Below are 115,343 nucleotides of genomic sequence, written 5' to 3'. Positions count from 1 at the left end.
CATCGGGTCCTTGTCGGCGCCGGAGATCACTGCCTGCATGTCCGGTACCGCGAGGATCAGCGCCAGGGCGGCGAAGATGGCTGCGCCGCCGCCGATCCAGATGGTCATGCGCATGGCCTTGGGAATCCGGCGGCTGGGGTTCGGGGTTTCCTCGGCGACATCACCGCAGGCCTCGAAGCCGTAGTAGAGGAACATCCCCGCCAGCGAGGCGGTGAGGAAGGCTGGCCAGTAGCTGCCGTCGATGCGGATGTCGAAGGTGTTGAACAGCACCGAGAACGGCTGGTGACGCTCGAAGATCAGCAGGTAGGTGCCGATCACCAGCGCGCCGAGCAGTTCGCAGATAAAGCCGAACATCGCCACGCGGGCCAGCAGCTTGGTGCCGGACAGGTTGAGCAGGGTGGCGATCACCGTCAGCGCCAGGGCGACGAAGGTGTTGGTCACCGGCGTGGATTCGAAGCCGAGCAGTGTGGCGATGTACGGGCCCGCGCCAAGTGCCACGGCGGCGATGGTCACGCACAGCGACACGGAGTAGATCCAGCCGACCATCCAGGCCCAGCGCTTGCCCACCAGGCGCCGAGCCCATGGGTAGACGCCGCCGGAGATGGGGAACTGTGAAACCACTTCGCAGAAGATCAGGCACACCAGCATCTGCCCGATGGCAATACTTCCCTGCGGCCCGAGGGCATCGATATTCAGGAAGTAGGTGCTGTTGACTTTGCGCAAGGCGAAAACCTTGCTCGAAAGCCCTGCCACATAACGACGAATCAGCCCAAGGTGCATTAGGCGAAAGAGGCGATTTTTAACTTGCGTAGGCTTCATGCCCGTGAGCTGGGCCAGTTCAGGGAATCCAATCTGTACCTCACCAAACTGATCAGAGCGAGAGAGCAAAACCGCAAAAAGCAGACGATTACGGATGCTCAGCCGCCCACGGCCCCCTGGCGGCGGATGCCTCTTCTTTTTAGGCTTCGCTGCAGCCATCTTCCCCCCTCCTTTTTCGTCTTTTTCGTCTTGCTCACCTTGTTCGTCTTGTTCGTCACCCTCATCAGGCTCACGTCCGAGTACAGGAAAAACCATGTCCGCGCCCGAGAACAGTACTTGCAACAACTCAGCATGTTGGGGGTAGAAACCATCCTCCAATGCGTCCACATGGCACGAGGACAGCTTGTAGGCAACTGATGCCCTTCCTCCGCTTCCTACTCGGGAGGGAGCATCACGCTCCAGGGCACCAGCTTCGACTAGCTCGTTCAACGCGGCAGAGACGACTCTCTCCGACACATGGAGCTTCTTCGAAAACGGCTTCACGCTCAGCTCGCTCGCTGGTTCTCGCCAGTACCCTGGATCCCTAGCTATGACCTCCAATATGAAGCGAGCATCAGGTGAGCATGAAAAGGCGGCCTCTAAAAGGCTTTCGAAGAGAAGAATCATTTTAAATTTCCCTCCAACGCACAGTTTTTACACCCTATATTTTTTATGCATACGAACAATAACAACTCACATAACACATCGCAACACAACCGACTAAACATCAAAACGACACCCATAACGGCAATGCAACATCTTGAATATCATCACCGTAACGGATATCTTCAAAAATTCTAGCTAGCCGTGAATCGCCCTCATTGGAGGATGGAATGTCAGAGAATGAGAAGCCGCTTAAGTGGCTGCGCAGGCAGGATGGAGAGTGGGAATGGGCAGCCGATTACCTGGAGCAACGGCTCAATGCCGAGTATATAAAGTCGATAGCGCCCAATCCGATCAATCGACTGGGAACCTACGAAAACGTAGTTTCTGCCATCAGAAAAATCAGAAAAGATAACCCCGAGCTTGTCATCAGGCTGCAGGGGGCGGTACGGCAACGTCGGTATCGATCCGATAGCAACGGCAGAAAACCGCTTACGTTCACCCTTGGTAAAGAAACCATCACTAGGTTGAAGCAGCTCGCCAAGCGGCACGAGACAAGCGAAACGGCAATAATCACCTCGCTTATAGATCAGGCAGGGCAAGCAGCAGAAGCCGAGAAGAACTACGAAAAGCAGCTCAAGGAATCAATTTTAAGAGAGCGAAAAATTGCCGGCCAGGTAACGGCGTCCCTGCGGACTCAACGGGACGAAGCACTGAAACATGCAGAGCGCTACATGAAACTGCTAACCCGCTGGGAACTAATGTGGCCCGGCGAAACCCCATCAGAAGCCAGCGATGAAGAGATAGCCAAGCTGGTTGAGCCAAAAATGAAGGACCTCAAAGACGCTCTAAAATACATCGCCTTCAGAGACAGCCTGACCACTGAGCGCCCGACCTAACGGGCGCAGAACCAGAAGAAGGACCTCCGGTGCCCTCGACATCCCGAGTTCAAATCCAGCCTAGCGGTATTCCAAATGGTATTCCAATAAGCTTTTTAAACTGACTTTTTATTTATTTTTCAAGTAGATATAAGATCATTTCAGATTACCCCGGCCCACCAAGTCCAAAGAAAAAGGCGCTGAGCCTCAAGCACAGCGCCTTTTTTCTTGTCTGCGATTTGCCTAGAGCGTGAGGAACCCCAGCCGCGGCATCAGCAACTCGGCACGCTCTTCCCCTACCGTTTGGGCACAAGGCTTCCGCAGGCGCAACCGTTCGGCATTGCACAGCAGCGGGCCGTCGTCGTCTTCGGTACCGAAAGGGTCATCAATCAGCACACCCTTGATCAGCCCCTGGCGAAACAGCTCACGTATGGCGAGGAGGTTGGCTTCGCGCGGCCCGCTCAGATCGCTGATGGATTTGAAGTCGCTTTCCGTGAGCTGGCTGAGCACTGCATTCAGCTGGGCCTTGGAAGGTTTATGACTCATGAGAAAGCTCCGGGTGCAGCAAGGGTCAAGCCTAACTATCGGCGGCAAATCTTAACGCTGGATTAGCGTCGCGCAGATTGACCTGGGTCCACCTGCGCGGTGCATCGCATCAGTCGCGCGAGACGCCCAGCTCCAGCAGGGCGAGACGCTCTTCGAGAGCCGCAATGCGGCCTTCCAGCTCGACCAGTCGCCCTTCGTCATGACCGCCGCTGTCGCTACGCTCTCCAGAAGCTCGGCTACCGCTGGCGGCGATGGCGGCCTCGCGGTCCTCCTCGGTGCCCAGCAAATGCATATAGCGGTCTTCGCGCTGGCCGCCCAGGCGTTCCAACTGCATGGCCATGCCGCGGCCGGCGAGGCGTTCGAGCTGGTGGCGAACTTCCTCGGTGTCGTCGAAGTCGTGCATGCGCTGGCTGCGGGTGAGCAGTTCGTTGAGCGTCTGCGGGCCGCGCAGGAACAGCAGGCCGAGCAGTATCACCTGCGGCTTGACCAGCTCCAACGCCTTGTCCAGCCGCTGCTCCCAGCGGTCGGCGCGGCTGCCCATCACCAGACGGGTCATCTCGCGGCCTTCGAGGTGGCGCAGGGATTGGCCGACCTGACCGGGGGTGAGGTTCATCACCGGGTCGCGGCTGGTTTTCTGGTTGCAGGCGGTGACCAGGGCGTTGAGGGTCAGCGGGTAGGCTTCGGGCGTGGTGAGCTGCTTTTCGATCAGGCATCCGAGTACGCGAGCATCCACGGCGCTCAGCGGTTCGAAGTCGGGCAGTGTGTCGAGCGACTGGCTCATGGCGGTTTCCGTCAGGTTGGGAACCGCCCTAGCCTAGCCAATTGCGCAGCGTTTGGCAGCCTCAGGCCGCGCCGGACAGTCGGCGGTTCAGCGGTCGTTCGATGACTGCCCAGTGGGAAAAGGATGCTGCCAGCTCCTGTTCGCGGCCCTGCGCATCGCGCCCCAGCGAGCGGTAGGCAAGGTCGCCAGCGAACCAGTTGGCAGTGTTTGCGGCCACCACGCGGCCCTCGCCGTTGACCACCAAGGCCTCATGCCCCATCTGCATCAGGTTGCCCAGCAACACGCCCTCGAACTCATGCAGGGCAATATCCGCGGCGGCGACGCCGATGAAGCGGCCATCTACCTGGATCGGTACGGAGAAGGCGAGGATGTACAGGTCGGTGCCATAGAGATCGACGAAGGGCCCGACCACCGAGGGCTGGCCGCTGGCGCGCGGGCGCGAGAACCAGGGCATGTTGAGGTAGTTGTAGAAGCTCTCGCTGCGCCGGTTGAAGTTCAGGCTCATGGGCACGACCTTGTCGCCGCGGCCGTGGTACCACCACTCCAGGTACATGTCCTGGTCGGCCAGTTCTCCCGGCTCGATCACCACACCGGTGCCGTGCAGACGCGTACCGTCATCGGTGAGGTCGTGCTGGATGCGCGGGCGCAGTGCACCGAGATCCTTCGAGGACGGACGCTTGCCTTCCTCCGCCAGCGCCCGCCAGATCGCCACGACGTCGCCCGCCAGTTCGTCGAGACGCTGGAAAACGTTACGGATGGAAGCGTCAATGCGCTGGGCGCAGCGCTGGAGTTCATCCGAGGGTTGTTCGCTGGACATGACCGCGTGCCTCGCTGTTCTTGTTATCGCGCAGGCCAGAGAGGCCCGCTCAGTCGGTTCGCTGCGCACCCACTCGTGCGCGCCGGAAAGCAGCAAGCGTTGTGCCACTCAGCCGTCGTCGGCCAGCAAGCTCAGGCGCAGATTGATCAGCCGCCTGATGCCCCGGGTGACGTGGGCTTCGGCCAGCGCGCTGGCGAGATTCGAGTCGCCCGCACTGATCGCTTCGAGAATGGCGCGGTGTTCCTGCTCGATGGCCGCAGTGCCCGGAAAGCCTTCCACCAGCAGCCAAAGCCATTCGCCGATTTCCGCCTGCAGGCGCGTCTCCGCGTGGGTCAGGCGCACGGACTGGGCGGCGACGGCAATCTCGATATGGAAACGCGCATCGGCGCGGCGTTGTTCCTGCCGAGTCGTGGCGTTCGCCAGCGCATCCAGGTACTGAGCGATGCGCGCCTGCTCATCGGAGGTGGAGCGTTGCGCCGCCAGGCGCGCAGCGGCGCCGGCGATGGCGACATGCTCGTCGCCCAGGTCGCGCAGTTCCAGCGCACTCATCTGGCGCAGTTGCCCCAGCAGAGCGTCCTCGGACGTGTGCTGCGGCGAGCAGACAAAACTCCCGCCATTACGCCCACGGCGGGTTTCGATCACGCCGCGTTCGCGCAAATCCGCCAGCGCATCGCGCAGGGTCACGGTGGCGACGCCGAACTGCATGGCCAACTCGCTTTCGCTGGGCAGTTGCTCGCCCTCGGCGTAGAGGCCGAGATCGACCATCTCCACCAGACGGCGCGCGACTTCCTCGGTGCGCCCTTCCTGGCGCAGGCGCATGAAGCTGGCGGGGCGGACTTTCCTGAATTCGTTCATAGGCGGCAGTGCGAAGGGGGCGCTTGGGGCGGACGCTTCCTGCGCGAAAAGTTCCTGTTCTGGCGGTGATGACGAAGTCTATCTGCAGGCTGGCAGCACCTTCGTTCAAAACTATGTCTCCATATTTTTAAATCGCTCTCGGCACTTTCAGCAAGGTATTTCGCTCTGAAAAGAGCTTTGAAACGTTCATTTTTCGACCTGTATTGGCAACCGCAAAATCTTAAGATATGGTTTCAAATGTATTTGCCAGCGACGGTCCGCAGGCCGTCTCCGCCCACAACAGCAAGAACGAGGAGCGATACGCATGAGCCAGCCAAACCGCGCCGAATGGGAAGCCCGCGCCAAGGCCTTGAAGATCGAAGGCCGCGCCTTCATCCAGGGCGAGTACCTCGCCGCCGCCTCCGGCGACACCTTCGATTGCATCAGCCCGGTGGATGGCCGTCTGCTGGCCAAGGTCGCCAGCTGTGACGCCGCCGACGCCGAGCGTGCCGTGCAGAGCGCCCGCGCCACCTTCGACTCCGGCGTCTGGTCGCGTGAAGCGCCAGCCACCCGCAAGGCCGTGATGATCCGCTTCGCCGCCCTGCTGGAAGAACATGCCGAGGAGCTGGCGCTGCTGGAAACCCTGGACATGGGCAAGCCCATTGGCGATTCGCTGAACGTCGACCTGCCAGGCGCCGCCGACTCCTTGCGCTGGAGCGGCGAGGCCATCGACAAGGTCTACGACGAAGTCGCTGCGACCGCCCATGACCAGCTCGGCCTGGTCACCCGCGAACCGGTGGGCGTGGTCGCCGCCATCGTGCCGTGGAACTTCCCGCTGATGATGGCGGCCTGGAAGCTTGGCCCGGCGCTGGCCACCGGCAACTCGGTGATTCTCAAGCCGTCCGAGCGCTCGCCGCTGACCGCCATCCGCATCGCCCAGTTGGCCATCGACGCTGGCCTGCCGGCCGGCGTGCTGAACGTGCTGCCCGGCTACGGCCATACCGTCGGCAAGGCACTGGCGCTGCACATGGATGTGGATACCGCAGTCTTCACCGGCTCCACCAAGATCGCCAAGCAGCTGATGGTCTACGCCGGCGAATCGAACATGAAACGCGTCTGGCTGGAAGCTGGCGGCAAGAGCCCGAACATCGTCTTCGAGGATGCCCCGGACCTGCAGGCCGCCGCCGAAGCTGCCGCCGCCGCTATCGCCTTCAACCAGGGCGAAGTCTGCACCGCCGGATCTCGCCTGCTGGTGCAGAAGTCGATCAAGGCGAAGTTCCTGCCGCTGGTGGTCGAGGCGCTCAAAGGCTGGAAAGCCGGCCATCCGCTGGACCCGGAAACCAACGTCGGCGCCCTGGTCGATGGTCGCCAGCTGGAGCAGGTGCTCGGCTATATCCAGGCAGGCCAGGACGAAGGCGCGAAGATCCTCACCGGCGGCAAACGCGTGCTGGAGGAAACCGGTGGCACCTACGTCGAGCCGACCCTGTTCGACGGCGTGAGCAACGCGATGAAGATCGCCCGCGAGGAAATCTTCGGCCCGGTGCTCTCGGTCATCGAGTTCGAGGACGCCGAAGAAGCGATCCGCATCGCCAACGACACCCCGTACGGGCTGGCGGCGGCAGTCTGGACCCGCGACATCTCCAAGGCCCACCTCACCGCCCGTGCCCTGCGCGCCGGCAGCGTGTGGGTGAACATGTACGACGGCGGCGACATGACCGCGCCCTTCGGCGGCTTCAAGCAGTCTGGCAACGGGCGCGACAAGTCGCTGCACGCCTTCGACAAGTACACCGAGCTGAAGGCGACCTGGATCAAGCTGTAACGCGATCCGGAACACAAGAGGTTTGGAGCAAGACGGCGCGCGGCTGATGCCGCGCGCCGAACAATAACAACAACGCTTTCCGTTGCACCCGATTGGCTGCCGACGCGAAAACCTCAGACAGGAACCCCACGATGAACAGCTCTATCCAGCCAGGCGCCGCCCTGGACCGCGACGCGGAGCAACTACGCGCGCTGGGCTACACCTCCAATTTCGAACGCAGCATGACCCTCTGGCAGAACTTTGCCCTGGGCTTCACCTACCTCTCGCCGGTGGTCGGCGTGTACACCCTGTTCGGCCTGTGCCTGGCCGCCGGCGGACCGCCAATGTTCTGGTCCTACCTGCTGGTGGGTATACACATCGCACGTGACCCGGAGGCTAAGAGGTTTATCCATGCTGACCTTCTTCAAGGCGATTGTGCGAAAGCCATGAGGGGCGAGACCGACGGAGTAAGGACACCCAGCAGTCTTCTCCAGCTCTTGGCTGGGCAGGAATGGGGAGTCTTTTCCCTGTTCCAACATTTGCTCTCCAGGTACGCCTCTCATCTGCTATCTCGCCACTGGCAAGATTTGGGTTCTGGGGTGCAGATTGAAGACGCGGAGCTGATGGCGTCTATTAAGAAGGACTTCATCAGGGAGCCACAGCCTGGGGCGGTAAGTGAAACCGATATTGAGTCAGAGGAGGGAGCCAGCAGCGAAGCTACGAGTAAGCTGAAAGATGGGGTGGGTGGTGATGCCGAGCAAACCTGCGAATGCATCTACTCAATGGCGATAGATATTGCACGTGAGTACCGAGCGCGATTTTGCCAGGCTAACTGGGTAGATTTCGAGTCGGCGGATATTCGGATTCTTCCGGCGAAGCGACGGACCGGATACAGGGCCATTACGCTTATGTTCCGGCCGGCGCTTGTGGACCTCCCCCGCTTCTCGGTGTTTCTCGAGGGCCCTCGGGAGAGTTCGGAAATATGGTCGGCGAATGATGAGACCGAAATAACCCTGAAGAGTCGATTGATGTTCGGGTTGGCCACCTTGCCGCCCAAAGCGAGAAAGGTTCGGTCGCAGTAAAAAAATCCCCTGTGTGCAGATCCTCTGAGCTAACAGAGGAGCCTGCTCATGAGGATCATTCGTCTGAAAGAAGTTATCGATTCAACCGGCCTGGCACGGTCGACCATCTACAAGTACATCGGGGAAGGTACCTTCCCGAAGCCCGTCTCGCTGGGTGACCGCTGTGTCGGCTGGGTCGACAGCGAAGTGCATGACTGGATCTTGGCTAGGATTGAGGAGCGCGATTCGGTTAGTGAATCTCCCGTCCGATTTGGCCGCTTGGGTCTGACCGGCTAATCATTAAGCATCGGTGCCATGACCGGCTGTGGCTGGTCATGGCGTTTATGCCGAATGGGTAGCAATGCGCCTTAGCTCTCCTGGTGGGCCGTCAATGCTGCTCCTCATTGATAGGTCCATCGGGAGGGCGCGCGGTTAGATGGCTGGCTGTACCAGGATGGATGATCGATGGTTTATTTCCGGAGTAGGTGCAGAGAAGAGTTTCCCAGTGTACCCGGTGAAAAACTCCCTTCGATTACGGCGTAGCCGAGAGCATCCTGTGCGGTGTGGGTAATATGCTTTTACTAGCTATTCCTACCCATAGGTTCGGATGCCCACTGACACCATGGAGCAATCGCACCTCCTACTTGTAGGGGGCTGGACAGCATCGACGAGAGCAGCAAGTACTCGTCTTGAATTCAGGCGAAGAGCAGACATCCACCACGGATCACGGTAAAAAAATACGTAGCAGACAAACAGGTTATGAACCTCAATCAGGAGTCATAACCATGTCCAGCCATCCCCGTATCGCCAATCGCTACCCTCTCCGTCATCCCGACAACACCAATCTCAGCCTGCACTACGACGACACCTTCGAAGGCTTTCCCGTAATGATCGAGAAAGGGCCTTTCATCCGGGAGTACCTTGCTCGTCTCAAGCACATCATCGATCTGGCTAGAGATCAGTATCCGAGGGTATTGGCCTTCAGAGTGGATCTCCGTCTGCCGAAGGATATCGACCTGCCCGACTACGCCTATACCAACCAGGTCATCAGCAAGTTCTTTGAGGCCTTTACTGGCAGGATCGAATACCACCGCAGCCAACTGCGTGAGCGGAGTCGCTATGCCCGTGGCTGCAAGGTCCGCTATGTCTGGGCCAGAGAGACAGGCAGGGGAGAAAGGCCGCACTACCACCTGTTGATCCTGCTGAACCGTGATGCCTACTACGGGCCTGGGCGTTTACGGTCAGAGGAAAGCAACATATTCAATCGCATGCAAGAAGCCTGGGCCAGTGCATTGGGTGTACCCGTAGACTGGGTGGACGGCTTGGTGGAAATCCCTGATAACCCGGTTTACCGGATCAACCGGAGTGTGCGGGAGGGGCGAGAAGATCAGCTACCTGCGCTGTTTCATCGCGCTAGCTACCTCTGCAAGGCTGCTACGAAGTCTTATGGGGATCGTCAGCGGGGATTTGATACCAGTAGGGGATAGACTCGAGGAGATGGAGCCTGGCAACCCGGTAGATAAAAAACCAATCCAGCACTTGGTATGAACCTATCAACCAGGTGCCTGCCATGACCGATTACACAGCAAAACCTCTCTCCCAATCCGACATCGCTATCCAGATCGAACGACTCGTGAACGCAGTGATTCGTCATGACTGTCCTGCATTCAGGATCAGCTACGACGCACAGGGGGATGAGGTCGTCGAGAGAACCAGGCTCTCTCGGTACTTCGATCACGTTCGGCAGATGTATCACCTGGTGCATGACGAGACGTACGCCTTGAGTGAAAGCGCTAGCTCGGCTCCGATCAGTAGCCGCCCTTTGATCAGCGTATCGAAACGACTTTTTTATCTTGGCGTTTCCTGATTGCTGACATCGAGAGATTGCCCGTAGCTGCCTCCTGAATGTGCTCGCTCCACCAAGCCATCATTGGACGTCTGCGTTCGATGTAGTCCGCCCGGTTGTAGGCGCTGCGAACCTCGTCCTTGTCGACGTGAGCAAGCGCTACCTCGATCAATTCAGGATCCCAGCCTTGCTCGTTGAGGATGGTGCTGGCCATCGAGCGCATGCCGTGGCTCACCAGGCGTCCTTCGAAACCCATGCGCTTCAGCGCCATGTTGGCGGTTTGGCTGTTGCAGTGGGTACGAGGGTTCCGGTCTGCGGGGAACACGTACTCCCTGTGCCCACTGTAGGGCTTGATCGCTTCCAAGAGCGCCAGAGCCTGTTCCGTGAGCGGGACGATATGAGTCCGGCGTTTCTTCATGCGTTCCGCAGGTATCGTCCAGATCTTTTTCTCGATGTCGATGTCCGCCCAGCGGGTGGTCGCTGCCTCGGCTGGCCGGGTCATGGTGTGAAGCTGCCATTCGATCAGGCAGCGGGTCGTTCTTTTTATGCTGGCGTTGGCAATTGCTACCATGAGCTCCTTCAGCTCATCAGGGGGCAATGCCGCCATGTTCTTCTTCTTCGGTTTCTTGAAGACAGAACGGATCCCGCTGAGCGGGTTTGCGTGAATCAGCCCCGAATTAACCCCGTAGGTCATGATCTCGTTGAGGCGCTGTGTCAGCCGCTTAACTGTCTCAAGGCTGCCCTTGGTTTCAAGTGGCCGGAGCAGGTTGATGACTTGAGGGGCATTGATGGCGGAGATCGGCGTGGTGCCCAAGTCCGGGAAGATGTGTAGCGTGAGGGAGCGCCAGATGTCCTCGGCGTAGGCCTGGGTCACCGCATCCTTTTTCAGCTCATACCAGGCCGTCGCCACGTTCTGGAAGGTGTGTTCGGTCGCCGCCTTCTTGGCCTGCTGTACGGCATCCCGTTTCTCTTTGGGGTCGATACCGTGGGCGAGGAGTTCACGTGCCTCAACGGTGCGCTTGCGTGCCTGCGCCAATGAAACTTCAGGGAAGGTCCCAAGGCCCATGTTGATCCGGTTCTTCGTCACCGGGTGCCGGTAGTTGAAGTTCCAGAGTTTTGAGCCATTGCTTCTCACTCGCATTTGTAGGCCGTCGCCATCGCTCAGGACGTAGTCCTTCTCTTGAGGCTTGGCGGCTTTGACCTTGAGGTCCGAGAGGCGGGTGGCTTGGGCGCACATAGGGTATTCCAGGAACAGTTTCGGTATTCCAAAAATTACCAGTGGATGGCTTGGAATACCACTTGGAATACCGAATCTCATGGACCCTGCTGGACGCTATCGGATCGTGATGACGCTGAAAGCCCCGTATTTACTGGGTTTCAGGCACAAAAAAAGACGTCCGAGGACGTCTTTAGATGTTTTGTTGGTGGAGCCGGGGGGATTTGAACCCCCGTCCGCCAGTTCTCCGCTGTCGGTTCTACATGCTTAGCCATCTCTACTAGGTTAACTCCTCGCGGCCCGAGTGGCAGGGCGCTTGGAGCGAGCTGTATGAGTTTTAGCCGTTACGTCTACAGCGAACTTGGCGGCGATCCTGTTCTATATGACAGACCTAATCTTCGGGTTTACAGGCATCCCCTAGGGTCTGCTAGCGGCACTTAGGCTGCTAGGGCGTAGTTGTCGTCGTTGGCAACTATAAAGTTGTGGCAGCTGATTTACGAGAACTGTCACCTACTCGGCATGCCCCTAGAGTTTTGTTACCGGCGTCGAATCCTAATCGGCCCCAAAACCTGTCAAGGTCGGGATTCATTCTACGGGAAAGCCGCCCCGATAGCCACCGGGGCGGTGTGAAGGCTTGTCAGGCCAGGAATTTCAGGACGGCTTCGGCCACGGCCTCGGAGGATGCGGGGTTCTGACCGGTGATCAGGCCGCGGTCGACTTCGACGTGGCTCTGCCAGTCCGGGCCCTTGCTGTAGCGGGCGCCGTTGGCTTTGAGCATGTCCTGGACGAGGAAGGGCACGACGTCGGTGAGGCCGACGGCTTCTTCTTCGCTGTTGGAGAAACCGGTGACGTGGCGGCCCTGCACCAGCGGTTGGCCGTCCAGTCCACGTGGATGGCGGAACACGGCTGGGGCGTGGCAGACGGCGGAGACGGTCTTGCCGCTGGAGTGGAAGGCTTCGATCAGGGCCACCGAGGCGCGGTCCTCGGCCAGGTCCCAGAGGGGGCCGTGGCCGCCGGGGTAGAAGACGGCATCGAAGTCGTCGGCCTTCACCTCGCTGAGCTTCACGGTGCTGGCCAGCGCGGCCTGGGCTTCGCTGTCCTGGCGGAAGCGCAGGGTGGCCGGGGTTTGTGCGTCTTCCTCGTCGCTCTTGGGGTCCAGCGGTGGTTGGCCGCCTTTGGGCGAGGCCAGCGTCAGGCTGGCGCCGGCATCCTTGAAGACATAGTAGGGCGCGGCGAACTCCTCGAGCCAGAACCCGGTTTTCTTGCCGGTATTGCCGAGCTGGTCGTGGGAGGTCAGGACTACCAGGATTTTCATGCTCACTCCTTCGGCGTATCGCTAGTCGTGCGGCTGCCGCCGAAGCGGCAGCCCGGACTGTCAGTGTAGGCAATGAGCCGCGCGCGTCAGCGCGACAGGGTGACACCCAGATAGGCGGCATACAGCACGCCGTTGAGCAGCAGCACCCAGACCGGTAATCCACTGCTGCGCTGGGCGTTGAGTCGTAGCCAAAACGCGGCGCCCAGCGTGATCAGCACGCCGGTGAGGACCTCGATGCGCGGCTGCCAGGGCGTGAGCAGGATGCCGATGGCGGGCAGCAGGGTGCCCTGGAAGACCATGGCGCCACTGATGTTGCCGAAGGCCAGGGTGTCGCGGCCGCGGCGGACCCAGAGGATGCTGTTGATCTTCTCCGGCAGCTCCGTGGCGATGGGGATGATCAGCAGCGACAGCAGCAGCGCGGAGAGGCCCAGCAGGTGCGACAGGCCTTCCACCCCATGGATGAAGCCTTTCGCGCCCAGCACCAGCAGCGCCACACCCAGCAACAGCTGGAGCAGGATGGTGGCGAGGTTGGTCGGCAGGCCGATGCGCGACAGGTACATGTGGTGGTCGGCTTCGGTGCCGTGGCCGTCGTCCACCAGGCTCCGCGAGGCGCGCAGGGTCAGGGTGATGTAGGCGACGTAGGTGAGTACCAGCAGCACGCTGAGGGCGATGCGCACGGAGCGCAATTGCGCTGGTACGAACATGGCGATGGTGGCGAAGCTGAAGGCGACCAGGAAGAAGTTCAGGTCACGCTGCAGGCCGCTGCGTTCCGGGCGGATGCGTCCGAGTAGGCCGCGGGCGCGCCAGGCGAAGCAGGCCATCAGGCAGGTGGAGAGGGTAGAGAGCATCAGTGGTGCGCCGAGGATGGCGCCGACGCCGACTTCCTCGTTGAGCGTGATGTTGCTCGTGCCGGCGAACAGGGCGAGCAGCGGGATCAGGGTTTCCGGCAGCGCCGTGCCGACGGCGGCGAACAGCGAGCCGGTGACGCCTTCGGAGATACCCAGGCGTTCGCCGAAGTGTTCCAGTGCGTTGGTGAAGAGTTCGGCGGCGACCAGGATCACCAGCAGCATGCCGAGCAGTTCGAGGATGAAGGTCAGCATGCGTGCAGCTCCAGACAGGTGGAGCGAAGAATGGGGTGGTGCATCACGGTGAAGCTCCCGGCCGGTGTAGTACCCATGACCACGCATCTCCCCGGCCGTTGCGGAGATCACGTGGTCAAAGGTCTTGCCAGGCTAGTCTGCTGGCGACGCCATGGCCTGAAATCCGTCTACGATCTGCTGCGCGTCGGCATAACTGCGTTGAGAACAGCTGAGAAATGCTCATTTACTATTCGTAAACTGCGCTTTCTCCGCTGCTCTCGCCTTGTTCTGCTCTAGCTCGCGAGATCGTCAACTGATTTGGGCCAAGTGTGTTGACGTCGCCCCCGTTCGCGGAACGGTCGGCTACTCCCCAATGACGCCGCGCATTTTAGCGGATCGGCCGCGCAGCTCAACCCATGGCTTACCAGGTATCGATCAGTGGACGCTTTTTCCCCTGGCGCTGCGCCGGACGTGGCGTCGAAGCCAGCCCGCGGAGCAGCCAGCGACGGGTGTCGACCGGGTCGATGACGTCGTCGATCTCCAGGTAGCTCGCCATATTCAGGCCCTTGCCGTTGCGGTAGGCCGCGGCGACCAGCTTGTCGAACAGCGCCTGGCGCTCCTGCGCATCTTCCACGGCAGCCAGTTCCTTGGCGTAACCGAGACGGATAGCACCTTCCAGGCCCATGGCGCCGAATTCGCCGCTGGGCCAGGCCACGGTGAACAGCGCCGCGTGGAAGCTGCCGGCGGCCATGGCCTGTGCGCCGAGGCCGTAGCCCTTGCGCAGCACGACGGTGAAGAAGGGCACCGTAAGGCTGGCGGCAGTGACGAACATGCGCGAAACGTGGCGCACGGTGGCGGTCTTTTCCGCCTCCGGGCCGACCATGAAGCCAGGGGTGTCGCACAGGGAGATGATCGGCAGGTCGAAGGCATCGCACAGCTGCATGAAGCGCGCGGCCTTGTCGCCGGCTTCGGCATCGATGGCGCCGCCCAGGTGCATGGGGTTGTTGGCGATCAGGCCGAAGGGTTTGCCTTCGATGCGCACCAGCGCGGTGACCATCCCGGCGGCGAAGTGCCGGCGCAGTTCGAGCACCGAGCCGCTGTCGGCCAGTTGCTCGATGACCTGGCGGATGTCGTAGACGCGCAGACGATTCTCCGGCACCGCATGGCGCAGCAGGCGCTGGTCGGCGCACTGCCAGTCGGTGATGTCACCCTGGAAGTAGGCGAGGTACTGGCGGGCGATACGGGTGGCTTCGGCTTCATCTTCCACCAGCACGTCGATCACCCCGTTGGCGCTCTGCACGTCGCTGGGGCCGACTTCCTCGGGGGCGAATTTGCCCAGGCCGCCGCCTTCGATCATGGCCGGGCCGGCCATCCCCAGGCTGGTGTCGCGGGTGGCGATGATCACGTCGCAGCAGCCGAGCAGGGCGGCGTTGCCGGCGAAGCAGCGTCCGGAGACCACGCCCACCAGCGGCACCAGCCCGGAGAGCCGCGCCAGGCCGACGAAGCTCATGTTGTCCAGCCCGGCCACGCCGACGAAGTCGGTATCGCCGGGGCGCCCGCCGCCGCCTTCGGCGTAGAGCACCAGCGGGATGCGCCATTGCTCGGCAAGGTGCAGCATGCGGTCGGTCTTCTTGTGGTTCATCACGCCCTGGGTACCGGCGAACACCGTGTAGTCGTAGGCCAGCACCAGGCAACGGGCCTTTTCGTCGCCGAATTGCGCGGCGTTGATACTGCCCAGGCCGCTGACCAGGCCGTCGGCGGGGCTGCTGGCGATCAATTCCTCGACGCTGCGGCGACGACGCTGGGCGGCGATGGCCAATGCGCCGTATTCGATGAAGCTGCCTTCATCGAGCAGGTCGGCGAGGTTTTCGCGGGTGGTGCGCTTGCCGTTTCGGTGGCGCTTGGCGACAGCGTCCGGGCGGCGCTCGTCGAGGCCGATGGCGTGGCGTTCGATGACTTCCGCGAGGTCCGCGCGGATGGCGTCGAGAGCGATGGCGGCGCTGCTTTCGTGGTCCTGCGCTTCGATGTCGGCCGGCTCAACGAACAGCAGCGCTTCGCCTTCGCCGAGGCTATCGCCGGGGGTGGCGGCCAGGCTATGGACGATGCCGCTGGCGCCGGCCTTTACCTCGAACTCCATCTTCATCGCCTCGACCACGGCGATGGTCTGGCCCAGGGCGACGGCGTCGCCGGGAGCCACCTGCAGGCTGACGAGGACTCCCGCACTGGGCGTGGCCAGCGGAACGCAGCCGGTGGGGGCTTCACTCGCGCGCTGGGCTTGCGGCGCAGCGCTGGCGTGGCTGAAGAATCGGTGCGGATGGGTGTGGTCCTGCGCATCGAGCAGCGCCGGCAGGTGTTCTTCGATATAGCGCGTGGTGACCTGGTTGTCCGCCACTGCAGGCTGGCGCAGCAGGTTGAGCAGCAGCGGAATGTTGCTCGCCACACCTTCGAGGCGGAATTCGCAGAGGGCGCGGTAGGCGCGCTGCACCAGCTGTGGATAACCGCTGCTGCCGTGGACGATCAGCTTGGCCAGCAGCGAGTCGTAACCGGCGCTGTTGCGGTAGCCTGCGTAACCGTAGCCGTCCACGCGCAGGCCGGGGCCGCTGGGTGGTTCGTAAGCGCTGAGGGTGCCGCAGGCCAGATGCGGTGTGCCATCGCTGGCGAGGCTTTCCAGGTTGATCCGCAGTTGCAGGGCGTGGCCGCGCGGCGCGGGAATCTCGGCCTGAGTCAGGTTCAGCTCGGCGAGGCTGGCGCCGGCGGCGATGCGCAGTTGCGCCTGTACCAGGTCGATGCCGGTGACCGCTTCGGTGACGGTGTGTTCCACCTGCAGGCGCGGGTTGGCTTCCATGAACACGAAGTCGCCGCTGTCCTCGTCCAGGAGGAATTCGAAGGTGCCCAGCCCGCGATAGTTCACTGCCTCGGCCAGGCGCACGGCGGCGGCGAGGATGGCGCCGCGCAGGCGTGGGTGCAGGTTGGGGCTCGGGGCGATCTCCAGCAGCTTCTGGTTGCGTCGCTGCAGGGTACAGTCGCGTTCCCACAGGTGGCTGACGCTGCGGCCGTCGCCGATCACCTGCACTTCGATGTGTCGGGCGCGCTGGATCAGGCGCTCGACGTAGAGGCGATCATCGCCGAAGGCCGCGCGGGCTTCGGCCTGACAGCGGGTGTAGGCGTCGGGGATTTCCTCGCCGCTGCGCACCGCGCGCATGCCGCGGCCACCGCCGCCGGCCAGTGCCTTGATCATCATTCCGGCGCCGGCGGGCAGTTCGCGGAAGAAGCGCTCGGCGTCTTGCTGCGAAGTGGCGTGATTGCTGCCGGCGACCAGTGCCACACCGTGGTCGCGGGCGAGATCGCGGGCGCGGGCCTTGTCGCCGAAGGCCTCCAGCACGTCTGCCGATGGGCCGACGAAGGTCAGGCCGGCGGCTTCGCAGCGGCGGGCGAAGTCGGCGTTCTCGGAGAGGAAGCCGTAACCCGGGTGCACCGCGTCGCAGCCTTGGGCCAGGGCGATGTCGATGATCTGTTGCTGATCGAGGTAGGCGCTGGCAGCGCGCCCCTTGAGGGCAGCAGCCTGGTCGGTCTGGCGAGTGTGCAACGAGGCGGCGTCGTCTTCGGCGAAGATCGCCAGCGTGTGGATACCCAGCTCGGCGGCGGCGCGGGCAATGCGGATGGCGATTTCGCCACGGTTGGCGATGAGCAAGCGGGAGACGGGCATGGCGATTCCGTTGTGATTCTTGTGATCGGGAATCGCACCATCTTAGGGAGCGGCGAAGGCTGGGGAACGAACTGCGGCCTCGCGAATGGCGCAGGCTTCGCCGCCGTTATGGGCGGCGACCGGCGCAGTGGCCGGTCACCGCGACCGGGGTCACCCGTTGGCTCCGCCGTCGCCGGCGTTGTCCTTGAGCAGCTTCAGGGCTTTTTCGGTGTGCGCGATGCACTCCTTGGTGTTGCCGGCGGCCTGGGCCTGGGCGGCCTTTTCCTGCAGGCGCATCGCCTGTTCCTGGGCCTGGGTGTTGTTGGTGGTGGTTTTCACCGTGTCGTCGACTTTCTGCAGGTTGGTGCTGCACAGGTCGTCAGCAAAGGCCGGCGAGGCCAGCAGGGCGGCGGTGATGAGCAGGGCGGCGCGTTTCATGGCAGTTCTCCTGTCACGTTGGACCGATGGTCGGCGGCCCGGAAAGGCCGGCCGTACAGGGTGGACTGCGGTTTTTTACGCGGGGTTCAGAGTATTTGGCCGGTTGTTGTCGGGAGTTCGACGCAAACGCCAAGGCCTGCGCCTTCCAGCCCTTCGTGCAGGCTGATGCGCCCGCGGTGGATTTCCACGATGCGCTTGACGATGGGCAGGCCCAGCCCGCTGCCGCTGCTGCTGGCGACGCTGGGGCTGCGGTAGAAGCGGGTGAAGATCGCCGCACGCTCGGCGGGGGCGACGCCGGGGCCGTTGTCGCGGACCCAGAGCGTCAGACGGTCGCTGCTGGTTTCCAGGGTGACGGAAACGCGGCCGCCTTCGGGGGTGTAGCGCAAGGCATTGCCGACCAGGTTGGTGAGCATCACCCCGAGCCAGGCGGCGACGCCTGGCAGGGTGGCTTCCTGGCTGTCGAGAGTCAGGTCGATCTGCTTGTCGATGGCCTGGGGCGCGAGGTCAGCGATAGTGTCTTCGGCCAGCAGGCGCAGGTCCACGGGGGCGAAGATTTCGTGCAGTTCTTCGGCGTCCAGACGGGCCAGGAGGAGAATCTGCTCCATCAGCGCGCTGATCCGCTCGACACTGCGGCTGACCTGTTGCAGGCCATGGGCGTGGGCGGCAGGGTCGCAAGAGCGCAGCGCTACCTGGGCGTGGGTGCGCAGGCTGGCCAGAGGCGTGCGGATTTCGTGGGCGGCGTCGCTGGTCAGCCGGCGCTCGGCTTCCATCGCCGAGTTCAGGCGCTCCAGCAGCAGGTTCAGTTCGTTGACCAGGCTGTGTACCTCCACTGGCGCCCGGCTCAAGGCCAGTGGGTGCAGACTGTGGGCGCTGCGCTGGTGCACCTGCTCGATCAGGCTGCGCAAGGGAGCCAGACCCTGGCGCACGCCGAACCACACCAGCACACCGATCAGCGGCAGCGCCAGCAATAGCGGGAACAGAGCGCTGAACAGCAAGAGGTGCAGCGTCTTGTGGCGGTAATGCAGGTTCTCGAAGACCCAGATGCGCACTTCGTCGGCGCCCGGCGTGGCCATCTGCAGTACACGCCAGTTGACGTCGCCGCTGAGCAGGTCGGAGAAGCCCGGCGGTTGTGCCTCGATGCCGTTCGGGGGCTTGTGCGTGGCGAGCAGCGGTTGGCCGCGATACCAGATAGCGTAGCCAAGTGAGGCTTCGCGGCGAAGCAGCGGCAGCCCTTCGATGGCTTTGCGGCTGCGCGCGAGGATTTCCATGGCGTCGCTGGACTGCGGATCGATGGCATCGGCGATGTCCACCAGGCTCAGGGCGGCCTGGCCGAAGTCGATCATGTCCTGGTCGTAGAGGCGGTTCACCTGTTCGCGGGTCAACTGATAGGTGAACAGCCCGGCCACCAGCCACAGCAGGGAAACGCCGCCGATCAGCATCAGCAGCAGGCGCCGGCTGATGGAGCCGGCGCGGCGCGGCGTGCCGCTCAAGGTTGGGTGGCGCCTTCGGGGCGGTCGATTCCGTAGCCGATGCCGCGCACGGTGCGGATCAGGCTGTTGCCCAGTTTGCGCCGCAGGTGGTGAATGTGGACTTCGATGGCGTTGCTCTCCAGGTCACCGTCCCAGCCGTAGAGGGCTTCCACCAGTCGCGCACGGGACAGCACCTTGCCGCGTTGCTCCAGCAGCAGGCGTAGCAGCGCGTATTCGCGCGGGGCCAGATCGACCGGTGCGCCCGCCAGGCTGACCTGGTGGGTGGCCGGGTCCAGTGAGAGTTCACCATGTTTCAGCAGCGGTGCGGCGCGCCCGGTATGGCGACGGGTGAGGGCGCGGACGCGGGCCAGCAGCTCGTCGAGGTCGAAGGGTTTGGTCAGGTAGTCGTCGGCGCCGGCGTCCAGGCCTGCCACGCGATCAGCCACCTTGTCGCGGGCGGTGAGGATCAGGACCGGCGTCAGGTCGCCGCGCCGACGCAGGCTGCGCAGCACCTCCAGACCGTCCTTGCGCGGCAGGCCAAGGTCGAGCACCAGCAGGTCGAACTCGTCGGTTTCCAGCGCCTGCTCGGCGGCGACACCGTCGTTCACCCAGTCCACGGTGTCGCCTTCCAGCCCCAGCCCCGCGCGAATGCCATCGCCCAGCAACTGGTCGTCTTCCGCCAACAGGATTCTCATCTTCGCTCCCTTATCGCGCAGCGCCGCCGCGGCCATCCCGAGCAGGATAGCCGCCGCGGCGGTTTTGCGGCAGAGGGTGACAGCGCCGGCTTAACAGGGCGTTAACAAGGGGATGACGCCGTGGGCTGGGGTTCGAGCGCGGACAGAGTCCGCTCCCTCGTTGGCCGGGGCCGGCAGGAGCCAGCCATGTTCGCGACCCACCAGCGTTAGAGAGGGCGCGCCCGAGTCACGCGGTCCACCAGATAGACCACCCCGCGATAGTCGATGCCGCCGTGGGCGGACAGGCCGATTTCGCAAGTGCGGCTGGTGGAGACACCTTCCTCGCAGTACTGCACCGCGTCCTTGAGCGTGCGCAGCGAGTGGGCGTTGAGCTCGGGCGTGGTGAAGCCCTTGTCGCCAGCGAAGCCACAGCAGTGGATGCCCTCGGGGATCACGACTTCGCGGGTGCAGCGCTTGACCAGATCAATCAGCGCCTGGCTTTCGCCCAGGTGCTGGGTGCTGCAGGTGACATGCACGGCCACCGGCTTGTCCTGCGGCTGGAAGTCCAGGCGCTCCACCAGGTGCGTGCGGATGAACTTCACCGGGTCGTAGATCTTCAGTCGGTCATCGGCCAGCTCCTGCACCAGGCGCAGGGTGCAGGGGCTGGTGTCGCAGTAGATCGGATCGAGACCGCCACGGCTGGCGCGCAGCAGTTCGGCGAGCAGTTCGTCGCGCTTGGCGTCGGCTTGGCTCTTGTAGCCCTTGGAGGCGAAAGGCTGGCCGCAGCAGAGGTTGTCGGCGTTGTCCGGGAAGACCACCTGATAGCCGGCTTTCTCCAGCAACTGACGGGTCTTGTCGATCAGCGGCATCTGCTCCTCGTCCGCCGCCGCCGGACCCATGGCACGGGACACGCAGGCGGTCAGGTAGACCACGCGTGGGCGGCTGTCATCGAGTGTGCGCGGCGCTGCTGCGAGGCGCACCGGCTGCGGCATTGCTGGCGTCCACTGCGGCACACGGCCCTTGCTGGCGTGGCTGAGGGAGGCGCTGAGGCGAGCCAGGCGTGGCGCGCCCAGAATCATGCGCGCGCCGTTGGCCGCGTGGAGCATGAACTTCGCGCCCTTCATGGCGGTTGAGAAATTGCGCGCCAGCCAGGTGGCGGTGCCGGCGTGGTGTGCTTCCTCGCCGCGCAACTTCCTGATCAGCTCGCCGGTGTTGATGTTCACCGGGCAGCGCTGGGCGCACAGGCCGGTGGCGGCGCAGGTGTCGATGCCCTGGTACTGGTAGTCGCGCTCCAGTTCGGTGGTGTCGATGCCGGCGCGGCGCTTGGCCTGGATGTCGCGCCACATGACGATGCGCTGGCGCGGGCTCAGGGTCAGCCCCTTGGACGGGCAGACCGGCTCGCAGAAGCCGCATTCGATGCACTTGTCGACGATCTCGTCGGCGGCCGGCAGCGGCTTGAGGTTCTTCAGGTGCAACTGCGGGTCGTCGGTCAGCACCACGCCGGGATTGAGGATGCCGGTGGGGTCGAGCAGGCGCTTGAGTTGCCACATCAACTGGTAGGCGTCATGGCCCCACTCCAGCTCGACGAAGGGCGCCATGTTGCGCCCAGTGCCGTGTTCGGCCTTGAGCGAACCGCCGTACTCCACGGCGACCAGGTGCGCGACGTCGTCCATGAAGGCCGAGTAGCGCGCGATCTGTTCCGGCGATTCGAAACCTTGGGTGAAGACGAAGTGCAGGTTCCCCTCCAGCGCGTGGCCGAACAGGATGGCTTCGTCGTAGCCGTGCTTGTCGAACAGGGCGATCAGGCGGTTCACGCCCTCGGCGAGCTGTTCGACCGGGAAGGTGACGTCCTCGATGATCACCGTGGTGCCGGTCTCACGTACTGCGCCGACGGCCGGGAAGGTGTCCTTGCGAATGCGCCAGAGCTGGTTGTAGACCACCGGGTCTTCGCTGAAATCGACCTGCTTCTCCACCGGGTAATCGGCGATGGAGGCGCTGATCTGCGCAAGTTGTTCGTGCAGCAGCGATTGGGTCGCCGCGCGGGATTCGATGAGCAGTGCGCAGGCGCCTTCGGAGAGGCTCTTCACCCACACCGGCATACCTAGCATGTTCTCCACCGAGCGCAGGCTGCGGCGGTCCAGCAGCTCGACGGCGGACACCGGTTGCTGCTTGAGCACGGTCACGGCCTTGCAGCAGGTCTCCACGTCGGGGAAGACGATCAGCGCGCTGGCCTTGTGCGGGTGATCCGGCACGGTGTCGTAGGTCACCGCGCTGATGAAGCCCAGGGTGCCTTCGGAGCCGACCATCAGGTGGGTGAGGATATCCAGCGGCTCGTCGTAATCGACCAGGGCATTGAGTGACAGCCCGGTGGTGTTCTTCAGGCGGTACTTGTGGCGGATTTTCGCGGCCAGCGAGGGGTTGGCGCGGGTCTGTCGGCCCAGTTCGGCGAGCTGCTCGAGCAGCGCGCCGTGGCTTTCGCGGAAGGCGGCGATGCTCCCGGGCAACTCGCTGTCCAGCAGGGTGCCATCGGCCAGCAGCAGGCGCATGCCGGCCAGGGTGTGGTAGCTGTTCTGCGCGGTGCCGCAGCACATGCCGCTGGCATTGTTGGCGACGATGCCGCCGATCTTGCAGGCGTTGATCGAGGCCGGGTCCGGGCCGATCTTGCGGCCGAAAGGTGCCAGCCAGGCGTTGGCCTGGGCACCGATGACGCCGGGCTGCAGGCGGATTTGCGTACCGCCTTCGCGAATGTCGCGGCCATTCCAGTTGTCGCCCAGCACCAGCAGTACCGAGTCGCTCACGGCCTGGCCGGAGAGGCTGGTGCCGGCGGCGCGGAAGGTCACCGCGACCTGATGGGAGTGGGCGGATTTGAGCAGCGTGGCGACTTCATCCTCGCTCTCGACGCGGATCACCAGCTTGGGGATCAGCCGATAGAAGCTGGCATCGGTGCCGAAGGCCAGGGTCGAGAGCGGGTCGTCGAAGCGGCGTTCGCGGGGGATCAGGTGTTCTACCGTATCGAGGAAGGCGGCGGGGAGGCTCATGGCGGCTCCATTCATCATCGGTGAGCGTGGGCCGCTGGACGGCCCATCGGTGTTCTTTTTTTGCGTACACAAGGTGCGCTTTTTGCCGGGATGCTCCCAGGCTACCGCTCTCGTAGGGTGTATAACGCGCCAGCGTCATACACCACAGGAACGTCGCATAGCCCGTTCCAGGTTATGCGCGCTACGAAGAGCGATTACGCGCCCAGTTCGCGCACCAGCGAATCACGGGTGATCTCGCCGATGGTCTTGGTGCCAGTGAGCACCATGGCCACGCGCATTTCCTTCTCGAACAGGTCCAGCAAGTTCTTCACGCCGGCCTCGCCGTGGGTGGCCAGGGCGTAGAGGAAGGCGCGGCCAATGAGCACAGTGTCCGCGCCCAGGGCGATCATGCGCACCACATCCAGGCCGTTGCGGATGCCCGAGTCGGCGAGGATCTTCAGGTCGCCTTTCACCGCATCGGCAATCGCCGGCAGGGCGCGGGCGCTGGAGAGTACGCCGTCGAGCTGGCGGCCGCCGTGGTTGGAGACGACGATGCCGTCGGCGCCGAATTTCACCGCGTCCTTGGCATCTTCCGGATCGAGGATGCCCTTGATGATCATCGGGCCGTCCCAGAACTCGCGGATCCACTCCAGGTCCTTCCAGGAAATCGACGGGTCGAAGTTGGCGCCCAGCCAGCCGATATAGTCGGCAAGGCCGGTGGGGTTGCCGCGGTACTTGGAGATGTTGCCCAGATCATGGGGCTTGCCCAGCAGGCCGACGTCCAGTGCCCAGGCCGGGTGGGTCATAGCCTGCCAGACACGGCGCAGCGGCGCGTTCGGGCCGCTCATGCCGGAGTGGGCGTCGCGGTAGCGGGCGCCGGGCACCGGCATGTCGACGGTGAACACCAGGGTCTTCACACCGGCGGCCTTGGCGCGCTCCAGCGCGTTGCGCATGAAGCCGCGGTCCTTGAGCACGTAGAGCTGGAACCACATGGGGCGGTCGATGGCCGGGGCGACTTCCTCGATAGGGCAGACCGACACCGTGGACAGCGTGAAGGGAATGCCTTTGGCGGCCGCTGCGCGGGCTGCCTGTACTTCACCGCGCCGGGCGTACATGCCGGTCAGGCCGACCGGGGCCAGGGCGATGGGCATGCTCAACGTCTCGTCGAACAGCTTCGTCTCCAGGCTCAGTTCGGACATGTTCTTCAGCACGCGCTGGCGCAGGGCGATGCTGGCCAGGTCGTCGACGTTGTTGCGCAGGGTGCGCTCGGCGTAGGCGCCACCGTCGGCGTAGTGGAAGAGGAACGGCGGCAGCTTGCGTTGGGCCGCGGGGCGGTAGTCGGTAGAGGCAGAAATGATCATGGGCGTCCCATCGTTGAAGGTCTGTCGATTAAGGCGTCACGGTGACGGCAGGAACCCTGAACAAGCTAGACGCTTTGCCGGGCTTGTTGCAGCTATCGCGTGGCGCCTGGGCCGGCCGCCCCGCCGTTCTGTCTGTGAACGACGGGGCGGCGATGACTCCCTTAATGCACGAGCATGCCGGTGAAGATGTACGCCTGCGCGAGGGTGATCAGGCCCACCATGGCGGCGAACATCAGGCTGTGCTTGAGGGTGAAACGGAACAGGTCGGACTCCTTGCCGACCATGCCGGTGGCGGCGCAGGCCACGGCAATGGACTGCGGCGAGATCATCTTGCCGGTCACGCCACCGCTGGTGTTCGCCGCGACCAGGAGGGTGTCGTTGACGCCGATCTGGTGCGCGGTGGTGGCTTGCAGCGAGCTGAACAGCGCGTTGGAGGAGGTATCCGAACCGGTGAGGAACACGCCCAGCCAGCCGAGGAAAGGCGAGAAGAACGGGAACGCTGCGCCGGTGCCGGCCAGGACCAGCGCCAGGGTGGTGGACATGCCCGAGTAGTTGGTGACGAAGGCGAAGGCCAGCACCATGCCGATGGAGAGAATCGGCCGCTTCAGCTCAAGCAGGGTTTCCTTGAAGGTGGTCAGACCAGTTTTCGCAGTGATCCGCAGAACAAGCATCGAGATCACGGCGGAGAGGAAGATCGCGGTGCCGGTGGCGGAAATCGGGTCCAGCTTGAACACGGCGGCAATCGGCGTCGGGTTGGCGACGATGGGGGCGGTTTTCACCACCAACTGGTCCAGGTGCGGGATGGAGAAGTTGAACACCAGGCTATACAGTGCGCCGCCCGGGGCAAACAACGCCTTGAACGGCTTCAGGGTCCAGAGGGTGACCAGTACGGTCAGTATCAGGAAGGGCGACCAGGCTTTGAGGATTTCGCCGAAGCTGTAGGGCGACGGTTCGGTACTGCGAGCGCCGTTGCCGCTGCCCATGACCGCCGCGCCACCTGCGGTAGCGACCACTGCACGCTCGCTGGCCGGCTGCCAGACCTTGAGGAACAGGGTCAGGGAAATCAGGCTGACCAGCGCGGAGGTGATGTCCGGCAGCTCCGGGCCGATGAAGTTGGAGGTGAAGTACTGAGTGATGGCGAAGCTGCCCCCGGCGACCAGGGCGGCCGGCCAGGTTTCCTTCACGCCCTTGAGGCCGTCCATCATGAACACCAGCCAGAACGGTACGAGGATCGACAGGAACGGCAGTTGGCGGCCGGTCATGGCGCCGATCTTGAAGGCGTCGATACCGGTGACCTGGCCGGCCACGATGATCGGGATGCCCAGGGCGCCGAAGGCCACCGGCGCGGTGTTGGCGATCAGGCACAGGCCGGCAGCGTACAGCGGGTTGAAGCCCAGGCCGACGAGTAGGGCGGCAGTGATTGCCACCGGTGCGCCGAAGCCCGCCGCACCTTCAAGGAACGCGCCGAAGGAGAAGCCAATCAGCAGCACCTGCAGGCGCTGGTCGCCGGTGATCGACAGCACCGAGCTGCGGATCACTTCGAACTGGCCGCTCTTGACCGTGAGTTTGTAGAGGAACACCGCCGCGACGATGATCCAGGCGATCGGCCACAGTCCGTAGGCGAAGCCATAGCCGGCAGCGGCGATGGCCATGTCGGCGGGCATGCCGAAGGCGGCAATGGCGATGATGACGGAAAGGGCGAGGGTGATGCTGCCGGCGACGTGGCCCTTGAGGCGGAACACGGCGAGGGCGAGGAAGAAGAACACGATCGGGATGACGGCGACCAGCGCGGACAGGCCGAGGCTGCCGAGCGGGGTATAGATCTGCTGCCAGGTTTGCATCTGTGTTGGCTCCCTAATTGTTTTTGGGTGGAGGGCCTGGTTGCCGGTCGGGCGATTCCGGTGCGCTTGTGGCGCGTGGGCAGACGGTCGACTGATCGCGGCTTTATGTTGTGGTGCAATCCAGCTTGCGGTAAATTGGTATTACCAATTTACAAGGCTGAGCGCTCAGGGTAAAAGCCCTGCTGGCGACGTGTCAATTTACTGCTCTGCGACTTTTGTCGAGGGCGCTCGGGAACGTGAGCTGGTCTTGTTGCCGGCGGCGCCACTGGGTAGGCTGCCGCGCGCTGTGCAGAGCGCGTCTGGAGCGCGGCTCAGAGTGAGAGAGCGAGGGGGGCACGAAGATGAGTTTTGGTCAGGTCAAGCAGCGCCGTTTGTCGGACGACATCGTCGAGCGGCTGGAAGCGATGATCCTCGAGGGCACTCTCAAGGCTGGCGAGCGCTTGCCCGCCGAGCGCGTGCTGGCCGAGCAGTTCGGCGTGTCGCGGCCCTCACTGCGCGAGGCGATCCAGAAGCTCGGCGCCAAGGGGCTGCTGGTCAGTCGCCAGGGCGGAGGCAACTATGTCAGCGAGGGGTTGGGCTCCATGTTCAGCGATCCGCTGCTGCACCTGCTGGAAAGCAATCCGGAGGCACAGCGCGATCTGCTGGAGTTCCGCCACACCCTGGAAGGCTCCTGCGCCTATTACGCGGCGTTGCGAGCGACCGAGGTGGATCACCAGCGCCTGAAGCAGTCCTTCGATACGCTGCAGGATTGCTATCTGCGGGTGGGCAAGGTCAGTCGTGCGGAGGAGGGGGCGGCGGACGCGGCGTTCCATCTGGCCATCGCCGAGGCCAGCCACAACGCCGTGCTGCTGCACACCATTCGTGGCCTGTTCGATTTGCTCAAGCGCAATGTGGTGACCAATATCGGCGGGATGTACGCACAGCGTGACGAGACGCGCGAGCAACTGATGCGTCAGCACCGCGAGTTGTACGAGGCGATTATTGGCGGGCACGCGGAAGCGGCGCGGGAGATTTCCCAGCGGCATATCGACTACGTGCAGGAAGTGCTGGCCGAGGTGCAGGCGAAGGAATTGCGCCTGCAACGCGCGCAGCGACGCCAGGGCGCGGTGGACGCCTGACCGGCAACACGCCCTCGCAGGAGGGCGCTTGGAGGCTCAGTCGTCCTTGCCGTGACGAATGGCGCGCTGGATTTCCCGGTCGGAGTCGCGCTCCTTCTCGGTGCCGCGCTTGTCGTACTCTTTCTTGCCCTTGGCCAGTGCGATCTCGCACTTGATCAGGTGCTTCTTCCAGTACATCGACAGCGCAACGCAGGCGTAGCCCTTCTGCTGCACGGCGCCGAACAGCTTGCCCAGCTCGCGCTTGTGCAGCAGCAGCTTGCGCGTGCGCACCGGGTCGGCGATGACGTGGGTGCTGGCAGTGGTCAGCGGCGTGATGTGACTGCCGAGCAGCCAGGCCTCGCCATCCTTGAGCAGCACGTAGCTGTCCACCAGCTGCGCCTTGCCGGCGCGCAGGCTTTTCACTTCCCAGCCGGCCAGGGCGATGCCTGCCTCGAAGCGCTGCTCGATGAAGTAGTCGTGCAGAGCCTTCTTGTTCTGCGCGATGGTCCCCGAAGGGTGTTTCTTCTGTTTAGCCATAGGCCGCGCATTATAGGGAGTCACTCGCCGCGCCGCTATCGGGACAGCATGCGACGGCATGCAAGCTTGAGGGTGCGTGGCTAATCTCGGAGAATGCGCGCTGTTTTTTTGATCAGAGGGCGCTGCTGTCCGGTCAGATGTCGGTCAGATGCCCCACAACACAAAGCGAGAAATCTATGAGCACGCATATCCAGCGTTCGGCCCTGCTGCCCTATCCGGCGAAGGCGCTGTACGACCTGGTCAACGATGTGGCGCGCTACCCGGAGTTCCTGCCCTGGTGTTCGGCTTCCACCGTACTGGCGGAAAGCGATACGGCCATGCGCGCCGAGCTGACCGTGGCCAAGGGCAGCATTACCCAGCGCTTCACCACCCGTAACGTGCTGGTGCCGGGGCAGAGCATCGAGATGAACCTCGAGGAGGGGCCGTTCACCCAGCTGCATGGCGTGTGGACCTTCAAGGCGCTGGGTGACAAGGCCTGCAAGATTTCCCTGGACCTGACCTTCGACTACGCCGGAGCGCTGGTGAAAGCCACGCTCGGCCCGCTGTTCACCCAGGCAGCGAACACCATGGTCGACGCCTTCTGCCAGCGTGCCAAGCAGCTGCATGGTTGAATCCGCGAGTATCGCCATCGAGGTGGTCTATGCCTTGCCGGAAAAGCAGATGCTGCTGCGCCTGAGTGTTCCCCGTGGCACTCGGATGCGCGAGGCGGTGGCGCTGTCGGATATTTCCGCTCATTTTCCCGATCTGGATGTGCAGAGCTGTCCGCTGGGCATCTTCGGCAAGGTAGTGGCCAGGCCCGACGAGCGCGTGCTGGAAGAAGGGGAGCGGGTAGAAATCTATCGCCCGCTGATCGCCGATCCCAAGGAAGTGCGCAAGCACCGCGCGGCGAGAGCCAAGGCGGCGCGCGGCTGATACTTCGGTGATGAAACCACGGCCAACAAAAAAGCCCGGCATTGGCCGGGCTTTTTTGTTGGCACGAATCCCTTACTGCGGATTCTTGTCCAGCGGTTCCGGAGTCGGGATCGGTACGGTTTCCACCTGATCGACTTCCTTCTGGATCTGCTCTTCCACGGAGCCGGGCTTGGCCGGTTGCTCCTTGGGTTGCTCGGGCTGCTGCTGAGGCGCTTCCGGGGCCAGTGGCGGGGTGACGCCGTCCTTGCCGAGGATCGATTCGTCGCGACTGACGCCAGGCATGAAGTCACCGTTCAGGCCGACCAACTGGTCGTTCTGGCCGAAATACAGGCTCATCCGCTCCTGCTGGCGCTGACCGCCGCCGGGCTGGATGCTGTACAGGTAATCCCAGCGATTGGGGTGGAAAGTATCCACGATCAACGGGTTGCCCATGATAAACCGCACTTGGCGTCGGGTCATTCCGGGCTTCAACTGGTCTATCATATCCTGCGTTACAACGTTGCCCTGCTGGATATCGATCTTGTAGACCCCCGGGAACGAGCAACCGGCGAGTGCGGCGAGTCCCAGCCCGAAAGCGAGACTGGTCAGCATGAGCTTGGCGTTTTGCATCAAGGGGTGACTTCCACTATCTTGGCTGAGCGACGAAATCCCGATCATACCTGTATTGAGGGGTGCTGCGAAGCATTCCGCGGCGAGAAAGCACACATGGTTGAAAATAGCGAACTGCGCAAAGCCGGACTCAAGGTCACGCTGCCGCGCGTCAAGATCCTCCAGATGCTCGACTCCGCCGAGCAGCGCCATATGAGCGCAGAGGATGTTTACAAGGCGCTGATGGAGGCGGGTGAAGACGTTGGTCTGGCCACCGTCTACCGCGTCCTGACCCAGTTCGAAGCCGCCGGCCTGGTGGTGCGCCACAACTTCGACGGCGGCCATGCCGTCTTCGAGCTGGCCGACAGCGGTCACCATGACCACATGGTCTGCGTCGACACCGGCGAAGTCATCGAGTTCATGGACTCTGAAATCGAGAAACGCCAGAAAGAGATCGTCAAGGAGCGCGGCTTCGAGCTCGTCGATCACAACCTGGTGCTCTACGTGCGCAAGAAGAAGTAAGCGTACGCAGATGCAGAAACGGCGACCCTCGGGTCGCCGTTTTCGTTTGTGCTCGCTCCTTCCAAGAAAGGGGTCAATCCTGCACGGCGGAGTCCACCATCTTGCGCGCGTGGGCCAGGGATTCTTTGGTCAGGTCGACGCCGCCGAGCATGCGGGCGACTTCCTCGATGCGTTCGGCTTTTTTCAGGTTGGCCACGGCGGTGCGGGTTTCGCTGGTGTCGCGGTCCTTGTGCACGAACAGGTGCTGGTGGCCCTGTGCGGCGACCTGCGGCAGGTGGGTGACGGTCAGCACCTGGCCGCGATCGCCGAGGCGGCGCAGCAACTGGCCGACCACTTCGGCGGTGGGGCCACCGATGCCGACGTCCACCTCGTCGAAGACCAGGGTGGGAATGCGCGAGGTCTGCGCGGTGATCACCTGGATGGCCAGGCTGATGCGCGACAGCTCACCGCCCGAGGCGACTTTCGCCAGGCCTTTCATGGGTTGGCCGGGGTTGGCGCTGACCAGGAATTCCAGCTGTTCCAGGCCGTTCACCTGAGGCTCATCGGAGGTGGCGTCGCGCAAATCGATGGAGAAGCGGCCCCCAGGCATCCCCAGGCGCTGCATTTCCACTTCCACGGCCTTGGCCAGTTGTGGTGCGGCGGCGCGACGAAGTTGGCTGAGCTCTGCAGCTTTCTCCTGGTAATGACGAGCGTAGGCGGCGAGCTCTTCGCCCAGGCGGTCGACGGCTTCGTCGTCGGCATTCAGCGCTTCCAGCTCGTCCAGCAGGCGTTGTTGCAGATCCTGTAGTTCGTGGGGCTGCACGCGGTGCTTGCGGGCGAGGCTATAGATAGCATCCATGCGCTCTTCCAGCTGCTGCAGGCGCAGGGGGTCGGCGTCGAAGTGGTCGACGAAACGGTTCAGTTCGCCGATAGCTTCCTCCACCTGTATTTGCGCGCTGGACAGCAGGTTCACCGCTTCGCTCAAGGCGATTGGCTGGCTCTGGAAGGCGGTGAGCCGATTGAGACTGGAAGTCAGCGCCGACAGCACATTGCCGGCGTCGTTTTCGCTGCACAGTTCGACCACCTGGCGGCAGGCGGCGATCAGGCTGCCGGCGTTGCTCTGGGTCTTGTGTTCGGCTTCCAGAGCCTCCAGTTCATTGTCACCCAGGCCGAGATTCTCCAGTTCTTCCAGCTGATAGCTGAGCAACTGATGACGAGCGCGCTGTTCGTCACCGTTGCGTGACAGGCGGTCCAGTTCCTGGTGGGTCTGCTTCCAGCGTTGCGCGGCGAGGTGCACCTGGCGCGCCAGATCCTGGCTGCCGGCAAATTCGTCGAGCAGGCGGCGGTGGGTATCGGCCTTGAGCAGCGACTGGTGTTCGTGCTGGCTGTGGATGTCGATCAGCAGTTCGCCCAGGTGCTTGAGGTCACCGAGTGGGCAGGGTGTGCCATTGATGTAGGCGCGGGAGCGACCTTCGGCGGTGATCACCCGGCGCAGGATGCACGGGCCATCCTGTTCCAGGTCGCGCTCTGCGAGCCAGTCGCGGGCTTCGGCAATCGCGCTGACATCGAAGCTGGCGAGAATGTCGGCCTTGTCGCAGCCGGGGCGTACCACGCCGCTGTCGGCACGGTCGCCCAGGGCAAGGCCGAGGGCGTCGAGCATGATCGACTTGCCGGCGCCGGTTTCGCCGGTGATCACGGTCATGCCGGCGGCGAGCTCGAGATCGAGGTGCTCGACGATGGCGTAATTGTGAACGGACAGATGAACCAGCATGGGCGGCGGCTCCGTAAAGATGTCTGTTTATTTATACAGTATTTTTTGCGGCTGGCAATTCTCCCTCGTCGCTTGCTGGTTGGTCCTTGAAGTCCAAGCCCTTGAAGTAAAAAAAAAGCGCCCCATATACACGCCAGAGCCGCGGACCATTGGGTTCGCCTTGTTTTCAAAGGCTTATTTTCTTTTTAGGAGAGTGGCATGTCTGACGAACAACAGACTCAGGATTCCCAGTTCAACGAGCAGCCCGAAGCCGGCGCTACCGGGGATCTGAACGCCCGCGTGCTGGAGCTGGAAGAACAGGTGGCGGCGGCGAAGGACCAGAGCCTGCGCGCTGTTGCCGAGCTGCAGAACGTCCGCCGCCGTGCCGAGCAGGACGTGGAGAAGGCGCACAAGTTCGCGTTGGAGAAATTCGCCGGCGACTTGCTGCCGATCGTCGATACCCTCGAGCGGGCGCTGGAGATGTCGAACCCGGAAGACGAAGCCATCAAGCCGATGCGCGAAGGCATCGAGCTGACGCTGAAGATGTTCCACGACACGCTGGTGCGCTACAACCTTGAGCCGGTCGACCCGCACGGCGAGCCGTTCAACCCCGAGCACCACCAGGCAATGGCCATGGAAGAGAGCATCCGCCTCGAGCCGGGCAGTGTGGTCAAGGTGTTCCAGAAGGGCTACCTGCTCAACGGTCGCCTGCTGCGCCCGGCCATGGTCGTGGTCAGCAAGGCGCCGGAACAAACTCCGCCTTCGATCGACGAGAAGGCTTGAAATCCATCACCCGGTCCCCATCTGGGTAATCAACCGAGCCAAAGACCCGCAACAGGGTCAGCGCGGAATCTAATTTCTGGAGAGTGAATTATGGGCAAAATCATTGGTATCGACCTGGGGACCACCAACTCCTGTGTGTCCATCCTGGAGAACGGTAACGTCAAGGTCATCGAGAACGCCGAAGGCGCTCGTACCACCCCGTCGATCATTGGCTACGCCAACGATGGCGAAATCCTCGTAGGTCAGCCGGCGAAGCGCCAGGCTGTGACCAACCCGAAGAACACTTTGTATGCGGTCAAGCGTCTGATCGGCCGTCGCTTCGAAGAAGATGTCGTACAGAAAGACATCAAGATGGTGCCTTACAACATCGTCAAGGCTGACAACGGCGATGCGTGGGTCGAGGCCAAGGGCCAGAAGATGGCTCCGCCGCAGGTCTCCGCCGAAGTCCTGAAGAAGATGAAGAAGACTGCCGAGGACTACCTGGGCGAGCCGGTCACCGAAGCGGTCATTACCGTCCCGGCCTACTTCAACGACAGCCAGCGTCAGGCCACCAAGGATGCCGGCCGCATTGCCGGTCTGGACGTCAAGCGCATCATCAACGAGCCGACCGCGGCTGCGCTGGCCTATGGCCTGGACAAGGCCAAGGGCGACCACACCATCATTGTCTATGACCTGGGTGGCGGTACCTTCGACGTTTCCGTGATCGAAATTGCCGAAGTCGACGGCGAGCACCAGTTCGAAGTGCTGGCCACCAACGGCGACACCTTCCTGGGTGGTGAAGACTTCGACCTGCGCCTGATCGACTACCTCGTCGAGGAGTTCAAGAAAGAATCCGGCATGGACCTCAAGGGCGACCCGCTGGCCATGCAGCGCCTGAAGGAAGCTGCCGAGAAGGCCAAGATCGAGCTGTCCTCGACCCAGCAGACCGACGTCAACCTGCCGTACGTCACCGCTGACGCTTCCGGCCCGAAACACCTGAACGTCAAGGTGTCCCGCGCCAAGCTGGAATCCCTGGTGGAAGATCTGGTTGCTCGCACCATCGAGCCGTGCCGCGTTGCGCTGAAAGATGCGGGCCTCGATGTCTCGAAGATCGACGAAGTGATCCTGGTCGGCGGTCAGACCCGCATGCCGCTGGTGCAGAAGACCGTTGCCGAGTTCTTCGGCAAGGAAGCGCGCAAGGACGTCAACCCGGACGAAGCCGTTGCCATGGGTGCTGCCATCCAGGGCGCCGTTCTGGCTGGCGACGTGAAGGACGTGCTGCTGCTCGACGTCACCCCGCTCACCCTGGGTATCGAAACCCTCGGTGGCGTGATGACCGCGCTGATCGACAAGAACACCACCATCCCGACCAAGAAGTCGCAGGTGTTCTCCACTGCCGATGACAACCAGGGCGCCGTGACCATCCACGTGCTGCAGGGCGAGCGCAAACAAGCCGCGCAGAACAAGTCGCTGGGCAAGTTCGACCTGGCCGACATCCCGCCGGCTCCGCGCGGCGTGCCGCAGATCGAAGTGACCTTCGACATCGACGCCAACGGCATCCTGCACGTCGGCGCCAAGGACAAGGCTACCGGCAAGCAGCAGTCCATCGTGATCAAGGCTTCCTCCGGTCTGTCCGAGGACGAGATCCAGCAGATGGTCCGCGACGCCGAGGCGAATGCCGAGGAGGACCGCAAGTTCGAGGAGCTGGCCGCTGCCCGCAACCAGGGCGATGCACTGGTCCATGCGACTCGCAAGATGGTCACCGAGGCTGGCGACAAGGCCACTGCCGAGGAGAAGGCTGCCATCGAGAAGGCTCTCGGCGAGCTGGAAGTGGCCGTGAAAGGCGACGACAAGGCCGAGATCGAAGCGAAGATGAGCGCGCTGTCCCAGGCGTCCACTCCGCTGGCGCAGAAGATGTACGCCGAACAGCCGCAGCCGGGTGCTGCCGCTCAGGGCGAGGCCGCTGACGACAAGGCTGGCGACGACGTCGTCGACGCCGAGTTCGAAGAGGTCAAGGAGAACAAGTAAGCCGCGTGCTTGCTTCCGCTCCGGCGCACCGACCAGCGTGTCGGTGCGCATGAAACGTCACGCGGGGGCTTGCTCCCGCGTTGGCGTGTCTGGGGGAACGGTTTTTAGAGTGCAGGAAAGTTATGGCCAAACGTGATTTTTACGAGGTACTGGGTGTCGAGCGCGGCGCCAGCGAAGCGGACCTGAAGAAGGCCTATCGCCGGCTCGCCATGAAGTTCCACCCGGACCGCAATCCCGGCGACAAGGAGGCCGAGGATAAATTCAAGGAGGCCAACGAGGCGTACGAGGTCCTGTCCGACGCCAGCAAACGTGCGGCCTACGATCAGTACGGCCATGCCGGTGTCGATCCGCAGATGGGTGGCGGCGGTGCAGGCTTTGGTGGCGCAAGCTTCTCGGACATCTTCGGTGATGTCTTCAGTGACTTCTTCGGTGGTGGTGGCGGCCGCGGCGGCTCTCGCGGCGGCCCGGCCCGTGGCGCGGACCTGCGCTACACCCTCGACTTGGACCTGGAAGACGCGGTGCGCGGCACTACCGTGACCATCCGCGTTCCGACCCTGGTCGGCTGCAAGACCTGCAGCGGCAGTGGCGCCAAGCCCGGCACTACGCCGGTCACCTGTACCACCTGCGGTGGTATCGGCCAGGTGCGCATGCAGCAGGGCTTCTTCTCGGTGCAGCAGACCTGCCCGCGCTGCCATGGCAGCGGCAAGATGATCACCGACCCTTGTGGCTCCTGCCACGGCCAGGGTCGTGTGGAAGAGCACAAGACCCTGTCGGTGAAAGTGCCGGCCGGCGTCGATACCGGTGACCGCATCCGCCTGACCGGCGAAGGCGAGGCCGGCGCCCACGGTGGCCCGGCGGGCGATCTGTATGTGGTGGTGAACGTGCGTGAGCACGACATCTTCCAGCGTGACGGCAAGCACCTGTACTGCGAAGTGCCGATCAGCTTCGCCGATGCTGCCCTGGGTGGCGAGCTGGAAGTGCCGACCCTGGATGGACGCGTGAAGCTGAAGATCCCCGAAGGCACCCAGACCGGCAAGCTGTTCCGTCTGCGCGGTAAGGGCGTTGCCCCGGTGCGCGGCGGCGGTGCCGGCGACCTGATGTGTCGCGTGGTGGTGGAGACGCCAGTGCAGCTGGACAAGCGTCAGCGCGAGCTGCTCGAAGAGTTCCGTGGCACCCTGCAGGGCAACTCCTCCAATTCGCCCAAGGCCAGTGGCTGGTTCGAGGGCATGAAGCGCTTCTTCGACGATCTGTGATACAGGGCCCCGGCGGTGCGAATCGCCCGGGGCCTTTTTAGCTTGGAGCTGTTTTATATGCGACGTATAGCTGTAATGGGCGCCGCCGGGCGCATGGGCAAGACCCTGATCGAGGCCGTGCAGCAGACTGGCGGCAGCGCTGGCCTGACTGCTGCGGTAGACCGCCCGGACAGCACCCTGGTGGGCGCCGACGCGGGCGAGCTGGCCGGCCTGGGCCGTATCGGTGTGCCGCTGTCGGGCGACCTGGCCAAGGTGGTCGACGAGTTCGATGTGCTGATCGACTTCACTCATCCGACCGTGACCCTGAAGAACCTGGAAGTCTGCCGCAAGGCCGGCAAGGCCATGGTCATCGGCACCACGGGCTTTTCCGCGGCCGAGAAGGAGCTGCTGAACGAAGCGGCGAAGGACATCCCGATCGTCTTCGCAGCCAACTACAGCGTGGGCGTGAACCTCTGCCTGAAGCTACTCGATACCGCCGCCCGCGTGCTGGGTGACGATGTGGATATCGAGATCCTCGAGGCGCATCACCGTCACAAGGTCGACGCGCCCTCCGGCACCGCGCTGCGCATGGGGGAAGTGGTTGCCAACGCCCTGGGCCGTGATCTCGAGAAGGTGGCTGTCTACGGTCGTGAAGGTCAGACCGGCGCTCGTTCGCGCGAGACCATCGGTTTTGCCACCGTACGTGCCGGCGACGTGGTGGGCGACCACACCGTGCTGTTCGCCGCGGATGGCGAGCGCGTGGAAATCACCCACAAGGCCTCGAGCCGCATGACCTTTGCTCGTGGCGCCGTGCGTGCCGCGCAATGGCTGGAAGGGCAGGCCAGCGGCCTGTACGACATGCAGGACGTACTTGGCCTTCGCTGAGTGGCATGGCCGTACGTCGTGCAAAAGGTGGACCATGATGTCGCATTTCTGTAAACTACAGCTTTAGTGTGTCCACTAAAAGCAGCGCAGCATGAATCACATAAAAAGCGGGATGACTTCTTCTGATGTCATCCCGCTTTTTTACAATCTGCGCACGCCCAGCCAGGCTTGAACTACGGGAGGTCTTCTTGACTAAGCCAGCCATACTTGCACTTGCCGACGGCAGCGTTTTTCGCGGTGAAGCCATCGGCGCCGACGGCCAGACCGTCGGAGAGGTGGTGTTCAACACCGCCATGACCGGCTACCAGGAAATCCTTACCGATCCTTCCTACGCCCAACAGATCGTCACCCTGACCTACCCGCACATCGGTAACACCGGCACCACGCCCGAAGACGCCGAGTCGAACAAGGTCTGGGCCGCCGGCCTGATCATTCGCGACCTGCCGCTGCTGTCCAGCAGTTGGCGCGACAAGCAGTCCCTGCCGGACTACCTGAAAGAGAACGGCACCGTTGCCATCGCTGGCATCGACACCCGCCGCCTGACCCGCATCCTGCGCGAGAAAGGTTCGCAGAACGGCTGCATCCTGGTCGGCGACGACGCCACCGAGGAAAAAGCTCTCGAACTGGCACGCGGCTTCCCGGGCCTGAAGGGCATGGACCTGGCGAAAGTCGTGTCCTCCACCGAGAAGTACGAGTGGCGCTCCAGCGTCTGGAACCTGGAAACCGACAGCCACCCGGAAATCGCCGCCGCCGACCTGCCGTACCACGTGGTCGCCTACGACTTCGGCGTGAAGCTGAACATCCTGCGCATGCTGGTCGCCCGCGGCTGCCGCCTGACCGTGGTGCCGGCGCAGACCCCGGCGAGCGAAGTGCTGGCCCTGAACCCGGACGGCATCTTCCTCTCCAACGGCCCTGGCGACCCCGAGCCGTGCGACTACGCCATCCAGGCCATCCGCGAGTTCCTCGACACCGAGACGCCGATCTTCGGCATCTGCCTGGGGCACCAACTGCTGGCCCTGGCTTCCGGCGCGAAAACCGTGAAGATGGGCCACGGCCACCATGGCGCCAACCACCCGGTGCAGGACCTGGATTCGGGTGTGGTGATGATCACCAGCCAGAACCACGGTTTTGCCGTGGACGAGGCAAGCATGCCGGCCAACCTGCGCGCTACCCACAAGTCGCTGTTCGACGGCACCCTGCAGGGCGTCGAGCGTACCGATAAAGTGGCCTTCAGCTTCCAGGGCCACCCGGAAGCCAGCCCCGGCCCGCACGACGTTGCCCCGCTGTTCGACCGCTTCATCGCGGCGATGGCCGAGCGCCGCTGAGTCCGAGCTCGAAGAGGGAAAGAAGATGATGCCGACCCTTGGAATCACCGACCTCTGGACCTACGTCCTGGGTACGTTGTTCATCGTCCTGCTGCCGGGGCCGAACTCGCTGTTCGTCCTCGCCACTGCCGCCCAGCGCGGCGTGGCCTCGGGCTACCGGGCGGCGAGCGCGGTGTTCCTGGGCGATGCGATCCTGATGTTCCTGTCGGCGCTGGGTATCGCCTCGGTCCTCAAGGCCGAGCCGATGCTGTTCCTGGGCCTGAAGTACGTCGGCGCCGCCTACCTGTTCTACTTAGGGGTAGGCATGCTCCGTGGAGGCTGGCAGAAGCTGCGCCAACCACTGGATGCGGCCGCCGCGCCGGCCAAGGAAGTGGACGTCAACCAGCCGTTCCGCAAGGCGCTGCTGCTGAGCCTGTCCAACCCCAAGGCGATCCTCTTCTTCATCTCCTTCTTCATCCAGTTCGTCGACCCGGGTTACGCCTATCCCGGCCTGTCGTTCCTGGTACTGGGCACGATCCTCGAGATCATCAGCGCCTTGTACCTGAGTTTCCTGATTTTCTCCGGTGTGCGTCTGGCGGCCTGGTTCCGTCGGCGGCAACGGCTGGCTGCCGGCGCTTCGAGCGGCGTCGGCGCCCTGTTCGTCGGCTTTGGCGTGAAGCTGGCCAGCGCAACCCTTTCCTGAATATTGCAACGAGAGTCCCATGCCCAAGCGTACAGACATCAAGAGCATCCTGATCCTCGGCGCCGGCCCGATCGTCATCGGCCAGGCCTGCGAGTTCGACTACTCCGGCGCACAGGCCTGTAAGGCCCTGAAGGAAGAAGGCTTCCGTGTCATCCTGGTGAACTCCAACCCGGCCACCATCATGACCGACCCGGCCATGGCCGACGCCACCTACATCGAGCCGATCAAGTGGCAGACCGTCGCCAAGATCATCGAGAAGGAACGCCCCGACGCGCTGCTGCCGACCATGGGCGGCCAGACCGCGCTGAACTGCGCCCTGGACCTGGAGCGTCACGGCGTTCTGGAGCAGTTCGGCGTGGAAATGATCGGCGCCAACGCCGACACCATCGACAAGGCCGAAGACCGTTCGCGCTTCGACAAGGCCATGCGCGACATCGGCCTGGCCTGCCCGCGCTCGGGCATCGCCCACAGCATGGAAGAAGCCTACGGCGTGCTGGAGAAGGTCAACTTCCCGTGCATCATCCGCCCGTCCTTCACCATGGGCGGCACCGGCGGCGGCATTGCCTACAACCGTGAGGAGTTCGAGGAAATCTGCACCCGCGGTCTGGATCTGTCGCCGACCAACGAACTGCTGATCGACGAATCGCTGATCGGCTGGAAGGAATACGAGATGGAAGTTGTCCGCGACAAGAAGGACAACTGCATCATCGTCTGCGCCATCGAGAACTTCGACCCGATGGGCGTGCACACCGGTGACTCGATCACCGTCGCGCCGGCGCAGACCCTGACCGACAAGGAATACCAGATCATGCGCAACGCCTCACTGGCGGTGCTGCGTGAGATCGGCGTGGAAACCGGCGGTTCCAACGTGCAGTTCGGCATCTGCCCGAACACCGGCCGCATGGTGGTGATCGAAATGAACCCGCGCGTATCGCGTTCCTCGGCGCTGGCGTCCAAGGCTACCGGCTTCCCGATCGCCAAGATCGCCGCCAAGCTGGCTGTCGGCTACACCCTCGACGAACTGCAGAACGACATCACTGGCGGCCGCACCCCGGCGTCCTTCGAGCCGGCGATTGACTACGTCGTCACCAAGATCCCGCGTTTCGCCTTCGAGAAATTCCCCAAAGCCGACGCCCGCCTGACCACCCAGATGAAATCCGTGGGTGAAGTCATGGCCATCGGCCGTACCTTCCAGGAGTCCGTGCAGAAAGCCCTGCGCGGCCTGGAAGTCGGCGCCACCGGTTTCGATCCGAAGCTCGACCTGAGTAATCCGGAAGCCGAGAGCATCCTCAAGCGCGAGCTGACCGTGCCCAATGCCGACCGCATCTGGTACGTCGCCGACGCCTTCCGCGCCGGCAAGAGCATTGCCGAAGTCTTCGACCTGACCCGCATCGACGAGTGGTTCCTGGTGCAGATCGAAGACCTGATCAAGGACGAGGAGCGTGTAAAGACCCTGGGTCTGTCCGCCATCGATCGCGACCTGATGCTCAAGCTCAAGCGCAAGGGCTTCTCCGATGCGCGCCTGGCCACCCTGCTGGGTGTGACCGAGAAGAACCTGCGCAACCATCGCCACAAGCTCAAGGTGCTGCCGGTGTACAAGCGCGTGGACACCTGCGCCGCCGAGTTCGCCACCGACACCGCCTACATGTACTCGACCTACGAGGAAGAGTGCGAAGCCAATCCGTCGACTCGCGACAAGATCATGATCCTGGGCGGCGGTCCGAACCGCATCGGCCAGGGTATCGAGTTCGACTACTGCTGCGTACACGCCGCGCTGGCCATGCGTGAAGACGGTTACGAGACCATCATGGTCAACTGCAACCCGGAAACCGTTTCCACCGACTACGACACCTCCGATCGCCTGTACTTCGAGCCGGTGACCCTGGAAGACGTGCTGGAAATCGTCCGCGTCGAGCAGCCCAAGGGCGTCATCGTGCAGTACGGCGGCCAGACCCCGCTGAAACTCTGCCGCGCCCTGGAAGAAGCCGGCGTACCGATCATCGGTACCAGCCCGGACGCCATCGACCGCGCCGAAGACCGCGAGCGCTTCCAGCAGATGGTCCAGCGTCTGAACCTGCGCCAGCCGGCCAACGCCACTGCGCGCAGCGAAGACCAGGCCCTGGAGCTGTCGAAGAACATCGGCTACCCGATGGTGGTGCGCCCGTCGTACGTACTGGGCGGCCGCGCGATGGAAATCGTCTACCAGGAAGAAGAGCTCAAGCGCTACATGCGCGAGGCCGTGAAGGTTTCCAACGACAGCCCGGTGCTGCTGGACCGCTTCCTGAACTGCGCCATTGAAGTCGACATCGATGCGGTGTGCGACGGCGAGACCGTGGTGATCGGCGCCATCATGCAGCACATCGAGCAGGCTGGCGTGCACTCCGGTGACTCCGCCTGCTCGCTGCCGCCGTACTCGCTGCCGCAGCACATCCAGGATGAGATTCGCGAACAGGTCAAGAAGATGGCCCTGGAGCTCGGCGTGGTCGGCCTGATGAACGTGCAGATGGCCGTTCAGGGCGAGGACATCTATGTGATCGAGGTGAACCCGCGTGCGTCCCGTACCGTGCCGTTCGTCTCCAAGTGCATCGGCGAGTCGCTGGCGAAAGTGGCGGCCCGCGTCATGGCTGGCAAGTCCCTGGCCGAAGTCGGCTTCACCGAAGAGGTGATCCCGCCTTACTATAGCGTCAAGGAAGCGGTGTTCCCGTTCGCCAAGTTCCCCGGCGTCGACCCGATCCTCGGCCCAGAGATGAAGTCCACTGGCGAGGTGATGGGTGTCGGCGACAGCTTCGGTGAGGCCTTCGCGAAAGCCCAGCTGGGCGCCAGTGAAATCCTGCCGAACGCCGGTTGCGCCTTCATCAGCGTCCGCGAGGACGACAAGCCGCAAGCCGTTCAGGTCGCCCGCGATCTGGTCGCGCTGGGCTTCGAGGTAGTCGCCACCGCCGGCACCGCCAAGGTGATCGAGGCTGCCGGCCTGCCGGTGCGTCGCGTGAACAAGGTGACCGAGGGCCGTCCTCACGTGGTCGACATGATCAAGAACGACGAAGTCACTCTGATCATCAACACCACCGAAGGCCGCCAGTCCATCGCTGACTCGTATTCCATCCGTCGTAACGCCCTGCAGCACAAGATCTACTGCACCACCACCATCGCGGCGGGGCAGGCGATCTGTGAGGCGCTCAAGTTCGGTCCCGAGAAGACCGTTCGCCGTCTGCAGGATCTCCATGCAGGAATCAACGCATGAGCAAATTTCCAATGACCGTCCAGGGCGCTCGCGCCCTGGAAGAAGAACTGAAATACCTGAAGACCGTTCTGCGTCCGCAGATCACCCAGGCCATCGCCGAAGCGCGTGAACTGGGCGACCTCAAGGAAAACGCCGAGTACCACGCCGCCCGTGAGCAGCAGGGCATGTCCGAGGCTCGCATCCGCGACATCGAGGCCAAGCTGTCCAACGCGCAGATCATCGACGTGACCACCATTCCGCACAGTGGCAAGGTGATCTTCGGTACTACCGTGGACATCGCCAACGTCGAGACCGACGAGACGGTGACCTACCAGATCGTCGGTGACGACGAGGCGGACATCAAGAACAGCAAGATCTCCGTCAACTCGCCGATCGCCCGTGCGCTGATCGGCAAGACCGAAGGCGATGCCGTTCTGGTGAAGACTCCGGGTGGCGATGTCGAGTACGAGATCGTTGAAGTCCGCCACGCCTGATCGGCAACCACTGAACGCAGGCGCCATCAGTTGGCTGCTGGCCCAGACATTCTGGGTCGGCGGCCTTTGGCTGCTTCAGTTCGTGGTGCTGCCGGCGCTGGACAAGATCGGCCTGGCGCCGCTGCTGGTGGAGTCCGTCGCTGACGCGCTGAAGCCGCTGCTGCTGGGTTTTGCCGGTTTCTGTGCAGTGCTGCAGGGGTTGGTGCTCTGGCAGGCCCGTGGCGCCGTCGCCTTCCTGCGGGAAGTGCGCGGACAACTGCTGCTGGCGGTGCTGGGGATGACCCTGACTTTCTTCGTCGTGCGCCAATTCGTGCCGGATGCCCAGCGCTGGTTCTGGTTCAACTATCTGGTGGTGGCGCTGTTCGGTCTGCTGCTGGTGCTGCAACCGGTACCGGGGCGGGACGAGCGGGCCTGACGCGGCGGAGCCTTGCCGGCTCCGCGTTGCCGGTCTTGACTGTCAGAGGCCGCTGAAACGGCTGATGTTCGACAGGTTCTTGTTCGGCTTCGGATTGCGACGGTAGATCAGTGCCATCTTGCCGATGGTCTGAACCAGTTCGCAGCTGCCGTTCTGGCAAAGTTCGTCGATCAGTGCGCGACGGTCGTCGCGTTCAGTGATGCGGAACTGCACCTTGATCAGTTCATGATCGTTGAGCGCGCGCTCAAGCTCGGCCATCACACCTTCCGAAAGACCGTTTTCAGCAACGGTCAATACCGGTTTCAGGTGATGCCCGATAGATTTGAACTGCTTTTTCTGCTCCTGAGAGAGCGCCATAATCTGACCCCTGGTAAAAAAGGCGGATATTCTACCCGAGTTTCGGTACTACCGGGATGCCGCTCAGACGAGGTAATACGTGGCCCGTTCCAAGACTAGCCATCGCTGGCTGAAAGAACATTTCGACGATCCGTACGTGAAGATGGCACAGCGCGACGGCTATCGCTCGCGTGCCAGCTACAAGCTGTTGGAAATCCAGGAGAAGGATCGCATCCTGCGTCCCGGCATGACCGTGGTCGACCTCGGCGCGGCGCCGGGCGGCTGGTCGCAGGTCACCAGCCGAGTGATCGGCGATAAGGGCACCCTGATCGCCTCGGACATCCTGCCGATGGACAGCATCCCGGATGTGACCTTCATCCAGGGGGACTTCACCGAGGACGAAGTCTTCGCCCAGTTGCTTGAGGCCATCGGAGAAAATCCGGTAGACCTTGTGATTTCCGATATGGCCCCCAATATGAGTGGATTGCCCGCCGTGGACATGCCTCGTGCCATGTTCCTCTGCGAGCTGGCCCTGGATCTGTGCACCCGTGTGCTGCGTCCGGGGGGCGATTTCCTGATCAAGATTTTCCAGGGTGAGGGTTTCGACGCTTACCACAAGCAGGTTCGCGAGAACTTCGAGAAGGTGCAGATGCGCAAGCCGCTGTCGTCACGCGACCGTTCACGGGAGCAGTATCTGCTCGCACGAGGCTTTCGCGGCGCCTAGACTGGAATGATTGGGCAGGCTTCTGGTCTATGCCTTGCAGGTTTTGCTTGTACCGGTGAAAGCCGGGGTTCATAAAGGGTTACAGACGGCGCCTGCCTGGCGGCGGGCGTTGTGTAGTAATTTTGGCCGGAAGGAGTCTGGCCGTCGTGAGAAGCGGTTTCCAGGGCGGAGCCGGCTTCAGAGGGTAGTCAATTGAACGACATGGCAAAGAACCTGATTCTGTGGCTGATCATCGCGGCGGTACTCGTCACCGTGATGAACAACTTCTCCAGCCCGAGCGAGCCGCAGACGCTCAACTATTCGGACTTCATCCAGCAGGTGAAGGACGGTAAGGTCGAGCGCGTGACCGTGGACGGCGCGGTCATCACTGGCAAGCGCCAGGACGGTGACACCTTCAAGACCATCCGCCCGGCCATCGCCGACAACGGCCTGATCGGCGACCTGGTCAACAACAATGTCGTTGTCGAAGGCAAGCAGCCCGAGCAGCAGAGCATCTGGACTCAGCTCCTGGTGGCCAGCTTCCCTATCCTGGTGATCATCGCCGTCTTCATGTTCTTCATGCGCCAGATGCAGGGTGGCGGCGGTGGCCGCGGCGGCCCGATGAGCTTCGGCAAGAGCAAGGCGCGCCTGCTGTCGGAAGACCAGGTGAAGACCACCTTCGCCGACGTCGCCGGTTGCGACGAGGCCAAGGAAGAGGTCAGCGAACTGGTGGAATTCCTCCGCGATCCGGGCAAGTTCCAGCGCCTGGGCGGTCGTATCCCGCGCGGCGTGCTGATGGTCGGCCCGCCCGGTACCGGTAAGACTCTGCTCGCCAAGGCCATCGCCGGCGAAGCCAAAGTGCCGTTCTTCACCATTTCCGGTTCGGACTTCGTGGAAATGTTCGTCGGCGTGGGCGCCTCGCGCGTTCGCGACATGTTCGACCAGGCCAAGAAGCACGCTCCCTGCATCATCTTCATCGACGAAATCGACGCCGTCGGTCGCCATCGTGGCGCCGGCCTGGGTGGCGGTCACGATGAGCGCGAGCAGACCCTCAACCAGTTGCTGGTGGAGATGGACGGCTTCGAGATGAATGACGGCATCATCGTCATCGCCGCGACCAACCGTCCGGACGTGCTCGACCCCGCGCTGCTGCGTCCGGGCCGCTTCGACCGCCAGGTGGTGGTTGGCCTGCCGGACATCCGTGGTCGTGAGCAGATTCTCAAAGTACACATGCGCAAGGTTCCGCTGGGCGACAACGTCGATCCGGCCGTGATCGCGCGCGGTACACCGGGCTTCTCCGGTGCCGACCTGGCCAATCTGGTTAACGAGGCCTCTCTGTTCGCTGCCCGTTCCAACAAGCGTATCGTCGACATGCGCGAATTCGAACTGGCCAAGGACAAGATCATGATGGGCGCCGAGCGCAAGACCATGGTCATGTCCGAGAAAGAGAAGAAGAACACCGCGTTCCACGAAGCCGGCCACGCTATCGTTGGCCGCCTGGTTCCGGAGCACGATCCGGTCTACAAGGTTTCCATCATTCCGCGCGGCCGCGCCCTGGGCGTGACCATGTTCCTGCCGGAAGAGGATCGTTACAGCCTGTCCAAACGCGCTCTGGAAAGCCAGATCTGCTCGCTGTTCGGTGGCCGTATCGCCGAAGAGATGACCCTGGGCTTCGAAGGGGTAACCACCGGTGCCTCCAACGACATCATGCGGGCCACCCAACTGGCGCGGAACATGGTGACCAAGTGGGGCCTGTCGGAAAAGCTCGGTCCGCTGATGTACGCGGAAGAAGAGGGCGAGGTGTTCTTGGGTCGTAGTGCCGGTAGCCAGCACGCCAACGTGTCCGGCGAAACCGCCAAGCTGATCGACCAGGAAGTGCGCCGCATCATCGACGACTGCTACGGCACCGCCAAGCGCCTGCTGGAAGAGAATCGCGACAAGCTCGACACAATGGCCGACGCGCTGATGAAGTATGAAACCATCGACGCCGATCAGATCGACGACATCATGGCCGGTCGTACCCCGCGCGAGCCGCGTGACTGGCAGGGGGGCAACTCCGGCTCTTCCGGCAACGCAGCTGCGCCCCGCGATGAAGGTCGCCAGGAAAACCCCATTGGCGGGCCTGCCGGCGAACACTGAGAGCACTGAATGAGTTCGTTGTACCACCCGACCCGGTTGCCTTGCGGCAACCGGGTTCTTGATTTAAGCCGCCCGCACGTCATGGGCATCCTCAATGTCACTCCCGATTCCTTCTCCGACGGCGGGTGCTTCAATCGGCATGATGCTGCATTGCGCCATGCGGCGGAGATGGTCGCGGCCGGCGCCACACTGATCGATATCGGCGGCGAGTCGACCCGTCCCGGCGCTCGCGTGGTTTCGCCCACCGAGGAGTTGGAGCGCGTCGCGCCGGTGGTCGAGGCGATTGCCCGCGAGCTGGATGTAGTGATCTCGGTGGATACCTCCACCCCGGCGGTGATGCGTGAAACCGCTCGTCTCGGGGCTGGCTTGATCAACGATGTGCGCTCACTGCAGCGTGATGGAGCCCTGGATGCCGCTGTGGACACGGGGCTTCCGGTTTGCCTGATGCATATGCGCGGCGAGCCGGGAAACATGCAGGACGATCCGCGTTATCCGAATATCCTCCAGGAGGTTCACGATTTCCTCGAGGAGCGCATCGCCGTCTGCGAAGCCGTGGGCATTGCCCGGGAACGGATCGTCATCGATCCTGGCTTCGGTTTTGCCAAGACGCAGAGTCATAACCTGAATCTGTTCCGGCAGATGGAGTGCCTGATGTCGTTGGGCTGTCCATTGCTGGTCGGTGTCTCGCGCAAGAGCATGGTCGGGCGCGCGCTCGGTCGTGAAGTGGGCGAGCGCCTGTACGGCAGCCTGGCCCTTGCGGCTCTGGCGGTCGCCAAGGGAGCCAGCATCATCCGCGTCCATGATGTCGCCGAGACGGTGGATGTGGTTCGAATGATTCACGCAGTGGAAAGTGCAACAGAAGAGGGGATGTCCGCATGAGCAGGAAGTATTTTGGTACCGATGGAATTCGCGGACGCGTAGGCACCCCGCCGATCACCCCAGACTTCGTGCTCAAGCTGGGCTGGGCCGTGGGCATGGCTTTCCGTCAGCAAGGCAAGTGTCGCGTGCTGGTGGGCAAGGACACTCGGATTTCCGGCTACATGTTCGAGTCCGCGCTGGAGGCTGGCTTGTCCGCCGCCGGTGCCGACGTGATGTTGCTCGGCCCCATGCCGACCCCGGGTATCGCCTATCTGACCCGTACCTTCCACGCCGAGGCGGGTATCGTCATCAGTGCCTCGCACAATCCGCACGACGACAACGGCATCAAATTCTTCTCCGGCCAGGGCACCAAGCTGCCGGACGAGGTGGAGCTGATCATCGAGGAGCTTCTCGATGCGCCGATGACGGTCGTCGAGTCCGCCCGCCTGGGCAAGGTCTCGCGGATCAACGATGCCGCCGGCCGCTACATCGAGTTCTGCAAGAGCAGCGTGCCATCGAACACCAGTTTCGCTGGTCTGCGTATCGCGCTCGATTGCGCCCATGGTGCTACTTACAAGATCGCTCCCAACGTATTCAGGGAACTGGGTGCCGAAGTGTTCGTCATCGGTGCGGAGCCAAACGGCCTGAACATCAATGACAAGTGCGGCTCCACCCATATGGGGGCGTTGCAGGAGGCCGTGCTGGCCCATCATGCGGATATCGGCATCGCCTTCGACGGCGACGGCGACCGGGTGATGTTGGTCGATCACACCGGCACCATCGTCGATGGTGACGAGATTCTCTACCTCATTGCGCGTGACATGCTTGATCGTGGCAAGCTGCACGGTGGCGTGGTAGGGACACTGATGAGCAACCTCGGGCTCGAGCTCGCTCTGCAGGAACTGCACATTCCCTTCGCCCGCGCCAAGGTAGGGGATCGCTACGTGATGTCCGAGCTGCAGTCGCGCAACTGGCAGTTGGGTGGAGAGAATTCCGGCCATGTTGTCTGTTGCCAGCACACCACGACCGGCGACGCGATCATCGCCGCGCTGCAGGTGCTGATGGCGCTGAAAACCCGAGGTCAGAACCTGGCTGAGGCGCGCATGGGCATTCGCAAGTGTCCGCAAGTGCTGATCAACGTGCGCTTTGCTGGTGGCGGGGTGGACCCGTTGGAGCATCCGGCGGTGAAGGAAGCCTGCGCCAAGGTGACCGAAGAGATGGCCGGTCGTGGTCGGGTGCTGCTGCGTAAATCCGGCACCGAGCCACTGGTGCGGGTGATGGTCGAAGGCGACGAGGAAGCACGCGTGCGCGCCTATGCCGAGCAGCTGGCGAAAGTGGTTACAGAGGTATGTGCTTGATTTCTCTTGTCAGTTCCAAAAGCGTCGAGTAATATCTGCGCCCACTTTGCTCAGCGAGGTACAGCATGCGTCGACCCTTGGTGGCCGGTAATTGGAAAATGCACGGTACTCGCTCCAGCGTAACGGAGCTGATCAAAGGCCTGCGTCAACTGGCTCTTCCCACGGGTGTCGATGTGGCGGTGTTTCCGCCTTGTCTGTACATCAATCAGGCTGTTCAAGGTCTGAATGGAAAGGCGGTTGCCGTCGGTGCGCAGAATTGCGCGGTTGAGCCGATGCAGGGCGCCCTGACAGGCGAAGTTGCAGCCAGCCAGTTGGCGGATGCGAGCTGTTCCCTGGTGCTGGTCGGTCATTCCGAGCGTCGCCTGATTCTGGGTGAGAGCGATGGTGTGGTCAGTCGCAAGTTTGCGGCGGCTCAATCGTGTGGCCTGATTCCGATCCTGTGCGTGGGGGAAACCCGTGAGCAGCGTGAGGCGGGCAAGACTCTTGAGGTTGTCGGGCGCCAGTTGGGCTCGGTAATCGAAGATCTCGGTGTCGGGGCTTTTTCCCGCGCCGTTGTGGCTTACGAGCCGGTGTGGGCGATTGGGACGGGGCTGACCGCTTCTCCCGAGCAGGCCCAGGAAGTACATGCGGCGATTCGCTCGCAGATCTCGGCGGAAAACGCAGAGGTGGCAAGCGGCCTTCGTCTCCTGTACGGCGGCAGCGTCAAGGCAGCCAGTGCTGCCCAGCTGTTCGCGATGCCGGATATCGATGGGGGGCTCATTGGTGGGGCTTCCCTGAATGCGGATGAGTTCGGTGCGATCTGTCGCGCCGCAGGAAACTGAAGATGTTGGAAACAGTTGTAATCGTGATTCACCTGCTGATGGCGCTGGGTCTGGTTGTGCTGGTCCTGCTTCAGCAAGGCAAGGGTGCCGACGCCGGTGCGTCGTTCGGTGCAGGTGCTTCGGCCACCGTTTTCGGTAGCCAAGGTTCTGCTACCTTCCTGAGCCGCTTTACTGCTATACTCGCTGCGGTTTTTTTCATTACCAGCTTGGGTTTAGCGTATTTTGCTAAAGAAAAAGCTGATATGATTCGTCACGCTGGGCTTCCTGATCCGGCAGTGATGGAGCAGAAGCAGGAACAAGCTCCGGCAGCTAGCGATGTGCCGGGCGCGCAAGGGCAACCTCAAGCCCCTGCAGGCGGTAACGGCGACGTTCCGGCGGCTCCTGAGCAGAAGTAAGCAGGCAAGAGTTTTTGCCGAGGTGGTGGAATTGGTAGACACGCTACCTTGAGGTGGTAGTGGCCATAGGCTGTAGGGGTTCGAGTCCCCTCCTCGGTACCATATACGAAAGGGCCCGCAGTGCGGGCCTTGTCGTTTCGGAGTTTCGGTTGACCTTCAAGGGGCTCAACCGTATAATTTCGCACCAGCTTTGACGCGGGATGGAGCAGTCTGGTAGCTCGTCGGGCTCATAACCCGAAGGTCGTTGGTTCAAATCCAGCTCCCGCAACCAGTTTGGCAGAGCCCCTTTTCAGGGGCTTTTTGCTAGCTGGACAGTCCGCGCCGCCGGTTCAGGGCGGTCCTTAAGGGATGGGCGTTTCGCCCATTTTTTGTTTCTACAGCATACGCGAGGCGATCAGGTGTCGAGCAAGCTAGAACAGTTGCAGGCCTTGTTGGCCCCTGTAGTAGAAGCGCTCGGCTATGAGTGCTGGGGCCTGGAGTTCATTTCCCAAGGTCGCCATTCCCTGCTCCGGGTTTATATCGACCGTGCGGAAGGCATCCTGATCGACGACTGCGAGATCGTCAGTCGTCAGGTCAGTGGCATCCTCGACGTGGAAGACCCGATCAGTGGCGAATACACCCTGGAGGTGTCGTCGCCCGGTATGGATCGGCCGCTCTTCACGCTCGAGCAGTTCGCCCGCTATGTCGGCGAGCAGGTGAAGATCAAGCTGCGCACGCCCTTCGAACGGCGGCGCAATTTCCAGGGCATTCTCCGTGGTGTGGAGGAGCAGGATGTGGTGGTCCTGGTGGACGACCATGAATACCTGCTGCCGGTCGACTCGATCGACAAGGCCAACATCATTCCCCGATTTGAGTGAGCCGCCAGAGCGCGGATTCCAATGGATTGAAAGGCGAGGCGTACGATGAGCAAAGAAGTACTGCTGGTTGTTGAGTCGGTATCCAACGAGAAGGGTGTTCCGCCTGGCGTGATTTTCGAAGCGCTGGAGCTGGCCCTGGCAACCGCGACCAAAAAACGTTTCGAGGACGACGTTGACCTGCGCGTGGAAATCAACCGCGCCAACGGCAACTACGAAACCTTCCGTCGCTGGACCATCGTCGAAGACGAGGATTACTCCAATCCGGCGTCTGAACTGACCGTCGAAGACGTGCAGGAAGAGCACCCCGGCATGAAGGCCGGTGAAGTCATCGAAGAGAAGATCGAGTCCATCGAGTTCGGCCGCATCGCCGCACAGACCGCCAAGCAGGTCATCGTGCAGAAGGTTCGCGAAGCCGAGCGCGCTCAGGTGGTCGACGCCTACCGCGAGAAGGTCAACGAGATCATCTCCGGCACCGTCAAGAAGGTCACCCGCGACAATGTGATCGTCGACCTGGGCAACAACGCCGAAGCGCTGCTGGCCCGCGACCAGATCATCCCGCGTGAAACCTTCCGCGTCGGCACCCGCGTGCGTGCCCTGCTGAAGGAAATCCGCAGCGAGAACCGCGGCCCTCAGCTGATCCTGTCGCGTACCGCGCCGGAAATGCTGATCGAGCTGTTCCGCATCGAAGTACCGGAAATCGCCGAGCAGCTGATCGACGTGATGGCCGCCGCCCGTGACCCGGGTTCGCGCGCCAAGATCGCCGTTCGCTCCAAGGACAAGCGTATCGACCCGCAGGGCGCCTGCATCGGCATGCGTGGTTCCCGCGTCCAGGCCGTCTCCGGCGAACTGGGTGGCGAGCGTGTGGACATCGTCCTTTGGGATGACAACCCCGCGCAGTTCGTGATCAATGCCATGGCTCCGGCCGAAGTGGCGGCGATCATCGTCGACGAAGATACCCACACCATGGATATCGCCGTTGCCGAAGACAACCTGGCCCAGGCCATTGGCCGTAGTGGCCAGAACGTACGTCTGGCCAGCCAGCTCACCGGCTGGACCCTGAACGTGATGACCGAGGCCGATATCCAGGCCAAACAGCAGGCTGAAACTGGCGACATCCTGCAGCGTTTCGTCGACGAGCTGGATGTCGACGAAGAGCTCGCCCAGGTACTGGTGGAGGAAGGCTTCACCACCCTGGAAGAAATCGCCTACGTACCGATGGAAGAGATGCTCAGCATCGACGGCTTCGACGAAGACATCGTCAACGAGCTGCGCTCGCGCGCCAAGGATCGCCTGCTGACCAAAGCCATCGCCACTGAAGAAAAACTTGCCGACGCCCAACCTGCCGAAGACCTGCTCAGCCTCGATGGTATGACCAAAGAGCTGGCCGTGGACCTGGCGCTGCGCGGTGTAACCACCCGTGAAGATCTGGCCGAGCAATCGATTGACGATCTGCTCGACATCGACGGCATGGATGAAGAGCGTGCTGGCAAGTTGATCATGGCCGCCCGGGCCCATTGGTTCGAGTAAGCATTCGCGGCCTGAGGAGAGAAGTGCATGACGCAAGTCACGGTGAAAGAACTGGCCAAGACGGTCGATACGCCGGTGGAGCGCCTGCTGCAGCAGATGCGCGAAGCGGGCCTACCCCATAACAATGCCGAGCAGGTAGTGACCGACAGCGAGAAGCAAGCGCTGCTGGCCCACCTGAAGGGCAGCCACGGTGATCGCGCGGATGAGCCGCGCAAGATCACCCTGCAACGCAAGACCACTTCGACCTTGAAAGTCGCTGGCAGCAAGACCGTCAGCGTCGAGGTTCGCAAGAAGAAAACCTACGTCAAGCGCGATCCTGAAGAGCTCGAGGCCGAGCGCCAGCGTGAGCTGGAAGAGCAGCGTGCCGCTGAAGAAGCTGTGCGTCTGAAGGCTGAGGAAGAGGCCCGTCAACGTGCCGCTGAGGAAGAGGCCCGCCGCCAGGCGGATGCCGCTCGCCAGGCTGCCAGCTCTGCGCCTGCCGCTGCTGCGGTTGCTGCCGACGCCCCGCGCGCCGCGGCTCCTGCTCCGGCGGCGCCGGTCGCTGCTGCTCCTGCTGCGGACGACCGCAAGAAGGAAGAGCCCCGCCGTGCGCCCAAGCGCGACGAGGAAGACGAGCGCCGCGATCGCAAACATGCCCAGCATCGCCCGTCGATCAAGGAAAAGGAAAAGACCACCGCGCCGCGCGTCGTGCGCAGTGGTGGTGACGACGACGACAGCTTTGGCCGTCGCGGCGGTGGCCGTGGCAAGGGCAAGCTGAAGAAGCGTAACCAGCACGGGTTCCAGAGCCCGACAGGACCGATTGTGCGTGAAGTAAATATCGGTGAGACCATCACCGTGGCCGAACTGGCTGCGCAGATGTCGGTGAAGGGCGCTGAAGTCGTCAAGTTCATGTTCAAGATGGGCACCCCGGTGACCATCAACCAGGTACTCGACCAGGAGACCGCCCAGTTGATCGCCGAAGAGCTCGGCCACAAGGTCAAGCTGGTCAGCGAGAACGCCCTGGAAGAGCAACTGGCCGAGTCGTTGAAGTTCGAAGGTGAAGCCGTTTCCCGTGCGCCGGTCGTGACCGTGATGGGCCACGTCGACCACGGCAAGACCTCGCTGCTCGACTACATCCGTCGCGCCAAGGTGGCAGCTGGCGAAGCCGGTGGCATCACCCAGCACATCGGTGCCTACCACGTGGAAACCGACCGCGGCATGGTCACCTTCCTCGACACCCCTGGCCACGCTGCGTTCACCGCGATGCGTGCCCGTGGTGCCCAGGCGACCGACATCGTCATTCTCGTGGTGGCCGCGGACGACGGCGTGATGCCGCAGACCCAGGAAGCCGTGCAGCACGCGAAAGCCGCTGGCGTGCCGATCGTGGTCGCGGTGAACAAGATCGACAAGCCGGACGCCAACCCGGACAACATCAAGAATGGCCTGGCCGCTCTGGATGTGATCCCGGAAGAGTGGGGTGGCGATGCTCCCTTCGTCCATGTATCCGCCAAGGTGGGTACCGGCGTCGACGAGTTGCTCGAAGCCGTGCTGCTGCAGGCTGAAGTACTCGAACTCAAAGCCACTCCGTCGGCTCCGGGCCGTGGCGTGGTGGTCGAGTCCCGTCTGGACAAGGGCCGTGGCCCTGTAGCCACTGTACTGGTTCAGGATGGCACCCTGCGTCAGGGCGACATGGTGCTGGTCGGCGTCAACTACGGGCGCGTCCGTGCGATGCTCGACGAGAACGGCAAGCCGATCAAGGAAGCCGGTCCGTCGATTCCGGTCGAGATCCTCGGCCTGGACGGCACCCCGGATGCCGGTGACGAGATGACCGTGGTCGCCGACGAGAAGAAGGCCCGCGAAGTCGCTCTGTTCCGCCAGGGCAAGTTCCGCGAAGTGAAACTGGCTCGTGCCCACGCCGGCAAGCTGGAAAACATCTTCGAGAACATGGGCCAGGAAGAGAAGAAGACCCTCAACATCGTCCTCAAGTCCGATGTCCGTGGTTCGCTGGAAGCCCTGCAGGGCTCGCTCAGTGGCTTGGGCAACGACGAGGTGCAGGTTCGCGTGGTCGGCGGCGGCGTCGGTGGTATCACCGAATCCGATGCCAACCTGGCGCTGGCCTCCAACGCGGTGCTGTTCGGCTTCAATGTTCGTGCTGATGCGGGTGCGCGCAAGATCGTCGAGACCGAAGGCCTCGACATGCGTTACTACAACGTGATCTACGACATCATCGAAGACGTCAAGAAAGCCCTGACCGGCATGCTCGGCAGCGATGTTCGCGAGAACATCCTGGGTATCGCCGAAGTGCGTGACGTGTTCCGTTCGCCGAAGTTCGGCGCGGTCGCCGGCTGCATGGTCACCGAGGGTCTGGTGCACCGCAACCGTCCGATCCGCGTGCTTCGCGACGACGTGGTGATCTTCGAAGGCGAGCTGGAATCCCTGCGTCGCTTCAAGGATGACGTCGCCGAAGTGCGTGCCGGCATGGAATGCGGTATCGGCGTGAAGAGCTACAACGACGTTCGCGTCGGCGACAAGATCGAAGTGTTCGAGAAGGTCGAAGTCGCTCGTACTCTGTAAGGGTATTCGAGCGTGAACGCAGCGCCCGGGCCAGCTTGAAAGCTGCCCCGGGCGTTTGCCGCTTTCAGGCCCGGAGCCTTCTGGCTCGGGTAAGCAGGTTAGGAAAATGGCCAAAGAGTACAGCCGTACCCAGCGTATCGGCGACCAGATGCAGCGCGAACTGGCGCTGCTGATCCAGCGTGAAATCAAGGACCCCCGTCTGGGCCTGGTGACTATCACCGGCGTCGACGTGGCCCGTGACCTGTCCCATGCCAAGGTGTACGTCACCGTGATGGGCCAGGACGACAACGCCGAAGTGGTGAAGCAGAACACCAGCATTCTCAACGATGCCGCGGGCTTCCTGCGCATGCAGTTGGGCAAGGCGATGAAGCTGCGCACCGTGCCGCAACTGCACTTCAGCTATGACGCCAGTATCCGCCGTGGTGCCGAGCTGTCGGCGCTGATCGAGCGCGCAGTGGCAGCCGATCGCCGTCATGGCGGCGATGCCGAGGAGTAACGCGTGGCCCAGGTGAAACGCATTCGCCGTGCGGTCAACGGCGTGCTGATTCTCGACAAGCCGCGTGGCATGAGCTCCAACCAGGCCCTGCAGAAGGTGCGCTGGCTGCTCAATGCCGAGAAGGCCGGCCATACCGGCAGCCTCGACCCGCTGGCCACCGGTGTCCTGCCGCTGTGCTTCGGCGAGGCGACCAAGTTCTCCCAGTACCTGCTCGATGCCGACAAGGGCTACGAGACCGTCGCCCAACTGGGCGTGACCACCACCACCGGTGATGCCGAGGGTGAGGTCCTAGAGCAGCGCGAGGTGACCATTGGTCGGGACGCCATCGAGGCCATGCTGCCACGCTTCCGTGGCGACATAGAGCAGGTGCCGCCGATGTACTCGGCCCTGAAGAAGGACGGTCAGCCGTTGTACAAGCTGGCTCGTGCAGGAGAGGTAGTGGAGCGCGAGGCGCGTTCTGTTACTATTGCGCGCCTGGATTTGCTCGCCTTCGAGTCGCCCTGTGCGACGCTGGCCGTTTCCTGCAGCAAGGGCACCTATATCCGCACCCTGGTCGAAGACCTCGGCCGCGAACTTGGGTGTGGTGCACACGTTGCCGCCCTGCGCCGGACCCAGGCCGGACCTTTCCAGCTGAACCAGTCGGTGACGTTGGAGGCGCTCGAGAAAGTCCATGCCGAGGGCGGCAACGAAGCCCTCGACCGTTTTCTGCTGCCGGTGGATGCCGGCCTGGAACACTGGCCGCTGTTGCAGCTCTCCGAGCACAGCGCCTATTACTGGCTGCATGGCCAGCCAGTACGCGCTCCCGAAATGCCGAAGTTCGGCATGCTGCGGGTGCAGGATCACGAAGGTCGCTTCATCGGAATCGGTGAAGTGGTCGAAGACGGGCGCCTGGCGCCGCGTCGACTGATTCGGTCGTAAGGCCGGAACCGAGGGTGGCTGTCAGCAGGCACGGTCACTCCTCTTACTATGAACACAGGGAGAAGTCCCTGGCCTGTTACCTCAGAGGAAGCCCCATCATGGCACTGAGCGTCCAAGAAAAAGCCCAGATCGTTAACGAGTACAAGCAAGCTGAAGGCGACACCGGTTCCCCGGAAGTGCAGGTTGCACTGCTGTCCGCCAACATCAACAAGCTGCAGGACCACTTCAAGGCCAACGGCAAAGACCACCACTCCCGTCGTGGCCTGATCCGTATGGTCAACCAGCGCCGCAAGCTGCTGGACTACCTGAAGAGCAAGGACACCTCTCGTTACAGCGCCCTGATCGGTCGCCTGGGCCTGCGTCGCTAAGACGGCAAGCCTGAAGTGGGAAGCTGGGAGTCCGGGGTCGTTGGGCGGTGTATACCGCTCATCGGCTCTGGCTCCCGGCTTTCTCGCTTTTATAGGGAATGAAAACGGGTCCGACTCCCGGCATTTCCACAATTTCCCCCAAGGCAACTAAAGAGAAGGTAGAGAAACCGTGAACCCGGTAATCAAGAAATTCCAGTTCGGTCAGTCGACCGTCACCCTCGAGACTGGCCGCATTGCCCGCCAGGCCACCGGCGCCGTCCTGGTCACCATGGACGACGTCACCGTGCTTTGCACCGTCGTCGGCGCCAAGCAGGCCGACCCGAGCAAGAGCTTCTTCCCGCTCTCCGTGCACTATCAGGAGAAGACCTACGCAGCCGGCCGCATCCCCGGTGGCTTCTTCAAGCGTGAAGGCCGTCCTTCGGAGAAGGAAACCCTGACCTCGCGCCTGATCGATCGTCCGATCCGCCCGCTGTTCCCCGAAGGTTTCATGAACGAAGTGCAGGTTGTCTGCACCGTCGTTTCCACCAACAAGAAGTCCGATCCGGACATCGCTGCCATGATCGGCACTTCCGCCGCCCTGGCCATCTCCGGCATTCCGTTCGCCGGCCCGATCGGCGCTGCCCGCGTTGGTTTCCACCCGGAAATCGGCTACATCCTCAACCCGACCTACGAGCAGCAGCAGAGCTCCAGCCTCGACATGGTCGTGGCCGGTACCTCCGACGCCGTGCTGATGGTTGAGTCCGAAGCCGACGAACTGACCGAAGACCAGATGCTGGGTGCCGTTCTGTTCGCCCACGAAGAGTTCCAGGCCGTCATCCGTGCCGTTGCCGAGCTGGCAACCGAAGCTGGCAAGCCGAGCTGGAACTGGACCGCGCCGGTCGAGAACACTGCCCTGGTCAACACCATCAAGGCCGAGTTTGGTGCCGCCATCTCCGAAGCCTATACCGTCACCGTCAAGCAGGACCGTTACGCGGCCCTGGATGCCCTGCGCGAGCAGATCGTCGCCAAGTTCGCCGGTGAAGGCGAAGGCCAGTTCTCCGCAGGTGAAGTCAAAGAAGTCTTCGGCCTGCTGGAATACCGTACCGTTCGCGAAAACATCGTCAACGGCAAACCGCGTATCGACGGCCGCGACACCCGCACCGTTCGTCCGCTGAAGATCGAAGTCGGCGTACTGGGCAAGACCCACGGCTCGGCGCTGTTCACCCGTGGCGAAACCCAGGCTCTGGTCGTTGCCACCCTCGGCACCGCCCGTGACGCCCAGCTGCTCGATACCCTCGAAGGCGAGCGCAAAGACCCCTTCATGCTGCACTACAACTTCCCGCCGTTCTCGGTTGGCGAGTGTGGCCGCATGGGCAGCGCTGGCCGTCGTGAAATCGGCCACGGCCGTCTGGCACGCCGCAGCGTTGCTGCCATGCTGCCGAGCCAGGACGAGTTCCCCTACACCATCCGCGTGGTTTCCGAGATCACCGAGTCCAACGGTTCCAGCTCCATGGCTTCCGTCTGCGGTGCTTCCCTGGCGCTGATGGACGCCGGTGTTCCGGTCAAGGCGCCGGTGGCCGGTATCGCCATGGGCCTGGTGAAGGAAGGTGACAAGTTCGCCATCCTGACCGACATCCTGGGTGACGAAGACCACCTGGGCGACATGGACTTCAAGGTCGCCGGTACCGACAAGGGCGTGACCGCCCTGCAGATGGACATCAAGATCAACGGCATCACCGAAGAGATCATGGAGATCGCCCTGGGCCAGGCCCTGGAAGCTCGCCTGAACATCCTCGGCCAGATGAACCAGATCATCGCCGCCCCGCGCGCCGAGCTGTCGGAGAACGCTCCGACCATGATCCAGATGAAGATCGACACCGACAAGATCCGCGACGTCATCGGCAAGGGCGGCGCCACCATTCGTAGCATCTGCGAAGAGACCAAGGCCTCGATCGACATCGAGGACGATGGCAGCGTGAAGATCTACGGCGAAACCAAGGAAGCTGCCGAGGCTGCCAAGCAGCGCGTCCTGGGTATCACCGCGGAAGCCGAGATCGGCAAGATCTACGTCGGCACGGTCGAGCGCATCGTGGACTTCGGTGCCTTCGTCAACATCCTGCCGGGCAAGGACGGTCTGGTGCACATCTCGCAGATCAGCGACAAGCGCATCGACAAGGTCACCGACGTTCTGCAGGAAGGCCAGGAAGTCAAAGTCCTGGTTCTGGACGTGGACAACCGTGGCCGCATCAAGCTGTCCATCAAGGACGTAGCCGCTGCTGAAGCCTCTGGCGTCTAAGCGGTAGCGAAATGAAGAGAGGGCCCCTTGCGGGCCCTCTTTTTTTGCCTTGAGAATGCGCTTTCCGCCGATCTCGCTCCAAGGATGCCCCGAGATGGACAAGCGCTACTGTCATTACCACAGTGCCCAGCCCGCGACCTGGCACTGTCAGCCTTGCGAGCGCCATTACGGCGACTGCTGCATTCCGCTCAATGCCGATGCGCCGGAGTACGCGCCGTCGTGCCCGTTGTGCCGGGGCCATCTGCGCTACCTCGGCGCGGCGAATACCGCGCAACCTTTCTGGGAGCGCCTGCCGAAGTTCTTCGCCTACGGATTCCAGGCCGGGCCATCGGCCTTTTGTGTCTTGCTGGCACTGGCCTGTGTATTCATGCCGCCGATGTTCGTGCTCTGGATCGCCCTGTTCAGCGTGGCGACCAAATACCTGCATAGCGTGATCGAAACGGCGAGTTTTGGCGGCCAGGAAGCTCCAGGCCTGCTCGAAGCCTTCAGCCCCGACAGTCTGCGGATGTTCTTCCAGCAACTGGCGGTATTCCTGATCGCCCTGGTGCTGCTGTGGCTGGCTGCCGATTTCCACAGCGAGGCGATCTACTGGGCAGCCAATATCGCGGTCATGCTGGTTCTGCCGGCGAGCATCATCCGGCTGTCCCTGGACAAGAGCCTGGGGGCCGCGCTGAGCCCCAGCGAAGTGGGGCAGGTGATCGCGGCCATGGGCTGGCGTTACCTGATCCTCTGCGTGTTCCTGTTCATCCTCTGGCAGTCGCCCACTTATGTCGCCTGGCTTCTCTCCAACGGGCTGCCGCGGGTGGTGATGGTCCCGGTGGTGGCAGGCCTGACGGGTTATTTCGCCGTGGTGATGTGCGCCATGATGGGCTATGCCGTGTTCCAGTATCAGGGCCAACTGGGCTACGTATCCGCCGGGGAGGACGCCCCGGCCGGCTACGCCGCGCCGGAATGGCACCGCCGCAAGGCACTGGCCGAGGCGGAGGTACGAGTCAAGGAGGGACAGACCGGCGTGGCGCTGGAGATCCTCGTCGCGGCGCTGCGCGAAGGCCGCCAGGATCTCAAGCTGAATGAGCGCTATCACCAGTTGCTCTTCGCCCTGAACGAGCGTGCGGAATGCCTGAATCACCTGCCGCACTACCTGAGCCTGGCCAGCCGGCTCAACCCGCAGCTGGCTGCCAGCGCCTTCCTCAATGCCCGGCAACTGCAGGTGGACTACCTGCCCGAGGACCCTAGCGTCTGCGAACGCATTGCCGAGGTGCTGATCGAGCGCCACAAGGCCCGCGAGGGGCTGAGCCTGCTGCGCAACCTGCACAAGCGCTACCCAGATTACCCCGGCATTCCCCGCGCCTACCTGATGGCGGCACGGGCGTTTTCGGAGGAGCTGGGGCAGGTGGAACCCGCCCAGCAGTTGCTGGCTTTCATTCGCCAGCGTTATCCGGCGTTCGAGCAGATGGGCGAGGTGGTGCAGCTTGAGGCCGTGCTGGCGAAGTTGGGCAGGAGCTCAGGTACCTGATCGTGCAACCTGCATGGAGCGCAGCGGCAGACTTTGCAAACTGCAAGCGGTCGCAGTTTTGGCTTACTTGTTAAGTTGTTGATTAATAAGGTTTTTACTGGATCGTGAAAGCTGGCACAGGGCTTGCGATAGTCCTAGTGCAACTGCAGCCAGGAACGGGCCGCAGTTTTCCAACAATTCAGGAGAAACCGCCATGAAACGTTTCAACAAACTGGCCCTTGCCGCTGCCACCGCAACCGCTCTGAGCTTCTCGTTCGCCAACTCGGTGTTCGCCCAGCCGACGACTCTGGCCGCCAATGACACCGTCCAGAAAACTGAAGAGGCGGTTTCCGACACCTGGATCACCAGCAAGGTGAAATCCAGCCTGATCGCCGACAAGGACATCAGTGGCACCAACATCAAGGTCGAGACCAACAAAGGTGTGGTTTCGCTCTCCGGTAACGTCAAGACCGACGCCGAGAAGGAACTCGCGATCAAGACCGCCAAGGGCATCAAAGGCGTGACCGCTGTGTCCGCCGACGGCCTGAAGTCGGTCGAGTAAGCACCACGGGTTCTCACCCCATCCAACTCCGAACAGGAGGATCGCCATGAACACTGACGTCATCAAAGGCAAGTGGAAGCAGCTCTCCGGCTCGCTCAAGGAGAAGTGGGGCAAGCTCACTGACGACGACCTGCAGGCGGCGGACGGACACGCCGAATACCTGGTGGGCAAACTGCAGGAGCGCTACGGCTGGACCCGCGAGAAAGCGGAAGAGGAAGTCCGCGACTTCAGCCGCCACCTGTAGCGCCTGAACCCAGGGATGATCAAGGCCCCGCCGGTACGCCGGCGGGGCTTTTTCGTGGGTGAATCAAGGGGCGAGGTGTTGCTGGTAGATCGTCAGTTGGCGGGTCGGGTCGGCTTCCGGGTAGTGCTGACGGAGGAAGCGTGACAGTTCGTGCACGGTCTGCAGGTCACCCTTCTGGCCAACCTGCTTGGCCAGTTGCAGGGTCAGGCCCGGCAGCATTTCGGGACGCAGAGCGGAGCGCGCCAGCCGGCGCCAGCTGCTTAGTGCCTGCACGGACTCATTGCGATGTAGCAGCTTGCGCAGCAGGTGTAATTGAATGGCCGGATGTGCAAGCAGCCCGGTATCGCTGGCGGCACTTTCCTCAGCCAGTCTGCGCAGCAGTGAGTCGGCCGCCGGGGAGGGCGGCAGGGCGAACAACTGCTTGAGGGTTTCGCTCATCAAGCCCCGGTCCTGCCTCCCTTTGGCTAAGCCATACAGGCGCTCGACCAGCAAAGGTTGCCCCGGGAACTGCCGCAGCAACTCCGCACCGCGCGCGGCGGCCTGGTCGAGGGCGAAGCGGCCGATCTGCTCATCCAACGATGCCAGGGCGCGCTTGAAAGGGGCTTCTGGGTCTTCCTTCGCCAGGTACGCCTCGTCGACCGGCATCCGCCCGAGTTTGCGCGGCAGCCAGACGGCGAGGAAGCCGGAGACCAGCCCGCCGATGTGCGCGTAGTAGTTCACATGATCGGCGGCACGCAGCAGCCCGAACAGTTCCTTGGCCAGCCACAGCGGCAGGATCCACAGCGCTGGTGCCTTCAGGTAGCCCATCAGCGGTCCGAGCCAGTAGAAGAACTGGATGCGCCGCAGGCCATAGGCGCCGATGTACATGCCCATCAGGCCGGAGATGGCGCCGGAGGCACCGATGCCCGGTACCCAGGACGGATCCAGCGCCCACCACAGCAGGCTGGAGCAGAAGCCACTGAACAGGTAGAGGCCCAGATACAGGGCTCGTCCCAAGGCTGCTTCCAGAGCGAAGCCGAAGATGAACAGGAATACCATGTTGCCGGCCAGGTGCCAGAAGCTGCCATGAAGGAACATCGAGCCGAACAGGCCCTGGACGGTGAACCGCTCGGGGATGAAGCCGAAGCGCAGGCTGCTGGTCAGGTCGCGGGCGGCTTCCGCTTTCAGGCGCGCGGCCTGCCAGGCGCTGTCCTGCTGGAAGGCCGGCAGTGCGCGCAGCTCATGGCCGAACTCCAGGTCCGAGAGAACGAGCCAGGCCAACTGTTGACGCGGCAGGGCCTCCAGGGCGCGCTGCTGGTCGGCTTCCAGGCGGTCGCGGCGCTCCAGCGAGGCGCTGAACAAGGGGCGTTCATGACCCAGCAGGTCCTGGTCGAGATAGACGCGTACGGCCTCTTCGCGCCGGGCGCTATCGCCCCCCTGGTAGCCGAAGTAGATCAGGACGTTGATGACGATGAGCAGCAGCGTGATGACGGGAGGCTTTTTCCAGTCCAGCGGATGCTCGGCGGGGACGATGACCATGGCGACCGGTCCTTGGCGCAAGTGGCGTGAGTGGCGGCGAGACTAGCACCTCGCCAGCACGGCTGTCAGTTGCCGCTGCGCTTGCTCTGGATGTCGCTCAGCCGATTGCCCTCGAAGCGGACGAAATACAACATGCCGCTCCAGGGGCCGTAGATCCATTCTTCCACGGCCACTTCCATGGATTCGCCGTAGCGGGGGCCAGGCACCTGCTTGTAGCCCAAGAAGGAACGGCTGACTGGCTCGCCGCAGCGGCTGAGCACGTCGCTGGTGACATCGCCGGTGCTGATGAGCTTGCTGTTGCAGCGCAAGCTGGCGGCCTGCGCGTCCAGCGCAATGACAGTGAGCGGTAACACAAGCGCGACCAGGCGCAGAGTGAAGAGGGGCTTCAATTGCGTTTGAACTCGATGCTTTTGAGTTTGTTGGCCTCGAAGGTGAGGATGTAGCTGGTGCCGTTGCGCGGCCCGTACACCCACTCCTCGACCCGGTACTCGCGGTGGTCGTAGCCGCTGAGGGTATAGCCGACTTCATCGCGGTGATCCGGCGCGCCGCACTTCTGCTCGACTTCCCAGGCACGGTCGCCGGCGTTGATCAGGGAACTACCGCAGCGCATGCTTTCCGCCTGGGCGCCCGCCGCGCAAAGCAGCAGGGCGCAGGACATCCAGGTCAGGGCTTTCATCGAACGACTCCTTACTCGCTATCGAGGTGAAGCTGGGCGGCCACTTTGCCACCATTCTCCGCTTCGCCGAAGCTGACGTCGATGAGGTAGATGCGGTCGTCCCCCAGGCCGCCCTTGCTGACCAGATAGTCCTTGATCTGGGTCGCGCGCTCCTGACCGAGCTTGCGCAGCAGCAATTGGCTGTCGCTCCAGGAGTCGAGCACGGCCTGGCGCATCTTCGCCGAACGCTCGTCCTTGCTCAGGTCCTGCCACTCCGCCGGAGGTTGTTTCTTCAGGCGCGCACGGTAGACGCCTTCGAGCAGGATCGGCTGCAGATCCTCCGGGACTTCCAACTGGCTGGCGTCACTGGGCACCTTGTCGCCGCGGCGCTGCAACATGCTGTAGTAGTTCTTCTGGTATTCCTGTTTCAGGCGCTTGTCGGCCAGCAGCGGGCCGTCGCTGGCTGCGGCGGCGACACCTTCGACTTCCAGCTTCAGGGCTGGGCGCTGCTTGAGCGCGCCGACCAGTTTGTCGAGGTTGGCCTGGGCGGCGGAATCCAGCTCGCTGGAGCCGGGTGCGAAGGTCACGCTGCCCAGGTCCTCGTCGCCGCCGCCGGCGAGCCCGGCGATGAATTTGAAGGGTGCCTGCACCGCGCGTACCACCAGGTTGCGCAGGGTCTGCCAGACGATGGGCATGACGCTGAACTGCGGGTTGTTCAGGTCTCCCTCCACCGGCAGCTGGATATCGATGTTGCCGTTGGCGTCCTTGAGCAGCGCGATCGCCAGTTTCACCGGCAGGTCCACAGCATCGGGGCTGTCGACCTTCTCGCCCAGTTGCAGGTGCTCTACCAGCACCTTGTTGTCGGCCTTCAGCTTGCCCTGGGTTATCTGGTAGTGCAGGTCCAGGTTCAGCCGGCCCTTGCGGATGCGATAGCCGGCGAACTTGCCGGAGTAGGGCGTCAGGGTGGTCAGCTCGACGCGCTTGAAGCTGGTGGCGATGTCCAGCTTCTCCAGCGGCGAGAAGGGGTTGAGGCTGCCCTTGATGGTGACCGGGGCGTACTTGTCGACCTTGCCCTTCACGTCCACCGAGGCGGGTGTCGGATTGCGGTTGTCGATGGTGCCGATCTCACCGCCCAACTGCTGGATGGCGGTGGCGAAGTCCGGGCGCAGGGTCAGGTCGGCGAAGTTGGCCGAACCGTTGTTGATCTTCACCCCGCCGATACGGATGCCCAGCGGCTTGCTGTTGCCACTGCCGCCTTTGTTCGCGGAGGACGATGCGGATTCCGGTTGCGTGATGATCAGCTCGCTGACGTTGGTGCTGCGGTCCTCGTTGATGATGAAGCGTGCGTAGGGCTCTTCCAGCGACACCGTCTGGATCAGCAGGCTGTCGCCATGCTTGTAGGCCAGGCCGTTGAGGGTCAGCTTGGTCCATTTGACGAAGTCGCGGCTCTTGAGGGTGTCCAGGGTATGCAACTGCGTGACCTGAACGCTGCCGTTGACGCTGAAAGCCAGCGGCTCGGTGCCCTTGAGGTCGACATCGAGGTCGCTGGCCAGCAGGCCGCTGCGCAGTTCCAGGCGGATGAACGGATCGATGTAGGCCTGGGCGACGCGCAGGTCGATGTCGCGGGTGGAGACCTTGAGCTTCGCGCTGACCGGGTTGGGGATGACCTGGCCGCTGGCCTCGATCTGGCCGCGGGGGCCGAGACCGGTCTTGAGCTTGAGCTGCAGGGGCGAGGTCAGGCCGCTGTCGAGGTTCTGCAGGTCGAGGTCCAGCGGGCCGACTTCGAGACTCACCGGCTTGCTCGGTGCGCGATCGGCCAGGTGGGCCTTGTAGCCGCGCAACTGGGTGTCGCGCAGGACCACGTGCCAGGTCTTCTTCGGCTCAGCCGGTGCGGCGGGCTGGGCATCTGCGGGCTGCGGTTGGGTCGTTGAAGCGGCCACGGCTGCTGGCGGAGTCTTGGCTGCATCGGTGGGCTTGCCTTGCGCTTTGTCCTCGGCCTCGGGGGTGACCACGGCCGTCTGCTGTTCCTTGGCGGCCTTCGCCGGGGGCGTTTGCGGCTGGCCGGTGGCAGTCTCGCCGGACGCCGCCTTGGCTTCGCTGGTGGGCTTCTCGGCAGGCTTCTGCTCGGGGGCGGCCTGTGCCTGAGGCGTTGGCTCCTCGGGGCGCTTGTAGGGTTTGAAGTCGGCGAAGAGCTTCTGCCAGTCAAGCTGCCCGTCCTTCTCACGCGCAGCCCAGGCTTCCAGACCCTGGCTGCGGATCTGACCAACGATCACTTCCTGCTTGGCGAGGTCCAGCGCGGTGTCGGCGACATCCAGGGTGGCGAGCTTGGCGAGCGGCTTGCCTTCAGGTGATGTCAGGTCGAGGTCGCGCAACTTGATGGTCGTCTTGTCCAGCAGCAGCTGGGTGTCCTTCGACAGGTCCAGGTGGTAGTCGGAGGCGACGCTGAGCATGCCGTTATTCAGATTGAGCGGAGCGTTGTCACGCACATAGGGCCACCAGGCCTTCAGCGGCACATCGTCGACAGTGAAGCTGCCCTTGGAGGTGAACGGCACGATGCTCAGGTCGCCTTTCCAGTCGAGCTTGCCACCGTGCGGGCCGGTGGCGACCAGGGTCATTTCGGCGCCGTCGTCAGGCAGCGTGCTGAGGTTGTGCAGCTCGAACCCCAATGGGTCGAAGACGAACTCCACCGGCTCGCTGGGGCGACGGTCGAGGAAATGCAGACTGCCTTCGGCCAGCCGTATGCGGTCGATGCGCAGCGGGAAGGGATCGCTCGGTTCCGCCGGCGGGGGAGTCGGTTCGCTCGGGGGGAGCTTGAACAGCCTGGTGAGATTCAGCGTGCCGTTCTCGGCGAACAGCAACTCGGTGTGCGGTGCATCGAGTTCGACATCCGCCAGGTGCAACTGGCGCTTCCACAGGCTATCGAGTTCGAGGTTGGCGTAGAGGCGGCGGAAACGTACCTGTTCCTGCCCCTCTTCGCCCAGGTGCAATCCCCAGAGGGTGAGCTCCAGGCTGAAGGGATTGAATTCGATGCGTTCCAGGCGCGCTGGGCCCGTCGAGTATTGAGCCAGTTGTTGGTTGGCTACGCGCAGGCCAATGCCGGGAAGAATGAGAAAACCCAGCAGGCAGTAGAGGGAGACCAGCAACAAGACCGCGCCGATGGCGCGTTTCAATCCTTTGGGCATGGCGAGAGTCGTTTCCGTCGTGACGTGCAGAACCAGTATGGCACGGCTGGGATGGTTCGATTCGAAAGTCGCCTTCGGACGCGGTTTTCAGTGATGTCTGTCAGTCGTTCAGGCGATTAGTGCGGGCGAACTCAACGAGGTCCACGAGGCTTTCAAGGTTCAGCTTCTCCAGAATACGCGTCTTGTAGGTGCTGACGGTCTTCTGGCTGAGGAAGAGTTCCTCGGCGATGTCCTTGTTGCTCATGCCTCTCACCAGGCTGCGCAGCACCACCAGTTCGCGCGGCGTCAGGCTGGCCACCGGGTCGGCGTTCTTGTCGATGCTCAGTGACTTTTCCGGGAAGCAGCGATAGCCCGAGACCAGCATGCGAGCGGCGTTGAGAATGGCGCTGGTGTCCTTGTTCTTGCTGACGAAGCCATGCGCACCCGCGGCTTCGACCTTGCTTGAATACAGGCGTTCATCCTGCGAGCTCAAGACCAGCAGGCGGATGTTCTCGTCGAAAATATGGATACGCGCCAGCAGGTCGAGGCCGTCCATCCCTGGCAGGTTGAGGTCCAGTATCACGAGGTCAGGCCGTTCCTTGCGGACAGCGTCCAGACCGCCATGACCATCGGCTGCCTCGCGTGCTACTTCGAACTGAGGATCCTGTTCAAGCAGCGAACGGATCGCCAAACGCATCGCGGGGTGATCCTCGATCAGCACCACACGTTTCTTCATGGTTGACTCCCTGAGTCCAAATAATTGCGCGCATTGATCTTGAAGATAGACCAGTTGTTCAAGCACCTACGGAATATTCCTATGCGTAGGACCGAAAGCATGCGGAGAATCAACTTAGGAGGGCATGGGCCTGCAATCGTGCGTGGAGACTTGCTGTGCAGACGGAATTCTGCTCAGCAAGTCCCGATAGGTCAGCGCTGCAGAGCCAGTGCCACACCTTGGCCGCCGCCGATACAGAGCGTCGCGAGGCCCTTTTTCGCGTCGCGGCGCAGCATCTCGTGCAGCAGGGTGACCAGTACGCGGCAGCCCGAGGCGCCGATGGGATGGCCAAGGGCGATGGCGCCGCCGTTGACGTTCACCTTCGAGGCATTCCAGCCCAGTTCCTTGCCCACAGACAATGCCTGGGCGGCGAACGCCTCGTTGGCCTCGATCAGGTCCAGGTCGGCGAGCTGCCAACCGGCCTTCTCCAGGCAGCGGCGGGTAGCCGAGACCGGGCCGATGCCCATGATGGCAGGGTCGACACCGGCGTTGGCATAAGCGGCGATGCGGGCCAGGACCGGCAGGCCCAGTTCCGCAGCCTTGGCCGCGCTCATCAGCAATACGGCGGCTGCGCCATCATTGAGGGTCGAAGCGTTGCCGGCGGTGACGCTGCCGTCCTTCTTGAACGCCGGCTTGAGCTTGGCCAGGGATTCTGCGGTGGTGCCGGCGCGGGGCTGCTCGTCGGTGTCGAAGCGCAGGGCTTCGCCCTTGCGCTGGGGAATCTCGATGGCGGTGATTTCGGTCTTGAAGCGCCCCGCTTCAATGGCCTCGGCGGCCTTGCGTTGCGATTCGGCGGCGAAGGCGTCCTGGTCTTCCCGGCTGATGCCGTACTTCTCCACCAGGTTTTCGGCGGTGATGCCCATGTGGTAATCGTTGAAGGCATCCCACAGGCCGTCCTGAATCATGCTGTCGACCAGTTTGGCGTGGCCCATGCGCAGGCCGGTACGGGCGCCAGGCATGACGTAGGGGGCGAGGCTCATGCTTTCCTGGCCGCCGGCGATGACGATATCGGCGTCACCACAGCGGATGGCCTGCGCAGCCAGGTGCAAGGCCTTGAGCCCGGAGCCGCAGACCTTGTTCACCGTCATCGCCGGCACCGTGTTGGGCAGGCCTGCGGCAATGGAAGCCTGGCGCGCCGGGTTCTGGCCGGCACCGGCGGTCAGTGTCTGGCCGAGGATGACTTCATCCACCCGGGCCGGATCCAGGCCGGTCTGTTGCAGCAGGCTGCGAATCACCGCGGCGCCCAGTTCATGGGCCGGCAATGTGGCGAGCGAACCCTGGAAGCTGCCGATGGCGGTACGGGTGGCAGCGACGATGACGACTTCTTGCATGACGCGAATCCTCTGGCTGGCGCGGCAACGGCCGCAGCGAAGGAGCATGGTTGCACGCTCGCCGCCGGCTCACCACCCTCCGAACCGAGTGGTCACGTTTCAGCGCAGAGGGGGCAGCCCCATTCGCCGGCGCGCGCGGTGCAGCGAACCGTTGCGCACCGCCCAGCGCAACAGCGGCACGCTGCGCTTCACGCTGGAACGGATCAGCTGGCGCTGCAGGCTGCCAAGGCTCAGGCCAAGCTGGTCAGTCGCCCACTCCGGGAGCAGGTCGATGCCGGCGCGCATCATCAGCATGCCGAAGGGCTTGGCAAGGAAGCTGGGGGCAGGGGCGTTGAAGAGCACGCTGACCACTTCTCGGGTGCGTTCGTCGTAGCGAAGCTGTGGGCGCATGTGTTGCAGGTAGGCCGCAACCTCCACCCGCGAGCGCGGGACATTGCGTGCACCGAGACGCTCGGCGATCAGGGCTATCTCGTCGTAGTAGCGGTCCTGTTCTTCGCCGGAAAGATTCGGGTTCAGGTAGCGCAGGTGCGAGGCAAGGAAGCAACTGACCTCGGCGACGTGCACCCAGGTAAGCAAGTCCGGGTCGCTGGCCGCATAGGGGGTGCCGTCGGGAAGGGTGCCGTGGACGCCGTTGTGGATGCGTCGCACGCGCTCGATCAGCTTCTCGGCGTCACCGCGCGAACCGTAGGTGGTAGCGGAGATGAACTGCCCGGTGCGGCGCAGGCGGCCGAGCATGTCGGCGCGGAAGTTGGAGTGGTCCCACACTCCACCGAGCGCGGCCGGGTGGAGCATCTGCAGGAGCAGGGCGCTGATGCCGCCAATGAGCATCGAGCTGAAGTCGCCATGGACTTTCCAACTGATGGATTCCGGCCCGAACAGGCCGGGATCGCCCTTGGGCGACTCGAAGTCGACCCCGCCCAGGGCGAGGCCGGTCAGGCTGAGTACCTGGCTTTCGATATGACGGCGAACGGTTTCCATTGCGGCGGACAGGCCTCGGGGCAAGGACGACAGGTCTGTTCCATAAACCTAGCATCTTTGCGCCCTCGGCCTGTAGCGCAGGTCAACGGTTGAGGCGGTTGTCGATCAGCCCCTGGACCACGCTGGGGTCCGCCAGGGTCGAGGTATCGCCGAGGTTTTCCAGTTCGTTGCAGGCGATCTTGCGCAGGATGCGCCGCATGATCTTGCCCGAGCGCGTCTTGGGCAGGCCCGGCGCCCACTGCAGCATTTCCGGCTTGGCGAAGCTGCCGATCTCCTTGCTCACCAGGGCCAGCAGTTCCTGCTTGAGTGCGTCGCTGGGCTCGATGCCGTTCATGGTGGTGACGAAGGCATAGATGCCCTGGCCCTTGAGGTCGTGCGGATAGCCGACCACGGCGGCCTCGGCGACCGAGTCATGCAGCACCAGCGCGCTCTCCACCTCGGCGGTACCGATGCGATGGCCGGAGACGTTGATCACGTCGTCCACACGGCCGGTGATCCAGTAGTAGCCATCTTCGTCGCGGCGCGCGCCATCGCCGGTGAAGTAGTAGCCGGGGTAGGGTTTGAAGTACGTATCGATCATCCGCTGGTGATCACCGTAGACACTGCGGATCTGGCTGGGCCAGCTGGCTTTCACGGCGAGTACGCCGGAGCCGGGACCATCGATCTCCTTGCCCTGCTCATCCAGCAGTACCGGTTGCACGCCGAAGAAGGGGCGGGTCGCCGAGCCGGGCTTGAGGTCGGTGGCGCCGGGCAGCGGAGTGATCAGGATGCTGCCGGTTTCGGTCTGCCACCAGGTGTCGACGATGGGGCAGCGCTTCTCGCCGACGACTTCGTAGTACCACTCCCAGGCTTCCGGGTTGATCGGCTCGCCCACTGAGCCGAGCAGGCGCAAACTGCTACGGCTGGTCTTCTGCACGGGAGCATCGCCTTCGCGCATCAACGCGCGGATGGCAGTGGGTGCGGTGTAGAAGATGTTCACCTGGTGCTTGTCGATCACCTGCCAGAAGCGCGAGGCGTCCGGGTAGTTCGGCACGCCTTCGAACATCAGCGTGGTGGCGCCGTTGGCCAGCGGGCCGTAGACGATGTAGCTGTGGCCAGTGACCCAGCCCACGTCTGCGGTGCACCAGTAGATGTCGCCGTCGTGGTAGTCGAACACGTACTTGTGGGTCATCGCCGCGCCCAGCAGGTAGCCGCCGGTGGTGTGCAGCACGCCCTTGGGTTTGCCGGTCGAGCCGGAGGTGTAGAGGATGAACAGCGGATCCTCGGCATCCATCGGCTCTGGTGCGCAGTCCTCGCTGGCCTCGCGCAGGGCCTCGTGGTACCAGAGGTCGCGGCCTTCGACCCACGGGATCTCGCCCTGGGTGCGCTCGACCACGACCACGGTGGACACGTTCGGGCAGTCCGCCAGGGCTTTTTCCACGTTCTTCTTCAGCGGGACGTACTTGCCGCCGCGCACGCCTTCGTCGGCGGTGATCACGGTGCGGCAATCGGCATCGTTGATGCGGTCCCGCAGGGCGTCCGGGGAGAAACCGCCGAACACCACCGAATGGATCGCACCGATCCGTGCGCAGGCCAGCATCGCGTAGGCAGCTTCGGGGATCATCGGCATGTAGATGCAGACCCGGTCGCCTTTCCCGACACCGCGGCTCTTGAGCACATTGGCCAGGCGGCAGACATGGCTGTGCAGCTTGCGGTAGGTGATGTTGGCGGATTCGGCCGGGTTGTCGCCTTCCCAGATGATCGCGACCTGCTCGGCGCGCTGTTCGAGGTGGCGGTCGATGCAGTTGTAGGTGACGTTGAGCTCGCCGCCCTTGAACCAGGTCGCCTGGCCCTTCGCGAGGTCGCCGTGGTGCACCGAGTGCCAGGGCTTGAACCAGTCGAGGAAGGTCTTGGCCTGCTCGCCCCAGAAGGTATGCGGGTCGTCTACCGACTGCTGGTAGAGGCGCTGGTAGGCATCGTTGTCGAGGTAGGCACGCTTGCGTACGGCCTCCGGCACGGGGTGAAGGCTGATCTCATGCATGGGGAATCCTTGTTGTTGTTTAGCCGAGATGTCCCAAGGGTGCATCCAAGGCAAGGCGGGTTCAAGGGTTGTCCATGCAGTTTCGACGCGCCACCAGACGGGAACGTTCCCGCGTGGGTGTTCTGATCGGCGCTGCAGAGCGCTAGGCGCAGAGGTGGGGAGGGCGGATGGAGCTGAGGGGGATGGCGGAGAGTGCCGGGCCGAGCAAACGGGTGAGCAGGCGCTCACCCGTTCGTAAATCCATCAGCCGCGGTGACGGCCGCGGAAGAAGTCGATCAAGCCCTGGGTGGAACCGTCCTCGGCGGCGCTTTCCTCGCTGCCGACCAGGCGCCCGTAGACCGCCTTGCCCAGCTCCTTGCCCAGCTCCACGCCCCACTGGTCGAAGGCGTTGATGCCCCAGAGGATGCTCTGCACGTAGACCTTGTGCTCGTACATGGCGATCAGCGCGCCCAGGCGGCGGGCGCTGATGCGCTCCAGCACCAGGGTATTGCTCGGGCGGTTGCCCGGGATCACCTTGTGCGGCGCCAGGCGCTGCACTTCGGCCTCGTCCACGCCCTTGGCGCGCAGTTCGGCCTCGGCTTCGGCGCGGCTCTTGCCGACCATCAGCGCCTGGCTCTGCGACAGGCAGTTGGCGTACAGCCACTGGTGGTGGTCGGCGACCGGGTTGTAGCTGGACACCGGGACGATGAAGTCGGCCGGGATCAGGTGGGTGCCCTGGTGCAGCAACTGGTGGTACGCGTGCTGGCCGTTGCAGCCCACGCCACCCCAGATCACCGGGCCGGTGCCGGCGGACACCGGGGTGCCGTCCTGGCGCACGCTCTTGCCGTTGGATTCCATGTCCAGCTGCTGCAGGTGATCGGTGATGTTCCGCAGGTAGTAGTCGTAGGGCAGGATCGCGTGGCTGCGCGCGCCCCAGAAGTCGCCGTACCACACGCCGAGTAGGCCCAGCAGCACCGGGATGTTCTTCTCGAACGGCGCGGTGAGGAAGTGCTGGTCCATGCTGTAGGCGCCGGACAGCAGTTCCTTGAAGTTGTTGATGCCCACCGACATCGCGATTGGCAGGCCGATGGCCGACCACAGTGAGTAACGGCCGCCGACCCAGTCCCACATCGGGAAGACGTTTTCCGGGCGGATGCCGAAGGCGGAAGCGGCTTCTTTGTTGCTGGAAACGGCGATGAAGTGCCGGTACAGCTCCGCCTCGCTACCGCCCTGGGCCAGGTACCAGGCGCGGGCGGCCTGGGCGTTTTTCAGGGTTTCCAGGGTACTGAAGGACTTCGACGAGACGATGAACAGCGTGGTCTCGGCGTTGAGCTTGGCGGTCATCTCGCGGAATTCACTGCCGTCGATGTTCGCCAGATAGTGGCAACGCACGCCTTTCTGGGCGAAGGGCAGCAGCGCTTCGGAGACCAGTTGCGGGCCGAGGAAGGAGCCACCGATGCCGATGTTCACCACATCGGTGATCGGCTTCTCGGTGTAGCCGCGCCACAGGCCGTTGTGCACGGCGGCGACCAGTTCGGTCATCTGGTGCAGCACGCGGTGCACCTCGGGCATCACATCGTTGCCGTCCACCAGCACCTTATCGCCGATAGGGCGGCGCAGCGCGGTGTGCAGCACCGGGCGGCGCTCGGAGGCATTGATCACCTCGCCGCGGAACATGGACTGGATGGCCTCGCCCAGCTTGGCTTCCTCGGCGAGCTTCACCAGCAGGTCGAGGGTGTCCTGGCGGATCAGGTTCTTCGAGAAGTCGAGGAACAGGCCGCAGGCGCTGAGGGAGAAGCGCTTGAAGCGCTCCGGGTCCTGGGCGAATGCCTCGCGCATGGTGAAGCTCTGCAGTTCCTGGCGGTGGGCGGCCAATGCCTTCCAGCTCGCCAGTTGGGTGGCATCCAGCGGGGTGAGGTGGTGTTCCATGACGTACCTTCGGGTAAGACGGGCGTGTTTGAGCTTGAGGCTTTCGAACGGAAAAGATGCCCGGTGGTTCCGGGCGTCGTCTCTTCGGATCAGGCGAGCTGGACCGGGATCGCGTTGCTGGTATGGCTCAGCTCGTTACCGGGAGCCATGTACAACATGCGCGGCTGGTAGCCTTCCAGCTCGGCGTCGCTGAACTGAGCGTACGCGCAGATGATCACGCGGTCACCCACCTTGGCCTTGTGAGCGGCGGCGCCGTTGACGGAAATCATCCGCGAACCCTCCTCGCCACGGATAGCGTAGGTGGTGAAGCGTTCGCCGTTGTCGACGTTGTAGATCTGGATCTGTTCGTACTCGCGGATTCCGGCGAGATCGAGCCATTCGCCGTCGATGGCGCAGGAGCCTTCATAGTCGAGCACGGCGTGGGTGACTTCGGCGCGGTGCAGTTTGGCTTTGAGCATGATGCTCTGCATGACGTGGCTCCTGTTTTTCTTCTGGTCGAGGAGAGCGGGGCGAGTATGCCCGAGCACCCGAAGTCGCTCAAGGCCGCGGTTGGCGCGGCTTCGAGGCGAAAATTCGGGTGTCGGGCGGGGAATCAGTCGATGTGGAAGGCGAGGTTGTCGATCAGCCGGGTGGTGCCCAGGAAGGCGGCAACCAGAATCACCAACTGATGATCCTCTGCGGTGGCGGGGCGCAGACCGGCGGATTCGCGGGCTTCGAGGTAATCGATACGCAGGCCGGCCGCTTCGATCTGCCGGCTGCCTTCTGCCAGCAGCGCGGGGAAGTCGCGCTCGCCCTGGCGGATGCGCTCGGCCAGTTGCCTCAGAGTGCGCTGCAGCACCGGCGCGACGGCGCGTTGCTCGTCGGTCAGGTAACCGTTGCGGGAGGACAGCGCCAGGCCATCCTCCGCGCGCACGGTCGGCTCGCCGAAGATCTGGATCGGCAGGTTCAGGTCACGCACCAGCTTGCGGATCACCGCCAACTGCTGGAAGTCCTTCTCGCCGAACAGCGCCATGTCCGGCTGGACCATGTTGAACAGCTTGCAGACCACGGTGGCGACGCCATCGAAGTGGCCCGGTCGGCTGCCGCCGCACAGGCCTTCGGAAACGCCGGTCACGTGCAGGCGGGTCTGGCCGTCCATGCCGTCCGGGTACATCTCCTCGACGGTGGGGGCGAACAGCAGGTGGCAACCGGCGCTGAGCAGCTTCTCCTGGTCGGCGGCAAGGGTGCGTGGGTATTTTTCCAGATCTTCGCTGGGGCCGAACTGCAGCGGGTTGACGAAGATGCTGGCGACCACGAAATCGGCGCGCTGGCCGGCCTTGGTCACCAGCGCGGCGTGCCCGGCGTGCAGGTTGCCCATGGTCGGCACCAGCGCTATGCGCTTGCCTTCGCTACGGGCGCGCGCCACGGCGGCACGCAGCTCGCGGACTGTCTTCACTGTGTTCATCAGGCGAAACCGTGCTCCGGGCCAGGGAAGGTGCCGTCCTTCACGGCCTTCACATAGGCAGTGAAAGCGGACTGTATATCGGGCTGGCCTTCGAGGAAGTTCTTCACGAACTTCGGCGAACGACCGGACAGTGACAGGCCGAGCAAGTCATGCATCACCAGCACCTGGCCATCGGTGCCGGCACCGGCGCCGATACCGATGACCGGGATCTTCACGGCTTCGGTGATTTCCTTCGCCAGGGCGGACGGTACGCACTCCAGCAGCAATACAGCAGCACCAGCCTGCTCCAGGGCAATGGCATCGGCACGCAACTGGCGCGCCTGGGCTTCCTGGCGACCTTGCACCTTGAAACCGCCGAACAGGTTGACGGCCTGCGGGGTGAGGCCCAGGTGTGCGCACACGGGGATGCCCATCTGCGCCAGGCGGACGATCGGTTCGGCGAGCCAGGAGCCGCCTTCGAGCTTGACCATATGGGCGCCGGCCTGCATCACCTTGACCGAGTCGCGCAGCAACTGGTCCAGGGAAGTGCCGGATTCGAACGGCAGGTCGGTGACGATCAGTGCGCCCTTGTTACCGCGTTTGACCGCAGCGGTGTGGTAGGCCATGTCTTCGACGGTCACCGGCAGCGTGCTGTCGTGACCTTGCAGCACCATACCCAGGGAGTCACCGATCAGCAGCATTTCGGCACCGGCCAGGCTGGCGGTGTGGGCGAAAGTGGCATCGTAGGAGGTCAGCATCGCGATCTTTTCGCCGCTTTGCTTGAGACCTTGCAGGGTGGTCAGGGTGACATCAGGCATGAAAGTGTCCTCGGTTCTGCGCCGGGCAGGGGCAAACGGGGCCCTATAGTCCGGATCGAAAAAGGCGAAGTCAATTGCAGGTGTTACCGGACTGTTACGGCGTTACTGTCAGTGCGCCCCACGCCTGGGGCGCAGCATGCCTCAGGACAGGCGCTCGAGGCTGCTGAACGGACAGGCGGCGAGCAGCTCGGGCAGGGTACGACCGTCGGGGAAACGCAGTTGTGGGGCCAGGTCTGCCAGCGGGTAGAGCACGAAGGCGCGGGCGTGCATGTGGTAGTGAGGGACAGTGAGGCGCGGCTCGTCGATCACCCGGTCACCGAACAGCAGGATATCGAGATCGAGGGTGCGTGGTCCCCAGCGCTCGTCCTTGCGTACGCGCCCTTGTTCCAGCTCGATGGTCTGCAGGGCATCCAGCAGGGCGAGTGGCTCCAGGTCGGTATCCAGCGCGGCCACGGCATTGACGTAACGTGGTTGGTCCGGCGGGCCCAGAGGATCGCTGGCGTACAGCGGGGAAACCACCGCTACCTTGCTGGCAGGAATCTGCGCCATGGCCTTCAGAGCGGCTTCCAGCTGCTGGCGCGGCTCGGCGAGATTGCTACCGAGCCCGATGTACACGCGCTCGCTCATTCGCTGCTGGTGCCTTCGGTGCGTGGGCCGCGACGGCGGCGGTTGTTGCCGCCCCGCCGGCGCTTGCGCGGGGCTGCGCCGGCTTCTTCCTGCTGGCTGGCCAGGTTGCGGATCATGCCGCGGCGCTCGCCGTCGCTGGCTTCCTGGTAGTCGGTCCACCAGTCGCCGAGACCTCCGGTTTCCTCGCCGGCGCTCTCGCGCAGCAGAAGGAAGTCGTAGCCGGCGCGGAAACGCGGATTTTCCAGCAGCAGATCGGCCTTCTTGCCCTGACGGCGCGGCAGGCGCTCCTGCATGTCCCAGATCTCGCGGATCGGGATGGTGAAGCGCTTGGGCACCGCAGTGCGGCGGCATTGTTCGAGGATCAGCTCGTGGGCGGCTTCCTGCATCGCCGGGATCGGCGGCATGCCGCGGTCCTGCAGCTTCAGCACGCGGGCGGGCAGGGCCGGCCAAAGCAGTGCGGCGAACAGGAAGGCCGGGGTAACCGGCTTGCCCAGGCGAATGCGCTCGTCGGTGTTGGCCAGGGCCTGGCGCATCAGCTTGCCGGCGTATTCCGGGTCATCCTTCAGCGCCTTGGCGCTCGCCGGGAACAGCGGAGCGAACAGGTCGTATTCGTTGAGCAATTCGAAGGTGCGCTCGGCCTTGCCGCTGAGGAACAGCTTGAGCACCTCGTCGAACAGGCGCGCGGACGGAATCTCGTTGAGCAGCGGGGCGAGACGGCGGATCGGCGCAGCGCTGTGCTTCTCGATCTCGAAATCCAGTTTGGCGGCGAAACGCACCGCGCGCAGCATGCGTACCGGGTCTTCAAGGTAACGCTGCTCCGGGTCGCCGATCAGGCGGATCAGGCGGTTGCGGATATCGCGCACGCCATGGGCGTAGTCGAGGATGCGTTCGCCGGTAACGTCGAAGTACAGGGCGTTGATGGTGAAGTCGCGGCGCTGGGCGTCGTCTTCCAGGGTGCCATAGACGTTGTCGCGCAGGATGCGGCCGGCTTCGTTACGCGAAGCGTGGGCGCTGTCGGTATCGTCTTCGCTGACCGGATGGTTGGCGCGGAAGGTGGCGACCTCGATGATCTCGCGGCCGAAATGGACATGGACCAGCTTGAAGCGGCGACCGATCACCCGCGCGTTGCGGAATTCGGCGCGCACCTGCTCCGGGGTGGCGCTGGTGGCCACGTCGAAGTCCTTGGGCGGAATGCCGAGCAGCGGGTCTCGTACGCCACCGCCGACGATGTAGGCCTGGTAGCCGGCCTTCGTCAGGCGCTCCACGACGTTCACCGCGTTCCTGCTGAACTGTTCCCGCCGCAGCGAGTGCTGATGATTGCCAACGACTTCCGGAGTAGTGCGGACAGCGCGCGGACGGCGCAATGGGGATCGGATGGACTGGATCAGCTTTTTCAGCATGTGTGCACTATCGGGAATGGGTGTATGGATGGCGTCTGCAGCGCCGCGCGTTCACGGCGTTTCCTGGAGGATAGCGGGTGCCTGCTGCTGCCTGGAAACAATTGGCAGCAAATCGTCTGCCGTCTGCGCCGCGGCGATTCTAGCATTGTGGGGTGGGATGATGAAGAAAACTGGGGAAAGGGACTTGCGGGGAGAAGGGGATAGGGTGTAGCGAAAGCTACTGGGGGAGCCGAGGCTCCCCCCCAAATAGGTGCGTGCTTTGTTTTTATTATGATTACCGGGCTTGTTGTTTTTGTTTGTAGACCCGACCCTCGAAGCTATCTGCTTCGGGGAACCTTCCACACTTGGAAGGTGCTCAATAGCAAACGGATTGCTTTGGTCGCTGAGTGAGCAATGATCTTGCGATCCAACCAGTTTTGCGTGCTGCCTCAAGACAGTTTTATTCTTCTTGACTGGTTGCGGGACTGCTCCCGACGGCTACCCTTCTCCAAAAGAATCAGTTAGCTGCGCCTCCGCGATTTTGTTTTTGTTGTGCTGGAGTCGTTTCGTCTTGTTCTTATTTTGAGTGGTCGTGCTTGTTATTGTTGTTGTGCCAATAACAAAGCAGATGCCGTGCCAACTTTTGCGAATCCTTATTTTTCAAGGGTTTGCGAGGATTCGCCTCCGAACGACAGGCACAAAAAAGCCGGGTTTCCGTTACCGATGAACCCGGCTTTGTTACGGAGCATGTCTCCGGTAACAGTGTGGTGACCTGTTACGAGTCCGCCGCAGCACCCGATTTGCGGCGTGGAATGCCCAGGCGCTGGCGACGTTCCCACAGGCATTTGCGGCTGATGCCCAGCTTGCGGGCCAGCTCGGTCTCGGTCATGTGGTCCTGGTGTTCGAGGACGAAGTGCTGGAAGTAGTCCTCCAGCGACAGATCCTCGGTGGGCTCGTGATTGCTGGCGCTGCCGTTGGTCGGGCGCAGGTCGCCATCATCGCCGAAGTCGTCTTCCAGATCGTCCAGCTCGATGTCGATGCCCAGCAGGTCGGCAGGGATTTCCTGGCTTTCGCTGAGGATCACAGCGCGCTCGATGGCGTTCTCCAGTTCGCGCACGTTACCCGGCCACGGGTAGTGACGGATGGCCTGCTCGGCTTCGTGAGAGAAGGTCAGCGCCGGGCGCCCCATCTGGGAGCACTGACGCGCCAGGAAGGAGCGGGCGATTTCCATGACGTCGGCTCCGCGCTCGCGCAGGGGCGGCAGCTTCAGCGAGATGACGTGCAGGCGGTAATAGAGGTCTTCGCGGAACTGGCCGGTCTTGGCCAGCATTTTCAGGTCGCGGTGGGTGGCAGCGATCAGGCGGACGTCGACCTTCTGCGACTGCACCGAGCCGACCCGGCGGATCTCGCCTTCCTGCAATACGCGCAGCAGGCGCGCCTGGGCTTCCAGCGGCAGTTCGCCGATCTCATCGAGGAACAGGGTGCCGCCGTCGGCGGCTTCCACCAGGCCTGCGCGACCCGCGCTGGCGCCGGTGAATGCGCCTTTCTCGTGGCCGAACAGTTCGGACTCGATCAGGGTTTCCGGGATCGCGGCGCAGTTCACCGAGATCAACGGCGCCTTGGTGCGCTTGGACAGGTTGTGCAGCGCACGGGCGACCAGTTCCTTGCCGGTACCGGACTCACCCTGGATCAGCACATTGGAATCAGTCGGCGCGACCTTGCGGATCTTGGTGTAGAGCTCCTGCATGGGCGGGCAGGAGCCGATGATGCCGATATCGCCATCCGCGGCGGCGGTGTTACCGCTGCTACGCTCGGCGGCCTTGGCGTTACCGCGGGCTTCGGCGGGGGCGTTACGGTTCTCCTGGCGATCCTTGAGGATGCGCGCCACAGCCTGGAGCATCTCGTCGTGGTCGAACGGCTTGGCGATGTAGTCCACCGCGCCCATCTTCATCGAGTCCACCGCCGAGCGCAGGCTGGCGTAGCTGGTCATGATCAGCACCGGGGTGCCCTGGGCCAGCTTGATCAGTTCGGTGCCGGGGGCGCCGGGCAGGCGCAGGTCGCTGACGATCATGTCGAACGACGGGATGCTGTAGCGCTCCTGTGCCTCCTGCACCGAGCCAGCCTCGCTGACCTGGTACTGGTTCCGCTCGAGCAACCGTCGCAGGGCGGAACGGATGATGGTTTCGTCTTCGACGATGAGGATATGTGCCATGTATTCAGCTCTCTCGACGTGCTCGTTTACTGCTCGGCCGTCGGGCCAGGATGCCGCGGCAAGGTGACGCTGATGCGGGTACCGCATTCGCGTTCCGGGTCTGCCGGGCTGTCTATGGTGATTTGCCCATAATGCTCTTCCACGATCGAATAGACCAGCGCGAGGCCCAGGCCGGTTCCTTTGCCCGGGTCCTTGGTGGTGAAGAACGGCTCGAACAGGCGGTCGATGATCGATTTGGGTATGCCGCTGCCTTCGTCCTCGACGATCAGGTCGACGGTTTGCTCGGAGGCTTCGCTGCGCACGCGGATCGCGCCGTTGGGCGGCGAGGCGTCGCGGGCGTTGGAGAGCAGGTTGATCAGCACCTGCGCCAGGCGCTGGGAGTCGCCTTCCACCCAGTGCTCCGGGTCGCACAGGTTGAAGAACTGCACGTCGACGCTGCGCTTGTTCAACGAGAGCAGGCCGATGGCTTCCTGGGCGACGTCCGCCAGGCATACCGGCTCGGCCGCGACCTGTTTGCCGCCGGCGTGGGCGAAGCTCATCAGTGACTGCACGATGCGCGAGACGCGCTTGGTCTGCTCGAGGATCTGCCCGCTGATCTCGGTCAGTTCGCTATCGCCCTCGCGCTCTTCCCGCAGGTTCTGCGCCAGGCAGGCGATGCCGGTGATGGGGTTGCCGATCTCGTGGGCGACACCGGCGGCCAGGCGGCCGATGGAAGCCAGGCGCTCGGAGTGGATCAGCTTGTCTTCCAGGGACTGGGTTTCGGTGAGGTCTTCAACCAGCAGTACCAGGCCGCTGTTACCGGGCGCGAGCGGTTCCTCGATCGCCGCCTTGTGCAGGTTGAGCCAGCGGGTCTGGCCTTCGATGGACAGGCGCTGCTTGTGCAGGTGCTCGTCCGGCGCATCGATGAAGCCTTCCAGCAGGCCGCGCCACGGGTCGGGCAGGGCGGCCAGGCGGGAGCCGACCACGCGTTGCGCGCTGACGCCGGTGAGGTCCTCGATGGCGCGGTTCCACATGAGGATTTCCTGGTCCTTGGCCAGCGAGCAGACGCCCATGGGCAGGTCCTGCAGGGTCTGGCGGTGGTAGCGGCGCAGGGTGTCGAGTTCGGCGGCCAGGCCGGTGAGACGGGAGTGGTAATCCTCCAGGCGGCTCTCGATGAAGTGGATGTCCTCGGTGACGTAGGCTTCGCTGCTGGCCTTGTAGGGCAGGAAGGTTTCCACCATGTCCTGCGCCACGCTCGGCCCCATCAGGCCGGAGAGGTTCGCCTCGATGCGGTCGCGCAGACGGCGCAGGGCGTAGGGGCGGCGTTCGTCGAAGGGCAGGTGGAGGTCGCGAAGGGCCTGCTCCACTTCGCGCTGGGCGGTCTTCGCGCCCAGCGGCTTGGCCAGTTGGCTGGCGAATTCCTGCGGGGACACGGCGATCAGCTCGCGGCGCTGCGGGCGGCGGACATTGTCCACGGCGCAGGCTTCGGCGGCGCCCTTCTCTTCATCGCTGGCTTCGGTGAACAGCGAGACCAGGGTGAACACCAGCACGTTGGCCGCCAGCGAGGCGAGCGCCGCGAGGTGCCAGGTGGTGTCGTCCAGTACGTAGAGCGAATTGAACAGCGGCAGATAGATGCTCTGCATGTTCGCGACCAGCGGGGTGAGCATGGTCGCGCCCCACACCAGCATGCCCGCCACCAGGCCGGCGATGAAGCCGCGGCGGTTGGCGGTCGGCCAGTAGAGCACGGCCAGCGCGCCGGGGAGGAACTGCAGGGTGGCGACGAAGGAGACGATGCCGAGGTTGGACAGGTCCTGCTCGGCGCCCAGCAGCAGGTAGAAGGCATAGCCGGCCATGATGATCGCGGCGATCAGGGCGCGGCGTGTCCATTTCAGCCAGCGGTAGATGTTGCCCTCGGCCGGCGGCTGGTAGAGCGGCAGCACCAGGTGGTTGAGCACCATGCCCGAAAGCGCCAGGGTCATCACGATGATCAGGCCGCTGGCGGCGGAGATGCCGCCGATGAAGGCGGTCAGCGCCAGCGCCGGGCTGTCCACCGAGATGCCCAGGCCGAGGGTGAAGTATTCCGGGTTGGTCGAGGCGCCCAGGTGCAGGCCGGCCCAGAGGATCGGCGGCACTGCCAGGCTCATCGGCAGCAGGAACAGGGGCAGGCCCCAGCTGGCGCTGAGCAGCGAGCGCGGGTTGAGGTTCTCGGTGAAGGTCATGTGGAACATGTGCGGCATCACGATGGCCGCGGCGAAGAACACCAGCAGCAGCGTGCGCCAAGGGCCTTCGGCGAGTGGCGTGTGCAGGGTGCTCAGTGCTTCCTGGTTCTGCAGCAGCCAGACTTCCAGGCCGTCGGGGCCGCCGAACACGCCATACAGCGCGAACAGGCCGATGGAGCAGAGCGCCACCAGCTTCACCAGCGACTCGAAGGCGATCGCCATCACCAGCCCTTCATGGCGCTCGCGGGTGGCGATATGGCGCGCGCCGAAGAGAATGGCGAACAGCGTAATCAGCGCGCAGAACGCCAGCGCCGCGCGGTTGGGCTCCGACTCGCGGGTGAGGATGCTGATCGAGTCGGTGACTGCCTGGATCTGCAAGGCCAGCATCGGCAGCACGCCGATCAGCATGAACAACGTGGTCAGCGCACCGGCCCAGGTGCTGCGGAAGCGGAAGGCGAACAGGTCGGCCAGCGAGGACAGCTGGTACGCCCGCGTGATGCGCAGGATCGGATAGAGCAGCACCGGGGCAAGCAGGAAGGCTCCGGAAACGCCCAGGTAGATCGCCAGGAAGCCGTAGCCGTACTGGTAGGCCAGCCCGACCGTGCCATAGAACGCCCACGCGCTGGCATACACGCCCAGCGACAGGGTGTAGATCAACGGGTGGCGCACCAGCCGGCGCGGGATGAAGCCGCGCTCGGTGATCCAGGCGACACCGAAAAGGACCATCAGGTAAGCGGCGCTGATCAGGATCAGCTGGGTGAGGCTAAAGCTCGTCAGCATCGCGCTGGCTCTGCAGGATGAAGGTGACGACGATCAGGATCAGCCACAGCAGATACGGGCGGTACCAGGCGCCGTGGGGATCGATCCACCAGTCCATGATGGCCGGTGAGAACAGGTAGATGCCCACGACCAGGAGCAACACCAGTCGGTAGATGTACATGTCGTCTCTCTCTTGGTTCGGCGGGCAGGCTACCTGTGCTCACAGTCGCCGGCAAGCCGACCCGGCTCTTGCCGAAGGAGCGGCAGACCTTGTGGGAGCGAGCGTGCTCGCGAACAAGCCCTCGCAGCGGGATTCGGGTTCGCGAGCAAGGGCTAGGCGCCCCCCTCGGTCCTGCGAAGAGCCGCTGCTGTTTACCAGTCTAGAGCTGCGCGTCTTCCAGCGTCAGGCTATGGGGGATGGCGTCGGCATTCCAGTGCCTGATGCCCCAGGTGAGGACATCACCCGGAGCGCCTTGCGCCAGCCCGGCGGGCGGATTCTGACCCAGCGCCTTCAGGGCGCGCACCAGCAGCGGCGACGCCTGTGCGGCTTCCAGGGGCGGCGAGCGGTAGGACTTGCCCAGCTTGTGGCCATCGGGCTGGATGATCAGCGGGACGTGCAGATAGCGCGGCGCAGCGATGCCCAGCAGTTCCTGCAGATAGAGCTGGCGCGGGGTGTTGTCCAGCAGGTCGGCGCCGCGGACGATGTCGGTGACACCCTGCCAGGCATCGTCCAGCACCACCGCCAGTTGATAGGCGAACAGCCCGTCGCGGCGGCGGATGATGAAGTCACCCACTTCGCGGCCCAGATGCTGGTGGAATTCGCCCTGCAGGCGGTCGGTGAAGCGATAGTCCAGTTCCGGCACGCGGATGCGGATGGCGACGTCGCCGTGCCAGTCATGCTGGGTGTCGCGGCAGGTGCCGGGATAGATGCCGTTACTGCCTTCGAGCTGCTTGCGCGAGCAGGTGCAGGCGTAGGCCAGGCCGCTGCGCAGCCATTGTTCGACCTGCGCGGAGTAGGCTGCGTGGCGGTCGCTCTGGCGCTGCACCGGGCCGTCCCACTCGAAGCCGTAGCGTTCCAGGGTTTCCAGGATGGCCGCCTGGGCACCGGGCATTTCCCGTGGCGGGTCGAGGTCTTCCATGCGTACCAGCCACTTTCCACCCACCGAGCGCGCATCCAGGTAGGAAGCGACAGCGGCCACCAGCGAGCCGAAGTGCAGGTAGCCGCTGGGCGTGGGGGCGAAGCGTCCGATGTACTGGGTGGTGGGCATGGCGGCTCTTCAGATGGCAGCAGAAACGAAACGGGGCGCCGCAGCGCCCCGTTCGGGATCAACCAGGCTCAGGAGCCCAGCTGCTTTTCCTTGATTTCCGCCAGGGTCTTGCAGTCGATGCACAGGGTGGCGGTGGGGCGGGCTTCCAGACGGCGGATGCCGATCTCGACGCCGCAGGAATCGCACCAGCCGTAGTCGTTGTCTTCGATCAGTTGCAGGGTCTCGTCGATCTTCTTGATCAGCTTGCGCTCGCGGTCGCGGGCGCGCAGCTCGAGGCTGAACTCTTCTTCCTGGCTGGCACGGTCGGCCGGGTCCGGGAAGTTGGCCGCTTCGTCCTGCATGTGGTGCACAGTGCGGTCCACTTCTTCCATCAGCTCAACTTTCCATTTGTTGAGGATGGAGGTGAAGTGCGCGCGCATGCGATCGCTCATGTACTCCTCGCCCTTGGTTTCCTGGTAGGGCTCGAAGCCACGAATCAGTTGGCTGCTCTGTTGTTTTGCTTTGGTGGGCATGGATGACCGCCTCTCACTCTCGCTAATCCTCTCGCGGATGGTCCCTCTCCGGCACCGCCGGCCCCGCGCTCGCAGCGGGCGAACTTACCAGAACGATAACGGGGACGCTACTCCCGGTTGTCGAGGCTGGCAGTGCCCGCACATACCTGACTGCCAGCTTGCCGACCCACTGGTCGCGACCAGCGAGTTTCTCGGCAAACCTTCGCAGAATCGCTGGTGTTTGCCAGACGAAGCCTGCAAATTCCCAAGCGCCACACTGTCTATGCGCGGCTGCCCAGTATCCATCAGTGGCCTGTTAGAATCCCGGCTCTGTCGCAAAGTTCGGAATATTGCATGGCCACCACCTTCAGTGCGCGCAGTCGCGCCATCGAACCCTTCCACGTCATGGCGCTGCTGGCGCGGGCCAACGAGCTGCAGGCCGCGGGCCACGACGTCATCCACCTGGAAATCGGCGAACCGGACTTCACCACCGCGGCGCCCATCGTCGAGGCCGGGCAGCAGGCCCTGGCAAATGGTCACACGCGCTATACCGCCGCACGTGGCCTGCCGGCTCTGCGCGAAGCCATTGCCGGCTTCTACGCCCAGCGCTACGGCCTGTCGATCGACCCGCAGCGCATTCTCGTCACGCCCGGCGGGTCCGGCGCCCTGTTGCTCGCCAGCAGCCTGCTGGTGGACCCGGGCAAGCACTGGCTGCTGGCCGATCCGGGGTACCCGTGCAATCGCCACTTTCTGCGCCTGGTGGAAGGCGCCGCCCAACTGGTGCCGGTCGGCCCGGAGAGCCGTTACCAGCTCACCCCGGAACTCGTCGAATGGCACTGGGATCAGGACAGTGTAGGCGCTCTGGCCGCATCGCCGGCGAATCCTACGGGCACCCTCTTGCACAAGGATGAACTCGCCGCGCTGTCGTCCACGCTCAAGGCGCGCGGCGGCCATCTGGTGGTGGACGAGATCTACCACGGCCTGACCTACGGCATCGACGCGTCCAGCGTCCTGGAGGTGGATGACGACGCCTTCGTTCTCAACAGTTTCTCCAAATATTTCGGCATGACCGGCTGGCGCCTGGGATGGTTGGTGGCGCCGCCGGATGCAGTGGGGGAGCTGGAGAAGCTGGCGCAGAACCTCTACATCAGCGCGCCGAGCATGGCCCAGCACGCCGCGCTGGCCTGCTTCGAGCCGGCCACCCTGGCGATCCTCGAGGAGCGCCGCGAAGAATTCCGCCGCCGCCGTGACTACCTGCTGCCGGCATTGCGCGAGCTGGGCTTCGGCATCGCCGTGGAACCGGAAGGTGCCTTCTATCTGTACGCGGACATCAGCGCCTTCGGCGGTGACGCCTTTGCCTTCTGCCAGCACTTCATCGAGACCGAGCACGTAGCCTTCACGCCCGGCGTCGACTTCGGGCGTTACCAGGCCTCGCACCATGTGCGTTTCGCCTATACGCAGAGCGTCGAGCGCCTGCAGCAGGCGGTGGAACGCATTGCCCGCGGCCTCAAGACCTGGCGCCCCTGATGCGCTTCGAGCCGGCGCTGGAAGAGGCGCGCCTGATCAAACGCTACAAGCGCTTCCTGGCGGACATCGAGACCGCCAGCGGCGAATTGCTCACCATCCACTGCCCGAACACCGGCTCGATGCTCAATTGCATGAGCGAAGGTTGCCGCGTCTGGTTCAGCCGCTCCGATGATCCCAAGCGCAAGCTGCCCGGTACCTGGGAACTGGTGGAGACGCCGCAGGGGCGCCTGGCTTGCGTTAACACCGGGCGGGCCAATCGGCTGGTGGAAGAGGCGCTGCTGGCCGGTACGGTGACCGAGTTGGCCGGCTTCGATGAACTGCGCCGCGAGGTTGCCTACGGGCAGGAAAACAGCCGCGCGGACTTCCGCCTGATGTACGCCGGCAAGCCGGTGTTCGTGGAGGTGAAGAGCGTGACCCTGGGCTTCGACGACACCACCGTCGCCGCCTTCCCCGACGCCGTTACCCAGCGCGGCGCCAAGCACCTGCGCGAACTGGCGGCGCTGGCGCGCGACGGTATGCGCGCGGTGCTGCTGTATGCGGTGAACCTGTCGGAGATCGAAGCGGTGCGCCCGGCGAAGGAGATCGATCCGGCCTATGCGGCGGCGCTGGCCGAGGCGCGTACTGCTGGAGTGGAAGTGCTGGCGTATGGGGCGCGGATTGATACCCAGGAGATGTTTCTGCACCGGCCGCTGAAAGTGTTGCTCTAGTCGCTCGCGAACCGGCCCGGAACCGTTCCTATCCTGGGTCGCTATCGTCCAGCCAGATCCCCTGTTCATCCTCTCGGCAGGGCAGCGCTTGCAGAACATCCCCCAGGCACGGCCCCTGGATGCACTCGCCGGTCTCGATCAGGAACAGCGCGCCATGATGGCCGCATTGCAGCAGGCGGCCGCTGTCATCGAGAACGTTCTCGGCATCGTAGCCCAGGGGGATTTCCCGGTGCGGGCAGCGGTTGCGGTAGGCGTACACGCGGCCTTCGCGGCGCACGGCGAAGAGGTTCAGGCCGGCGGCCTTGAAGCCCCGGCTCTGGCCTTCGGCCAGGTCATGCGGGGCGCAGAGCAGGATCATTCGACACGGTCTCCATCAGGGCAGCCATTATCCGCGCGTGGATGGCAGGACCGGAAGAGGGTGCACTTCCGTGTGCTGAAGTTGGTGCTCGCCAGGAGCCCGGCGAAATCGGCGCCGACCTTAAGCCTCTCTGCAATCTAATGCAAATAATTATCACATAGATTTCCTGATTTCCCTGTGGCAAGGTTCGTCCATGCTGCCGCACCGCGGCAGGCCACCTTTCGAACGAGGAATTCTGCAATGACGACCCTGACTGCGCCGGCCTCCGAGCTGTACCGCGCCTGGCAAGCGCTGCGCGCCGAGAAACCGCGCCTGCGCGCCCGCGATGCGGCGCACCACCTGGCCGTGAGCGAAGCCGAGCTGACGGCCAGCCGCCTGGGGGTGGACGCCGTGCGCCTGCGCGCCGACTGGGCCGAGCTGCTGCCGGCACTGGGCGAGCTGGGGCAGGTCATGGCGCTGACCCGCAACGAGCATTGTGTGCACGAGCGCAAGGGGCCGTACCGCGACGTGACCGTTTCCGCCAATGGCCAGATGGGCCTGGTGGTTTCCCCGGACATCGACCTGCGCCTGTTCCTCGGCGGCTGGGCCAGCGCCTTCGCCGTCAGCGAGGAGACCGCCCACGGTACCCAGCGCAGCATTCAGGTCTTCGACCGCCAGGGCACCGCCGTGCACAAGGTGTTCCTCACCGAGCAGAGCGACCTCGCCGCCTGGGACCCGCTGGTGCGCAGCTTCACTGCTGCCGAGCAGCGCGCCGATCTGGAGCTGGTACCGCTCGAGCCCAAGGCAGTTGCGCTGGCCGACGGCGAAATCGACGTTGCTGCCTTGCGTGAGGGCTGGGCGGCCCTGAAGGACACCCACCATTTCTTCGCCTTGCTGAAGAAGCACAAGGTCCAGCGCACCCAGGCGCTGCGCCTGGCCGGCCGCGAGTGGGCCGAGCCCCTGGATACTGCCGAGCTGCCGCGCCTGCTGGAGGCTGCCGGTGCAAGCCAGTTGCCGATCATGCTCTTCGTCGGCAACGCCCATTGCATCCAGATCCACACCGGCACCGTGGAAAACCTCAAGTGGATGGACAACTGGTTCAACGTCCTCGATCCGCTGTTCAACCTGCATCTGAAGACGCCGGGCGTGGTCGAGTTGTGGCGCGTGCGCAAGCCGAGCAGCGATGGCGTGATCACCAGCTGGGAAGCCTTCGATGCCCAGGGCGAATTGGTGCTGCAAGTGTTTGGCGCACGAAAGCCGGGAGTTCCGGAGTTGCAGGGCTGGCGCGAACTTGCTGAATCCTTCCCGGCACTCTGAGGGCCGACACGATGAAGAAAGCTTCCATGACTGCCCGTCCGCTGCTGGCCGGGCTGCTCACCGGCCTCTGCCTGACGGCCACCAGCGCGCTGGCCGATGCGCTGCCGCAGCGCTGGGTGAGCGCTGGTGGTTCGCTCAGCGAATGGGTCGTTGCCCTGGGGGGCGAGGCCAAGCTGGTCGGCGTCGATACCACCAGCCTGCATCCGGCTTCGCTGCAGGGGTTGCCGAAGATCGGCTACCAGCGACAGCTCGCCGCCGAAGGCATCCTGGCGCTGCAGCCGGATATTCTGCTGGGCAGCGAGGAAATGGGCCCGCCGCCGGTCCTGCAGCAATTGCGTGCCGCGGGCGTGCGGATCGAAACACTGTCGGCCAAGGCTGACGAAAAGACCGTCCACGACACTATCCAGCGCCTGGGCGAACTGCTCGGCGCGGTGGACAAGGCGAAGCGAGTCGAGTCGGACTTCGATGCACGCCTTGCCGCGCAGGACGCCTGGGTGAAGAAGGCCCAGGCCGCACAGGCCGCTCCCGGTGTCGTGCTGCTGGTCGGGCATGCCGGCGGCAACCTGCTGGTGGCCGGGCAGGACACCTCCGGCGACTGGCTGATCCAGCATGCTGGCGGCCGCAACCTCGCTACCCATACCGGCTACAAGACGCTCTCCAGCGAGGCGCTCACCGCGCTGAACCCGCAGGTGGTGGTGCTCAGCGACCGCGCCCTGGACGGCGACAAGGCACGTGCCGCATTGACCCAGCAGAATCCCGGCCTCGCCGCGACCAGCGCAGTGCGCGAGGGCCGCGTGCTGGTGCTCGACCCGACCCTGCTGGTCGGTGGCCTCGGTCCGCGCATCCCCGACGGGCTGGCTAGCCTCGCCCAGGCCTTTTATCCTTCCGCGCAGGCCCTGAACACGGAAAGTCGTCCTTGACCCGGATCGTTACCGCTCGACCGTTGTTCCTGTTCCTCGGTTTTCTCCTGCTGCTGGTCGTCTGGCTCTCACTGGCCCTCGGGCCGGTGAGCCTGCCGCTGGGCGATACCCTGCGCGCGCTGGCGCACATGCTCGGGCTGCCGGTGTCCGTCGACGGGCTCGGCCAGGCTGAACTGATCGTCGGGCAGATCCGCCTGCCGCGCACCTTGCTGGGCATCGCCACCGGCGGCGTGCTGGCGCTGGCCGGTGTGGCGATGCAGGGCTTGTTCCGCAACCCGCTGGCCGACCCCGGCCTGATCGGAGTTTCCAGCGGTGCCGCGCTGGGGGCCGCCATTGCCATCGTCTTCGGCGCCTCCATCGGCGGGCTGCCGGAAGTCTTTGCTCCTTATTTGTTGTCTGCCTGCGCCTTTGTCGGTGGCCTGCTGGTGACGGCGCTGGTGTATCGGCTGGGTCGCCACAATGGCCAGACCAGTGTGGCAACCATGTTGCTGGCCGGCATCGCGCTGACGGCATTGGCCGGCGCGCTGATCGGGCTGTTCACCTACCTCGCCGACGACGCCACGTTGCGCACGCTGACCTTCTGGAACCTCGGCAGCCTCAATGGCGCGAGCTACCCGCGTCTGTGGCCACTGCTGCTGATCACGTTGCTGGTAGCCTGCTGGTTGCCGCGTCGGGTGAATGCGTTGAATGCGCTGTTGCTGGGTGAGTCCGAGGCGCGCCACCTGGGCTTCGACGTCGAGCGACTGAAAATCGAACTGATCCTCTGCACTGCCCTCGGTGTGGGCGCGGCGGTGGCGGCGGCCGGGATGATCGGCTTCATCGGCCTGGTCGTGCCGCACCTGCTGCGGCTGATCGTCGGCCCGGATCACCGCGTGCTGCTGCCGGCATCGATGTTCGGCGGTGCGATCCTTCTACTATTGGCCGACCTGATCGCTCGCCTGGCGCTGGCGCCGGCGGAGCTCCCGATCGGCATCGTCACTGCGCTGATCGGCGCGCCGTTCTTTCTCTATCTGCTGGTCCGGGGGCGCTCCTGATGCTGTGCGCAGACAAGCTGCGGGTGAATCGCGGCTCCCAGGTCGTCCTGCAGGATGTGAGCGTGACGCTGCAGCCGGGCGAAGTGCTCGGTGTGCTCGGCCCCAACGGCGCGGGTAAGAGCACGCTGCTCGGCGCCTTGAATGGTGAATTGCCGCTTACCAGCGGAGCGGTGAGCCTCGACGGTCGCCCGCTGGAGTCGTGGCAGGGCCCCGAGCGCGCGCGGCGGCTGGCTGTTCTGCCGCAATCGTCCTCGCTGAACTTCGCCTTTTCCGTCGAGGCGGTGGTGGGGTTCGGCCGGCTGCCTCACGACACTGGCCGCCAGCGCGATGAAACAATCATCCGCGAAGCGATGCGCGCCGCGGATGCCTCGCACCTTGCCGGGCGCAGCTACCTGGCGCTGTCCGGCGGGGAGCGCCAGCGTGTGCACCTGGCTCGGGTGCTGGCGCAGCTCTGGCCGGGCGGAGAGGAGCAGATCCTGCTGCTGGACGAACCGACGTCCGCCCTCGATCCGCTGCACCAGCACACCACGCTGCAGGCTGTGCAAGAGTTCGCCGGGCGCGGCGCGGCAGTGCTGGTCATCCTGCACGACCTGAACCTTGCAGCGCGCTACTGTGACCGCCTGTTGCTGCTGCACGAGACGCGCGCACATCTGTTCGGCACGCCGCGCGAGGTGCTTCAGGCCGAACCCCTGCGCACGGTCTTCGGCCTCGACGTGCTGGTTCAGGAGCACCCGGAGCGCGGCCATCCGCTGATCATCGCGCGCTGATAGGAGTCGCCATGAAGAAGGTCCTGCTCGTCCCGCTGCTGGCGTTGCTCGCTGCCTGCCAGGGCCAGGTGGCTGCGCCGCCGCTGCCAGACTGGCAAAGCCCGGAAGAGCGCGACAGCGCCGAGCTGGGGGTGATCCGCGATCTGCGCAGCGGCGAGCAACTTTCCCCCGCGCAGCTGCTTGATCGACTTGTAGCGGCACCGCGGGTAATCGTTGGTGAGCAGCACGACAATCCGGATCACCATGCCCTCGAGCTCTGGCTGGTGCGTGCCCTGGCCGAGCGTCGCCCGAGTGGCAGTGTGCTGCTGGAAATGCTCGCCCCTGACCAGCAGAGCGCAGTCAGCGCCGCCCAGGCATCCGCCGCAAAGGGCGATATGCCGAGCGACCTGATCGCTGCGCTGCGCTGGCAGCCGGGCTGGGACTGGTCACAATACGGCCCGCTGGTGACCTGGCTGGTGAAGCAGCCGGCGCCACTACTGGCGGCCAACCTGGATCGGGGCGAGATCATGAAGATCTACCGGACCAAGCCGCAGCTGCAAGGCTCGGCGTCCATAGCCGCGTCGGTGCGCAATGCATTGCTGGAGGACATCCGTGGTTCCCATTGTGGCCTGCTGCCCGAGAGCCAGTACCCGGCGATGCTGGCGGTGCAGCAGCAGCGCGACCGGCGCATGGCCGAAAGTTTCAAGGCAGCTCCTGAACCCTCCGTGCTGATCGCCGGCGGCTTTCATGCGCGGCGCGATCTGGGAGTGCCGCTGCATCTGAAGGATATCGACGCGGCGCAAGGGCTGAAGGTGGTGATGCTGGCGGAAGTCGGCAAGCCCGTGGACCCCGGCCAGGCGGATTACCTGTGGTATACGCCGGCCCAGCCCGCCACCGATTACTGTGCGCAGATGCGCGGTAGCCTGTAAGTCACACGACGGAGCCGGAAGGCTCCGTTTTTCATAGGCTCGCTGTCAGAACGACGCGCAAGAAATCGCGGGCAAAAAAAGACCCGGCAAAGTGCCGGGTCTAAAACCGTGATTAGCCTGATGAGGAGATAATCTGAAGAGTCCGACTGCGTGGTCTCTCTAGCTTATCCAACTGGCCTCGCAGCCAGTTGTTGTAATAATAACCATTATCATTTGAGAGTCAACAGCTTTTCTGCGACTGATGCGAAGTTTTTTCTGCGGATTGGCGATGGGGCGGAAAGGTAAAAACCGGGGCAAAAAAAAGACCCGGCAAAGTGCCGGGTCGAAACCGTGATTAGCCTGATGAGGAGATAATCTGAAGAGTCCGACTGCGTGGTCTCTTGAGGTTATCGATCTGGCCTCGCGACCAGATGAATCAATAATAATCATTATCATTTGAGAGTCAACCTCTTTTCTGCAGATTTTTTCTCATCGACGAATGAGCTACCGCGGTAACGAAAAAGCCCGGCGCAAGGCCGGGCTTTCTCAAAGGGCTGAGGCTCAGTCCGGCTGGCGCTGCAGGCGCAACTGGGTGACTTCCTTGTTCAGCAGGTCGATGCGGCGTGCCATGCCCTCGATGAGGCTGTGGGCGATGCGCGGGTTGCTCTGCATCAGGCTGAGGAACTGGTCCTTGGGGATCACCATCACGGTGCACGGCTCGCTGGCGATGACCGACGCGCTGCGCTTCTCGCGGGTGAACACGGCCATGGCGCCGAAGATTTCGTCCTTCTGCACGTCACCGACCTTCTGCCCATCGACGAAGGCCTCGGCGTGGCCTTCGATGATGATGAACACGTGCTCGGCGTCATCACCCTGCTGGATCAGCTGCGCGCCGGCGGCGAAATGCTGGAAGCCGGTAGCCGGGCGGATTTCCGGTTGCTTGAGGTGCGCCAGCGCGTCGGACAGCAGCGCGGTGTGGCCGATCAGGTAGTGCAGGAACTGCTCCTGGCGCTCCTCGTCGCTGTGGATATGGCGGAACACTTCGCTGCGCGAATAGGGAATCAGGCACAGAGGTTCTTCGCTGACGTAACGGCACGGTGGCAGCTCGATACCCTGGCGCAGGCCGACCAGGTCGCCTTCCTGCAGGTAGAACAGCGGGCGCTCATCCACCAGCGCATGGACCAGGCCATTCTCGATGAGGAACAGATGCTTGCCGGGCAACTCGCCTTCCAGGTCGTCGGATCGCTCCAGGCGGATGGCTTCGCCAGCGGGTTCCAGGCCGGCGAGCAATTGCGCCGGAATGCCCTGCAGGCGATTGATCAGTCGATCGGCGTAGGCAGGTTGTTCACCGAGTAGGTACATGGCCGTAATTCCTTGATATGGCGACGGTCGAGGGCGCACGAAGGGCCCTGAGACCATAAGCGGACAGGCACCTTGCGTAAACATTTTCCCACAGAGCTTGTGAGCTAGCTCTTGTTACGTGCGGGAAATGTCTCAAGCTCGCCGAGAAGGGCTGCCTTGTGCGCGGGAGGAAGGTCGTTCCAGTGCACATCCAGCAGGGCACCCTCGATGGCGTAAAGGAGCACCTTGGAGGCACGGAAGCCCCGGGCGCGCACGGCCCGGTAAGCGCCGACCGCCCCCAGACGGCGCAGGTCGCCAGCGTTGTGGATGCCCACGGCGTGGAGCCACTGGGCAGAGGTTTTGCCGAGGTTCTTCAGGTGCAGCAGTTCGTCGTTCATCGTCGGTCCTTGCGATGGGCACGATGGGTGTCAGGTCTTGAAAAGGCCGAGAACTGCTCGTAGCGGCCGGACACACCCTGGAAAGTGTAGCGGTGGATGAGAAAAGCGTGGCGTTGTGACATCGCCCTGAAAGCGGGGCAGGGCGATGTGGCGCAGGCAGGGCGCGCCGTGCGGCGCTGCCCACCGGCCGGAGTCATCGCGTGGCGGTGATTCCGGCCGACAAACGGTGGATCAGAGGCCCGGCAGGCGCTGGCGGATGCTGGCGACCAGGGCGTCGAGGCTGGCGGCGTCGGGGGTGTCGACGCGCTTGCTGTGTTGCTGCTCTTCGGCGCTGAGAGGGTCGCGACTGGCCTGCTGCGCCTGGATCACTTCCAGGGTCGCGTCGGAGGGGTCATTGCCTTCGGCTTGGCGCTGGGTGAGCCAGCCGGTGATCACGGCTTCCGGCGCCTGGCAGTCGAGGATCAGGAAGGGCACCCCGGTTTCCTCGGCAATTTCCCAGGCAGCGGCACGTTGCTCTCGCTTGAGGAAAGTCGCGTCCAGCACGACCGGGTAGCCGGCACGCAGGATATCAACGGCCAGCTCGTTGAGGCGTTGGTAGGTCGCGGTGGTGGCGTCGCCAGCATAGATGCCGGCCTTCAGTTGGCCTTGCTGGTCGGCCTGCTGTTCGCCGAACAGGCGCTTGCGCTCCACGTCCGAACGCAGGCGAATGGCGCCCAGCGCTTCTACCAGCCGCAGTGCGACCTGGCTCTTGCCGACGGCGGAAACACCGACGGTCACCGCGAGGAAGCGCGAGGGAATGGCGCTGTAGCTCTCCGCCAGGTTGGCGTAGTTGCGATACTGGCGCAGCGTCGCGGCCTTCTGCACGGCGTCAGTCTGGTGCGCCAGGCTGAACAGCGCGATCTTGGCGCGGACCAGGGCGCGGTAAGCCTTGTAGAAATTCAGCAGGGCCAGCGACTGGTAGTCACCGGTGTATTCCAGGTACTGGCTGACGAAGCGTCGCGACAGGCACTTCAGGCCGCGGTCTTCCAGGTCCATGGCGAGGAAGGCGTAGTCGGCGGTGACATCGGTGAAGCGGAAGGGCTCGTTGAACTCGATGCAGTCGAACAGCACTACCTTGCCGTCGATGATCGCGGCGTTACCCAGATGGATGTCGCCGTGGCATTCGCGGATGAAGCCATTGGCCTTGCGCTGCTCGAACACGCCGTGCAGGCGCTCGAAGCTGGACTCCGCCCAGGCCTCCAGGGCATCCAGTTGCAGCAGGTCGGCCTTGTCCGAGAGCAGCGGACGGATCTGTTCGAAGTTCTGCCGCACCGGCGCCATGCAGGCGTCCGGAGTGCCCAGTGGGTGCTCGGTGGGGACGACCGGGGTGCGCAGGTGGAAGTCGGCGATCTGATGGGCCAGGCCGTCGATATGCTGGGCGCTCAGTTCGCCGCGGGCCTGAACTTCGCTGAGCAACTGGCTCTGCGGGAATTCGCGGCACTGGATCATGTATTCGATGGCCGGGCCGTCGCCGCCGATCTGCGGGGCGGATTCGCTGCCGGTAATGGCGATGACGTCGAGGTACAGGCCTTCGGTCAGACGCTGGTTCAGGCGCAGCTCTTCCTCGCAGAAGTGCTTGCGCTTGGCGAGGTCGGTGAAGTCGAGGAAGCCGAAGTTCACCGGTTTCTTAATCTTGTAGACATGGGAGCCAGTGAGCAGCACCCAGGAAATGTGGGTTTCGATGACCCGGAAACCGTCGACCGGATAGGGAAAGAGGGCGGGGTTCTGCAGGGCTGCGAGTAGGGTCTGGCTCACGTGATGTCCTTTCCGGTCGAATTTTCTAAAGGCGGGCATTATGGCGGCTGGGTCGGCAGGTGCAAACTCTGCAGCCGGCCGGCAACCAAATGGCCATCGCGGGGTCATAGCTCGGCCACTGCCGTTCTTGTTGGATGCGCGGCAGTTCGCATCAAGCCCGGACGCCCGCTGGAGCGGCGTCTGTCTCCTGTGGACAAAGTACGTATAATGCGCCGCCATGACGCGTCCCCGATCTTCCAAACCTCGTAAAAAAAGCGGCAAATCGTCGCCTGCCATGCGCAAGTGGCTGGGCTGGGCTCTCAAGCTCGGTCTGGTTGGTGTCGTGGTGCTGGCCGGTTTTGCCGTGTACCTCGATGCGGTTGTCCAGGAGAAATTCTCCGGCAAGCGCTGGACCATTCCCGCCAAGGTCTACGCCCGGCCGCTGGAGCTGTTCGTCGGCCTGAAACTGGGCAAGGACGACTTCCTGCGCGAGCTGGATGCGCTGGGCTATCGCCGCGAGGCCTCGGTCGCCGGTCCCGGCGCCGTGTCGGTGTCCGGCAACGCCGTCGACCTCAATACCCGTGGCTTCCAGTTCTATGAAGGCGCCGAGCCTGCGCAGCGCATTCGCGTGCGCTTCTCCGGCGACTTCGTGGCTGGCCTGAGTCGCGCCAATGGTGGCGACCTCGCTGTCGCGCGCATGGAGCCGCTGCTGATCGGCGGCCTGTACCCGGCGCATAACGAAGACCGCATCCTGATCAAGCTGGACCAGGTGCCGCCTTACCTGATCGATACCCTGGTGGCCGTGGAGGACCGCGATTTCTGGACCCACCACGGGGTCTCGATCAAGTCCATCGCCCGGGCGGTCTGGGTCAACGCCAGCGCCGGCCAGCTGCGCCAGGGTGGCAGTACGCTGACCCAGCAGCTGGTGAAGAACTTCTTCCTGACCAACGAGCGCAGCCTGTCGCGCAAGCTCACCGAAGCCATGATGGCGGTGCTGCTTGAGCTGCATTACGACAAGCGCGAAATCCTCGAGGGCTACCTCAACGAGGTGTTCCTCGGTCAGGACGGCCAGCGCTCGGTGAACGGCTTCGGCCTCGCCAGCCAGTACTTCTTCAGCCAGCCGCTATCGGAGCTGAAGCTGCCCCAGGTGGCTTTGCTCGTTGGCATGGTGAAGGGGCCTTCCTATTACAACCCGCGTCGGAATCCGGAGCGTGCGCTGGAACGCCGCAATGTGGTGCTCGACGTGCTTGCCGAGCAGGGTGTGATCACCGCCCAGGAAGCGGCTGCCGCCAAGCAGGCGCCGCTGGGTGTGACCACCCAGGGCAGCATGGCCAACAGCTCCTACCCGGCCTTCCTCGACCTGGTGAAACGCCAGTTGCGCGAGGACTATCGCGACGAGGACCTGACCGAAGAAGGCCTGCGGATCTTCACCAGCTTCGACCCCATCCTGCAGATGAAGGCCGAGTCCGCCGTCAGCGAAACCTTCAAGCGCCTGGAAGGCCGCAAGGGCGTCGCCGAGACCGAAACCGCGATGGTCGTGACCAACCCGGAAACCGGCGAAATCCAGGCGCTGCTCGGCAGCCGTGACCCGCGCTTCGCCGGCTTCAATCGTGCGGTAGATGCGGTGCGGCCGATCGGTTCGCTGGTCAAGCCGGCGGTCTACCTGACCGCGCTGGAGCGTCCGAGCCAGTACACCTTGACCAGTTACATCCAGGACCAGCCGTTCCAGGTGAAGGGCAAGGATGGCCAGGTGTGGACGCCGAAGAACTATGAAGGCACCGCCAACGGCACCATCTTCCTCTACCAGGGGCTGGCCCGTTCGCTGAACCTGTCCACGGCCAGGCTGGGTCTCGACCTGGGCGTGCCGAACGTCCTGAAGACGCTGGAGCGCCTGGGCGTGTCGCCGAATTGGCCGGCCTATCCGTCGATGCTGCTGGGCGCGGGCGCGCTGAGCCCGATGCAAGTGGCGACCATGTACCAGACGATTGCCAGTGGCGGCTTCAATACCCCGCTGCGCAGCATCCGCAGTGTGCTGGCGGCAGACGGGCAGCCGCTCAAGCGTTATCCGTTCCAGGTCCAGCAGCGTTTCGATCCGGGCGCCATCTACCTGCTGCAGAGCGCCATGCAGCGCGTGATGCGCGAAGGCACCGGGCGCTCGGTCTACAACCAGTTGCCGGCGTCCCTCACCCTGGCGGGCAAGACCGGTACCACCAACGATTCTCGCGACAGCTGGTTCTCCGGTTTCGGCCAGGACCTGCTGGCGGTGGTGTGGATCGGTCGCGACGACAATGGCAAGACTCCGCTCACCGGTGCCACCGGTGCGCTGCAGATCTGGACCAGCTTCATGCGCAAGGCCAATCCCGCGCCGCTGGACATGCCGATGCCGGATAATGTCGTGCAGGCCTGGGTCGATCCGCATACCGGGCAGGGCACTGACGCCAACTGCCCGGGCGCAGTGCAGATGCCTTATATTCGTGGAAGCGAACCTGCGCTGGGCGCAGGTTGCGGAAACCACCAGACGCCAGCCGGCGAAGTCATGGACTGGGTGCGCGGCTGGTTGAACTGATGCAAGAGGATTGGAAGTGAGAAAAGCTTGGTTTGCAGCGTCGGCGACTCTGGCGCTTCTGTCCGGTTGTGCGACCCCGCAGCAGGGTGCGATTCCCGTGCAGGACTCCGGTACCTCCGTCTCCAACTCGGAGCGCGTTGGCCGCAGCGGTGGCAACACCCAGGCGCCAGTTCGTGCCGGTGCCGGCCAGAGCATCCCGCAGGGTGACTCCGGGGTTACCGTGATGGTCCCGCAGGATGCCGGCATGGCGCCGATCCAGACTTTCCCGGCGCAGAGCGGCGCTGCGCCGATCAGCACCTCGCCGATGACCACGGCGCCGGGAGCAACGGGAACGAGCTACTCGCAGCAGCCAATCTCCACCAGTGGTGGCATCACCTCCAATGGTGGTTTCCAGTCGCAGACCTACCAGCAGCCGATCAATCAGGCTCAGCAGGCTGCGCCGACCACCCAGAACTACCAGGGGCCTTCCGGCATTCCGTCGAGCAACTCTGGCCTCTCGGCGGACGAGCAGCTGGATGGACCGGTGCTGGCGCTGCTTACCTCCGCCTCGCAGCAGCAGGGTGGTGGTGACCTCAACGGCGCTGCCGCCAGCCTGGAGCGCGCCCAGCGCATTGCTCCGCGCGAGCCGCAGGTGCTCTACAAGCTGGCCCAGGTACGCCTGGCACAGGGCGATGCTGCGCAAGCCGAACAGGTGGCGCTGCGTGGCCTGTCGCTGGCCAACGGTCGCCCGACCATGCAGGCCAGTCTGTGGGATCTGATCGCCAAGTGTCGTGACCAGCAGGGCAATACCGCTGGCGCCGCCGAGGCACGGCAGAAAGCCAAGGTGACCCTGTAATGGACGGGCGCGTGCTGGCCGTCGCCGATCAGTTGCTGCTGATCGAGCGGGAGCTGCGTGCAATCGGTCTGTGGGGAAGCGAAAGCCCGTCGCCGGACAGGCTTTCCAGCGTCGAACCCTTCTGCGTGGATACGCTGGCGCTGGAGGAGTGGCTGCAGTGGATATTTCTGCCGCGGATGAAGCTGATCATCGAGAGCGGCGCGGACCTGCCCACTGCCTCGGGGATCCGTGCCATCGCGGAAATGGCTTATGCCAATGAGGGCGCGCGGGTGGCTGGTCTGCTCGATGCGCTCGGCGCCTTCGACCAGTTGATCAGCCCGACGCCCTGAGCGGGCGTCAGTTGCAGTTCTCGCGGATGTTCTTCTCGCTGGTTGCGATGCGCTCCTGACGTTCTTCTTCGGTGATCCGGCGAACGTCGCCATTACCATCATCTACTCGAACGCGCGGGTTGTTCTTGAGTTGCGCCAGGTTGGTACGCTCCAGTTCGCACTGCTTGATGCGCTCGGCTTCTTGTTGCGCCACTTCCTGGCGCACCTTCTCGTCGGCGGCCTTCTGCTTTTCGTCATTGCTGGGTGGCAGTGTCGGTTTGGCAACGACGGGCGGCGGAAAGTTGCTGGTGGCCTTGGGCTGGGCGGTACTGGTGTTGACGGCAGAGGCGTTCGCGCCCTCCGGTGGCTGTGCCCCGAAGTGGGTGATGCCCTGGGCATCGACCCATTTGTAGACCTGCGCGGCCATCACGGTCGGGGCCAGTGCGAGCAGCAGGCTGCCCATGAAAATCGTCCGTCGCATGCTTTGTCGATCCTTGGGGTGCGGAGTCTGTCGGTAACTATAACCAAATCGCGGGCTTATTCACTCTGAGAAAGTTCACATCCCCGCTTCATTCAAAGCCATATATGGCTTGACTTGGTCGCTTCGTTTCAGAAGAATCCAAGGTTCGCTGCAGTGGGCCGGCCGCAAGCTGGTTTTACTCGGCAGACAAGAGGTGCTACCCGCGCCGCAAAGTTTCACCCTGTTTCGCGTTACCTCGCGCTGGGTGGAGGCTCTCCGTAACACAAACAGGAGTGTCTCCAGGTTCTGCTCAATCGGCAGTCGACGTAGCCGGCGATTACATTCGCCCATGTCTGCCGGGCAGCCATCCAAGTCGGTCCCCCACGTTGGGGGTTTCCGTATATAGCGTTCTAGAGGTGACAACGTGGAACTTTTATCCGGCGCTGAAATGGTCGTCCGCTCCCTGCGTGACGAAGGCGTTAAGTACATCTACGGGTACCCGGGCGGTGCCCTCCTGCATATCTACGACGCTCTCTTCAAAGAGAACGAAGTAACCCACATCCTGGTTCGCCACGAGCAGGCCGCTACCCACATGGCCGACGGCTATGCGCGGGCCACCGGCAAGCCCGGCGTGGTGCTGGTGACCTCCGGTCCCGGCGCGACCAATGCCGTCACCGGCATCGCCACCGCCTACATGGACTCCATCCCGATGGTGGTGATCTCCGGCCAGGTGGCGAGCAACATGGTTGGTACCGACGCGTTCCAGGAAACCGACATGGTCGGTATCTCCCGCCCGATCGTGAAGCACAGCTTCATCATCAAGCACCCGTCGGAAATCCCTGAGGTCATCAAGAAGGCCTTCTATATCGCCCAGTCCGGCCGTCCCGGCCCGGTGGTGATCGATATTCCGAAGGACATGGGCGATCCGACCCAGAAGTTCGAATACAACTACCCGAAGAAGGTGAAGCTGCGCTCCTACAGCCCGGCGGTCCGTGGCCACTCCGGCCAGATCCGCAAGGCCGCCGAGATGATGCTCGCCGCCAAGCGCCCGATCATCTACGCCGGTGGTGGCGTGATCATGGGCAATGCCGCCGAGCCGCTGACTGAGGTCGCGCGCATGCTCAACGTGCCGGTCACCAACACCCTGATGGGCCTGGGTGGCTATCCGGGTACCGATCGCCAGTTCGTCGGCATGCTCGGCATGCACGGCAGCTACACCGCGAACCTCGCGATGCACCACGCTGACGTGATCTTTGCCGTCGGCGCGCGCTTCGACGATCGCGTGATCAACGGCGAGACCGCAGCCAAGTTCTGCCCGAATGCCAAGATCATCCACGTCGACATCGACCCGGCCTCGATCTCCAAGACCGTCAAGGCCGACATCCCGATCGTCGGCCCGGTGGACAGCGTCCTGACCGAAATGGTCGCGATCCTCAAGGAAATCGGCGAGACCCCGAACAAAGAAGCCCAGGCTGCCTGGTGGAAGCAGATCGAGGAATGGCGTGGCACCCGCGGCCTGTTCCCCTACAGCATGGGCGACGGCAGCATCATCAAGCCGCAGACCGTGATCGAGACCCTCTGCGAAGTCACCAACGGTGATGCCTTCGTCGCTTCCGACGTGGGTCAGCACCAGATGTTCGCGGCGCAGTACTACCGCTTCAACAAGCCCAATCGCTGGATCAACTCTGGTGGCCTGGGCACCATGGGCTTCGGCTTCCCGGCCGCCATGGGTGTGAAGTTGAACTTCCCTGACGCAGACGTTGCGTGCGTGACCGGTGAAGGCAGTATCCAGATGAACATCCAGGAGCTGTCCACCTGCCTGCAGTACGACCTGCCGGTGAAGATCGTCAACCTGAACAACGGTGCGCTGGGCATGGTCCGCCAATGGCAGGACATGCAGTACAACAGCCGCTACTCGCACTCCTACATGGAATCGCTGCCGGACTTCGTCAAGCTGGCTGAAGCGTATGGCCACGTCGGCATGCGCATCACCGACCTGAAGGACCTGAAGCCGATGATGGAAGAAGCCTTCGCGATGAAGAATCGCCTGGTCTTCCTCGACATCCAGGTCGATACCAGCGAGCACGTCTACCCGATGCAGATCCGCGGTGGTGCGATGCGCGACATGTGGCTGAGCAAGACGGAGCGTACCTGATCATGCGACACATCATTTCCCTGCTGCTGGAAAACGAACCCGGCGCGCTGTCCCGCGTCGTCGGCCTGTTCTCCCAGCGCAACTACAACATCGAAAGCCTGACCGTCGCCCCGACCGAGGACCCGACGCTGTCGCGCCTGACCCTGACCACCGCCGGTCAGGACGAAGTCATCGAGCAGATCACCAAGAACCTCAACAAGCTCATCGAGGTGGTAAAACTGGTGAATCTCTCGGAGAGCGCGCATATCGAGCGCGAGCTGATGCTGGTGAAAGTGAAGGCTACCGGCGCCCAGCGCGCCGAGGTCAAGCGCACCACCGACATCTTCCGCGGACAGATCGTCGACGTCACCAGCAGCGTCTACACCGTGCAGCTGGCCGGCACCAGCGACAAGCTGGACAGCTTCATCCAGGCCATCGGCACCGCGTCGATCCTCGAAGTTGTCCGCAGCGGCGTCACCGGTATTGCCCGTGGCGACAAGACTCTCAGCATCTGATTTGAAATACGGCCCACGAGGCCAACTGACAGGGGATTACCCAAATGCGCGTTTTCTACGATAAAGACTGTGACCTCTCCATCGTTCAGGGCAAGAAAGTTGCCATCATCGGTTACGGCTCCCAGGGCCATGCACACGCCTGCAACCTGAAAGACTCCGGCGTCGACGTCACCGTCGGCCTGCGTGCGGGTTCTTCTTCCGTTGCCAAGGCTCAGAACCACGGCCTGAAAGTCGCCGAAGTGGCCGAAGCCGTTGCCGCTGCCGACCTGGTCATGATCCTGACTCCGGACGAGTTCCAGGGCCGTCTGTACAAGGACGAGATCGAGCCGAACCTGAAAAAAGGCGCCACCCTGGCTTTCGCCCACGGCTTCTCCATCCATTACAACCAGGTCGTACCGCGCGCTGACCTCGACGTGATCATGATCGCGCCGAAGGCCCCGGGCCACACCGTACGCTCCGAGTTCGTGAAAGGCGGCGGCATCCCCGACCTGATCGCGATCTACCAGGACGCTTCGGGCAATGCCAAGAACGTCGCTCTGTCCTACGCCTGCGGCGTTGGCGGCGGCCGTACCGGCATCATCGAAACCACCTTCAAGGACGAGACCGAAACCGACCTGTTCGGCGAGCAGGCCGTTCTGTGCGGCGGTTGCGTCGAGCTGGTGAAAGCCGGTTTCGAAACCCTGGTCGAAGCCGGTTACGCTCCGGAAATGGCCTACTTCGAGTGCCTGCACGAACTGAAGCTGATCGTGGACCTCATGTACGAAGGCGGCATCGCCAACATGAACTACTCGATCTCGAACAACGCCGAATACGGCGAGTACGTAACCGGTCCGGAAGTGATCAACGCCGAATCCCGTCAGGCCATGCGCAACGCTCTGAAGCGCATCCAGGACGGCGAATACGCCAAGATGTTCATCTCCGAAGGCGCTACCAACTACCCGTCGATGACCGCCAAGCGCCGCAACAACGCCGCTCACGGTATCGAAGTCATCGGCGAGCAACTGCGCGCCATGATGCCGTGGATTGCTGCCAACAAGATCGTCGACAAGACCAAGAACTAAGGTCCTTTCGACAAACGAGGAAACGCGGCGCTTGCCGCGTTTTTTCGTTTAGGGGCGGTGATCTGGTATAAAGCGGGGGTGCCGGACGTGTCCACGCAAAAGCGTGCACCGGCAAATCTCAGCCTCAACGAGTTCTCAAGGAATCGTCCATGAGTGAAGGTCACGAGGAGCCGAACAAGGCTTCCGACACCGAAGAAAGTCTGCTGCCCATCGATGAGCACATCGAAGAGGGTCATGACGCCGAAGGTCGCAAGGTTCGTCATCGCGGCATCTACCTGCTGCCTAACCTGTTCACTACTGCAGCACTGTTTACCGGTCTCTACGCCATCATCAATGCCATGAACGGCGATTTCTCCAACGCCGCCATCGCCATCTTCGTCGCCATGGTCCTCGACGGCCTCGACGGTCGTGTGGCCCGTCTGACCAATACCCAGAGTGCTTTCGGCGCCGAGTACGACTCGCTGTCCGACATGGTCGCCTTCGGAGTAGCTCCGGCGCTGGTCGCTTTCGAGTGGGCGCTGAGCAGCCTGGGCAAGGTCGGCTGGATGGTCGCCTTCATCTATGTTGCTGGTGCCGCTCTGCGTCTGGCGCGTTTCAATACCCAGGTGGGCAAGGCTGACAAGCGCTACTTCATCGGTCTGGCCAGCCCGGCTGCCGCGGCGCTGGTTGCCGGTACGGTCTGGGCGTTCGCCGACTTCGACGTTCAGGGCGCCAAGGTTTCCCTGCTGGTTGCGCTGATGGTCGCCGCCGCCGGCATGCTGATGGTCAGCAATATCAAGTACTACAGCTTCAAGGATCTTGACCTGCGCGGCCGCGTGCCGTTTATGGCAATCCTGGTAGTGGTGCTGGCATTCGCCGTGGTCTTCACCGACCCGCCGCGCATCCTGCTCCTGCTGTTCCTTGCATACGCAATCTCCGGACCGGTGCAATACTTGTTGCAATTGCGCCGTCGCAAGCAGCCGCCTGCCGTGTAATTTCCAGCGGGCTCCGCAGTCTACTGGTGCATACAGCCAGTTGTTGCGGAGCCCGTCATGCTGATCAAGTCGTCCCGCCTTTCCGATTGCCACGAATCGGAAGTCACGCCCGAATCCCTCTATCTCTCCCGTCGCCACTTTCTCGGTGGTGCGATGGCGGCTGCGGCTCTATCCGGATTGCCGCGTCTGGGTTTTGCCGAGGGCGGTCGCTATGCCGATGTCGCCGAAGCGGCTGCCCCTTCCTGGCTCACGGAAAAGCTCGCCGCTACACGCTGGGATGCTGTCACGGTAAAAGATGAAGCCATCACACCGTTCAAGGACGCGACCACCTACAACAATTTCTACGAATTCGGCCCGGACAAGGGGGATCCTGCTGCCAATGCGGGTGCCTTGAAGACCGAGCCATGGTCCGTAGTGATCGATGGGGAGGTGGGTAAACCCGGCAAGTACGCGCTCGAGGACTTCATCAAACCCTATCTGCTGGAGGAGCGCGTCTACCGATTGCGCTGCGTCGAGGCTTGGTCGATGGTCATTCCGTGGATCGGCTTTCCGATCTCCGAGCTGATCAAGCGGGTCGAACCGACCAGCAAGGCGAAATACCTGCGCTTCGAAACCCTGGTGGATCGCAAGGATATGCCGGGTGTGCAATCCAACTTCGCCTTGATCGATTGGCCCTATGTCGAAGGGCTGCGCATGGATGAGGCGATGCATCCCTTGGCGATTCTGGCTGTCGGCATGTACGGCCGGGTACTGGCGAACCAGAACGGAGCGCCGCTGCGTCTGGTGGTGCCGTGGAAATACGGCTTCAAGGGAGCCAAGTCCATTGTGCGGATCAGCTTCGTCGAGGAGCAGCCGAAGACTACCTGGCAGAGTCTGGCTTCGGACGAGTATGGCTTCTATGCCAACGTCAATCCGACGGTAGACCATCCGCGCTGGAGCCAGGCGCGCGAACGTCGTCTGCCCAGTGGACTATTCAGCCCCAATGTTCGTCCTACCCTCATGTTCAACGGCTATGCCGATGAGGTCGCTTCGCTTTATGCGGGCATGGATCTGAGGAAGGACTACTGATGCGCTATCCGTTCTGGCGGGCCGGGGTATTTCTGGCTGCATCGGCGCCGCCACTCTTCTGGCTGTACCAGGCTTGGATCTTCGATCTGGGGCCGGACCCGGGCAAGGCGCTGGTGGACAGGCTGGGCCAGGGCGGTCTCGTCCTGTTGCTCATTACCCTGGCGATGACGCCTCTGCAGAAAGTCACCCGGTGGGGTGGCTGGGTACAGGTTCGCCGCCAGCTGGGTCTCTGGTGCTTCACCTATATAGTGCTGCACCTGAGTGCCTATGCCGTCTTCATCCTTGGGTTGGACTGGGCCCAATTGGGAGTAGAGCTGAGCAAGCGGCCCTACATCATTGTCGGCTTCGGGGCGTTCCTCGGGTTGCTGGCCCTGGCTATCACTTCCAACCGCTACAGCATGCGAAAGCTGGGGGCGAGCTGGAAGAAACTGCATCGCCTGATATATGTCATCCTCGGTTTGGGGTTGTTGCATATGCTGTGGGTCGTGCGGTCTGATCTGGAGCGCTGGGCGATCTATGCAGTCGTAGGGCTTGTGCTGATGCTCCTGCGCATGCCCCTGATAGCTCGTCAGCTGCCTCGATTGCGCAGTCGACCGACCGCCGGCTGAAGAAAGTTTAAATTAGTCGTTGACGGCCGATTTAAACTCCCTATAATGCGCACCACTCCCAGCGACGAAGCGCTGAAAGAACTTGAAAATCAAGTACTTACAGAGATTGGAGGTTGGGAGTGGTGATCAGGCAGGTGATTCACTTGCCGCTCTTCATTAGCTGCTCCGGCGGCGAGCTGAAAAGAAGGTCGCCGAGGTGCTTGACAGCGAGTTTGATCGCTGTAGAATGCGCCTCCCGCTGATGAGAGGTTTGACTTCTCGGAAGCCCAAGCGATTGAGTAGAAAAGAAATTTTCGAAAAATAAAGCTTGACGAAAGATGAGGTTGGCGTAGAATTCGCCGCCTCGGTTGAGACGAAAGCCTTAACCAACTGCTCTTTAACAAGTTGAATCAAGCAATTCGTGTGGGTGCTTGTGATGTAAGACTGGTGATCGACTGATTATCAGCAACGCAAGTAACACTCGTGAATTCGAGAGTTTTAGCTCATTAAATTGAGCATGCGATTGCTGAGCCAAGTTTAGGGTTTTCTCAAAACCCAAGCAGTATTGAACTGAAGAGTTTGATCATGGCTCAGATTGAACGCTGGCGGCAGGCCTAACACATGCAAGTCGAGCGGATGATGGGAGCTTGCTCCCGGATTCAGCGGCGGACGGGTGAGTAATGCCTAGGAATCTGCCTGGTAGTGGGGGACAACGTTTCGAAAGGAACGCTAATACCGCATACGTCCTACGGGAGAAAGCAGGGGACCTTCGGGCCTTGCGCTATCAGATGAGCCTAGGTCGGATTAGCTAGTTGGTGGGGTAAAGGCCTACCAAGGCGACGATCCGTAACTGGTCTGAGAGGATGATCAGTCACACTGGAACTGAGACACGGTCCAGACTCCTACGGGAGGCAGCAGTGGGGAATATTGGACAATGGGCGAAAGCCTGATCCAGCCATGCCGCGTGTGTGAAGAAGGTCTTCGGATTGTAAAGCACTTTAAGTTGGGAGGAAGGGCAGTAAGTTAATACCTTGCTGTTTTGACGTTACCAACAGAATAAGCACCGGCTAACTTCGTGCCAGCAGCCGCGGTAATACGAAGGGTGCAAGCGTTAATCGGAATTACTGGGCGTAAAGCGCGCGTAGGTGGTTTGGTAAGATGGATGTGAAATCCCCGGGCTCAACCTGGGAACTGCATCCATAACTGCCTGACTAGAGTACGGTAGAGGGTGGTGGAATTTCCTGTGTAGCGGTGAAATGCGTAGATATAGGAAGGAACACCAGTGGCGAAGGCGACCACCTGGACTGATACTGACACTGAGGTGCGAAAGCGTGGGGAGCAAACAGGATTAGATACCCTGGTAGTCCACGCCGTAAACGATGTCGACTAGCCGTTGGAATCCTTGAGATTTTAGTGGCGCAGCTAACGCGATAAGTCGACCGCCTGGGGAGTACGGCCGCAAGGTTAAAACTCAAATGAATTGACGGGGGCCCGCACAAGCGGTGGAGCATGTGGTTTAATTCGAAGCAACGCGAAGAACCTTACCTGGCCTTGACATGTCCGGAATCCTGCAGAGATGCGGGAGTGCCTTCGGGAATCGGAACACAGGTGCTGCATGGCTGTCGTCAGCTCGTGTCGTGAGATGTTGGGTTAAGTCCCGTAACGAGCGCAACCCTTGTCCTTAGTTACCAGCACGTTATGGTGGGCACTCTAAGGAGACTGCCGGTGACAAACCGGAGGAAGGTGGGGATGACGTCAAGTCATCATGGCCCTTACGGCCAGGGCTACACACGTGCTACAATGGTCGGTACAGAGGGTTGCCAAGCCGCGAGGTGGAGCTAATCCCATAAAACCGATCGTAGTCCGGATCGCAGTCTGCAACTCGACTGCGTGAAGTCGGAATCGCTAGTAATCGTGAATCAGAATGTCACGGTGAATACGTTCCCGGGCCTTGTACACACCGCCCGTCACACCATGGGAGTGGGTTGCTCCAGAAGTAGCTAGTCTAACCGCAAGGGGGACGGTTACCACGGAGTGATTCATGACTGGGGTGAAGTCGTAACAAGGTAGCCGTAGGGGAACCTGCGGCTGGATCACCTCCTTAATCGAAGATCTCAGCTTCTTCATAAGCTCCCACACGAATTGCTTGATTCACTGGTTAGACGATTGGGTCTGTAGCTCAGTTGGTTAGAGCGCACCCCTGATAAGGGTGAGGTCGGCAGTTCGAATCTGCCCAGACCCACCAATTGTTGTGGTGTGCTGCTGATCCGATAAGGGGCCATAGCTCAGCTGGGAGAGCGCCTGCTTTGCACGCAGGAGGTCAGGAGTTCGATCCTCCTTGGCTCCACCATTAATCGTCGAAAGCTCAGACATGAATGTTCAAGTTGAACGAACATTGATGTCTGGTCTTTGTGCCAGAACTGTTCTTTAAAAATTTGGGTATGTGATAGAAGTAGACTGAATAATCTCTTTCACTGGTGATTATTCAAGTCAAGGTAAAATTTGCGAGTTCAAGCGCGAATTTTCGGCGAATGTCGTCTTCACGTTAGAGACAGTAACCAGATTGCTTGGGGTTATATGGTCAAGTGAAGAAGCGCATACGGTGGATGCCTTGGCAGTCAGAGGCGATGAAAGACGTGGTAGCCTGCGATAAGCTTCGGGGAGTCGGCAAACAGACTTTGATCCGGAGATCTCTGAATGGGGAAACCCACTTGGCATAAGCCAGGTATCTTGCACTGAATACATAGGTGTAAGAGGCGAACCAGGGGAACTGAAACATCTAAGTACCCTGAGGAAAAGAAATCAACCGAGATTCCCTTAGTAGTGGCGAGCGAACGGGGACTAGCCCTTAAGCTTCTTTGAATCTAACAGAACGCTCTGGAAAGTGCGGCCATAGTGGGTGATAGCCCCGTATGTGAAAGGTTCTTTGAAGTGAAATCGAGTAGGACGGAGCACGAGAAACTTTGTCTGAATATGGGGGGACCATCCTCCAAGGCTAAATACTACTGACTGACCGATAGTGAACCAGTACCGTGAGGGAAAGGCGAAAAGAACCCCGGAGAGGGGAGTGAAATAGAACCTGAAACCGTATGCGTACAAGCAGTGGGAGCCTACTTTGTTAGGTGACTGCGTACCTTTTGTATAATGGGTCAGCGACTTATATTCAGTGGCGAGCTTAACCGAATAGGGAAGGCGTAGCGAAAGCGAGTCTTAATAGGGCGAATTAGTCGCTGGGTATAGACCCGAAACCGGGCGATCTATCCATGAGCAGGTTGAAGGTTAGGTAACACTGACTGGAGGACCGAACCCACTCCCGTTGAAAAGGTAGGGGATGACTTGTGGATCGGAGTGAAAGGCTAATCAAGCTCGGAGATAGCTGGTTCTCCTCGAAAGCTATTTAGGTAGCGCCTCACGTATCACTCCAGGGGGTAGAGCACTGTTTCGGCTAGGGGGTCATCCCGACTTACCAAACCGATGCAAACTCCGAATACCTGGAAGTGTCAGCGTGGGAGACACACGGCGGGTGCTAACGTCCGTCGTGAAAAGGGAAACAACCCAGACCGTCAGCTAAGGTCCCAAAGTTATGGTTAAGTGGTAAACGATGTGGGAAGGCTTAGACAGCTAGGAGGTTGGCTTAGAAGCAGCCACCCTTTAAAGAAAGCGTAATAGCTCACTAGTCGAGTCGGCCTGCGCGGAAGATGTAACGGGGCTCAAACCATACACCGAAGCTACGGGTGCATCGCAAGATGCGCGGTAGAGGAGCGTTCTGTAAGCCTGTGAAGGTGAGTTGAGAAGCTTGCTGGAGGTATCAGAAGTGCGAATGCTGACATGAGTAACGACAATGGGAGTGAAAAACTCCCACGCCGAAAGACCAAGGGTTCCTGCGCAACGTTAATCGACGCAGGGTTAGTCGGTCCCTAAGGCGAGGCTGAAGAGCGTAGTCGATGGGAAACAGGTTAATATTCCTGTACTTCTAGTTACTGCGATGGAGGGACGGAGAAGGCTAGGCCAGCTTGGCGTTGGTTGTCCAAGTTTAAGGTGGTAGGCAGAGATCTTAGGTAAATCCGGGGTCTTAATGCCGAGAGCTGATGACGAGTCATCTTTAAGATGATGAAGTGGTTGATGCCATGCTTCCAGGAAAAGCTTCTAAGCTTCAGGTAACTAGGAACCGTACCCCAAACCGACACAGGTGGTTGGGTAGAGAATACCAAGGCGCTTGAGAGAACTCGGGTGAAGGAACTAGGCAAAATGGCACCGTAACTTCGGGAGAAGGTGCGCCGGCGAGGGTGAAGCATTTACTGCGTAAGCCCATGCCGGTCGAAGATACCAGGCCGCTGCGACTGTTTATTAAAAACACAGCACTCTGCAAACACGAAAGTGGACGTATAGGGTGTGACGCCTGCCCGGTGCCGGAAGGTTAATTGATGGGGTTAGCGAAAGCGAAGCTCTTGATCGAAGCCCCGGTAAACGGCGGCCGTAACTATAACGGTCCTAAGGTAGCGAAATTCCTTGTCGGGTAAGTTCCGACCTGCACGAATGGCGTAACGATGGCGGCGCTGTCTCCACCCGAGACTCAGTGAAATTGAAATCGCTGTGAAGATGCAGTGTATCCGCGGCTAGACGGAAAGACCCCGTGAACCTTTACTGTAGCTTTGCACTGGACTTTGAGCCTGCTTGTGTAGGATAGGTGGGAGGCTTTGAAGCGTGGACGCCAGTCTGCGTGGAGCCATCCTTGAAATACCACCCTGGCATGCTTGAGGTTCTAACTCTGGTCCGTTATCCGGATCGAGGACAGTGTATGGTGGGCAGTTTGACTGGGGCGGTCTCCTCCTAAAGAGTAACGGAGGAGTACGAAGGTGCGCTCAGACCGGTCGGAAATCGGTCGTAGAGTATAAAGGCAAAAGCGCGCTTGACTGCGAGACAGACACGTCGAGCAGGTACGAAAGTAGGTCTTAGTGATCCGGTGGTTCTGTATGGAAGGGCCATCGCTCAACGGATAAAAGGTACTCCGGGGATAACAGGCTGATACCGCCCAAGAGTTCATATCGACGGCGGTGTTTGGCACCTCGATGTCGGCTCATCACATCCTGGGGCTGAAGCCGGTCCCAAGGGTATGGCTGTTCGCCATTTAAAGTGGTACGCGAGCTGGGTTTAGAACGTCGTGAGACAGTTCGGTCCCTATCTGCCGTGGACGTTTGAGATTTGAGAGGGGCTGCTCCTAGTACGAGAGGACCGGAGTGGACGAACCTCTGGTGTTCCGGTTGTCACGCCAGTGGCATTGCCGGGTAGCTATGTTCGGAATAGATAACCGCTGAAAGCATCTAAGCGGGAAACTAGCCTCAAGATGAGATCTCACTGGGAACTTGATTCCCCTGAAGGGCCGTCGAAGACTACGACGTTGATAGGTCGGGTGTGTAAGCGCTGTGAGGCGTTGAGCTAACCGATACTAATTGCCCGTGAGGCTTGACCATATAACACCCAAACAATTTGTGTGTTGTACGGTGAAGACGTAACGAACCGAAAGTTCGTGTGAACCGCAAATTACCTGTCACATACCCGAATCTGGATGAGCGTGTGCAACCGCCACGAGCGTCCTAAAGAATTGCTTGACGACCATAGAGCGTTGGAACCACCTGATCCCATCCCGAACTCAGTAGTGAAACGACGCATCGCCGATGGTAGTGTGGAGTTTCTCCATGTGAGAGTAGGTCATCGTCAAGCTCCTATCCCAAAGCCCCGGTCAGCTTCGCTGTCCGGGGCTTTGCCTATTAGTGTAAGCACATGATTTGTGCTTGCTGCTGATGAGAGTCGAGGCTCTCAGAAGCCAAGCGATTGAGTAGAAAAGAAATTTTCGAAAAATAAAGCTTGACGAAAGATGAGGTTAGCGTAGAATGCGCGCCTCGGTTGAGACGAAAGCCTTAACCAACTGCTCTTTAACAAGTTGAATCAAGCAATTCGTGTGGGTGCTTGTGATGTAAGACTGGTGATCGACTGATTATCAGCAACGCAAGTAACACTCGTGAATTCGAGAGTTTTAGCTCATTAAATTGAGCATGCGATTGCTGAGCCAAGTTTAGGGTTTTCTCAAAACCCAAGCAGTATTGAACTGAAGAGTTTGATCATGGCTCAGATTGAACGCTGGCGGCAGGCCTAACACATGCAAGTCGAGCGGATGATGGGAGCTTGCTCCCGGATTCAGCGGCGGACGGGTGAGTAATGCCTAGGAATCTGCCTGGTAGTGGGGGACAACGTTTCGAAAGGAACGCTAATACCGCATACGTCCTACGGGAGAAAGCAGGGGACCTTCGGGCCTTGCGCTATCAGATGAGCCTAGGTCGGATTAGCTAGTTGGTGGGGTAAAGGCCTACCAAGGCGACGATCCGTAACTGGTCTGAGAGGATGATCAGTCACACTGGAACTGAGACACGGTCCAGACTCCTACGGGAGGCAGCAGTGGGGAATATTGGACAATGGGCGAAAGCCTGATCCAGCCATGCCGCGTGTGTGAAGAAGGTCTTCGGATTGTAAAGCACTTTAAGTTGGGAGGAAGGGCAGTAAGTTAATACCTTGCTGTTTTGACGTTACCAACAGAATAAGCACCGGCTAACTTCGTGCCAGCAGCCGCGGTAATACGAAGGGTGCAAGCGTTAATCGGAATTACTGGGCGTAAAGCGCGCGTAGGTGGTTTGGTAAGATGGATGTGAAATCCCCGGGCTCAACCTGGGAACTGCATCCATAACTGCCTGACTAGAGTACGGTAGAGGGTGGTGGAATTTCCTGTGTAGCGGTGAAATGCGTAGATATAGGAAGGAACACCAGTGGCGAAGGCGACCACCTGGACTGATACTGACACTGAGGTGCGAAAGCGTGGGGAGCAAACAGGATTAGATACCCTGGTAGTCCACGCCGTAAACGATGTCGACTAGCCGTTGGAATCCTTGAGATTTTAGTGGCGCAGCTAACGCGATAAGTCGACCGCCTGGGGAGTACGGCCGCAAGGTTAAAACTCAAATGAATTGACGGGGGCCCGCACAAGCGGTGGAGCATGTGGTTTAATTCGAAGCAACGCGAAGAACCTTACCTGGCCTTGACATGTCCGGAATCCTGCAGAGATGCGGGAGTGCCTTCGGGAATCGGAACACAGGTGCTGCATGGCTGTCGTCAGCTCGTGTCGTGAGATGTTGGGTTAAGTCCCGTAACGAGCGCAACCCTTGTCCTTAGTTACCAGCACGTTATGGTGGGCACTCTAAGGAGACTGCCGGTGACAAACCGGAGGAAGGTGGGGATGACGTCAAGTCATCATGGCCCTTACGGCCAGGGCTACACACGTGCTACAATGGTCGGTACAGAGGGTTGCCAAGCCGCGAGGTGGAGCTAATCCCATAAAACCGATCGTAGTCCGGATCGCAGTCTGCAACTCGACTGCGTGAAGTCGGAATCGCTAGTAATCGTGAATCAGAATGTCACGGTGAATACGTTCCCGGGCCTTGTACACACCGCCCGTCACACCATGGGAGTGGGTTGCTCCAGAAGTAGCTAGTCTAACCGCAAGGGGGACGGTTACCACGGAGTGATTCATGACTGGGGTGAAGTCGTAACAAGGTAGCCGTAGGGGAACCTGCGGCTGGATCACCTCCTTAATCGAAGATCTCAGCTTCTTCATAAGCTCCCACACGAATTGCTTGATTCACTGGTTAGACGATTGGGTCTGTAGCTCAGTTGGTTAGAGCGCACCCCTGATAAGGGTGAGGTCGGCAGTTCGAATCTGCCCAGACCCACCAATTGTTGTGGTGTGCTGCTGATCCGATAAGGGGCCATAGCTCAGCTGGGAGAGCGCCTGCTTTGCACGCAGGAGGTCAGGAGTTCGATCCTCCTTGGCTCCACCATTAATCGTCGAAAGCTCAGACATGAATGTTCAAGTTGAACGAACATTGATGTCTGGTCTTTGTGCCAGAACTGTTCTTTAAAAATTTGGGTATGTGATAGAAGTAGACTGAATAATCTCTTTCACTGGTGATTATTCAAGTCAAGGTAAAATTTGCGAGTTCAAGCGCGAATTTTCGGCGAATGTCGTCTTCACGTTAGAGACAGTAACCAGATTGCTTGGGGTTATATGGTCAAGTGAAGAAGCGCATACGGTGGATGCCTTGGCAGTCAGAGGCGATGAAAGACGTGGTAGCCTGCGATAAGCTTCGGGGAGTCGGCAAACAGACTTTGATCCGGAGATCTCTGAATGGGGAAACCCACTTGGCATAAGCCAGGTATCTTGCACTGAATACATAGGTGTAAGAGGCGAACCAGGGGAACTGAAACATCTAAGTACCCTGAGGAAAAGAAATCAACCGAGATTCCCTTAGTAGTGGCGAGCGAACGGGGACTAGCCCTTAAGCTTCTTTGAATCTAACAGAACGCTCTGGAAAGTGCGGCCATAGTGGGTGATAGCCCCGTATGTGAAAGGTTCTTTGAAGTGAAATCGAGTAGGACGGAGCACGAGAAACTTTGTCTGAATATGGGGGGACCATCCTCCAAGGCTAAATACTACTGACTGACCGATAGTGAACCAGTACCGTGAGGGAAAGGCGAAAAGAACCCCGGAGAGGGGAGTGAAATAGAACCTGAAACCGTATGCGTACAAGCAGTGGGAGCCTACTTTGTTAGGTGACTGCGTACCTTTTGTATAATGGGTCAGCGACTTATATTCAGTGGCGAGCTTAACCGAATAGGGAAGGCGTAGCGAAAGCGAGTCTTAATAGGGCGAATTAGTCGCTGGGTATAGACCCGAAACCGGGCGATCTATCCATGAGCAGGTTGAAGGTTAGGTAACACTGACTGGAGGACCGAACCCACTCCCGTTGAAAAGGTAGGGGATGACTTGTGGATCGGAGTGAAAGGCTAATCAAGCTCGGAGATAGCTGGTTCTCCTCGAAAGCTATTTAGGTAGCGCCTCACGTATCACTCCAGGGGGTAGAGCACTGTTTCGGCTAGGGGGTCATCCCGACTTACCAAACCGATGCAAACTCCGAATACCTGGAAGTGTCAGCGTGGGAGACACACGGCGGGTGCTAACGTCCGTCGTGAAAAGGGAAACAACCCAGACCGTCAGCTAAGGTCCCAAAGTTATGGTTAAGTGGTAAACGATGTGGGAAGGCTTAGACAGCTAGGAGGTTGGCTTAGAAGCAGCCACCCTTTAAAGAAAGCGTAATAGCTCACTAGTCGAGTCGGCCTGCGCGGAAGATGTAACGGGGCTCAAACCATACACCGAAGCTACGGGTGCATCGCAAGATGCGCGGTAGAGGAGCGTTCTGTAAGCCTGTGAAGGTGAGTTGAGAAGCTTGCTGGAGGTATCAGAAGTGCGAATGCTGACATGAGTAACGACAATGGGAGTGAAAAACTCCCACGCCGAAAGACCAAGGGTTCCTGCGCAACGTTAATCGACGCAGGGTTAGTCGGTCCCTAAGGCGAGGCTGAAGAGCGTAGTCGATGGGAAACAGGTTAATATTCCTGTACTTCTAGTTACTGCGATGGAGGGACGGAGAAGGCTAGGCCAGCTTGGCGTTGGTTGTCCAAGTTTAAGGTGGTAGGCAGAGATCTTAGGTAAATCCGGGGTCTTAATGCCGAGAGCTGATGACGAGTCATCTTTAAGATGATGAAGTGGTTGATGCCATGCTTCCAGGAAAAGCTTCTAAGCTTCAGGTAACTAGGAACCGTACCCCAAACCGACACAGGTGGTTGGGTAGAGAATACCAAGGCGCTTGAGAGAACTCGGGTGAAGGAACTAGGCAAAATGGCACCGTAACTTCGGGAGAAGGTGCGCCGGCGAGGGTGAAGCATTTACTGCGTAAGCCCATGCCGGTCGAAGATACCAGGCCGCTGCGACTGTTTATTAAAAACACAGCACTCTGCAAACACGAAAGTG

General features: G+C 62.4%; 91 protein-coding genes, 6 tRNA genes, 5 rRNA genes, 1 other RNA gene and 2 pseudogenes (2 of these 105 only partly in view). 61 read left to right on the top strand and 44 right to left on the bottom strand.

What is annotated here, in order from left to right; all coding sequences use genetic code 11:
- A pseudogene (locus LDJ84_RS25830) lies at positions 1-663 on the bottom strand (APC family permease); its annotated part reaches 609 nt to the left of the window's first position; the annotation flags it as partial.
- Between the two features lie 968 nt (positions 664-1,631).
- On the opposite strand from LDJ84_RS25830, the gene LDJ84_RS25825 reads away from it, so the two are divergent.
- Positions 1,632-2,300, top strand: a complete 669-nt coding sequence (locus tag LDJ84_RS25825; RefSeq protein ID WP_203791012.1) for a hypothetical protein — start codon at positions 1,632-1,634, stop codon at positions 2,298-2,300.
- Between the two features lie 222 nt (positions 2,301-2,522).
- Here the strand turns inward: LDJ84_RS25825 and LDJ84_RS25820 are convergent, their stop codons facing one another.
- The 4 genes from LDJ84_RS25820 to LDJ84_RS25805 form a co-directional block, all read right to left on the bottom strand.
- Positions 2,523-2,825: a hypothetical protein gene (locus LDJ84_RS25820; protein ID WP_170858963.1), complete on the bottom strand. Its 303-nt coding sequence runs from the start codon at positions 2,823-2,825 to the stop codon at positions 2,523-2,525.
- Positions 2,826-2,934: 109 nt separating this feature from the next.
- On the bottom strand, positions 2,935-3,606 hold the full coding sequence (locus tag LDJ84_RS25815) for a YceH family protein (RefSeq protein WP_024764809.1): 672 nt from the start codon (positions 3,604-3,606) through the stop codon (positions 2,935-2,937).
- Positions 3,607-3,667: 61 nt separating this feature from the next.
- On the bottom strand, positions 3,668-4,423 hold the full coding sequence (locus tag LDJ84_RS25810; RefSeq protein WP_024764808.1) for a cache domain-containing protein: 756 nt from the start codon (positions 4,421-4,423) through the stop codon (positions 3,668-3,670).
- Positions 4,424-4,531: 108 nt separating this feature from the next.
- A complete protein-coding gene (locus LDJ84_RS25805; protein WP_024764807.1) occupies positions 4,532-5,278 on the bottom strand; it encodes a FadR/GntR family transcriptional regulator in 747 nt (248 codons plus the stop codon).
- A gap of 304 nt (positions 5,279-5,582) precedes the next feature.
- Between LDJ84_RS25805 and LDJ84_RS25800 the strand changes: the two genes are divergently transcribed.
- The 4 genes and pseudogenes from LDJ84_RS25800 (at position 5,583) to LDJ84_RS25785 (ending at position 9,603) form a co-directional block, all read left to right on the top strand.
- Positions 5,583-7,076, top strand: a complete 1,494-nt coding sequence (locus LDJ84_RS25800) for an aldehyde dehydrogenase (RefSeq protein ID WP_226045600.1) — start codon at positions 5,583-5,585, stop codon at positions 7,074-7,076.
- Positions 7,077-7,207: 131 nt separating this feature from the next.
- A pseudogene (locus LDJ84_RS25795) lies at positions 7,208-7,426 on the top strand (amino acid permease); the annotation flags it as partial.
- Positions 7,427-8,185: 759 nt separating this feature from the next.
- Positions 8,186-8,413 (top strand): helix-turn-helix transcriptional regulator, encoded by a 228-nt coding sequence (locus LDJ84_RS25790; protein ID WP_203791016.1) that lies wholly within the window; start codon positions 8,186-8,188, stop codon positions 8,411-8,413.
- A gap of 488 nt (positions 8,414-8,901) precedes the next feature.
- On the top strand, positions 8,902-9,603 hold the full coding sequence (locus LDJ84_RS25785) for an inovirus Gp2 family protein (protein WP_203791018.1): 702 nt from the start codon (positions 8,902-8,904) through the stop codon (positions 9,601-9,603).
- Between the two features lie 339 nt (positions 9,604-9,942).
- On the opposite strand, the gene LDJ84_RS25780 is transcribed toward LDJ84_RS25785, so the two are convergent.
- The 11 genes from LDJ84_RS25780 to LDJ84_RS25730 form a co-directional block, all read right to left on the bottom strand.
- Positions 9,943-11,199: an integrase domain-containing protein gene (locus LDJ84_RS25780; protein WP_203791085.1), complete on the bottom strand. Its 1,257-nt coding sequence runs from the start codon at positions 11,197-11,199 to the stop codon at positions 9,943-9,945.
- A gap of 185 nt (positions 11,200-11,384) precedes the next feature.
- Positions 11,385-11,742, bottom strand: a transfer-messenger RNA (tmRNA) gene (gene ssrA / locus LDJ84_RS25775).
- Between the two features lie 73 nt (positions 11,743-11,815).
- Entirely contained in the window at positions 11,816-12,493 is a 678-nt protein-coding gene (locus LDJ84_RS25770; RefSeq protein WP_024764811.1) for a type 1 glutamine amidotransferase domain-containing protein, read from the bottom strand.
- Between the two features lie 86 nt (positions 12,494-12,579).
- The gene (locus LDJ84_RS25765; protein ID WP_065085402.1) at positions 12,580-13,593 is read right to left on the bottom strand and encodes a sodium:calcium antiporter; all 1,014 of its coding nucleotides are present in this window, start codon (positions 13,591-13,593) and stop codon (positions 12,580-12,582) included.
- A gap of 400 nt (positions 13,594-13,993) precedes the next feature.
- The gene (locus LDJ84_RS25760) at positions 13,994-17,278 is read right to left on the bottom strand and encodes an acetyl-CoA carboxylase family protein (RefSeq protein ID WP_226045599.1); all 3,285 of its coding nucleotides are present in this window, start codon (positions 17,276-17,278) and stop codon (positions 13,994-13,996) included.
- A 150-nt stretch (positions 17,279-17,428) separates the two neighbouring features.
- Entirely contained in the window at positions 17,429-17,695 is a 267-nt protein-coding gene (locus tag LDJ84_RS25755) for a hypothetical protein (protein WP_226045598.1), read from the bottom strand.
- Positions 17,696-17,781: 86 nt separating this feature from the next.
- On the bottom strand, positions 17,782-19,134 hold the full coding sequence (locus LDJ84_RS25750) for a sensor histidine kinase (protein ID WP_065085599.1): 1,353 nt from the start codon (positions 19,132-19,134) through the stop codon (positions 17,782-17,784).
- 47 nt (positions 19,135-19,181) lie between these two features.
- A complete protein-coding gene (locus LDJ84_RS25745) occupies positions 19,182-19,859 on the bottom strand; it encodes a response regulator (protein WP_037017122.1) in 678 nt (225 codons plus the stop codon).
- 206 nt (positions 19,860-20,065) lie between these two features.
- The gene (locus LDJ84_RS25740) at positions 20,066-22,876 is read right to left on the bottom strand and encodes an FAD-binding and (Fe-S)-binding domain-containing protein (RefSeq protein ID WP_226045597.1); all 2,811 of its coding nucleotides are present in this window, start codon (positions 22,874-22,876) and stop codon (positions 20,066-20,068) included.
- A 194-nt stretch (positions 22,877-23,070) separates the two neighbouring features.
- Complete coding sequence (gene lldD, locus LDJ84_RS25735) at positions 23,071-24,216, bottom strand: FMN-dependent L-lactate dehydrogenase LldD (RefSeq protein ID WP_024764816.1); 1,146 nt, start codon at positions 24,214-24,216, stop codon at positions 23,071-23,073.
- Positions 24,217-24,377: 161 nt separating this feature from the next.
- Positions 24,378-26,057 (bottom strand): lactate permease LctP family transporter, encoded by a 1,680-nt coding sequence (locus LDJ84_RS25730; protein WP_226045596.1) that lies wholly within the window; start codon positions 26,055-26,057, stop codon positions 24,378-24,380.
- A gap of 341 nt (positions 26,058-26,398) precedes the next feature.
- On the opposite strand from LDJ84_RS25730, the gene LDJ84_RS25725 reads away from it, so the two are divergent.
- A complete protein-coding gene (locus tag LDJ84_RS25725) occupies positions 26,399-27,175 on the top strand; it encodes an FCD domain-containing protein (protein WP_024765303.1) in 777 nt (258 codons plus the stop codon).
- A gap of 36 nt (positions 27,176-27,211) precedes the next feature.
- Here LDJ84_RS25725 and smpB read toward each other — a convergent pair whose 3' ends face one another.
- Entirely contained in the window at positions 27,212-27,691 is a 480-nt protein-coding gene (gene smpB / locus LDJ84_RS25720; protein WP_024765304.1) for an SsrA-binding protein SmpB, read from the bottom strand.
- Positions 27,692-27,867: 176 nt separating this feature from the next.
- On the opposite strand from smpB, the gene LDJ84_RS25715 reads away from it, so the two are divergent.
- Together LDJ84_RS25715 and LDJ84_RS25710 are read left to right on the top strand one after the other, a co-directional pair.
- Complete coding sequence (locus LDJ84_RS25715) at positions 27,868-28,302, top strand: type II toxin-antitoxin system RatA family toxin (protein ID WP_024765305.1); 435 nt, start codon at positions 27,868-27,870, stop codon at positions 28,300-28,302.
- Positions 28,295-28,603, top strand: coding sequence for an RnfH family protein (locus LDJ84_RS25710; RefSeq protein WP_170859945.1), 309 nt, complete (start codon positions 28,295-28,297; stop codon positions 28,601-28,603). The genes LDJ84_RS25715 and LDJ84_RS25710 overlap by 8 nt, the downstream gene beginning before the upstream one ends.
- 72 nt (positions 28,604-28,675) lie before the next feature.
- On the opposite strand, the gene LDJ84_RS25705 is transcribed toward LDJ84_RS25710, so the two are convergent.
- Entirely contained in the window at positions 28,676-29,212 is a 537-nt protein-coding gene (locus LDJ84_RS25705) for an outer membrane protein assembly factor BamE (RefSeq protein ID WP_024765307.1), read from the bottom strand.
- A 96-nt stretch (positions 29,213-29,308) separates the two neighbouring features.
- On the opposite strand from LDJ84_RS25705, the gene fur reads away from it, so the two are divergent.
- Positions 29,309-29,713, top strand: coding sequence for a ferric iron uptake transcriptional regulator (fur, locus tag LDJ84_RS25700; RefSeq protein WP_009613072.1), 405 nt, complete (start codon positions 29,309-29,311; stop codon positions 29,711-29,713).
- A 73-nt stretch (positions 29,714-29,786) separates the two neighbouring features.
- On the opposite strand, the gene recN is transcribed toward fur, so the two are convergent.
- Complete coding sequence (gene recN / locus LDJ84_RS25695) at positions 29,787-31,463, bottom strand: DNA repair protein RecN (protein WP_037014362.1); 1,677 nt, start codon at positions 31,461-31,463, stop codon at positions 29,787-29,789.
- A 198-nt stretch (positions 31,464-31,661) separates the two neighbouring features.
- Between recN and grpE the strand changes: the two genes are divergently transcribed.
- The 9 genes from grpE to LDJ84_RS25650 all read left to right on the top strand — a co-directional run bounded on the left by grpE (position 31,662) and on the right by LDJ84_RS25650 (position 42,485).
- Positions 31,662-32,225, top strand: a complete 564-nt coding sequence (gene grpE / locus LDJ84_RS25690; RefSeq protein ID WP_024765309.1) for a nucleotide exchange factor GrpE — start codon at positions 31,662-31,664, stop codon at positions 32,223-32,225.
- Positions 32,226-32,315: 90 nt separating this feature from the next.
- Complete coding sequence (dnaK, locus tag LDJ84_RS25685; RefSeq protein WP_024765310.1) at positions 32,316-34,232, top strand: molecular chaperone DnaK; 1,917 nt, start codon at positions 32,316-32,318, stop codon at positions 34,230-34,232.
- Positions 34,233-34,354: 122 nt separating this feature from the next.
- Positions 34,355-35,485 (top strand): molecular chaperone DnaJ, encoded by a 1,131-nt coding sequence (dnaJ, locus tag LDJ84_RS25680; protein ID WP_038803372.1) that lies wholly within the window; start codon positions 34,355-34,357, stop codon positions 35,483-35,485.
- Between the two features lie 57 nt (positions 35,486-35,542).
- Positions 35,543-36,349, top strand: a complete 807-nt coding sequence (gene dapB, locus LDJ84_RS25675; RefSeq protein ID WP_024765311.1) for a 4-hydroxy-tetrahydrodipicolinate reductase — start codon at positions 35,543-35,545, stop codon at positions 36,347-36,349.
- A 188-nt stretch (positions 36,350-36,537) separates the two neighbouring features.
- The gene (carA, locus tag LDJ84_RS25670; protein WP_024765312.1) at positions 36,538-37,674 is read left to right on the top strand and encodes a glutamine-hydrolyzing carbamoyl-phosphate synthase small subunit; all 1,137 of its coding nucleotides are present in this window, start codon (positions 36,538-36,540) and stop codon (positions 37,672-37,674) included.
- A 28-nt stretch (positions 37,675-37,702) separates the two neighbouring features.
- The gene (leuE, locus tag LDJ84_RS25665; RefSeq protein WP_024765313.1) at positions 37,703-38,356 is read left to right on the top strand and encodes a leucine efflux protein LeuE; all 654 of its coding nucleotides are present in this window, start codon (positions 37,703-37,705) and stop codon (positions 38,354-38,356) included.
- A 19-nt stretch (positions 38,357-38,375) separates the two neighbouring features.
- A complete protein-coding gene (carB, locus tag LDJ84_RS25660) occupies positions 38,376-41,597 on the top strand; it encodes a carbamoyl-phosphate synthase large subunit (protein ID WP_038803373.1) in 3,222 nt (1,073 codons plus the stop codon).
- Complete coding sequence (gene greA / locus LDJ84_RS25655; protein WP_017518953.1) at positions 41,594-42,070, top strand: transcription elongation factor GreA; 477 nt, start codon at positions 41,594-41,596, stop codon at positions 42,068-42,070. Before carB ends, greA begins: the two co-directional genes overlap by 4 nt.
- 10 nt (positions 42,071-42,080) lie before the next feature.
- A complete protein-coding gene (locus tag LDJ84_RS25650) occupies positions 42,081-42,485 on the top strand; it encodes a hypothetical protein (protein ID WP_024765314.1) in 405 nt (134 codons plus the stop codon).
- 42 nt (positions 42,486-42,527) lie between these two features.
- Here the strand turns inward: LDJ84_RS25650 and LDJ84_RS25645 are convergent, their stop codons facing one another.
- Positions 42,528-42,842: a YhbY family RNA-binding protein gene (locus LDJ84_RS25645; protein ID WP_024765315.1), complete on the bottom strand. Its 315-nt coding sequence runs from the start codon at positions 42,840-42,842 to the stop codon at positions 42,528-42,530.
- Between the two features lie 79 nt (positions 42,843-42,921).
- On the opposite strand from LDJ84_RS25645, the gene rlmE reads away from it, so the two are divergent.
- From rlmE to LDJ84_RS25555, 18 genes are all read left to right on the top strand, one after another.
- A complete protein-coding gene (gene rlmE / locus LDJ84_RS25640) occupies positions 42,922-43,545 on the top strand; it encodes a 23S rRNA (uridine(2552)-2'-O)-methyltransferase RlmE (RefSeq protein ID WP_065085392.1) in 624 nt (207 codons plus the stop codon).
- Positions 43,546-43,746: 201 nt separating this feature from the next.
- A complete protein-coding gene (gene ftsH, locus LDJ84_RS25635; protein WP_038803374.1) occupies positions 43,747-45,663 on the top strand; it encodes an ATP-dependent zinc metalloprotease FtsH in 1,917 nt (638 codons plus the stop codon).
- A gap of 9 nt (positions 45,664-45,672) precedes the next feature.
- Positions 45,673-46,542 carry a dihydropteroate synthase gene (gene folP, locus LDJ84_RS25630; protein WP_024765317.1) on the top strand — a complete coding sequence of 290 codons (870 nt, stop codon included), beginning with the start codon at positions 45,673-45,675 and terminating at the stop codon, positions 46,540-46,542.
- On the top strand, positions 46,539-47,879 hold the full coding sequence (gene glmM, locus LDJ84_RS25625; protein WP_024765318.1) for a phosphoglucosamine mutase: 1,341 nt from the start codon (positions 46,539-46,541) through the stop codon (positions 47,877-47,879). Before folP ends, glmM begins: the two co-directional genes overlap by 4 nt.
- Positions 47,880-47,944: 65 nt before the next feature.
- Positions 47,945-48,700, top strand: coding sequence for a triose-phosphate isomerase (gene tpiA / locus LDJ84_RS25620; RefSeq protein WP_024765319.1), 756 nt, complete (start codon positions 47,945-47,947; stop codon positions 48,698-48,700).
- A gap of 2 nt (positions 48,701-48,702) precedes the next feature.
- Complete coding sequence (secG, locus tag LDJ84_RS25615; RefSeq protein ID WP_024765320.1) at positions 48,703-49,095, top strand: preprotein translocase subunit SecG; 393 nt, start codon at positions 48,703-48,705, stop codon at positions 49,093-49,095.
- Positions 49,096-49,111: 16 nt separating this feature from the next.
- Positions 49,112-49,197, top strand: a tRNA-Leu gene (locus tag LDJ84_RS25610).
- 92 nt (positions 49,198-49,289) lie between these two features.
- A tRNA-Met gene (locus LDJ84_RS25605) sits at positions 49,290-49,366 on the top strand.
- Positions 49,367-49,493: 127 nt separating this feature from the next.
- A complete protein-coding gene (gene rimP / locus LDJ84_RS25600; RefSeq protein ID WP_024765321.1) occupies positions 49,494-49,952 on the top strand; it encodes a ribosome maturation factor RimP in 459 nt (152 codons plus the stop codon).
- 45 nt (positions 49,953-49,997) lie between these two features.
- Positions 49,998-51,479: a transcription termination factor NusA gene (nusA, locus tag LDJ84_RS25595; RefSeq protein WP_038803375.1), complete on the top strand. Its 1,482-nt coding sequence runs from the start codon at positions 49,998-50,000 to the stop codon at positions 51,477-51,479.
- Between the two features lie 27 nt (positions 51,480-51,506).
- Positions 51,507-54,032 carry a translation initiation factor IF-2 gene (gene infB / locus LDJ84_RS25590; protein ID WP_084358520.1) on the top strand — a complete coding sequence of 842 codons (2,526 nt, stop codon included), beginning with the start codon at positions 51,507-51,509 and terminating at the stop codon, positions 54,030-54,032.
- 106 nt (positions 54,033-54,138) lie between these two features.
- Positions 54,139-54,528 (top strand): 30S ribosome-binding factor RbfA, encoded by a 390-nt coding sequence (gene rbfA / locus LDJ84_RS25585; protein ID WP_024765327.1) that lies wholly within the window; start codon positions 54,139-54,141, stop codon positions 54,526-54,528.
- Between the two features lie 3 nt (positions 54,529-54,531).
- Positions 54,532-55,446: a tRNA pseudouridine(55) synthase TruB gene (truB, locus tag LDJ84_RS25580; RefSeq protein WP_037014352.1), complete on the top strand. Its 915-nt coding sequence runs from the start codon at positions 54,532-54,534 to the stop codon at positions 55,444-55,446.
- Positions 55,447-55,544: 98 nt separating this feature from the next.
- Positions 55,545-55,814, top strand: coding sequence for a 30S ribosomal protein S15 (gene rpsO, locus LDJ84_RS25575; RefSeq protein WP_017518939.1), 270 nt, complete (start codon positions 55,545-55,547; stop codon positions 55,812-55,814).
- Between the two features lie 169 nt (positions 55,815-55,983).
- On the top strand, positions 55,984-58,089 hold the full coding sequence (pnp, locus tag LDJ84_RS25570) for a polyribonucleotide nucleotidyltransferase (protein WP_226045595.1): 2,106 nt from the start codon (positions 55,984-55,986) through the stop codon (positions 58,087-58,089).
- Positions 58,090-58,183: 94 nt separating this feature from the next.
- Positions 58,184-59,605: a DUF4013 domain-containing protein gene (locus LDJ84_RS25565; RefSeq protein WP_226045594.1), complete on the top strand. Its 1,422-nt coding sequence runs from the start codon at positions 58,184-58,186 to the stop codon at positions 59,603-59,605.
- Positions 59,606-59,798: 193 nt separating this feature from the next.
- On the top strand, positions 59,799-60,146 hold the full coding sequence (locus LDJ84_RS25560; protein ID WP_024765330.1) for a BON domain-containing protein: 348 nt from the start codon (positions 59,799-59,801) through the stop codon (positions 60,144-60,146).
- 46 nt (positions 60,147-60,192) lie between these two features.
- Positions 60,193-60,390 (top strand): CsbD family protein, encoded by a 198-nt coding sequence (locus LDJ84_RS25555; RefSeq protein ID WP_024765331.1) that lies wholly within the window; start codon positions 60,193-60,195, stop codon positions 60,388-60,390.
- A 63-nt stretch (positions 60,391-60,453) separates the two neighbouring features.
- Here LDJ84_RS25555 and LDJ84_RS25550 read toward each other — a convergent pair whose 3' ends face one another.
- The 19 genes from LDJ84_RS25550 to dksA all read right to left on the bottom strand — a co-directional run bounded on the left by LDJ84_RS25550 (position 60,454) and on the right by dksA (position 83,932).
- Positions 60,454-61,908: a rhomboid family intramembrane serine protease gene (locus tag LDJ84_RS25550; protein ID WP_226045593.1), complete on the bottom strand. Its 1,455-nt coding sequence runs from the start codon at positions 61,906-61,908 to the stop codon at positions 60,454-60,456.
- 65 nt (positions 61,909-61,973) lie between these two features.
- On the bottom strand, positions 61,974-62,297 hold the full coding sequence (locus tag LDJ84_RS25545) for a DUF2845 domain-containing protein (RefSeq protein ID WP_024765333.1): 324 nt from the start codon (positions 62,295-62,297) through the stop codon (positions 61,974-61,976).
- A complete protein-coding gene (locus LDJ84_RS25540; protein WP_024765334.1) occupies positions 62,294-62,584 on the bottom strand; it encodes a DUF2845 domain-containing protein in 291 nt (96 codons plus the stop codon). Before LDJ84_RS25540 ends, LDJ84_RS25545 begins: the two co-directional genes overlap by 4 nt.
- An 11-nt stretch (positions 62,585-62,595) precedes the next feature.
- Positions 62,596-65,745: a DUF748 domain-containing protein gene (locus LDJ84_RS25535; protein WP_226045592.1), complete on the bottom strand. Its 3,150-nt coding sequence runs from the start codon at positions 65,743-65,745 to the stop codon at positions 62,596-62,598.
- Between the two features lie 100 nt (positions 65,746-65,845).
- Positions 65,846-66,526, bottom strand: a complete 681-nt coding sequence (locus tag LDJ84_RS25530) for a response regulator transcription factor (protein WP_226045591.1) — start codon at positions 66,524-66,526, stop codon at positions 65,846-65,848.
- 125 nt (positions 66,527-66,651) lie between these two features.
- Positions 66,652-67,830, bottom strand: coding sequence for an acetyl-CoA C-acetyltransferase (locus LDJ84_RS25525; RefSeq protein ID WP_226045590.1), 1,179 nt, complete (start codon positions 67,828-67,830; stop codon positions 66,652-66,654).
- 99 nt (positions 67,831-67,929) lie between these two features.
- Positions 67,930-68,808, bottom strand: a complete 879-nt coding sequence (locus tag LDJ84_RS25520; protein ID WP_024765337.1) for an oxygenase MpaB family protein — start codon at positions 68,806-68,808, stop codon at positions 67,930-67,932.
- 82 nt (positions 68,809-68,890) lie between these two features.
- The gene (gene acs / locus LDJ84_RS25515) at positions 68,891-70,828 is read right to left on the bottom strand and encodes an acetate--CoA ligase (protein WP_037014337.1); all 1,938 of its coding nucleotides are present in this window, start codon (positions 70,826-70,828) and stop codon (positions 68,891-68,893) included.
- Between the two features lie 243 nt (positions 70,829-71,071).
- Positions 71,072-72,736: a glucose-6-phosphate isomerase gene (pgi, locus tag LDJ84_RS25510; RefSeq protein ID WP_084358515.1), complete on the bottom strand. Its 1,665-nt coding sequence runs from the start codon at positions 72,734-72,736 to the stop codon at positions 71,072-71,074.
- 89 nt (positions 72,737-72,825) lie between these two features.
- The gene (gene panD / locus LDJ84_RS25505) at positions 72,826-73,206 is read right to left on the bottom strand and encodes an aspartate 1-decarboxylase (RefSeq protein ID WP_017518923.1); all 381 of its coding nucleotides are present in this window, start codon (positions 73,204-73,206) and stop codon (positions 72,826-72,828) included.
- Positions 73,207-73,328: 122 nt separating this feature from the next.
- Positions 73,329-74,180 carry a pantoate--beta-alanine ligase gene (panC, locus tag LDJ84_RS25500; protein ID WP_024765341.1) on the bottom strand — a complete coding sequence of 284 codons (852 nt, stop codon included), beginning with the start codon at positions 74,178-74,180 and terminating at the stop codon, positions 73,329-73,331.
- The gene (gene panB, locus LDJ84_RS25495; RefSeq protein WP_024765342.1) at positions 74,180-74,977 is read right to left on the bottom strand and encodes a 3-methyl-2-oxobutanoate hydroxymethyltransferase; all 798 of its coding nucleotides are present in this window, start codon (positions 74,975-74,977) and stop codon (positions 74,180-74,182) included. The genes panC and panB overlap by 1 nt, the downstream gene beginning before the upstream one ends.
- A 141-nt stretch (positions 74,978-75,118) precedes the next feature.
- Complete coding sequence (gene folK, locus LDJ84_RS25490) at positions 75,119-75,604, bottom strand: 2-amino-4-hydroxy-6-hydroxymethyldihydropteridine diphosphokinase (protein ID WP_226045589.1); 486 nt, start codon at positions 75,602-75,604, stop codon at positions 75,119-75,121.
- Positions 75,601-77,004, bottom strand: coding sequence for a polynucleotide adenylyltransferase PcnB (locus LDJ84_RS25485; protein ID WP_054910797.1), 1,404 nt, complete (start codon positions 77,002-77,004; stop codon positions 75,601-75,603). The genes folK and LDJ84_RS25485 overlap by 4 nt, the downstream gene beginning before the upstream one ends.
- A gap of 754 nt (positions 77,005-77,758) precedes the next feature.
- Entirely contained in the window at positions 77,759-79,195 is a 1,437-nt protein-coding gene (locus LDJ84_RS25480; RefSeq protein WP_038803379.1) for a sigma-54-dependent transcriptional regulator, read from the bottom strand.
- A gap of 26 nt (positions 79,196-79,221) precedes the next feature.
- Positions 79,222-82,173 (bottom strand): sensor histidine kinase, encoded by a 2,952-nt coding sequence (locus tag LDJ84_RS25475; protein ID WP_054910799.1) that lies wholly within the window; start codon positions 82,171-82,173, stop codon positions 79,222-79,224.
- Positions 82,157-82,333, bottom strand: coding sequence for a hypothetical protein (locus LDJ84_RS25470; RefSeq protein ID WP_015478907.1), 177 nt, complete (start codon positions 82,331-82,333; stop codon positions 82,157-82,159). Before LDJ84_RS25470 ends, LDJ84_RS25475 begins: the two co-directional genes overlap by 17 nt.
- A 199-nt stretch (positions 82,334-82,532) precedes the next feature.
- Positions 82,533-83,420, bottom strand: a complete 888-nt coding sequence (gluQRS, locus tag LDJ84_RS25465; protein WP_084358512.1) for a tRNA glutamyl-Q(34) synthetase GluQRS — start codon at positions 83,418-83,420, stop codon at positions 82,533-82,535.
- Between the two features lie 68 nt (positions 83,421-83,488).
- The gene (gene dksA, locus LDJ84_RS25460) at positions 83,489-83,932 is read right to left on the bottom strand and encodes an RNA polymerase-binding protein DksA (protein WP_015478905.1); all 444 of its coding nucleotides are present in this window, start codon (positions 83,930-83,932) and stop codon (positions 83,489-83,491) included.
- Between the two features lie 333 nt (positions 83,933-84,265).
- Between dksA and LDJ84_RS25455 the strand changes: the two genes are divergently transcribed.
- Both LDJ84_RS25455 and sfsA read left to right on the top strand, forming a co-directional pair.
- Positions 84,266-85,438: a pyridoxal phosphate-dependent aminotransferase gene (locus LDJ84_RS25455; RefSeq protein ID WP_226045588.1), complete on the top strand. Its 1,173-nt coding sequence runs from the start codon at positions 84,266-84,268 to the stop codon at positions 85,436-85,438.
- On the top strand, positions 85,438-86,145 hold the full coding sequence (gene sfsA, locus LDJ84_RS25450; RefSeq protein WP_024765346.1) for a DNA/RNA nuclease SfsA: 708 nt from the start codon (positions 85,438-85,440) through the stop codon (positions 86,143-86,145). The genes LDJ84_RS25455 and sfsA overlap by 1 nt, the downstream gene beginning before the upstream one ends.
- Positions 86,146-86,173: 28 nt before the next feature.
- On the opposite strand, the gene LDJ84_RS25445 is transcribed toward sfsA, so the two are convergent.
- Positions 86,174-86,503, bottom strand: a complete 330-nt coding sequence (locus LDJ84_RS25445; RefSeq protein ID WP_038803381.1) for a Rieske (2Fe-2S) protein — start codon at positions 86,501-86,503, stop codon at positions 86,174-86,176.
- Between the two features lie 240 nt (positions 86,504-86,743).
- Between LDJ84_RS25445 and LDJ84_RS25440 the strand changes: the two genes are divergently transcribed.
- The 5 genes from LDJ84_RS25440 to LDJ84_RS25420 are packed head-to-tail and all read left to right on the top strand — an operon-like array spanning position 86,744 to position 91,428.
- Positions 86,744-87,799 (top strand): hemin-degrading factor, encoded by a 1,056-nt coding sequence (locus LDJ84_RS25440; RefSeq protein WP_226045587.1) that lies wholly within the window; start codon positions 86,744-86,746, stop codon positions 87,797-87,799.
- 26 nt (positions 87,800-87,825) lie between these two features.
- Positions 87,826-88,719 (top strand): heme/hemin ABC transporter substrate-binding protein, encoded by an 894-nt coding sequence (locus tag LDJ84_RS25435; protein WP_226045586.1) that lies wholly within the window; start codon positions 87,826-87,828, stop codon positions 88,717-88,719.
- Positions 88,720-88,769: 50 nt separating this feature from the next.
- The gene (locus LDJ84_RS25430; RefSeq protein WP_089285844.1) at positions 88,770-89,753 is read left to right on the top strand and encodes a FecCD family ABC transporter permease; all 984 of its coding nucleotides are present in this window, start codon (positions 88,770-88,772) and stop codon (positions 89,751-89,753) included.
- Entirely contained in the window at positions 89,753-90,520 is a 768-nt protein-coding gene (locus tag LDJ84_RS25425) for a heme ABC transporter ATP-binding protein (protein WP_226045585.1), read from the top strand. The genes LDJ84_RS25430 and LDJ84_RS25425 overlap by 1 nt, the downstream gene beginning before the upstream one ends.
- Positions 90,521-90,531: 11 nt before the next feature.
- Positions 90,532-91,428: a ChaN family lipoprotein gene (locus LDJ84_RS25420; protein ID WP_226045584.1), complete on the top strand. Its 897-nt coding sequence runs from the start codon at positions 90,532-90,534 to the stop codon at positions 91,426-91,428.
- A 540-nt stretch (positions 91,429-91,968) separates the two neighbouring features.
- On the opposite strand, the gene LDJ84_RS25415 is transcribed toward LDJ84_RS25420, so the two are convergent.
- The 3 genes from LDJ84_RS25415 to LDJ84_RS25405 form a co-directional block, all read right to left on the bottom strand.
- Positions 91,969-92,769: a Crp/Fnr family transcriptional regulator gene (locus LDJ84_RS25415; protein ID WP_024767177.1), complete on the bottom strand. Its 801-nt coding sequence runs from the start codon at positions 92,767-92,769 to the stop codon at positions 91,969-91,971.
- 104 nt (positions 92,770-92,873) lie between these two features.
- Entirely contained in the window at positions 92,874-93,146 is a 273-nt protein-coding gene (locus tag LDJ84_RS25410) for a TfoX/Sxy family protein (protein ID WP_024767178.1), read from the bottom strand.
- Positions 93,147-93,377: 231 nt separating this feature from the next.
- Entirely contained in the window at positions 93,378-94,940 is a 1,563-nt protein-coding gene (locus LDJ84_RS25405; protein WP_226045583.1) for an AAA family ATPase, read from the bottom strand.
- A 217-nt stretch (positions 94,941-95,157) separates the two neighbouring features.
- On the opposite strand from LDJ84_RS25405, the gene mrcB reads away from it, so the two are divergent.
- From mrcB to LDJ84_RS25390, 3 genes are read left to right on the top strand one after another with little or no spacing between them, the layout of a single operon-like run.
- The gene (gene mrcB, locus LDJ84_RS25400; protein ID WP_226045582.1) at positions 95,158-97,485 is read left to right on the top strand and encodes a penicillin-binding protein 1B; all 2,328 of its coding nucleotides are present in this window, start codon (positions 95,158-95,160) and stop codon (positions 97,483-97,485) included.
- 16 nt (positions 97,486-97,501) lie between these two features.
- On the top strand, positions 97,502-98,320 hold the full coding sequence (locus LDJ84_RS25395) for a tetratricopeptide repeat protein (protein ID WP_024767181.1): 819 nt from the start codon (positions 97,502-97,504) through the stop codon (positions 98,318-98,320).
- The gene (locus LDJ84_RS25390; protein WP_024767182.1) at positions 98,320-98,649 is read left to right on the top strand and encodes a YqcC family protein; all 330 of its coding nucleotides are present in this window, start codon (positions 98,320-98,322) and stop codon (positions 98,647-98,649) included. Before LDJ84_RS25395 ends, LDJ84_RS25390 begins: the two co-directional genes overlap by 1 nt.
- Before the next feature lie 7 nt (positions 98,650-98,656).
- On the opposite strand, the gene LDJ84_RS25385 is transcribed toward LDJ84_RS25390, so the two are convergent.
- Positions 98,657-99,109, bottom strand: coding sequence for a DUF4124 domain-containing protein (locus tag LDJ84_RS25385; RefSeq protein ID WP_024767183.1), 453 nt, complete (start codon positions 99,107-99,109; stop codon positions 98,657-98,659).
- Between the two features lie 403 nt (positions 99,110-99,512).
- Here LDJ84_RS25385 and LDJ84_RS25380 point away from each other — a divergent pair, with 403 nt between their 5' ends.
- The 15 genes from LDJ84_RS25380 to LDJ84_RS25310 all read left to right on the top strand — a co-directional run.
- Positions 99,513-101,243, top strand: coding sequence for an acetolactate synthase 3 large subunit (locus tag LDJ84_RS25380; protein WP_024767184.1), 1,731 nt, complete (start codon positions 99,513-99,515; stop codon positions 101,241-101,243).
- Positions 101,244-101,245: 2 nt separating this feature from the next.
- Positions 101,246-101,737 carry an acetolactate synthase small subunit gene (gene ilvN, locus LDJ84_RS25375; protein ID WP_017516326.1) on the top strand — a complete coding sequence of 164 codons (492 nt, stop codon included), beginning with the start codon at positions 101,246-101,248 and terminating at the stop codon, positions 101,735-101,737.
- Positions 101,738-101,781: 44 nt separating this feature from the next.
- Positions 101,782-102,798: a ketol-acid reductoisomerase gene (ilvC, locus tag LDJ84_RS25370; RefSeq protein WP_017516327.1), complete on the top strand. Its 1,017-nt coding sequence runs from the start codon at positions 101,782-101,784 to the stop codon at positions 102,796-102,798.
- A 149-nt stretch (positions 102,799-102,947) separates the two neighbouring features.
- Positions 102,948-103,772: a CDP-diacylglycerol--serine O-phosphatidyltransferase gene (pssA, locus tag LDJ84_RS25365; protein WP_226045581.1), complete on the top strand. Its 825-nt coding sequence runs from the start codon at positions 102,948-102,950 to the stop codon at positions 103,770-103,772.
- A 57-nt stretch (positions 103,773-103,829) separates the two neighbouring features.
- Positions 103,830-104,840: a protein-methionine-sulfoxide reductase catalytic subunit MsrP gene (gene msrP, locus LDJ84_RS25360; RefSeq protein ID WP_196912121.1), complete on the top strand. Its 1,011-nt coding sequence runs from the start codon at positions 103,830-103,832 to the stop codon at positions 104,838-104,840.
- Entirely contained in the window at positions 104,840-105,448 is a 609-nt protein-coding gene (gene msrQ, locus LDJ84_RS25355) for a protein-methionine-sulfoxide reductase heme-binding subunit MsrQ (RefSeq protein ID WP_024767186.1), read from the top strand. Before msrP ends, msrQ begins: the two co-directional genes overlap by 1 nt.
- A 546-nt stretch (positions 105,449-105,994) precedes the next feature.
- Positions 105,995-107,531, top strand: a 16S ribosomal RNA gene (locus LDJ84_RS25350).
- Positions 107,532-107,595: 64 nt separating this feature from the next.
- Positions 107,596-107,672, top strand: a tRNA-Ile gene (locus LDJ84_RS25345).
- A gap of 29 nt (positions 107,673-107,701) precedes the next feature.
- Positions 107,702-107,777: transfer RNA gene (locus LDJ84_RS25340), tRNA-Ala, on the top strand.
- 229 nt (positions 107,778-108,006) lie between these two features.
- Positions 108,007-110,898: ribosomal RNA gene (locus LDJ84_RS25335) — 23S ribosomal RNA — on the top strand.
- A gap of 134 nt (positions 110,899-111,032) precedes the next feature.
- Positions 111,033-111,148 (top strand): 5S ribosomal RNA (gene rrf, locus LDJ84_RS25330).
- A 382-nt stretch (positions 111,149-111,530) separates the two neighbouring features.
- Positions 111,531-113,067: ribosomal RNA gene (locus LDJ84_RS25325) — 16S ribosomal RNA — on the top strand.
- A gap of 64 nt (positions 113,068-113,131) precedes the next feature.
- Positions 113,132-113,208: transfer RNA gene (locus LDJ84_RS25320), tRNA-Ile, on the top strand.
- A gap of 29 nt (positions 113,209-113,237) precedes the next feature.
- A tRNA-Ala gene (locus LDJ84_RS25315) sits at positions 113,238-113,313 on the top strand.
- 229 nt (positions 113,314-113,542) lie between these two features.
- Positions 113,543-115,343, top strand: a 23S ribosomal RNA gene (locus tag LDJ84_RS25310); it runs 1,091 nt beyond the window's last position.
- Together the 16S, 23S and 5S rRNA genes with 4 tRNA genes alongside form the textbook arrangement of a ribosomal RNA operon.

The sequence above is a fragment of the Pseudomonas sp. HS-18 genome, from assembly GCF_020401845.1.
GTDB classification, from domain to species: domain Bacteria; phylum Pseudomonadota; class Gammaproteobacteria; order Pseudomonadales; family Pseudomonadaceae; genus Pseudomonas; species Pseudomonas nitroreducens.
Note: the sequence above shows the minus strand (reverse complement) of the source record. Positions and strands in the feature narration are given on the sequence as shown.

What these genes read in the sequence shown, in the direction of transcription:
- ilvC (WP_017516327.1), top strand. Translation starts at nt 101,782, where the DNA reads ATGCGCGTTTTCTACGATAAAGACTGTGACCTCTCCATCGTTCAGGGC.
- LDJ84_RS25825 (WP_203791012.1), top strand. Translation starts at nt 1,632, where the DNA reads ATGTCAGAGAATGAGAAGCCGCTTAAGTGGCTGCGCAGGCAGGATGGA.
- LDJ84_RS25485 (WP_054910797.1), bottom strand. Translation starts at nt 77,004, where the DNA reads ATGCTGAAAAAGCTGATCCAGTCCATCCGATCCCCATTGCGCCGTCCG.
- dapB (WP_024765311.1), top strand. Translation starts at nt 35,543, where the DNA reads ATGCGACGTATAGCTGTAATGGGCGCCGCCGGGCGCATGGGCAAGACC.
- LDJ84_RS25520 (WP_024765337.1), bottom strand. Translation starts at nt 68,808, where the DNA reads ATGGAAACCGTTCGCCGTCATATCGAAAGCCAGGTACTCAGCCTGACC.
- LDJ84_RS25805 (WP_024764807.1), bottom strand. Translation starts at nt 5,278, where the DNA reads ATGAACGAATTCAGGAAAGTCCGCCCCGCCAGCTTCATGCGCCTGCGC.
- LDJ84_RS25480 (WP_038803379.1), bottom strand. Translation starts at nt 79,195, where the DNA reads ATGGCACATATCCTCATCGTCGAAGACGAAACCATCATCCGTTCCGCC.
- gluQRS (WP_084358512.1), bottom strand. Translation starts at nt 83,420, where the DNA reads ATGCCCACCACCCAGTACATCGGACGCTTCGCCCCCACGCCCAGCGGC.
- LDJ84_RS25535 (WP_226045592.1), bottom strand. Translation starts at nt 65,745, where the DNA reads ATGCCCAAAGGATTGAAACGCGCCATCGGCGCGGTCTTGTTGCTGGTC.
- ftsH (WP_038803374.1), top strand. Translation starts at nt 43,747, where the DNA reads ATGGCAAAGAACCTGATTCTGTGGCTGATCATCGCGGCGGTACTCGTC.
- LDJ84_RS25750 (WP_065085599.1), bottom strand. Translation starts at nt 19,134, where the DNA reads ATGCTGATCGGCGGCGTTTCCCTGCTGTGGCTGGTGGCCGGGCTGTTC.
- LDJ84_RS25810 (WP_024764808.1), bottom strand. Translation starts at nt 4,423, where the DNA reads ATGTCCAGCGAACAACCCTCGGATGAACTCCAGCGCTGCGCCCAGCGC.
- rpsO (WP_017518939.1), top strand. Translation starts at nt 55,545, where the DNA reads ATGGCACTGAGCGTCCAAGAAAAAGCCCAGATCGTTAACGAGTACAAG.
- LDJ84_RS25765 (WP_065085402.1), bottom strand. Translation starts at nt 13,593, where the DNA reads ATGCTGACCTTCATCCTCGAACTGCTCGGCATGCTGCTGGTGATCCTG.
- LDJ84_RS25755 (WP_226045598.1), bottom strand. Translation starts at nt 17,695, where the DNA reads ATGAAACGCGCCGCCCTGCTCATCACCGCCGCCCTGCTGGCCTCGCCG.
- LDJ84_RS25410 (WP_024767178.1), bottom strand. Translation starts at nt 93,146, where the DNA reads ATGAACGACGAACTGCTGCACCTGAAGAACCTCGGCAAAACCTCTGCC.
- LDJ84_RS25565 (WP_226045594.1), top strand. Translation starts at nt 58,184, where the DNA reads ATGGACAAGCGCTACTGTCATTACCACAGTGCCCAGCCCGCGACCTGG.
- recN (WP_037014362.1), bottom strand. Translation starts at nt 31,463, where the DNA reads ATGCTGGTTCATCTGTCCGTTCACAATTACGCCATCGTCGAGCACCTC.
- LDJ84_RS25475 (WP_054910799.1), bottom strand. Translation starts at nt 82,173, where the DNA reads ATGCTGACGAGCTTTAGCCTCACCCAGCTGATCCTGATCAGCGCCGCT.
- sfsA (WP_024765346.1), top strand. Translation starts at nt 85,438, where the DNA reads ATGCGCTTCGAGCCGGCGCTGGAAGAGGCGCGCCTGATCAAACGCTAC.
- LDJ84_RS25790 (WP_203791016.1), top strand. Translation starts at nt 8,186, where the DNA reads ATGAGGATCATTCGTCTGAAAGAAGTTATCGATTCAACCGGCCTGGCA.
- LDJ84_RS25645 (WP_024765315.1), bottom strand. Translation starts at nt 42,842, where the DNA reads ATGGCGCTCTCTCAGGAGCAGAAAAAGCAGTTCAAATCTATCGGGCAT.
- LDJ84_RS25390 (WP_024767182.1), top strand. Translation starts at nt 98,320, where the DNA reads ATGGACGGGCGCGTGCTGGCCGTCGCCGATCAGTTGCTGCTGATCGAG.
- LDJ84_RS25730 (WP_226045596.1), bottom strand. Translation starts at nt 26,057, where the DNA reads ATGCAAACCTGGCAGCAGATCTATACCCCGCTCGGCAGCCTCGGCCTG.
- panC (WP_024765341.1), bottom strand. Translation starts at nt 74,180, where the DNA reads ATGAACACAGTGAAGACAGTCCGCGAGCTGCGTGCCGCCGTGGCGCGC.
- LDJ84_RS25745 (WP_037017122.1), bottom strand. Translation starts at nt 19,859, where the DNA reads ATGAGAATCCTGTTGGCGGAAGACGACCAGTTGCTGGGCGATGGCATT.
- lldD (WP_024764816.1), bottom strand. Translation starts at nt 24,216, where the DNA reads ATGATCATTTCTGCCTCTACCGACTACCGCCCCGCGGCCCAACGCAAG.
- LDJ84_RS25815 (WP_024764809.1), bottom strand. Translation starts at nt 3,606, where the DNA reads ATGAGCCAGTCGCTCGACACACTGCCCGACTTCGAACCGCTGAGCGCC.
- LDJ84_RS25420 (WP_226045584.1), top strand. Translation starts at nt 90,532, where the DNA reads ATGAAGAAGGTCCTGCTCGTCCCGCTGCTGGCGTTGCTCGCTGCCTGC.
- LDJ84_RS25525 (WP_226045590.1), bottom strand. Translation starts at nt 67,830, where the DNA reads ATGCAAGAAGTCGTCATCGTCGCTGCCACCCGTACCGCCATCGGCAGC.
- LDJ84_RS25415 (WP_024767177.1), bottom strand. Translation starts at nt 92,769, where the DNA reads ATGTACCTACTCGGTGAACAACCTGCCTACGCCGATCGACTGATCAAT.
- pssA (WP_226045581.1), top strand. Translation starts at nt 102,948, where the DNA reads ATGAGTGAAGGTCACGAGGAGCCGAACAAGGCTTCCGACACCGAAGAA.
- LDJ84_RS25435 (WP_226045586.1), top strand. Translation starts at nt 87,826, where the DNA reads ATGACTGCCCGTCCGCTGCTGGCCGGGCTGCTCACCGGCCTCTGCCTG.
- LDJ84_RS25445 (WP_038803381.1), bottom strand. Translation starts at nt 86,503, where the DNA reads ATGATCCTGCTCTGCGCCCCGCATGACCTGGCCGAAGGCCAGAGCCGG.
- smpB (WP_024765304.1), bottom strand. Translation starts at nt 27,691, where the DNA reads ATGGCTAAACAGAAGAAACACCCTTCGGGGACCATCGCGCAGAACAAG.
- infB (WP_084358520.1), top strand. Translation starts at nt 51,507, where the DNA reads ATGACGCAAGTCACGGTGAAAGAACTGGCCAAGACGGTCGATACGCCG.
- LDJ84_RS25760 (WP_226045599.1), bottom strand. Translation starts at nt 17,278, where the DNA reads ATGCCCGTCTCCCGCTTGCTCATCGCCAACCGTGGCGAAATCGCCATC.
- dksA (WP_015478905.1), bottom strand. Translation starts at nt 83,932, where the DNA reads ATGCCCACCAAAGCAAAACAACAGAGCAGCCAACTGATTCGTGGCTTC.
- LDJ84_RS25770 (WP_024764811.1), bottom strand. Translation starts at nt 12,493, where the DNA reads ATGAAAATCCTGGTAGTCCTGACCTCCCACGACCAGCTCGGCAATACC.
- LDJ84_RS25560 (WP_024765330.1), top strand. Translation starts at nt 59,799, where the DNA reads ATGAAACGTTTCAACAAACTGGCCCTTGCCGCTGCCACCGCAACCGCT.
- dnaJ (WP_038803372.1), top strand. Translation starts at nt 34,355, where the DNA reads ATGGCCAAACGTGATTTTTACGAGGTACTGGGTGTCGAGCGCGGCGCC.
- LDJ84_RS25470 (WP_015478907.1), bottom strand. Translation starts at nt 82,333, where the DNA reads ATGTACATCTACCGACTGGTGTTGCTCCTGGTCGTGGGCATCTACCTG.
- LDJ84_RS25555 (WP_024765331.1), top strand. Translation starts at nt 60,193, where the DNA reads ATGAACACTGACGTCATCAAAGGCAAGTGGAAGCAGCTCTCCGGCTCG.
- ilvN (WP_017516326.1), top strand. Translation starts at nt 101,246, where the DNA reads ATGCGACACATCATTTCCCTGCTGCTGGAAAACGAACCCGGCGCGCTG.
- nusA (WP_038803375.1), top strand. Translation starts at nt 49,998, where the DNA reads ATGAGCAAAGAAGTACTGCTGGTTGTTGAGTCGGTATCCAACGAGAAG.
- LDJ84_RS25785 (WP_203791018.1), top strand. Translation starts at nt 8,902, where the DNA reads ATGTCCAGCCATCCCCGTATCGCCAATCGCTACCCTCTCCGTCATCCC.
- dnaK (WP_024765310.1), top strand. Translation starts at nt 32,316, where the DNA reads ATGGGCAAAATCATTGGTATCGACCTGGGGACCACCAACTCCTGTGTG.
- LDJ84_RS25550 (WP_226045593.1), bottom strand. Translation starts at nt 61,908, where the DNA reads ATGGTCATCGTCCCCGCCGAGCATCCGCTGGACTGGAAAAAGCCTCCC.
- LDJ84_RS25725 (WP_024765303.1), top strand. Translation starts at nt 26,399, where the DNA reads ATGAGTTTTGGTCAGGTCAAGCAGCGCCGTTTGTCGGACGACATCGTC.
- msrP (WP_196912121.1), top strand. Translation starts at nt 103,830, where the DNA reads ATGCTGATCAAGTCGTCCCGCCTTTCCGATTGCCACGAATCGGAAGTC.
- leuE (WP_024765313.1), top strand. Translation starts at nt 37,703, where the DNA reads ATGCCGACCCTTGGAATCACCGACCTCTGGACCTACGTCCTGGGTACG.
- panD (WP_017518923.1), bottom strand. Translation starts at nt 73,206, where the DNA reads ATGCAGAGCATCATGCTCAAAGCCAAACTGCACCGCGCCGAAGTCACC.
- glmM (WP_024765318.1), top strand. Translation starts at nt 46,539, where the DNA reads ATGAGCAGGAAGTATTTTGGTACCGATGGAATTCGCGGACGCGTAGGC.
- carB (WP_038803373.1), top strand. Translation starts at nt 38,376, where the DNA reads ATGCCCAAGCGTACAGACATCAAGAGCATCCTGATCCTCGGCGCCGGC.
- folP (WP_024765317.1), top strand. Translation starts at nt 45,673, where the DNA reads ATGAGTTCGTTGTACCACCCGACCCGGTTGCCTTGCGGCAACCGGGTT.
- rbfA (WP_024765327.1), top strand. Translation starts at nt 54,139, where the DNA reads ATGGCCAAAGAGTACAGCCGTACCCAGCGTATCGGCGACCAGATGCAG.
- fur (WP_009613072.1), top strand. Translation starts at nt 29,309, where the DNA reads ATGGTTGAAAATAGCGAACTGCGCAAAGCCGGACTCAAGGTCACGCTG.
- LDJ84_RS25820 (WP_170858963.1), bottom strand. Translation starts at nt 2,825, where the DNA reads ATGAGTCATAAACCTTCCAAGGCCCAGCTGAATGCAGTGCTCAGCCAG.
- secG (WP_024765320.1), top strand. Translation starts at nt 48,703, where the DNA reads ATGTTGGAAACAGTTGTAATCGTGATTCACCTGCTGATGGCGCTGGGT.
- LDJ84_RS25715 (WP_024765305.1), top strand. Translation starts at nt 27,868, where the DNA reads ATGAGCACGCATATCCAGCGTTCGGCCCTGCTGCCCTATCCGGCGAAG.
- LDJ84_RS25425 (WP_226045585.1), top strand. Translation starts at nt 89,753, where the DNA reads ATGCTGTGCGCAGACAAGCTGCGGGTGAATCGCGGCTCCCAGGTCGTC.
- LDJ84_RS25780 (WP_203791085.1), bottom strand. Translation starts at nt 11,199, where the DNA reads ATGTGCGCCCAAGCCACCCGCCTCTCGGACCTCAAGGTCAAAGCCGCC.
- LDJ84_RS25385 (WP_024767183.1), bottom strand. Translation starts at nt 99,109, where the DNA reads ATGCGACGGACGATTTTCATGGGCAGCCTGCTGCTCGCACTGGCCCCG.
- msrQ (WP_024767186.1), top strand. Translation starts at nt 104,840, where the DNA reads ATGCGCTATCCGTTCTGGCGGGCCGGGGTATTTCTGGCTGCATCGGCG.
- panB (WP_024765342.1), bottom strand. Translation starts at nt 74,977, where the DNA reads ATGCCTGATGTCACCCTGACCACCCTGCAAGGTCTCAAGCAAAGCGGC.
- pgi (WP_084358515.1), bottom strand. Translation starts at nt 72,736, where the DNA reads ATGGAACACCACCTCACCCCGCTGGATGCCACCCAACTGGCGAGCTGG.
- folK (WP_226045589.1), bottom strand. Translation starts at nt 75,604, where the DNA reads ATGAGCGAGCGCGTGTACATCGGGCTCGGTAGCAATCTCGCCGAGCCG.
- mrcB (WP_226045582.1), top strand. Translation starts at nt 95,158, where the DNA reads ATGACGCGTCCCCGATCTTCCAAACCTCGTAAAAAAAGCGGCAAATCG.
- LDJ84_RS25800 (WP_226045600.1), top strand. Translation starts at nt 5,583, where the DNA reads ATGAGCCAGCCAAACCGCGCCGAATGGGAAGCCCGCGCCAAGGCCTTG.
- LDJ84_RS25540 (WP_024765334.1), bottom strand. Translation starts at nt 62,584, where the DNA reads ATGAAAGCCCTGACCTGGATGTCCTGCGCCCTGCTGCTTTGCGCGGCG.
- LDJ84_RS25455 (WP_226045588.1), top strand. Translation starts at nt 84,266, where the DNA reads ATGGCCACCACCTTCAGTGCGCGCAGTCGCGCCATCGAACCCTTCCAC.
- acs (WP_037014337.1), bottom strand. Translation starts at nt 70,828, where the DNA reads ATGCATGAGATCAGCCTTCACCCCGTGCCGGAGGCCGTACGCAAGCGT.
- grpE (WP_024765309.1), top strand. Translation starts at nt 31,662, where the DNA reads ATGTCTGACGAACAACAGACTCAGGATTCCCAGTTCAACGAGCAGCCC.
- LDJ84_RS25740 (WP_226045597.1), bottom strand. Translation starts at nt 22,876, where the DNA reads ATGAGCCTCCCCGCCGCCTTCCTCGATACGGTAGAACACCTGATCCCC.
- greA (WP_017518953.1), top strand. Translation starts at nt 41,594, where the DNA reads ATGAGCAAATTTCCAATGACCGTCCAGGGCGCTCGCGCCCTGGAAGAA.
- LDJ84_RS25440 (WP_226045587.1), top strand. Translation starts at nt 86,744, where the DNA reads ATGACGACCCTGACTGCGCCGGCCTCCGAGCTGTACCGCGCCTGGCAA.
- LDJ84_RS25710 (WP_170859945.1), top strand. Translation starts at nt 28,295, where the DNA reads ATGGTTGAATCCGCGAGTATCGCCATCGAGGTGGTCTATGCCTTGCCG.
- LDJ84_RS25705 (WP_024765307.1), bottom strand. Translation starts at nt 29,212, where the DNA reads ATGCAAAACGCCAAGCTCATGCTGACCAGTCTCGCTTTCGGGCTGGGA.
- tpiA (WP_024765319.1), top strand. Translation starts at nt 47,945, where the DNA reads ATGCGTCGACCCTTGGTGGCCGGTAATTGGAAAATGCACGGTACTCGC.